Origin of the sequence: Streptomyces sp. H39-S7 (assembly GCF_027158205.1) — a bacterium.
Taxonomy (GTDB): Bacteria; Actinomycetota; Actinomycetes; order Streptomycetales; family Streptomycetaceae; genus Actinacidiphila.
On sequence record NZ_JAPVLU010000001.1, the window covers coordinates 112,325 to 225,254 of the forward strand.

General features: G+C 69.4%; 110 protein-coding genes, 1 tRNA gene and 2 pseudogenes (2 of these 113 cut by a window edge). 51 read left to right on the forward strand and 62 right to left on the reverse strand.

The window, feature by feature from the left end:
* A protein-coding gene (locus O3X23_RS00565; protein WP_269268979.1) for a (Fe-S)-binding protein crosses the window boundary here: on the forward strand, positions 1–519 show its 3' end. Its footprint begins 1,758 nt before the window's first position; the window shows 519 of its 2,277 coding nt (coding positions 1,759–2,277); its start codon lies off the left edge, out of view; it ends in the stop codon at positions 517–519.
* 71 nt (positions 520–590) lie between these two features.
* Here O3X23_RS00565 and O3X23_RS00570 read toward each other — a convergent pair whose 3' ends face one another.
* Complete coding sequence (locus O3X23_RS00570) at positions 591–1,364, reverse strand: DsbA family protein (protein ID WP_269268980.1); 774 nt, start codon at positions 1,362–1,364, stop codon at positions 591–593.
* A gap of 237 nt (positions 1,365–1,601) precedes the next feature.
* Here O3X23_RS00570 and O3X23_RS00575 point away from each other — a divergent pair, with 237 nt between their 5' ends.
* Complete coding sequence (locus O3X23_RS00575; RefSeq protein WP_269268982.1) at positions 1,602–2,531, forward strand: Yip1 family protein; 930 nt, start codon at positions 1,602–1,604, stop codon at positions 2,529–2,531.
* Between the two features lie 68 nt (positions 2,532–2,599).
* Here O3X23_RS00575 and O3X23_RS00580 read toward each other — a convergent pair whose 3' ends face one another.
* Together O3X23_RS00580 and dcd are read right to left on the reverse strand one after the other, a co-directional pair.
* Positions 2,600–3,097, reverse strand: a complete 498-nt coding sequence (locus tag O3X23_RS00580; protein ID WP_269268983.1) for a phosphoribosyltransferase — start codon at positions 3,095–3,097, stop codon at positions 2,600–2,602.
* Position 3,098: 1 nt separating this feature from the next.
* Positions 3,099–3,674: a dCTP deaminase gene (gene dcd, locus O3X23_RS00585; RefSeq protein WP_269268984.1), complete on the reverse strand. Its 576-nt coding sequence runs from the start codon at positions 3,672–3,674 to the stop codon at positions 3,099–3,101.
* 463 nt (positions 3,675–4,137) lie between these two features.
* Here dcd and O3X23_RS00590 point away from each other — a divergent pair.
* Positions 4,138–4,211 (forward strand) — tRNA-Gly (locus tag O3X23_RS00590).
* A 389-nt stretch (positions 4,212–4,600) separates the two neighbouring features.
* Positions 4,601–5,260, forward strand: coding sequence for a DCL family protein (locus O3X23_RS00595; RefSeq protein WP_269268985.1), 660 nt, complete (start codon positions 4,601–4,603; stop codon positions 5,258–5,260).
* A gap of 345 nt (positions 5,261–5,605) precedes the next feature.
* Here O3X23_RS00595 and O3X23_RS00600 read toward each other — a convergent pair whose 3' ends face one another.
* The 5 genes from O3X23_RS00600 to O3X23_RS00620 form a co-directional block, all read right to left on the reverse strand.
* Positions 5,606–6,760 (reverse strand): helix-turn-helix domain-containing protein, encoded by a 1,155-nt coding sequence (locus O3X23_RS00600; RefSeq protein WP_269268986.1) that lies wholly within the window; start codon positions 6,758–6,760, stop codon positions 5,606–5,608.
* Between the two features lie 31 nt (positions 6,761–6,791).
* Positions 6,792–7,439 carry a hypothetical protein gene (locus O3X23_RS00605; RefSeq protein ID WP_269268987.1) on the reverse strand — a complete coding sequence of 216 codons (648 nt, stop codon included), beginning with the start codon at positions 7,437–7,439 and terminating at the stop codon, positions 6,792–6,794.
* A gap of 142 nt (positions 7,440–7,581) precedes the next feature.
* Complete coding sequence (locus O3X23_RS00610) at positions 7,582–8,730, reverse strand: tyrosine-type recombinase/integrase (protein ID WP_269268988.1); 1,149 nt, start codon at positions 8,728–8,730, stop codon at positions 7,582–7,584.
* Positions 8,730–8,948: a helix-turn-helix domain-containing protein gene (locus O3X23_RS00615; RefSeq protein ID WP_269269213.1), complete on the reverse strand. Its 219-nt coding sequence runs from the start codon at positions 8,946–8,948 to the stop codon at positions 8,730–8,732. The genes O3X23_RS00610 and O3X23_RS00615 overlap by 1 nt, the downstream gene beginning before the upstream one ends.
* Positions 8,949–9,130: 182 nt before the next feature.
* A complete protein-coding gene (locus tag O3X23_RS00620; RefSeq protein WP_269268989.1) occupies positions 9,131–9,628 on the reverse strand; it encodes a helix-turn-helix domain-containing protein in 498 nt (165 codons plus the stop codon).
* Between the two features lie 292 nt (positions 9,629–9,920).
* On the opposite strand from O3X23_RS00620, the gene O3X23_RS00625 reads away from it, so the two are divergent.
* The 16 genes from O3X23_RS00625 (at position 9,921) to O3X23_RS00700 (ending at position 23,791) form a co-directional block, all read left to right on the forward strand.
* The gene (locus O3X23_RS00625) at positions 9,921–11,117 is read left to right on the forward strand and encodes a DUF3631 domain-containing protein (protein WP_269269214.1); all 1,197 of its coding nucleotides are present in this window, start codon (positions 9,921–9,923) and stop codon (positions 11,115–11,117) included.
* A gap of 221 nt (positions 11,118–11,338) precedes the next feature.
* Positions 11,339–12,112, forward strand: coding sequence for a DUF2637 domain-containing protein (locus O3X23_RS00630; protein ID WP_269268990.1), 774 nt, complete (start codon positions 11,339–11,341; stop codon positions 12,110–12,112).
* Positions 12,113–12,336: 224 nt separating this feature from the next.
* A complete protein-coding gene (gene mobC, locus O3X23_RS00635; protein WP_331283869.1) occupies positions 12,337–12,852 on the forward strand; it encodes a plasmid mobilization relaxosome protein MobC in 516 nt (171 codons plus the stop codon).
* Positions 12,849–14,498, forward strand: a complete 1,650-nt coding sequence (locus O3X23_RS00640; protein WP_269268992.1) for a relaxase/mobilization nuclease domain-containing protein — start codon at positions 12,849–12,851, stop codon at positions 14,496–14,498. The genes mobC and O3X23_RS00640 overlap by 4 nt, the downstream gene beginning before the upstream one ends.
* Before the next feature lie 376 nt (positions 14,499–14,874).
* Complete coding sequence (locus tag O3X23_RS00645; protein WP_269268993.1) at positions 14,875–15,444, forward strand: hypothetical protein; 570 nt, start codon at positions 14,875–14,877, stop codon at positions 15,442–15,444.
* Positions 15,445–15,689: 245 nt separating this feature from the next.
* Positions 15,690–16,394 carry an HAD-IA family hydrolase gene (locus O3X23_RS00650; RefSeq protein ID WP_269268994.1) on the forward strand — a complete coding sequence of 235 codons (705 nt, stop codon included), beginning with the start codon at positions 15,690–15,692 and terminating at the stop codon, positions 16,392–16,394.
* A 68-nt stretch (positions 16,395–16,462) separates the two neighbouring features.
* Entirely contained in the window at positions 16,463–17,665 is a 1,203-nt protein-coding gene (locus tag O3X23_RS00655; protein ID WP_269268996.1) for a helix-turn-helix domain-containing protein, read from the forward strand.
* A gap of 181 nt (positions 17,666–17,846) precedes the next feature.
* Positions 17,847–18,290 (forward strand): hypothetical protein, encoded by a 444-nt coding sequence (locus O3X23_RS00660; protein WP_269268997.1) that lies wholly within the window; start codon positions 17,847–17,849, stop codon positions 18,288–18,290.
* Positions 18,287–18,496 (forward strand): hypothetical protein, encoded by a 210-nt coding sequence (locus O3X23_RS00665; RefSeq protein ID WP_269268998.1) that lies wholly within the window; start codon positions 18,287–18,289, stop codon positions 18,494–18,496. The genes O3X23_RS00660 and O3X23_RS00665 overlap by 4 nt, the downstream gene beginning before the upstream one ends.
* Before the next feature lie 11 nt (positions 18,497–18,507).
* Positions 18,508–18,693 (forward strand): hypothetical protein, encoded by a 186-nt coding sequence (locus O3X23_RS00670; protein ID WP_269268999.1) that lies wholly within the window; start codon positions 18,508–18,510, stop codon positions 18,691–18,693.
* Between the two features lie 34 nt (positions 18,694–18,727).
* On the forward strand, positions 18,728–19,615 hold the full coding sequence (locus O3X23_RS00675) for a glycosyltransferase family 8 protein (protein WP_269269000.1): 888 nt from the start codon (positions 18,728–18,730) through the stop codon (positions 19,613–19,615).
* Positions 19,612–20,493: a phosphotransferase family protein gene (locus O3X23_RS00680; protein ID WP_269269001.1), complete on the forward strand. Its 882-nt coding sequence runs from the start codon at positions 19,612–19,614 to the stop codon at positions 20,491–20,493. Before O3X23_RS00675 ends, O3X23_RS00680 begins: the two co-directional genes overlap by 4 nt.
* Positions 20,490–21,221: a glycosyltransferase gene (locus O3X23_RS00685; RefSeq protein ID WP_269269002.1), complete on the forward strand. Its 732-nt coding sequence runs from the start codon at positions 20,490–20,492 to the stop codon at positions 21,219–21,221. The genes O3X23_RS00680 and O3X23_RS00685 overlap by 4 nt, the downstream gene beginning before the upstream one ends.
* A 14-nt stretch (positions 21,222–21,235) precedes the next feature.
* Positions 21,236–22,114 (forward strand): PIG-L deacetylase family protein, encoded by an 879-nt coding sequence (locus tag O3X23_RS00690; RefSeq protein ID WP_269269003.1) that lies wholly within the window; start codon positions 21,236–21,238, stop codon positions 22,112–22,114.
* Positions 22,111–22,725, forward strand: a complete 615-nt coding sequence (locus tag O3X23_RS00695; RefSeq protein ID WP_269269004.1) for a dTMP kinase — start codon at positions 22,111–22,113, stop codon at positions 22,723–22,725. Before O3X23_RS00690 ends, O3X23_RS00695 begins: the two co-directional genes overlap by 4 nt.
* A 7-nt stretch (positions 22,726–22,732) precedes the next feature.
* Positions 22,733–23,791: a glycosyltransferase gene (locus tag O3X23_RS00700; RefSeq protein WP_269269005.1), complete on the forward strand. Its 1,059-nt coding sequence runs from the start codon at positions 22,733–22,735 to the stop codon at positions 23,789–23,791.
* Here the strand turns inward: O3X23_RS00700 and O3X23_RS00705 are convergent.
* Positions 23,761–24,804, reverse strand: a complete 1,044-nt coding sequence (locus O3X23_RS00705) for a phosphotransferase (protein WP_269269006.1) — start codon at positions 24,802–24,804, stop codon at positions 23,761–23,763. The two genes, O3X23_RS00700 and O3X23_RS00705, sit on opposite strands and share 31 nt — an antisense overlap.
* Positions 24,805–25,273: 469 nt before the next feature.
* Here O3X23_RS00705 and O3X23_RS00710 point away from each other — a divergent pair, with 469 nt between their 5' ends.
* Together O3X23_RS00710 and O3X23_RS00715 are read left to right on the forward strand one after the other, a co-directional pair.
* Positions 25,274–25,771, forward strand: a complete 498-nt coding sequence (locus tag O3X23_RS00710; RefSeq protein WP_269269007.1) for a hypothetical protein — start codon at positions 25,274–25,276, stop codon at positions 25,769–25,771.
* 139 nt (positions 25,772–25,910) lie between these two features.
* On the forward strand, positions 25,911–27,014 hold the full coding sequence (locus O3X23_RS00715; protein WP_269269009.1) for a hypothetical protein: 1,104 nt from the start codon (positions 25,911–25,913) through the stop codon (positions 27,012–27,014).
* A 41-nt stretch (positions 27,015–27,055) separates the two neighbouring features.
* Here the strand turns inward: O3X23_RS00715 and O3X23_RS00720 are convergent, their stop codons facing one another.
* A complete protein-coding gene (locus O3X23_RS00720; RefSeq protein ID WP_269269010.1) occupies positions 27,056–27,562 on the reverse strand; it encodes a DUF4429 domain-containing protein in 507 nt (168 codons plus the stop codon).
* Between the two features lie 36 nt (positions 27,563–27,598).
* On the opposite strand from O3X23_RS00720, the pseudogene O3X23_RS00725 reads away from it, so the two are divergent.
* Both O3X23_RS00725 and O3X23_RS00730 read left to right on the forward strand, forming a co-directional pair.
* Positions 27,599–27,989 (forward strand): annotated as a pseudogene (locus O3X23_RS00725) (transposase family protein); the annotation flags it as partial.
* Between the two features lie 120 nt (positions 27,990–28,109).
* Complete coding sequence (locus O3X23_RS00730; RefSeq protein ID WP_269269011.1) at positions 28,110–28,877, forward strand: IS5 family transposase; 768 nt, start codon at positions 28,110–28,112, stop codon at positions 28,875–28,877.
* Positions 28,878–29,050: 173 nt separating this feature from the next.
* Here O3X23_RS00730 and O3X23_RS00735 read toward each other — a convergent pair whose 3' ends face one another.
* The 3 genes and pseudogenes from O3X23_RS00735 to O3X23_RS00745 form a co-directional block, all read right to left on the reverse strand.
* Positions 29,051–33,280 (reverse strand): trypsin-like peptidase domain-containing protein, encoded by a 4,230-nt coding sequence (locus O3X23_RS00735; protein WP_443047650.1) that lies wholly within the window; start codon positions 33,278–33,280, stop codon positions 29,051–29,053.
* A 7-nt stretch (positions 33,281–33,287) separates the two neighbouring features.
* Positions 33,288–33,602, reverse strand: a complete 315-nt coding sequence (locus O3X23_RS00740; RefSeq protein ID WP_269269013.1) for a CU044_2847 family protein — start codon at positions 33,600–33,602, stop codon at positions 33,288–33,290.
* 282 nt (positions 33,603–33,884) lie between these two features.
* Positions 33,885–34,632: pseudogene (locus tag O3X23_RS00745) on the reverse strand (transposase).
* Positions 34,633–34,965: 333 nt separating this feature from the next.
* On the opposite strand from O3X23_RS00745, the gene O3X23_RS00750 reads away from it, so the two are divergent.
* Positions 34,966–35,820, forward strand: a complete 855-nt coding sequence (locus O3X23_RS00750; protein ID WP_269269014.1) for an IS5 family transposase — start codon at positions 34,966–34,968, stop codon at positions 35,818–35,820.
* A gap of 33 nt (positions 35,821–35,853) precedes the next feature.
* Here the strand turns inward: O3X23_RS00750 and O3X23_RS00755 are convergent, their stop codons facing one another.
* From O3X23_RS00755 to O3X23_RS00775, 5 genes are all read right to left on the reverse strand, one after another.
* Positions 35,854–36,252, reverse strand: coding sequence for a hypothetical protein (locus tag O3X23_RS00755; RefSeq protein ID WP_269269015.1), 399 nt, complete (start codon positions 36,250–36,252; stop codon positions 35,854–35,856).
* Between the two features lie 400 nt (positions 36,253–36,652).
* The gene (locus O3X23_RS00760; protein ID WP_443047651.1) at positions 36,653–37,825 is read right to left on the reverse strand and encodes an ISAs1 family transposase; all 1,173 of its coding nucleotides are present in this window, start codon (positions 37,823–37,825) and stop codon (positions 36,653–36,655) included.
* 131 nt (positions 37,826–37,956) lie between these two features.
* Entirely contained in the window at positions 37,957–39,771 is a 1,815-nt protein-coding gene (locus tag O3X23_RS00765; RefSeq protein WP_269269017.1) for a hypothetical protein, read from the reverse strand.
* A 214-nt stretch (positions 39,772–39,985) separates the two neighbouring features.
* Complete coding sequence (locus O3X23_RS00770) at positions 39,986–41,131, reverse strand: hypothetical protein (protein WP_269269018.1); 1,146 nt, start codon at positions 41,129–41,131, stop codon at positions 39,986–39,988.
* A 390-nt stretch (positions 41,132–41,521) separates the two neighbouring features.
* Positions 41,522–41,917: a hypothetical protein gene (locus tag O3X23_RS00775; RefSeq protein ID WP_269269020.1), complete on the reverse strand. Its 396-nt coding sequence runs from the start codon at positions 41,915–41,917 to the stop codon at positions 41,522–41,524.
* Between the two features lie 686 nt (positions 41,918–42,603).
* Here O3X23_RS00775 and O3X23_RS00780 point away from each other — a divergent pair.
* Positions 42,604–42,774, forward strand: coding sequence for a hydrophobic protein (locus tag O3X23_RS00780; protein ID WP_269269021.1), 171 nt, complete (start codon positions 42,604–42,606; stop codon positions 42,772–42,774).
* Between the two features lie 200 nt (positions 42,775–42,974).
* On the opposite strand, the gene O3X23_RS00785 is transcribed toward O3X23_RS00780, so the two are convergent.
* The 3 genes from O3X23_RS00785 to O3X23_RS00795 all read right to left on the reverse strand — a co-directional run bounded on the left by O3X23_RS00785 (position 42,975) and on the right by O3X23_RS00795 (position 47,967).
* Positions 42,975–43,349 (reverse strand): hypothetical protein, encoded by a 375-nt coding sequence (locus O3X23_RS00785; protein WP_269269022.1) that lies wholly within the window; start codon positions 43,347–43,349, stop codon positions 42,975–42,977.
* A 286-nt stretch (positions 43,350–43,635) separates the two neighbouring features.
* A complete protein-coding gene (locus O3X23_RS00790) occupies positions 43,636–44,553 on the reverse strand; it encodes a MurR/RpiR family transcriptional regulator (protein WP_269269023.1) in 918 nt (305 codons plus the stop codon).
* Between the two features lie 12 nt (positions 44,554–44,565).
* Positions 44,566–47,967 carry a BTAD domain-containing putative transcriptional regulator gene (locus O3X23_RS00795; protein ID WP_269269024.1) on the reverse strand — a complete coding sequence of 1,134 codons (3,402 nt, stop codon included), beginning with the start codon at positions 47,965–47,967 and terminating at the stop codon, positions 44,566–44,568.
* 121 nt (positions 47,968–48,088) lie between these two features.
* On the opposite strand from O3X23_RS00795, the gene O3X23_RS00800 reads away from it, so the two are divergent.
* Positions 48,089–48,769, forward strand: a complete 681-nt coding sequence (locus O3X23_RS00800) for a hemerythrin domain-containing protein (protein ID WP_269269025.1) — start codon at positions 48,089–48,091, stop codon at positions 48,767–48,769.
* A gap of 32 nt (positions 48,770–48,801) precedes the next feature.
* A complete protein-coding gene (locus O3X23_RS00805) occupies positions 48,802–49,260 on the forward strand; it encodes a DUF4267 domain-containing protein (RefSeq protein WP_269269026.1) in 459 nt (152 codons plus the stop codon).
* A gap of 21 nt (positions 49,261–49,281) precedes the next feature.
* Here O3X23_RS00805 and O3X23_RS00810 read toward each other — a convergent pair whose 3' ends face one another.
* From O3X23_RS00810 to O3X23_RS00820, 3 genes are all read right to left on the reverse strand, one after another.
* The gene (locus tag O3X23_RS00810; RefSeq protein ID WP_269269027.1) at positions 49,282–51,327 is read right to left on the reverse strand and encodes a glycosyl hydrolase family 28-related protein; all 2,046 of its coding nucleotides are present in this window, start codon (positions 51,325–51,327) and stop codon (positions 49,282–49,284) included.
* Positions 51,328–51,515: 188 nt separating this feature from the next.
* Positions 51,516–52,484 (reverse strand): DUF389 domain-containing protein, encoded by a 969-nt coding sequence (locus O3X23_RS00815; RefSeq protein WP_269269028.1) that lies wholly within the window; start codon positions 52,482–52,484, stop codon positions 51,516–51,518.
* 40 nt (positions 52,485–52,524) lie between these two features.
* On the reverse strand, positions 52,525–53,481 hold the full coding sequence (locus tag O3X23_RS00820; RefSeq protein WP_269269029.1) for a helix-turn-helix transcriptional regulator: 957 nt from the start codon (positions 53,479–53,481) through the stop codon (positions 52,525–52,527).
* A gap of 39 nt (positions 53,482–53,520) precedes the next feature.
* Here O3X23_RS00820 and O3X23_RS00825 point away from each other — a divergent pair, with 39 nt between their 5' ends.
* Positions 53,521–54,000, forward strand: coding sequence for a hypothetical protein (locus O3X23_RS00825; protein WP_269269030.1), 480 nt, complete (start codon positions 53,521–53,523; stop codon positions 53,998–54,000).
* Complete coding sequence (locus tag O3X23_RS00830) at positions 53,997–54,449, forward strand: hypothetical protein (RefSeq protein WP_269269031.1); 453 nt, start codon at positions 53,997–53,999, stop codon at positions 54,447–54,449. Before O3X23_RS00825 ends, O3X23_RS00830 begins: the two co-directional genes overlap by 4 nt.
* Positions 54,450–54,520: 71 nt before the next feature.
* On the opposite strand, the gene O3X23_RS00835 is transcribed toward O3X23_RS00830, so the two are convergent.
* From O3X23_RS00835 to O3X23_RS00860, 6 genes are all read right to left on the reverse strand, one after another.
* Entirely contained in the window at positions 54,521–54,931 is a 411-nt protein-coding gene (locus tag O3X23_RS00835; RefSeq protein WP_269269032.1) for a rodlin, read from the reverse strand.
* Between the two features lie 143 nt (positions 54,932–55,074).
* Positions 55,075–55,413 (reverse strand): hypothetical protein, encoded by a 339-nt coding sequence (locus O3X23_RS00840; protein ID WP_269269033.1) that lies wholly within the window; start codon positions 55,411–55,413, stop codon positions 55,075–55,077.
* A gap of 297 nt (positions 55,414–55,710) precedes the next feature.
* Entirely contained in the window at positions 55,711–56,577 is an 867-nt protein-coding gene (locus O3X23_RS00845; RefSeq protein ID WP_269269034.1) for a chaplin, read from the reverse strand.
* A gap of 135 nt (positions 56,578–56,712) precedes the next feature.
* Complete coding sequence (locus O3X23_RS00850) at positions 56,713–56,946, reverse strand: chaplin (protein WP_269269035.1); 234 nt, start codon at positions 56,944–56,946, stop codon at positions 56,713–56,715.
* A gap of 288 nt (positions 56,947–57,234) precedes the next feature.
* Positions 57,235–57,645, reverse strand: a complete 411-nt coding sequence (locus tag O3X23_RS00855; protein ID WP_269269036.1) for a rodlin — start codon at positions 57,643–57,645, stop codon at positions 57,235–57,237.
* 124 nt (positions 57,646–57,769) lie between these two features.
* Entirely contained in the window at positions 57,770–58,009 is a 240-nt protein-coding gene (locus O3X23_RS00860) for a chaplin (RefSeq protein WP_269269037.1), read from the reverse strand.
* A gap of 278 nt (positions 58,010–58,287) precedes the next feature.
* Here O3X23_RS00860 and O3X23_RS00865 point away from each other — a divergent pair, with 278 nt between their 5' ends.
* The 8 genes from O3X23_RS00865 to O3X23_RS00900 are packed head-to-tail and all read left to right on the forward strand — an operon-like array spanning position 58,288 to position 67,876.
* Complete coding sequence (locus O3X23_RS00865) at positions 58,288–59,472, forward strand: glycosyltransferase family 4 protein (protein WP_269269038.1); 1,185 nt, start codon at positions 58,288–58,290, stop codon at positions 59,470–59,472.
* Complete coding sequence (locus O3X23_RS00870; RefSeq protein WP_269269039.1) at positions 59,469–60,938, forward strand: sugar transferase; 1,470 nt, start codon at positions 59,469–59,471, stop codon at positions 60,936–60,938. The genes O3X23_RS00865 and O3X23_RS00870 overlap by 4 nt, the downstream gene beginning before the upstream one ends.
* A gap of 2 nt (positions 60,939–60,940) precedes the next feature.
* Complete coding sequence (locus O3X23_RS00875; protein ID WP_443047653.1) at positions 60,941–62,335, forward strand: O-antigen ligase family protein; 1,395 nt, start codon at positions 60,941–60,943, stop codon at positions 62,333–62,335.
* Entirely contained in the window at positions 62,332–64,020 is a 1,689-nt protein-coding gene (gene murJ, locus O3X23_RS00880; protein ID WP_269269040.1) for a murein biosynthesis integral membrane protein MurJ, read from the forward strand. Before O3X23_RS00875 ends, murJ begins: the two co-directional genes overlap by 4 nt.
* The gene (locus tag O3X23_RS00885) at positions 64,010–64,921 is read left to right on the forward strand and encodes a polysaccharide deacetylase family protein (protein ID WP_443047654.1); all 912 of its coding nucleotides are present in this window, start codon (positions 64,010–64,012) and stop codon (positions 64,919–64,921) included. The genes murJ and O3X23_RS00885 overlap by 11 nt, the downstream gene beginning before the upstream one ends.
* Positions 64,918–66,033 (forward strand): glycosyltransferase, encoded by a 1,116-nt coding sequence (locus tag O3X23_RS00890; protein ID WP_269269041.1) that lies wholly within the window; start codon positions 64,918–64,920, stop codon positions 66,031–66,033. Before O3X23_RS00885 ends, O3X23_RS00890 begins: the two co-directional genes overlap by 4 nt.
* Positions 66,034–66,059: 26 nt before the next feature.
* Positions 66,060–66,722: a lipopolysaccharide biosynthesis protein gene (locus tag O3X23_RS00895; RefSeq protein WP_269269042.1), complete on the forward strand. Its 663-nt coding sequence runs from the start codon at positions 66,060–66,062 to the stop codon at positions 66,720–66,722.
* Entirely contained in the window at positions 66,722–67,876 is a 1,155-nt protein-coding gene (locus O3X23_RS00900) for a GNAT family N-acetyltransferase (RefSeq protein ID WP_269269043.1), read from the forward strand. The genes O3X23_RS00895 and O3X23_RS00900 overlap by 1 nt, the downstream gene beginning before the upstream one ends.
* Positions 67,877–67,940: 64 nt before the next feature.
* Here O3X23_RS00900 and O3X23_RS00905 read toward each other — a convergent pair whose 3' ends face one another.
* The 3 genes from O3X23_RS00905 to O3X23_RS00915 form a co-directional block, all read right to left on the reverse strand.
* Positions 67,941–68,717: a hypothetical protein gene (locus O3X23_RS00905; RefSeq protein ID WP_269269044.1), complete on the reverse strand. Its 777-nt coding sequence runs from the start codon at positions 68,715–68,717 to the stop codon at positions 67,941–67,943.
* 297 nt (positions 68,718–69,014) lie between these two features.
* Positions 69,015–69,425, reverse strand: a complete 411-nt coding sequence (locus tag O3X23_RS00910; protein WP_269269045.1) for a rodlin — start codon at positions 69,423–69,425, stop codon at positions 69,015–69,017.
* 151 nt (positions 69,426–69,576) lie between these two features.
* Positions 69,577–71,010, reverse strand: coding sequence for a glycoside hydrolase family 26 protein (locus tag O3X23_RS00915; RefSeq protein WP_269269046.1), 1,434 nt, complete (start codon positions 71,008–71,010; stop codon positions 69,577–69,579).
* 326 nt (positions 71,011–71,336) lie between these two features.
* On the opposite strand from O3X23_RS00915, the gene O3X23_RS00920 reads away from it, so the two are divergent.
* Together O3X23_RS00920 and O3X23_RS00925 are read left to right on the forward strand one after the other, a co-directional pair.
* Entirely contained in the window at positions 71,337–71,822 is a 486-nt protein-coding gene (locus O3X23_RS00920; RefSeq protein ID WP_269269047.1) for a tyrosinase family oxidase copper chaperone, read from the forward strand.
* A gap of 20 nt (positions 71,823–71,842) precedes the next feature.
* Positions 71,843–72,712: a tyrosinase family protein gene (locus O3X23_RS00925; RefSeq protein WP_269269048.1), complete on the forward strand. Its 870-nt coding sequence runs from the start codon at positions 71,843–71,845 to the stop codon at positions 72,710–72,712.
* Positions 72,713–72,913: 201 nt separating this feature from the next.
* Here the strand turns inward: O3X23_RS00925 and O3X23_RS00930 are convergent, their stop codons facing one another.
* Positions 72,914–73,171 (reverse strand): chaplin, encoded by a 258-nt coding sequence (locus O3X23_RS00930; RefSeq protein ID WP_269269049.1) that lies wholly within the window; start codon positions 73,169–73,171, stop codon positions 72,914–72,916.
* A gap of 375 nt (positions 73,172–73,546) precedes the next feature.
* Between O3X23_RS00930 and O3X23_RS00935 the strand changes: the two genes are divergently transcribed.
* Positions 73,547–74,050, forward strand: a complete 504-nt coding sequence (locus tag O3X23_RS00935) for a DUF5949 family protein (RefSeq protein WP_269269050.1) — start codon at positions 73,547–73,549, stop codon at positions 74,048–74,050.
* Between the two features lie 73 nt (positions 74,051–74,123).
* On the opposite strand, the gene O3X23_RS00940 is transcribed toward O3X23_RS00935, so the two are convergent.
* Both O3X23_RS00940 and O3X23_RS00945 read right to left on the reverse strand, forming a co-directional pair.
* Positions 74,124–75,026: a SigB/SigF/SigG family RNA polymerase sigma factor gene (locus tag O3X23_RS00940; protein ID WP_269269051.1), complete on the reverse strand. Its 903-nt coding sequence runs from the start codon at positions 75,024–75,026 to the stop codon at positions 74,124–74,126.
* Positions 75,027–75,298: 272 nt separating this feature from the next.
* Positions 75,299–75,721: a DUF6344 domain-containing protein gene (locus tag O3X23_RS00945; RefSeq protein ID WP_269269052.1), complete on the reverse strand. Its 423-nt coding sequence runs from the start codon at positions 75,719–75,721 to the stop codon at positions 75,299–75,301.
* 191 nt (positions 75,722–75,912) lie between these two features.
* Here O3X23_RS00945 and O3X23_RS00950 point away from each other — a divergent pair, with 191 nt between their 5' ends.
* Entirely contained in the window at positions 75,913–77,076 is a 1,164-nt protein-coding gene (locus O3X23_RS00950) for a magnesium and cobalt transport protein CorA (RefSeq protein ID WP_443047655.1), read from the forward strand.
* Positions 77,077–77,089: 13 nt separating this feature from the next.
* Here O3X23_RS00950 and crcB (O3X23_RS00955) read toward each other — a convergent pair whose 3' ends face one another.
* From crcB (O3X23_RS00955) to O3X23_RS01035, 17 genes are all read right to left on the reverse strand, one after another.
* Positions 77,090–77,467 carry a fluoride efflux transporter CrcB gene (gene crcB / locus O3X23_RS00955; RefSeq protein WP_269269053.1) on the reverse strand — a complete coding sequence of 126 codons (378 nt, stop codon included), beginning with the start codon at positions 77,465–77,467 and terminating at the stop codon, positions 77,090–77,092.
* Entirely contained in the window at positions 77,464–77,922 is a 459-nt protein-coding gene (crcB, locus tag O3X23_RS00960) for a fluoride efflux transporter CrcB (RefSeq protein WP_269269054.1), read from the reverse strand. The genes crcB (O3X23_RS00955) and crcB (O3X23_RS00960) overlap by 4 nt, the downstream gene beginning before the upstream one ends.
* A gap of 40 nt (positions 77,923–77,962) precedes the next feature.
* On the reverse strand, positions 77,963–78,685 hold the full coding sequence (locus tag O3X23_RS00965; RefSeq protein WP_269269055.1) for a hypothetical protein: 723 nt from the start codon (positions 78,683–78,685) through the stop codon (positions 77,963–77,965).
* A 23-nt stretch (positions 78,686–78,708) separates the two neighbouring features.
* Positions 78,709–79,260, reverse strand: coding sequence for a hypothetical protein (locus O3X23_RS00970; protein WP_269269056.1), 552 nt, complete (start codon positions 79,258–79,260; stop codon positions 78,709–78,711).
* 38 nt (positions 79,261–79,298) lie between these two features.
* On the reverse strand, positions 79,299–79,907 hold the full coding sequence (locus O3X23_RS00975; protein ID WP_269269057.1) for a hypothetical protein: 609 nt from the start codon (positions 79,905–79,907) through the stop codon (positions 79,299–79,301).
* A 23-nt stretch (positions 79,908–79,930) separates the two neighbouring features.
* Positions 79,931–80,476 (reverse strand): hypothetical protein, encoded by a 546-nt coding sequence (locus O3X23_RS00980; protein ID WP_443047668.1) that lies wholly within the window; start codon positions 80,474–80,476, stop codon positions 79,931–79,933.
* Positions 80,477–80,487: 11 nt separating this feature from the next.
* Positions 80,488–81,741, reverse strand: a complete 1,254-nt coding sequence (locus O3X23_RS00985; RefSeq protein ID WP_269269059.1) for an MCE family protein — start codon at positions 81,739–81,741, stop codon at positions 80,488–80,490.
* Positions 81,738–83,063 carry an MCE family protein gene (locus tag O3X23_RS00990; RefSeq protein ID WP_269269219.1) on the reverse strand — a complete coding sequence of 442 codons (1,326 nt, stop codon included), beginning with the start codon at positions 83,061–83,063 and terminating at the stop codon, positions 81,738–81,740. Before O3X23_RS00990 ends, O3X23_RS00985 begins: the two co-directional genes overlap by 4 nt.
* 44 nt (positions 83,064–83,107) lie before the next feature.
* The gene (locus O3X23_RS00995) at positions 83,108–84,115 is read right to left on the reverse strand and encodes an MCE family protein (RefSeq protein ID WP_269269060.1); all 1,008 of its coding nucleotides are present in this window, start codon (positions 84,113–84,115) and stop codon (positions 83,108–83,110) included.
* Between the two features lie 23 nt (positions 84,116–84,138).
* Positions 84,139–85,197: an MCE family protein gene (locus tag O3X23_RS01000; RefSeq protein ID WP_269269061.1), complete on the reverse strand. Its 1,059-nt coding sequence runs from the start codon at positions 85,195–85,197 to the stop codon at positions 84,139–84,141.
* Positions 85,194–86,225: an MCE family protein gene (locus O3X23_RS01005; RefSeq protein WP_269269062.1), complete on the reverse strand. Its 1,032-nt coding sequence runs from the start codon at positions 86,223–86,225 to the stop codon at positions 85,194–85,196. Before O3X23_RS01005 ends, O3X23_RS01000 begins: the two co-directional genes overlap by 4 nt.
* Entirely contained in the window at positions 86,222–87,535 is a 1,314-nt protein-coding gene (locus O3X23_RS01010; protein WP_269269063.1) for an MCE family protein, read from the reverse strand. The genes O3X23_RS01005 and O3X23_RS01010 overlap by 4 nt, the downstream gene beginning before the upstream one ends.
* Positions 87,532–88,422, reverse strand: a complete 891-nt coding sequence (locus O3X23_RS01015; protein ID WP_269269064.1) for an MlaE family ABC transporter permease — start codon at positions 88,420–88,422, stop codon at positions 87,532–87,534. The genes O3X23_RS01010 and O3X23_RS01015 overlap by 4 nt, the downstream gene beginning before the upstream one ends.
* 3 nt (positions 88,423–88,425) lie before the next feature.
* Entirely contained in the window at positions 88,426–89,253 is an 828-nt protein-coding gene (locus O3X23_RS01020; RefSeq protein ID WP_269269065.1) for an MlaE family ABC transporter permease, read from the reverse strand.
* On the reverse strand, positions 89,250–90,275 hold the full coding sequence (locus O3X23_RS01025; RefSeq protein ID WP_269269066.1) for an ABC transporter ATP-binding protein: 1,026 nt from the start codon (positions 90,273–90,275) through the stop codon (positions 89,250–89,252). The genes O3X23_RS01020 and O3X23_RS01025 overlap by 4 nt, the downstream gene beginning before the upstream one ends.
* Before the next feature lie 54 nt (positions 90,276–90,329).
* Positions 90,330–91,985, reverse strand: coding sequence for a DUF6801 domain-containing protein (locus tag O3X23_RS01030; RefSeq protein WP_269269067.1), 1,656 nt, complete (start codon positions 91,983–91,985; stop codon positions 90,330–90,332).
* 332 nt (positions 91,986–92,317) lie between these two features.
* Positions 92,318–92,935: a hypothetical protein gene (locus tag O3X23_RS01035; protein ID WP_269269068.1), complete on the reverse strand. Its 618-nt coding sequence runs from the start codon at positions 92,933–92,935 to the stop codon at positions 92,318–92,320.
* Positions 92,936–93,364: 429 nt separating this feature from the next.
* Between O3X23_RS01035 and O3X23_RS01040 the strand changes: the two genes are divergently transcribed.
* Complete coding sequence (locus tag O3X23_RS01040; RefSeq protein ID WP_269269069.1) at positions 93,365–94,612, forward strand: helix-turn-helix domain-containing protein; 1,248 nt, start codon at positions 93,365–93,367, stop codon at positions 94,610–94,612.
* A 24-nt stretch (positions 94,613–94,636) separates the two neighbouring features.
* Here the strand turns inward: O3X23_RS01040 and O3X23_RS01045 are convergent, their stop codons facing one another.
* Positions 94,637–96,766, reverse strand: a complete 2,130-nt coding sequence (locus O3X23_RS01045; protein WP_269269071.1) for a SpoIIE family protein phosphatase — start codon at positions 96,764–96,766, stop codon at positions 94,637–94,639.
* A 272-nt stretch (positions 96,767–97,038) separates the two neighbouring features.
* Here O3X23_RS01045 and O3X23_RS01050 point away from each other — a divergent pair, with 272 nt between their 5' ends.
* A complete protein-coding gene (locus O3X23_RS01050; RefSeq protein WP_269269072.1) occupies positions 97,039–97,278 on the forward strand; it encodes a hypothetical protein in 240 nt (79 codons plus the stop codon).
* Positions 97,275–98,102: a YhjD/YihY/BrkB family envelope integrity protein gene (locus O3X23_RS01055; RefSeq protein ID WP_269269073.1), complete on the forward strand. Its 828-nt coding sequence runs from the start codon at positions 97,275–97,277 to the stop codon at positions 98,100–98,102. The genes O3X23_RS01050 and O3X23_RS01055 overlap by 4 nt, the downstream gene beginning before the upstream one ends.
* Before the next feature lie 47 nt (positions 98,103–98,149).
* On the opposite strand, the gene O3X23_RS01060 is transcribed toward O3X23_RS01055, so the two are convergent.
* The 4 genes from O3X23_RS01060 to O3X23_RS01075 all read right to left on the reverse strand — a co-directional run bounded on the left by O3X23_RS01060 (position 98,150) and on the right by O3X23_RS01075 (position 101,378).
* Positions 98,150–98,323, reverse strand: coding sequence for a hypothetical protein (locus tag O3X23_RS01060; RefSeq protein WP_269269074.1), 174 nt, complete (start codon positions 98,321–98,323; stop codon positions 98,150–98,152).
* A gap of 66 nt (positions 98,324–98,389) precedes the next feature.
* Entirely contained in the window at positions 98,390–98,782 is a 393-nt protein-coding gene (locus O3X23_RS01065; RefSeq protein WP_269269075.1) for an STAS domain-containing protein, read from the reverse strand.
* Positions 98,783–98,989: 207 nt separating this feature from the next.
* Positions 98,990–100,447 carry an aldehyde dehydrogenase family protein gene (locus tag O3X23_RS01070; protein WP_269269076.1) on the reverse strand — a complete coding sequence of 486 codons (1,458 nt, stop codon included), beginning with the start codon at positions 100,445–100,447 and terminating at the stop codon, positions 98,990–98,992.
* A 64-nt stretch (positions 100,448–100,511) separates the two neighbouring features.
* Positions 100,512–101,378, reverse strand: coding sequence for a helix-turn-helix domain-containing protein (locus tag O3X23_RS01075; RefSeq protein ID WP_269269077.1), 867 nt, complete (start codon positions 101,376–101,378; stop codon positions 100,512–100,514).
* Between the two features lie 180 nt (positions 101,379–101,558).
* On the opposite strand from O3X23_RS01075, the gene O3X23_RS01080 reads away from it, so the two are divergent.
* Entirely contained in the window at positions 101,559–102,050 is a 492-nt protein-coding gene (locus O3X23_RS01080; protein ID WP_269269078.1) for an ATP-binding protein, read from the forward strand.
* Positions 102,051–102,062: 12 nt separating this feature from the next.
* Here O3X23_RS01080 and O3X23_RS01085 read toward each other — a convergent pair whose 3' ends face one another.
* The gene (locus tag O3X23_RS01085) at positions 102,063–102,296 is read right to left on the reverse strand and encodes a DUF397 domain-containing protein (protein WP_269269220.1); all 234 of its coding nucleotides are present in this window, start codon (positions 102,294–102,296) and stop codon (positions 102,063–102,065) included.
* 237 nt (positions 102,297–102,533) lie between these two features.
* Between O3X23_RS01085 and metG the strand changes: the two genes are divergently transcribed.
* On the forward strand, positions 102,534–104,264 hold the full coding sequence (metG, locus tag O3X23_RS01090) for a methionine--tRNA ligase (protein WP_269269079.1): 1,731 nt from the start codon (positions 102,534–102,536) through the stop codon (positions 104,262–104,264).
* A 66-nt stretch (positions 104,265–104,330) separates the two neighbouring features.
* Here the strand turns inward: metG and aspS are convergent, their stop codons facing one another.
* Complete coding sequence (aspS, locus tag O3X23_RS01095) at positions 104,331–106,097, reverse strand: aspartate--tRNA ligase (RefSeq protein WP_269269080.1); 1,767 nt, start codon at positions 106,095–106,097, stop codon at positions 104,331–104,333.
* Between the two features lie 120 nt (positions 106,098–106,217).
* Here aspS and O3X23_RS01100 point away from each other — a divergent pair, with 120 nt between their 5' ends.
* Complete coding sequence (locus tag O3X23_RS01100; RefSeq protein WP_269269081.1) at positions 106,218–108,278, forward strand: ATP-binding SpoIIE family protein phosphatase; 2,061 nt, start codon at positions 106,218–106,220, stop codon at positions 108,276–108,278.
* A gap of 8 nt (positions 108,279–108,286) precedes the next feature.
* Here O3X23_RS01100 and O3X23_RS01105 read toward each other — a convergent pair whose 3' ends face one another.
* Both O3X23_RS01105 and O3X23_RS01110 read right to left on the reverse strand, forming a co-directional pair.
* Positions 108,287–109,237 (reverse strand): pirin family protein, encoded by a 951-nt coding sequence (locus O3X23_RS01105; RefSeq protein WP_269269082.1) that lies wholly within the window; start codon positions 109,235–109,237, stop codon positions 108,287–108,289.
* A 96-nt stretch (positions 109,238–109,333) separates the two neighbouring features.
* A complete protein-coding gene (locus O3X23_RS01110; protein WP_138351254.1) occupies positions 109,334–109,771 on the reverse strand; it encodes an SseB family protein in 438 nt (145 codons plus the stop codon).
* A gap of 140 nt (positions 109,772–109,911) precedes the next feature.
* Here O3X23_RS01110 and O3X23_RS01115 point away from each other — a divergent pair, with 140 nt between their 5' ends.
* The 3 genes from O3X23_RS01115 to O3X23_RS01125 all read left to right on the forward strand — a co-directional run.
* The gene (locus tag O3X23_RS01115; RefSeq protein ID WP_269269084.1) at positions 109,912–111,738 is read left to right on the forward strand and encodes an acyl-CoA dehydrogenase; all 1,827 of its coding nucleotides are present in this window, start codon (positions 109,912–109,914) and stop codon (positions 111,736–111,738) included.
* A gap of 174 nt (positions 111,739–111,912) precedes the next feature.
* Positions 111,913–112,485, forward strand: a complete 573-nt coding sequence (locus tag O3X23_RS01120) for a GNAT family N-acetyltransferase (protein ID WP_269269085.1) — start codon at positions 111,913–111,915, stop codon at positions 112,483–112,485.
* 71 nt (positions 112,486–112,556) lie between these two features.
* Positions 112,557–112,930, forward strand: partial view of a M18 family aminopeptidase gene (locus O3X23_RS01125; protein WP_269269086.1) — the start only. It continues 916 nt past the right edge of the window; 374 of the gene's 1,290 nt are visible here — the first part of the coding sequence; its start codon is at positions 112,557–112,559; its stop codon lies off the right edge, out of view.

Sequence of the window (112,930 nt, forward strand, 5' to 3'; positions counted from 1 at the left end):
TACGAGGTCATCCACCACACGCAGTTGCTGCAGCACCTGGTGGACGAGGGCAAGCTCGTCCCGGTCACCCCGGTCGAGGGCCTGATCACGTACCACGACCCCTGCTACCTGGGCCGGCACAACAAGGTCTACACGCCGCCGCGCGACATCATCAAGGCGGTGCCCGGTCTCCGCAACGAGGAGATGCACCGGCACAAGGAGCGCGGCTTCTGCTGCGGCGCCGGCGGCGCGCGCATGTGGATGGAGGAGCGGATCGGCAAGCGCATCAACAACGAGCGCGTGGACGAGGCGCTGTCCCTCAACCCGGACATCGTCTCCACCGCCTGCCCGTTCTGCCTGGTGATGCTCTCCGACTCCGTCAACGGCAAGAAGAACGACGGCAAGGCGAAGGAGAACTTGCAGGTCGTGGACGTCTCGCAGCTGCTGCTGCAGTCCGTCAAGGTCCCGGTGGGGCCGGACGGCGCCGAGGGTCCCGAGGACTCCGCCGAGGAGCCGGCGGAGGCGACCAGCACCTCCTGACGTCTCCCGTGATGTGACGACGGCCTGTCCCTCGGGCGAGGGGCAGGCCGTCATTGCATTCCCCGCCCGCGTCAGCCGATGCCGAGCTCCTTCAGCGCCTTGGTGAACGTCACCGCGTCGTACACGGCGTCGCCCGGGGTGATCTTCTTGCCGTTCACCAGGACCGTCGGCGTGCCCTGCGAACCCGAGTCCTCGAAGGCCTTCTCGGACGTCTTGACCCAGTCCTTGTGCGTCTGGCCCCTGACCGCCGCCTGGAAGGCCGTGCTGTTCAGACCCGGCACCGTGTCGGCGATCTTGAGCAGGAAGGAGTCGGTGAAGCCGTCCTTGGGCTCCTCGGGCTGGTTCTCGAAGAGCGCGGAGTGGAACTCGGAGAACTTCCCCGCGTCGACGGCCGCGCGCAGCGCGTTGGCCGCCTTCTTCGAACTGCTGCCGCCGAAGTTCGCGTCGAGGAAGGACGCGATCGTGTACTCGACCTTGATCTTGCCGTCCTTCACCAGCGGCACGAGCGCGGCGCCGCCGCCCGCTTCGAAACGCTTGCAGTACGGGCAGCGCGGGTCCTCGTAGACCTGCACGGTGTTGGGCGCCTTCGGGTCGCCGACGACGATCGCCGTACCGTCCGCGGCCATCCGGGCGGGCAGCTGCGCGAGCGCGGCCGCGTCGGGGGCCGCCTTGGCGCCACCGCCGGCCTCGGTCCCGGCCTCGGTCCCGGCTCCGGCCTTCGCGAACGGCTTGGGATCGGAACCCGCGTCCGACGAGCCGCACCCGGTCGCCGTCATCGCGAGCACCGCGGCGGCGACGGCCGCGATTCCCGCGCTTCTGACGTTGCGAGCGGTACGTACGGCCATGGAACGGCTCCTTCGAATCTGACGGCTGGGTCCACTCGGTCCCGGAACTCACGACGTTCGGTCGCTCTCATGACCCTAAGTTCCCACCAGCCCCACCGGTCTCGGTACAAGCCACACGAATCACGAACAGACACTCACCAAAGGTGCGGGCGTCACGTGTCACAGAATGGACGCAAAGCCCCCCGCACAACCGGCCTCACGACCCAGCGCCCAACGGAAACGGGTACGTTCGATGACGTGGCTGGATTCAGGAATCGACGCGGACGGGACCACGGCGGGCAGCAAGCACCCCCGCACGGTGGGCCTCAGAACTACGGACAACCGCAGGGTCATCCGCAGGGCTACGGAGGCGGGCAGGGCCGCGGCCCCGCCGGCGGCCACGGGAACGGCGGCGGCTACCCGGGCGCCCCTTCCGGCGAGCCCGAGTACTTCGGCGAGCCGGCTCCCGGCGGCACGCCGGCCCCGGCGTACAACGACAACGCGGGCCACACCCGCGCCTTCACCCTCCCCGGCTCCCCCGACCAGTTCGCGCCGTACTCCGGCGGGAACCATGACGGTGCGGACGGACCGGGCGGCGACAACATCGCCACGTACCGGGCGGGACAGACCACCGCACCGCCCTCGGGGCCCCGGCTGCACTGGAAGCAGCTGATCAGCGGCATCGCCCTGCGCCCCGGTCACACCTTCTGGCAGATGCGGGACTACCCGGTCTGGGGCCCGGCCCTGACCGTCACGTTCCTCTACGGCCTGCTGGCGGTCTTCGGCTTCGACGCGGCCCGCGAGGACGTCCTCAACGCCACCGTCTCGTCCAGCGTCCCGTGGGTGATCAGCACCGGCGTCGCCGTCACGCTCAGCGCCCTGATGCTGGGCACCGTGACACACGCGCTCGCCCGCCAGTTCGGCGGCGACGGCTCCTGGGCCCCCACCGTCGGCCTGGCGATGCTCGTCACCTCGCTCACCGACGCGCCGCGGCTGCTCTTCGCCATGTTCCTCGGCAGCGCCAACGGACTCGTCCAGATCCTCGGCTGGGCCACCTGGCTCGCCTGCGCGGCCCTGCTCACGTCGATGGTCGGCAAGTCCCACGACCTGCCCTGGCCCAAGGCGCTCGGCGCCGCCTCGATCCAACTGGTCGCCCTGCTGGTCCTCTTCAAGCTCCCGGTGATCTGAGCCGCTCCGGCCGACGAGTAAGGGGCGCCCTCCGCTGGAGGGCGCCCCTTACTCGTTCACCTCGTGGTTCAGGCGTCCCGAACCTGTCCCTCACGCTTCACGACCGGCTCGTCGACGGACCACGGGAAGTTGATCCAGTCGTCGGTGCGCTTCCACACGTACTCGCACTTCACGAGCGACTGCGTCTTCTCGTAGATCACCGCGCTGCGGACCTCGGCGACGTGCCCCACGCAGAAGTCGTGCACCAGCTTGAGCGTCTTGCCGGTGTCGGCGACGTCGTCGGCGATGAGGACGCGCTTGTTGCTGAAGTCGATGGCCGCGGGCATCGGCGCGAGCATCACGGGCATCGGCAGCGTCGTGCCCACGCCCGTGTAGAACTCGACGTTGACCAGGTGGATGTTCTTGCAGTCCAGCGCGTAGGCCAGGCCGCCGGCGACGAAGACGCCGCCCCGGGCGATCGACAGCACGATGTCGGGCTCGTACCCGTCGTCCGCGATCGTCTGCGCCAGCTCGCGCACGGCGTGCCCGAAGCCCTCGTACGTCAGGTTCTCGCGTACGGGTGCCATGTCAGACCTGCGTCCGGTGGAAGTTCATGAACGACCGGGAGGCCGTCGGCCCCCGCTGCCCCTGGTAGCGCGAGCCGTACCGCTCCGAGCCGTACGGGTGCTCGGCCGGCGACGACAGGCGGAACAGGCACAGCTGGCCGATCTTCATCCCCGGCCACAGCTTGATCGGCAGCGTCGCCAGGTTGGACAGCTCCAGCGTCACGTGCCCGGAGAACCCGGGGTCGATGAAGCCCGCCGTCGAGTGCGTCACCAGTCCCAGCCGGCCCAGCGAGCTCTTGCCCTCCAGGCGCGACGCGAGGTCGTCGGGAAGCGAGATGACCTCGTAGGTCGACGCGAGCACGAACTCGCCCGGGTGCAGGATGAACGGCTCGTCGCCCTCCGGCTCGACCAGCCGGGTCAGATCGCTCTGCTCCACCGCCGGGTCGATGTGCGGGTACCGGTGGTTCTCGAACACGCGGAAGAGCCGGTCCAGCCGCACATCGATACTCGACGGCTGCACCATCGACTCGTCGAAGGGGTCGACCCGCACCCGTCCGCTGTCGATCTCGGCCCTGATGTCCTTGTCTGAGAGAAGCACGTCCCGAAGGTTACGCGGACGACGCGGCCCCGGCCCAATCCTGGCCGGAGCCGCGCGGCACCACGTGAGCTACTTCCCGCTCTCCACCGGCACCGCGTTCCGCAACCGCGCACAGCGCGGGCACCTCAACAACCGCCCGGGGCCCAGCCGGCCGACACCCAGATTCTGCATCGGGAACGTCGCGGTGCTGAATACGTGCCCCTCGGCACAACGAACGACGGTGCGCTCCATCGGTTCCCTTCCCCAACTTTCGTGGACGACAAAAGCCACATTAGGGGATGAGACGGGCCATCTTCCACACGCCGCTCCGACCCCAACGCTACGCCCCAACACCCGCCCCCCGCAGCCGCATCCCGACCCCCCGGTCCCGCCCCGCGACATCACGAAAGCCCTGGGCAGAACGCGCCCAGGGCCCACGATGCGGTACAGTATGCGACGGTGCCACGCCCAACCGGCGTGCCGCGCGAGTGTAGTTTAATGGTAGAACATGAGCTTCCCAAGCTCAGAGCGCGGGTTCGATTCCCGTCACTCGCTCCACAACAAAGGCCCAGGTCAATGACCGGGGCCTTCTTTGTTGTCTAGACCACTTAGGGCCTATCGTGCCCTCCGCGTGCCCCAACTCCGAGAATCGGCTTCCCCTGCGCCTAAGCCATAGGAAATGCTCTGGTTCCACCGACCGATCGTCCCGAATGGCGAGACGCATTTCATGTGACCTGGGCCACGCGAGCCGTGGGGCGGCGAGCATCAGCCAGGGCAGCGCGGTCAGGGAGCGGCCATCCTGATGACAGGTCAGGCTGCGTCCAGAGGGTTCAAAGAAGTAGCGAGCTGCGCCGGATCGACGCGGAGAGGGTAGCGCCTTGGCGCCTATCGCGGAGGAGATTCAAGGTGACCCGAAGTATGCCGTCGGCACATGTCACAGTGCGGTCATGGCTAAACCTATTTTCATTGGCAATGTTCAATTCCCCACGAAGGTAGCCGCGTTGGAGGCATGCAGGGCGGCTCTGCACCGTTACCCGCTCGGTGGCGAGGTGACTGAATCGTGTGACAAGGAGCTGCTCATCGGACTGGTGCAGATGCATCGAGACCCGCCTAGCAAGATCGGCGCGGGCATCCAGCGGTTCGAAGTGCGCCCCAACCCCGACAACGCGAGGAATCGATCTTTCTTCATCATCCGCGTCGACGGGACTGAAACGGACTTTAGCTATACCAAACTGATCCAGCCGCCTACGCAACGTCAGCTCGTCGAGCGCGCGATGCGCCGGATCGTGGCACCGCAGGTCATCGAATTCGTCGGCAGTGAGTTCCACCGGCAAACTGTCGTCAAATGCCCGATCACAGGGGCGATGATGGATTCGCCGACGGAGGCGCACGTCGACCACTACGACCCTGAGTTTGCGGTGCTAGCCATGCGCTTCGCTGAGGCGCACGATGGCTGGGAAGCCTTCGAGCTACTCTCAGTCGACGGTCAGATCGGGCAGAGGTTCCAAGACGAGCGACTCTGCGCAGCGTGGTACGACTATCACAAGCAACACGCCAAGCTGCGCGTTGTGACCAAACTGGCCAACCTGTCTCTGCTTCGCCGTTAGCTCGATATCGAGCACGTCCCAGCGGCTCTCGTAGCCAGCCGCTCAGGAAGATCCGTCACAACAACGGGGCTCCTCATGCGGACGCGCCGCCGGGGCATGTGCTCATCGCGCCTCACGGTTACAAGTGCCGGGGCAGTTTGGCGGGTACCACCGTCAAGTTCGGCCGGACGTGCCGCTGTGGGGTCGACGGTTGCTCGTCGACCCCATGGAGTTTGTTCACGGCAGACACAACGTCGCCCGCGGAAGTATTGACCACGCTGGCGCCCTTAGCTTGGGATTGCTTGGGGCGCACGGCTCCTTTCACTCACTCTGTCCAGGGAAGCGCTCCGTTCGGCGAGCGTCGCGTCAACGCACAACAGCGAGTTGCGGTCGACGAGCCGCCCCGGAGCGAGCGCCATTGCGTCCGCCATCTTGTGCGGTGACTACCAGGCCGAAGATGAGGTCGTTAAGATCGGCGGGCCGCAGCTGTAGGTCGCGGGCGACATCGGCCGGCGGTGTCCCTTCCGCCCGCAGGGCGGTGAAGACCTTTCCCAGAACCTGGGAGGTCTCTCGGGCGAGTCCACTCTGTGGCTCCGCCTTGCGGTACCCCAGCCGTCCCAGCTCCACGCAGTGAGTGCGGTACTGCCACTCGGTGGTGAGGTTCAGCTCATGCAGCCGGCGTGCCAGTGCCATGGCGGCGACCTTCCAGCGTCGCTTCGCCTGCAGGATCCAATGGGTGCTCGGATTACGCGGGATGTGTGCGATTACGTCAGACGCCGGCATCAGCAGGGCTGCCGCGAAGCGGTGTGCCTCGCCCTCGGCCTGTGGACCGTGCGGGACCTGCTCTTCGCCGTGCAGGACAAGATGGCCCAGTTCGTGAGCCGCGTCGAAACGCCCTCTCTCGGCGGTTTTCTCTGTCCCGAGCAACACGAAAGGGATGCCCCGATCCCAGAAGGAAAAGGCGTCGACTTCCGGGCAGTCTCGCGACAACGAGAACACTCGCACCCCGTGCGACTCCAAGAGGTGGACCATGTTCGGGATGGGGGCGACACCCAAGCCCCACCGGGCACGAACAAGCTCGGCTGCCCTCTCGGCCGGGCAGTCCGCGGATCCCGCCTCCCCCGGAAACGGGACCTGCTCGCCATCGCCGAGGCGGCTAAACGATGTCAGGGAGGGCAGTTCCGGGGTCGGCAGTCGAAAGCGCGCCCCAATCCAGTCCTGGAGGATTCTGGCCAGGCGGCCTCCGCTGAGCGCGATGTCCCGCTGGGAGGCCGTCATCTTGCTCAACGCCCGGAAGCTCACCGCCTCCACGGGCAGATCAGCGACCTCCTCAGCCGTGAAGAACGACTCAGGGAATTCGAGCGCCTCGACGAGGGCAGCCAAGGAAGGCGCGCTCGGGTGCGCCCTGCCGCTCTCGTAGTCCGACAGTCGTCGGGCGGTGAGTCCGGCCATCTGGGCGAGGCGGGTGACGGTGAGCCCGCGACGCTTGCGCGCCAGGACGAGCCGGGATGCCGTGGTCATGGGAGTGCCAATGGTCTGAGGTTCGGACGTGTCAGCTCAGGCGTTCGATGGGGATGTCGATGCCGCCCTCGCCGTCGTCGTCATTCGGGAACGGGTTGAAGCCCTCGAAGTCGAGGTAAGGGAAGATGATCCGCTCGTGCCAGCTGTCGATCTTGCCACGGCTGCCCGCATTGTTCGGCAGCGACAGTTCGTAGTGAAGCCGCGTCCCGGTCGGCATGTTCACATGCTGGTAGAGCAGGAACCAGGTGGGAATGCCGTCGCCCACGTCGTGCGGCTCAGGCTCGACCATGTCGCCAGGGATCATCAGCTGACGGTTGGTCTCAACCCTACGGATGACAGCGGAGCCCTTCGCGTAGCGCGTAGACGGGATGAGCCCCGCGTAGCCGGCACCCTTGTTCCCACTGGATGCCGTGACAGCGAAATCCTCCGTCGGCGAGAGGAGGAGCGGCACGTTGTTGGGGCTCACGCTGCGCCATCCCTCGGGGATGTAGGTCTCGCGCAGGAAGCGAATCGCCCGTCCCCAGAAGATGTTGCCCGGCAGCGAGACGGGGTCGAGTGGGGTACAGAAGTTCCGTTCCGCTTCAGCGCGCTGCAGTGCGTCCTCGATCCGCTCGACCGAGAGTCCCAGCTCTGCGAGCCTGCTGCGACGGCGTGAATCCTCAACGTGCACGACTGCCATGCCCAGCCCCTGACCACAGAGAGTGATTTCCGGAAATCCTCCCTCATTTGAGGTAGAAAATCAAGAAGCCGTGCTGGTCATTAGCCTGCTGTGAGGTAGTCGCGTGGTCGGGGCAGACGCGAAGCCCACCCCGACCAGACCGCTACACTCCCCGAACCAAAGCCTTCTTGTCCGCTCGTCTCCGTTGCTCGCGCACCGTGGCGTCGATGCCTTCCGCGACCTCCGCCTGGCGCTCGTCGTCCGAGTGCTGGTAGATCATCGCGGCTTTCTCCGAAGACTGGCCGGCGCGGACCATCGTGTCCTTGAGCGTGGCGCCGGACTGGGTGGACAGAGTGTGTCCCGTGTGGCGCAGGTCGTAGAAGCGGAAGTCCTCGGGTAGGCCGACCTTGGCTCGGGCCTTGGCCCATTTCCGGCCGAAGGTCGTACGCCGGAACGGTGCGCCCTTCTCGCCAACGAACAGCAGGCCGTTCGGCTCCTTTTCCGCGAACCAGTCAAGGTGCCGCTTGACCTCCATGGACAGGAAGGCCGGCAGGAAGATCGTGCGAACGCCCGCGCCCGACTTCGTGTCCCCCTTCGCCCGACGCCCGGTCGTCAGCTCGGGCGCGGCCTCGGTGATGCGTACAGCCAGCGGTTCCAACGTCACGGCGGGGCGTCGCAGGGCCGCCTGCTCCTCCGGGCGCATCGGGCCGTAGGCGCAGAAGTAGATCATCAGCCGCCACCTCGGTCCCATCGCCCCGGCGAGGGCGTCGACCTGGGCAACGGTCGCGGTCGAGCGTTCCTTCGCCTTCTCGCTTCCCGCGCCCCTGATGCGGCAGGGATTGCGGCGGATCAACTCGTCGTCGGTGGCCGTCTCCATGATGGCCTTGAGCAGGCGGTAGGACTTGGCGACCGTCGTGGCGCCGGTCGCCTTCAACCGCTCGGTCCGCCAGGTGCGTACGGCAGGCGGGGTGATCTCGTCCAGGTCCGTGTCCCCGAAGGCGGGGATGAGGTGCAGCCGCAGGAGCCTGCGGTACAGCTCGTCGGTGGTGGCGGCGAGTCCTCGTTCGTCGATCCATGTCAGGGCGTACTGCTCGAAGTTCACGGCTCCTGCGTCGGGGTCGACCCAGTGCCTGCGCTCGATGTCCGCCTGGGTGAGCGTTAGCCAGGTCTGGGCTTCGGTGCGGGTCGCGAAGGTCTCAGGGGCGGTACGGCGGCTGCCGTCAGGGGCCCAGTAGCGCGCCTGCCAGCGACCGGAGGGGAGTTGGCGGACGGTACCGAACTCACGCCGCCGCTGCGGCTTGCGGCCCGCCATCAGGCCGCCTTCCCGAAGTGCGACCGTGCCTCGCGAAGGGTCGGCACGGTGTGTTCTGCGATGTACGCGTCGATCGCGGTGGTGGGGATGCGCACCGGCTTGCCGAGTTTCACGTAGCGGATGCGGCGTTCCTGGATGAGGCGCCGGATGAAGCGCACTCCGGTACCGAGGCGTTCGGCGGCCTCCTCGACCGTGAGCAGCCGGTCGTTCGTTTTCACCTCCTTCGCGGTGCGGGGCTGGGCGGAGGCGTGGGGTATCGCGGTGTGGCGCAAGCGGAGATCCTCTTCTGGCCCTGCGTGTGGAGCGGCAACTCCCGGCAGGGCCGTGCGTTCATGGGATGGGCGTGTTGGTGGCCGGCCTGGGGGTTCGCGGTCCCAGGACGAGCGGGAGCAGGGGTGGTTTACGGGCCGGTGGGCAGCCCGGACTCTTCCTGGTTGATCTTCATGATGTTCTCGGCGATGGCGTTGCTGACCACGACGTTGGCCTCGTCGCGGATGTCCGGGTGCTGCGCGAGGTAGGCGGCGAGTTGGTCGGTCGCCCTCACATAGGCGCGCTGAGCACGCTGAGCGGCCAGATTCGCGGCCACCACGGTGTCGATAATCTCCATTGCCTGGCCTGCGGCGGCGAGGGCCGGCGGGCCGACGAAGTTGGCCAGCGAGACACCGAAGGCGTCGGCGAAGCCGATGGCCTCATCGAGGTTGATGCGACGTTTGCCGTTCTCGATCCGCCAGACAGCTGACGGGTTCATCTCGTAGCCGGCTTCGTTGAGGAGCTCGGAGAGCGTGGTGGTGCTCCAGCCACGTTTGTCGCGCTCGACCTTGATGCGCTTCGCGGCGTTGTCCTCACCCTTGAGCATCACGCCTTCGGGTTCCTCGTCGTCGTGGTCCTCGTTCGGCATCCCTCCTCCTTCCGGTTCCGGCGTGTTGCTGCAAGCCGCAGCGACAGTAAAAACGATACACCATCTTCTGCGTCTTGCAAAATGGCTATGCGTAGTGCATAATTGATCACGGCCGGTCCTTGCGATCCCATGGACCGGCCTCGCCTTGGCATGACATGCAAAAAGCCCCCCGGTGATCAACCACCGAGGGGCTCAAGGCGCAAACCTCACGCCGCCCATCCCTGAACGACTGGCTGCATGGCCGGGATTGCCGTCCCGTATGGCCCGCAGATTGAGGAGCTTGATGTCCAGTATGGACGAAGTCACCCCGAACACGCCACCGCTCGCCCCCGCGCCGCCCGGAGCCGAACCCGATCGGCCGACTCCGAACGAGCCCGAGCCTGCCCCGGCCACCGAGGGTGAGCAGGTGCTCAGCGATCTGCGGGCGCAGCTCCAGCGGTACGTCGTGCTGCCGAGCAAGGAAGCCCGCACGGCCGCAGTGCTGTGGGTGGCCGCAACCCACCTGCAGACCGCGTGGCAGCACGCCCCGCGCCTCGCGATCGTCGGACCGGCGAAACGGTGCGGGAAGTCGCGGCTCCTGGACGTGATCACCGAAACGGTGCACGATCCGCTGATCACGGTCAACGCCTCCGCCGCGGCAGTCTTCCGGTCGATCACCGAAACCCCTCCCACCCTGCTGGTGGACGAGGCTGACACGATCTTCGGCTCGGCGAAGGTGGCGGAGAAGAACGAGGAGATGCGGGGCCTGCTCAACGCCGGTCACCAGCGCAATAGGCCCACCCTGCGCGTCTCCGGCCCCAACCACGAGGTGTCGAAGTTCCCCACCTTCGCCATGGCCGCCCTCGCGGGCATCGGGGACCTGCCCGACACGATCATGGACCGGTCGATCGTGATCCGGATGCGCCGTCGCAGGCCAGGCGAGAAGGTGGAGGAGTTCCGCACCTTCCGGGACACTCCTTCACTGCACGCCCTGCGTGACCGCCTCATTGCCTGGCTGGTGCCACTCCACGCAGAAGCGATGGACCTCACGCCGCCCATGCCGGTCGAAGACCGAGCCGCCGACACGTGGGAACCGCTGATCGCGGTCGCAGATCTCGCAGGCGGTCCGTGGCCCGGCCTCGCCCGCACCGCGTGCCTGGCGATGACCAAGCATGAGGCGGAACAGGACCAGGACAACAGCAGCCTGAGCATCCGCCTCCTGGCCGACATCCGCCGTGTCTTCGCCGCCGAAGGCGACCCCTCGGCGATCCGCACCGGTCGTCTCCTCGACATCCTGAACCAGGACGACGAGTCGCCCTGGCCCGGCTACACCGAGCAGGGCTTCACCGCGCGCGGACTCCAGATCCTGCTGAAGGACTACAACATCAGCGCGGCCAACCGCCGGTTCCCCGGCAACGTCCAGGCGAGGGGTTACACCCGCCTGCAGTTCGCCGACGCCTGGGCACGCTACTGCCCCGAGCCCAAACCGGCGTCCACAACGGGAGCCTGACCCGCCACGACCCGTCGCGACCCGTCCCCGCGCAGGTCAGAGCCGTGACGGTTCGCACGCCCGCAACGGGTCGACCCGCCATCTCCATCGCACCCGTACCTGCTCCGACCAGGCATGCGACGAGTCGCAACGGGTCGAGACCAACGCGGGCCCACCCACTGTCTCGAACCCTGGAGCACCCACCTTTGCCCTCTCCCACCACCGCTATCACCCCCGCATCGGTGCCGGCATTTCTGGCCACCGCGATCCGCACGGGTGTGGCCCTGCTGGCTCTGGCCGCCTTCGCGCTTTCTTACGACGCCCTGCGTCAGATGGCAGCCGCCAGCCACATCCACCACCTGCTCACCTACGCCTTCCCCCTCGTGATCGACGGCTTCATCGCCATCGGGATCGGCGCCCTCCTCGTCCTGCGGGCCGCGCCCCTGCGGTCTCGCCTGTACGTCGCGGGGCTCGTCGGCATCGCCACCCTCACGAGCATCTGGGCCAACGTCCTGCACGCAGTACGCGTCAACCAACAGACCAGCCACACCGGGCTCGCGCTCGACAACATCACCGTCGGCGTCATCTCCGCCATCGCTCCCCTCGCGCTAGCTGGCGCAGTCCACTTCTACCTCCTCGTCGCCCGCCACCCCGAGCCACACGAAAGCGCCCGCCACATCACAGCGGATGCCACCCCAGAGGGCCGAAGTCCCGCCGCCACGCAGGAACCGACATGCGGGTTCAACGAGACCCAGGACGACGAAGCCGATCAAGTGGCTGAGCTCCAGAAGCCGGCCGCTGAACGTCGGGGCCGGCTACCAAGCGCCACCCTGGAGCAGGCAGTCGAGATCGGCCGTACCGCCGCTCCGGGACGAAGCGGTCGGATCTCCCGCCGCCACATCGAGAAGGCCATCCGGGACAAGGGCCTCGCAGTAGGCCGGGAACGCCTGGACAGGGCCAAGGACATCCTCCAGTCCGAACTCGACCAAACCGCCAAGCCACTCGGCACCGGCTGACCCCGCCCACCCCGGCCCGCCCTCACCCCTCACACGAGGGCGGGCCCACGGGCACGCGCAACCCCTCGCCCCTCAACACCGATCCTGGAGCCCCCGTGCACGATCACCACGACGAACCCACCACATCGAAAAGGCAACTGACCATTACCCCAGCACCAGGCGGAGCAAGGTATGGCGTTGGACCGTCCAAGGGCCGGTCCAACGCGTCCTCCTCCGCCCCGGGGGTGGCGGAGGAGGAGCTCCGGCGCGAGGGCGCGCTGGAGGGGGAAGCCGGCATCGTCATGCCTGTGCGTGCAGCCGACGAAGCCGCGCTCCGCCGCGTCGCCCGCCGTCGCGCCCGTGAAACCGAACAGCGCAAGAAGCGTGTCGATGTCCGCTACAGCATGAACGAGCACACCGAGATCCTGGACATGGCCCAGAGCATGGGCCTGGCGGGTGCCCACTTCGTCGGCGCGGTCGTCATGGCCTTCATCGAAGGTGCCCACACTCTCCCTGGCCAGCGTGGCGCCCTCGACGACCTGATCGATGAACTCGCTGCCCTGCGCACCGAGGTCGCCAGGATCGGCAACAACGTCAACCAGATCGCCCACCGTCTCAACGCCGGAGCAGATCCCCGCCCGGAGGACTCCGCCGTCATCGCCGCGGCCGGTGATGTGCTCGTCAAGGCTCGTTCCGCCGCGGCCGCGATCGATACCGCCGCCGATGTGGCCGCCACAACGAAAGAGCCCGCCACCCGTTGATCGCGAACATCGTCAAGCCCGGCTCCAAAACCCGAGGCGTGCTGAACTACCTCTACGACACCAAACGCGCCAACGACCACACCGACCCCCACCTCGTAGCGTCGTGGGACGGCTTCGCCCCCGACCCCGGCCGGGAGCCGGATGCCACCCTCGCCCAGCTGACCACCGCCCTCGACCTGCGCGTGAAGCAAGCCGGAGAGCGCGCCCCCAAGAACCACGTGTGGCACTGCTCGATCCGGGCCGCGCCCGAAGACCGGACGCTGTCGGACGCCGAGTGGGCCACGGTCGCCCGCCGGGTACTGAACGCCACCGGCATCGCCCCGGCCGGCGACCCTGACGCCTGCCGCTGGGTCGCCGTCCGCCACGCCGATGACCACATCCACATTGTCGCCACCAAGGTCCGAGGCGACCTCACCCCGCCCCGCAACTGGAACGACTACCTGCGCGCCGACAAGGAACTGGCCGCCATCGAGAAGGAATACGGCCTACGACAGGTCCCGCGCGGCGATCGCACGGCCGCCAAACGCCCCACCCGCGCCGAGCAGGAAAAGGCCCGCCGAACCGGACATACCACCACGGCCCGAGAACACTTGCGGACCACCGTCCGCACCGCCGTCTCAGCCGCCACCAGCACCGAAGAGTTCTTCCGCCTCCTCACCGGCGCCGGCGTCCTCGTGGACATCCAGTACTTCCCTTCGGGCGACATCCACGGATACAAGACCGCCCTCGAAAGCGACACCAACAAGGACGGCCAGCCCGTCTGGTTCTCCGGCTCGACGCTCGCCCCCGACCTGTCCTACCCAAAGATCGCCGAGCGCCTCGCCGCCACGTCCACGCTCCCACGCGGGCCCTCTGACCGTCAGCACACGGCCTGGCAGCAGATCATCGAGGCAGCCGGGCACCTCCCCGACCTCCTCGCGCAGACCGACGACGCCGCAAGCCAGGCGCACATCACGGTGCTCGCTGAGACCCTTGATGTCCTCCCCCTCACAGCCACCGCCGACCTGCGGCTCCCGCTCGGCCAGGCCGCCACCGCATTCGAACGAGCCAGCCGCTCCCGCATCCACGCCAGGCACCGGCAGGCCCAGACAACCCGGCGGGCCGTCAAGGCCATCCTCCGCGAACCCGCCCCACGGGACGGAGCTCTCTTCGCGATCCTCCTCGACGCACTCCTCCTCGCGGTCGTCGCAGCCCAGCACTGGCACCGCAACCACCATCACGATCAGCAAGCCGAAGCGGCCCGACAGACCGCCGAACATCTGCGAGCCGCTTACCAGGAAGCCGCCCGTCAACCCCTAGCCGTGATCCACCAGCGGGGCCGACACCTGGCTCTACCTCTGCAGCAGCGCCAGGCCGAGATCATCCGCCAAGCCCTGCCCGACCTCGCCGACCAGATCCTCGCCGAACCCACCTGGCCCGCGCTCGCCGCCGCACTATCCGACACCACAACAGCCGGCCACAACCCCGCCACGCTCATCACCCAAGCCGCACGACACCGGGAACTGCACACCGCCGGTTCTCTCAGCGAAGTCCTTACCTGGCGCCTGCACCGCATCACCGGCCTGCACCCGCAGCCGCCCACAACCACCACACCGGCCTCGGTGCGGACCACCGCGCCCACCGGCCACCAGCGCCGAACCCGGTGAACACCAACACCCGGGCCGAACGGCATCCGATAAGGAGACCATCCTGAAGATCCACCCCCTCGCCGCCACATTCCCCGTCCTGCCGGAGGACGAACTGCATGACCTCGCCCAGTCCATCAAGGCCGAAGGTCAGCACAAGCCCATCGTCCTCGATCGGGACGGCGTCCTCCTCGACGGTCGCAACCGCCTCGCCGCCTGCGAACTCGCCAGCGTCGAACCCCGCTTCACCCGCTACGAAGGCAACGACCCCACCAGCCTGATCCTGGCCGCCAACCTCCGCCGCCGACACGTCAGCAAGGGCCAGCAGGCCATGATCGGCGCGATGGCGCGTTCACTTTCGGGACACTCCTTGCGGGCCCACGCCACACTGCACGCGATGAGTCTCAGCCGGCTTTCCGCCGCCAACGTCGTGCTGGAGCATGCCCCCGACCTCGCCGAACAGGTACGCCTCGGCACCCTCGGTCTCGACGCCGCCTACGCCGAAGCCGGCCATCGCAAGGCCCGCACCGCAGCCGTCATCAACCAGCACAACGAGCTGCGCCAGCACGCCCCCGACCTAGCCGAACAAGTCACCGAGGGCTACCTCACCCTCGACGCCGCCACCGCCATACTCCACCAACGTCTCGAAGACGAACGACTGCGCCGGCGCGTCAAGGAAGTCGATGCCATCCGCCAGGCAGACGGCGATACGAGGCCCAGCCACACTGAACTCGCCGAGCAGGGAGCGATCACCTGGCAAGAGGCCCACCACCGAGTGGAACAGCAACACGCCCAACGCCAAAAGGCCATCCAAGAAGCACAGCAGGCCCTCGAACAGATCGCCAGAAGCTGGACCGCCGTCCAGGACCTCGCGGTTCGCCTGGACACGCCTTACGCACACGAGGTCCTCGACGGCCTCACGCCAGAAGCCCGGGCCCTCGCCACCCGCCTGACCAGCCAGGTCTGACGCCACCAACACCACCGGGGCCAACGCCGCACGGGGTTGGCCCCGGTGACATGTTGATGAGGGCACTTGGGCACGTAGTTAGCGCGACGGCCCGCTCGCGGCCTATCGGCCAGAGCCGATTTAAACGGGCCCTATCACCATCGGAGCCGCATCGCCTGGAGCCCGTGCGAGCCGATTCCCTTCCTCCCGTGCCCGCAGTGCGCGGTAGCGTCCCTCGTGAGGCCAACGGAGAGGGAGCCCGCACCATGCCGCAGCCGATGGACACTGCTCATCGTCCAGCCCAGCGCGGGCTCATTCTGGACTTCGCCGGGGTACTGACCGCCGACCCACGCCCGGTGCACCGCGCGTGGTGCGAAGCGGAGGGGCTGGAGCCCGGGGCATGGCGCGCGACCCTCAACGACAATCCCGAAGGCCGTCGGCTGTACGTGGCGTTGGAGATCGGGCAGATAGACCAAGCCGCCTGGAACGAGGGCACGGCTGCGCTCCTCGGTCCGCACGTCGAGCCGACGAACCTGATGGGCCGCGCTTGGTCAGGAGTTCCCGCCGCGCAGCGCATGATCGGGCTCGCCCGCGCTGCTAGGGCTGCCGGTTACCGGCTCGCGCTGCTGTCGAACAGCTTCGGCATGGACCCTTTCAACCCGTACGAGCACAGCGGCATCTGGGACCTCTTCGATGTGCACGTCATTTCCGAAGCGGTCGGCCTGGCCAAGCCCGATCCGGCGATCTACCAGCTGGTGTTGGATCGCCTCGGTCTGCCGGGTCCGGCGTGCGTGTTTGTCGACGACCACCCGGTGAACCTCCCGCCGGCCGAGGCCCTGGGCATCACCACCGTCCTCGCGCAGGACGAGGCGGCGGCGGTTGCCGAGCTGGAGGAAATGCTCGGGGTCAACGCAGTCCTGCGGGTGCAGCGACTGGTTCCGGCCGTTGTTCAACTCCCCTCCCGTGGATGACTGTCGGCAGTCACGCGGTCACGGGTACGGTCCATGTCTGGCCGATCTGGATCGGGAGAGTGCCTGCCATGCAATGGTCCGAGTACACAACGGCCGAAAGAATCAAGGCTCTTCGCAGCGGCATGACGCAGGAGGGGTTGGCCGAGGCCGCCGCCGTATCCGTCGGCGTCGTCCGGAAACTGGAGCGCGGTGGCACCGCGTCACTGCCTTCGCTGCTGTCCATCGCCTCGGCACTCGGGACAGACATCGCCGTGCTCCTCGGTCAGCAAGCACCGCGGCGATCCATGGACCGCAACGAGCGGGCGGCCCTGCGCACCTTGTCCGGCGCCACTCACGATGCAGCCATCGGGATCCCGGCCGACACCGAACCCGGGACCGTCGAGGAACTGCGGTCCGCCGTCCAGCATGCCGACGCCGCCTACTGGGCTGGCCGGTACACCGAGCTTGGCGTGCTGTTGGGCGCCTTATTGCCCGAGGCCCGTGCCCGCTACGACGCCTCGGACACGGTCGAGAAGGAAGCCGCAGCCGGCGTCCTCGCCGATGTCTTCCAGACAGCCGGCATGGCCGCCAACGTCTGGGGATCACGAGACCTCGCCTACGCCGCCCTCACCTATGGCCGTCAGATCGCCGTGCAGGTCGGTGATGACCTGCGTGACGCCCACCTCGCCGCCACCACGGCGTGGGTCAATCTCCGCGACGGCCGGACGGCACAGGGCTTCACGCTCGCCGCAGCCCAGGCGGACCGCATCGAGCCCAAGATGTCGGAGCACGACCCTGACCGGCTGTCGGTGTACGGGCAGCTCGTTACCAATGCGGCAGTAGCAGCTTCCCGTGGCGGCGCCTCCCCGGACACTGCCCGCGAATACCTCTCCCAGGCCCACGCCGTAGGCGCCCGCCTCGGCACAGAGCACGCCCGGGGCCGGCACGCCCAGCCCTACGGCCCGCTGTACGCCGGAACGCAGGCCATGAGCATCGCCGTTGCCCTCGGGGACACCCCCGGAGCGTTGCGACTCATGGACACCGTCCGGCTGGACGAGACTGTCCCGCTTGCCACCAGAGCCCGCTACGGCCTCGATGTCGCCCTGACCCACGTCGAATGCCGCCGGTGGGAGCAGGCCGCCGACACCCTCGAAGGCGTCTGCGCCATGGCGCCGGGGTGGGTGCAGCACCAGATGCTGCCCGGTGTGATCATCTCCCGCCTGGCCGGCGTGTCCGTCAGCCGCCTTCGCGGGCTCGCGCACGCCGCCGGTGTTTCCCTTGGAGTCCGCTGACCGCCACGCTCCGTTGCAGCTGGACGGCCGCCACTCTCACGACTGCCACGCCCCGTGACACCTCACGCAAGCCCCGCCTGCCGGACGGACACGGGGCGTGGCAGCTTCTGCCACCACGAACTCGCTCCGCCGTCACGGGCCGTGCCTGTCCCGCGTACTCGCACGACAGCACGCTGGAGGCATGTCGAACACCTCCCCCGACGGTCTCGGACACGTGCCCGTCGCCGTCTACGCCTGCGCCGCCGAGGCGCCCCTCGTACGTGAGGCCGAAAAACAAGCTCGTCGCTACGCCGACGCCCGCCACTGGCATGTGGCCGGAGCCTGGGCCGACGACGATCCGACCCTTCCCTTGGACACCCGGCCGGGCTGGTCGGCCATAGCAGGCGCCCTGTCCACCGGCATGATCCGTGGGGTCGTCGTCGGAGCCGCCTCCCACGTAGCTGCGGACGCGGCGCAGTTCGCCGCTCTCGGGGTCCTCATCCGTGACCGAGGCGGCTTCCTCGCGGAAGCGATCCCCCGGCCTTCCCGCCGTACCCCCGGCCAGAACGAGCGCCGCCAAGCCCTGTTCGAGGCGGCCTCCGGGTGGTCGCCCTGGACCCGTCTCGTGCCCGGGATCGCGTGGTGACGCGCCCACGCGCCGAGGTCGGCGACCTGGTTGAGGACCAGCAGGGACGACGGGCGATTGTCACGGACATCAAGAAGGGCAAGACCTGGGTCCTGCGTCCGCCCTCGGGCAGCACCACGGCTCAGTGGGAGTCGGACGATCCTGATTCCCTGCGGATCTTGGAACCCCGTCCCTCACGCCCCGACCGCAATCAGGAGGCCAAGTGAGGTCCCGCCGTATGGCCCGTCTCGCAGGCAGCGACCCGGTCGGGCGGTTACTGACCGGGGTCTGGCTCGCGGGTCACGTGGCCGCCGCATTCACCCTCGGCGCCGTGATCGCCGACCGCCCGACCGCTGTCACGGCGGGCTCGCCCGTCGTCAGCAGCCCGGACCGGCCCGCCGACGAGCAGACGCACGACCTCTGAGGCCCTCCCCCCGAGACCGTAAGGCGGACCCGCCGTGTACGCGTTCGGCCTGTGCATCGACCAGAACTACCTCACCCCCGGCCTGGCCACGATCACCGCCCTGGCCGACAGCCTCACCCCAAAGGCCCGCCACCAGGCCGCGCTCCGCATCCTCACCCTCGACCTCGCCCCGGCCGACGCCCTGCTGCTCGCCCAGCTCGCCAAACGGGCCGGCTTCGGCTCCTTCGGCCTTGCCCACCGCACCCCGCTGCGCTCCTGCCGGATGGCCGACGCCTCGTACATCACCGTCACGACCTACCTGCGCTTCGAGTTCACACCCGCCTTCGTCCGTAGGCCCTACCTGATCTACGTGGACGCCGACACTCTCGTGCGCGGTGACTTGAGCGAACCGCTCGGCACCTTGCTCCTCGGCGAGGTCGGCGCCGTCCGCGACGAGTTCAACCCGGCCGTCGGCGAATGTCCCGCCCTGCCCGGCGCCGCAGAACGCTGGCCGCGCCTTCGGGGCCTTCCCTACTACAACGCCGGTCTTTTGTGGGTCCGCACCGCAGATATGCCCCGCATCCGGAGCGGCGTCGAGCGGGCTCTGGTCCGACAGCGCCGGCACATCCTCCACAACGACCAGGACGCCCTGAACCTGTGGCTCCTGCACGCCGGGCACGTCCGCCCCGTCGGTTCCGGGTACAACCGCTTCGAGGTCGGCCGGTTCCTCGAACGCGGCAACTGGGTCCGCCGCGTCGTCACCCGACCCCTGCGTCCCGACCCATCCGCAGCGCTCGTCCACTTCGTGGGCCCCGAGAAGCCCTGGCAGCCGGGATGCCCCCGCACAGAGGACGTCCGGGAGTACCGCCTGCTGCTGCGGCGAACCATGCGGCATGTTCGCGCGATGGGCGCCGCTCACCCCGAGCCGACGGGCCTGCGATGAGAACGCCCCCACCGATGGTCTCCCGCGCCTGCGCCATGTTCCTCGGGACGACCGCCCGAACCGCTGAACAGTTGGCGCTGGGCTCGCGTACGGCCGTCTACCGGACCGGCCTCCACGACGGCCGCAGCGTGATCGTGAAGCTGTACGCGCACACCGCCCGCCGCAACGCAGTCACCGAGGCGGCCGCGATCCGTGCGGCTGCGGCCACCGTTCCCGTCCCGGAGGTACTCGGCTGCGGTACCACCTCCAGCGAGGGAGGCACCGCCCTCATCACGTCCGACCTCGGGGGATGCACCCTTGGCAGCGCCGTACGCGCCAGCACCATCACCCGTAGCCAGGCCCTCCGGGACCTCGGTGGCCTCCTCGCGCGCCTGCACCAAGCACCAATAGCCCACCCTGCTCCGTCGCGTCCGTTTCACGACGCGGTTTCCTCTCTCTCGCGCCGCTGCCCGTCCGACCTGCTCAACGTCATCGGGCCCACCCTGGCGCTCATCGCCGACGCCCCCGAATCGACACCACTGGTGTGGTGCCACGGAGACGTCCACTTCGACAACGTCGTCCTGGCCGGCCCACAGGACGCACGCCACCTGGTCGACTTCACAGACGCGGCCCCCGGCCACCGGGAATCCGATGTGGCCCACGCCCTCGTCATGGCCACCACCCACGCCCCGCAGGACCGCCTCGCCCTGACGGGCGCCTACTCCCTTGTCCTGGACGACGCACTTCTGTCGGCGTGGGCGGTCTTCCAAACCGTCCGCTGCTGGGCGTACGCGGTCCACCACGAGGACCGAGCCCTGTGGTCGAGCCGCCTGGCCAGCCTCACCCGTCAGTCGCCCCAACTTTTCCGCACGCCGCGCAAGGAAAGGACTCCCCGGTGACCAACCCCGGCCTCACGGTCGTCATCCCCGCCCACAACGAAGTCGCGTACCTGCCCCGCTACCTCCCGACCGTCCTTGCCTCCGTCGAACGCTGGGAGGCGGCCAGCGGCGAGCGGGGCGAGGTGATCGTGGTCGATAACGCCTCCACCGACGCCACCGCCGACATGGCCGCTTCCTTCGGCGTCCAAGTGATCGACGAGAGCATCAGGAACATCGGCCGGGTTCGTAACACCGGCGCCTCCGCCGCCCGGAGCCGACGACTGTTCTTCACCGACGCCGACGTCGCGCTGCCCGTGGAGGCGATCAGCGCTGCGGCAGCCGCGATGGACGCGGGGGCCGCCGGGGGCGCCATCCCGCCTCTCTACACCCCCAAGCGGCTCGGGGCCAGGCTGCTCTGCGCGTACTGGGACCACTACCGGACCTCGCACGGCGGCGCACAGGGCGTCGCCCAGTTCGCTACCGCAGCGGCCTTCAGGGAGGTCCGCGGGTACCGCGAGGACCTGTTCATGAGCGAGGACGTCGACTTCTTCGCCCGCTTGACCACCCACGGCCGCGCGACCGACGCCCCAGTCGAAATCCTGGACGACCTGCGCGTACGCCCCTCCACCCGCCGCTACGACGAGTGGTCCAGCCTCCGGATGCTGTGGTGGCAAAACCCCGTCACCGCCCGCCTGCGGCTGGGCTCCTCGCGCATGTGGCGCCACTGGTACGAGACCACCGTCCGATGAACCAGGAGACGCGCATGACCACACCTCTGCCCATACCGGACGAGGACGGCATCTACACATTCGCCGACGACCTCGTTCGCGTGCACCAGCGGTGGACCGACCACCTCGCCGAACGCCATCGCGCCCATGACCACCACGTCATCGAGCTGAAGGCCCCGCACAGCGGCTGCTCCCACTTCGTCGAGATGCGACGCCCGTCCGGCCGCCCCGTCCTCGTGATCGAGCCGCACCACGACGACTTCGCGCTCTCGGCCTCCGGGAGCTTCCTCGCCCGCCCCCGCCCCCTCACCGTGATCACCGTGTTCACCCGGTCCCGCAGCGTCCACCCGGCGCTGGAGACCACGTACTCCACCGAGGCCGCCGTATCCGACCTCCGCGACCGCGAAGGCGCTGCCGCCCTCGCCACGCTCGCCGCCAAGCGCATCCCCCTGGGTCGCAAGGACGCCGATCCTCCATACCGGCCGTACAGCCGAGATGTGCTGGAGCAGGTCACTGAAGAACTGCGGGGCATCGTCCGTGCTAACCCCGACGCCGAGCTCCTGGCCCCAGCCGCTGTCACCCGCCACCCGGACCATCTCCTCGTGCACGATGCGGCGGTCCGTCTAGGGTGCCGATGGTTCTGGGAAGACCTCGCCTTCTGGTCCACGTACGCGCTGGCCGGATGCGACCAGCACCTCTTCCGCGCCCGCACCGGCCCGACCCTGGCGCCCAAACTGGTCGACATCACTGCGGTGGTCCTCGACAAGGTCACGGTCCTGCGGATGCACGGCTCGCAGATGCACCCGGCCCGGAAGATGTACCGCCCGATCCGGCACGCCTGGACAACTGCCGCCGACCTGTTGACCGGCACCGGCACGTACGCGGAACGCTTCTACCGGACGGAGTCGCTGTGAAGGTCATCGCCCTCGAAGGACCCTCCTACGCGGGGAAGTCCACCGCCATCAACCACCTGCGCAGCAGCGGCATCGAAAAACGGGGGTTCGTGTCCGACTGCTACGTCAAGCACATCGCCCACCGCGACGACATCCCGCCAGCGCGGACCGGATCCGCGGCAGAGCAACTCGCCGCGTTCGAGAGGTTCATGGTGATCGAGGGGGCCCGGGTCCGCAGTGCGCTCGCCAGTGGCAAACCCGTGGTGATCCTCGACCGCTCCATCGACACCCTCCTCGCTCACGCCCACGCTCTCGACGCACTGTTCGGCTACGGCGTCCACCATCAGCTTCGCGACCGGCTCCAGGAGCTGCCGTTCCTGCGTCCCGACCACACTGTCTACCTCGATGTTCCGGCCGAGGTGCTGGGACTGCGACGCAAGAGGGCCGGACACACGGCGGCGGAGTCCGACTACTTCCTCCACGAAGCCGCGTTCCTCGACCACGCCCGCGACTACTTCCTCTCGGGCGTGCAGCCGCCGGTCTCACGGGAGGTGGTCGCCATCCCCGCGGATACCACCCCGGCGGAGATCGCTCAGGCAGTCGAGTCCCTCGTCGCGTTCTGGACGAGGTGACCGCCCCATGCCCACCGCCCTGTTCGTCTGGCGGCGCACACCGCCGCCGCTCCTTATCGGCGGAGCCGAAGTCACCCAGCAGCTCCTCGCCGAGGAACTCGCCGAGGCTGGCTGGCAAGTCGTCTATCTGGGCTCTCACCAATCCCCCTGGGACCAGGCCGAGCAGCTCCCACAGATCCGCGCGTTCCTCGACGCCCACACCACCCCGTACGAGGAATCCCACGACGCGCTGCGCTACTGGTGGAACGGCGTGGACTGCATCGCCGTATCGCAGTGCCGAACCGCAACCGTCCTTCGTGCGCTGCTGTCCGGCCTCCGGCCCGACGTTGTGTTCACCGCCCAGGAGGGCGCGGCCGACCTTGCCGCACAGGCCCGGTCGACATCGCTCGTCGCTGGCATACTGCACTCGGTATCGAAGAACGGCCTCGGAGTCCTGGCCGGCCGTCCGCACTACGGGCTGGCCGTCTCCGAGTTCGTCCGCCGACGGGCACCGCAGACCGAGGGAATCCGCCTCGCCGTCGTCCACCCGCCATTCGCGCCGCCCCAACAACCGCCCAGCGTGGCGCGCACCGGGTCGGTACTCATGGTCAACCCGATCCCCGCGAAGGGCTCCGCCCTCCTCCACCAGCTCATACACGTCATGCCGGAGCAGCACTTCACCCTCGTCGAGGGCTGGTGGAACACCGCCGCCGAGTTCGCCGCCGACCCCAACGTGACCTTCGTCCCCAGGGTCTACGACATGGCCCCGCTGTACCGCAACCACCGGGTGCTGCTGGTGCCGTCCACGGTGGAGGACGCTTATCCCCGGGTGATCGTCGAAGCCGCGCTGCACGGAATGCCGAGCATCGGCAGCGATCGGGGCGGCATCCCCGAAGCCATTGGGGCCGCAGGAATCGTCCTGCCCCATACGGCGGGCCCGCAGGCGTGGGCGGACGCTATCCGCGCCACCGACCACCACGCCCTCGGGGAGCGGGCCCGTCAGCACGCGGCAGCGCTTGCCTGCCCACGCCTGCCCGTACTCGAAGCCCTGGGGATCTACCCCTCGGCGAAGGCATCCTCGACCTGACCGAGCCGGTCGGTCCACCAGTGCAGCAGCGCCTCGTCCGCAGTGAACAGCTCGTCGCAAGAGAAGTCACCGCGCTCATAGTGAAACTCCAGCTGCCAGAAGTCCGTCATCCGCTTCCACCACAGCCGACGCACACCGTCCACCAGCGCGGATGCCTCCAGCTGGACCACGGACCGGTAGCCGGACACAAACGCAGGCACCCGTGCGAGATCGAACACTCCGTCCACGCCGAACTGCACCTGGGCCGTTCGTGCGATCTCTTCGGCGTACGGACGGACGCCGACGCGGTCCCAGTCGAGAATGGCGGCCAGTTCCCCGTCCTTCCACAGCAGGTTCCGGTACTGGACATCACCGTGCGTCCACCCGTGCCGGCCCATGGGGATCGCGTCCTGCGGTCGACGGTCGGCATGCTTGCCGATCAGCACCCGCCGCTGCTCCAGAGCGGCCAATGCCGCCGCGTCGAACGCCCTGCCAGTGCCTTTGCTTTCTACCGCTGCGGACAGCCTCTCCGACCTCTCCACCGCCTGCTCCGGCGTCGTCACGTCGGCGGTCAACCTTTCGGGCACGGCTGGCAGCAGGCCCCGATCGCAAGCCCGACCAAGACCCTGGTGGAGGCGCCCCAGGTGCGCACCCAGAGAGGTGACCTGGGGCAGGCCGAGGTCAACACCACGGATGTGGGTGCCGGCCGCCCAGGGAAACAGACACCAGACGCCGCCGCCGACCTCGGCCACCAGAGACCCAGAGCCGGTGGCCACGGAAGCACTGACAGGAACACCAGCGGCAGCCAGCGAAGCGAGCACCCCGAGGTTGCGCTTCAGCCGACCGAGCGGCACGTCAGTGACCCGCTTGAGCGCGAACACTCCGGCCAGCGTCTCCACCTTCCAGTTCGCGTTCATCAGCCCATCGGCGAGGTAGCGGCACTCCCGAACCTCTCCGAAGCAGAAGGCGCGGGCCAGCTCAGCGAGGACGCTGCTGGGGATCCCAGATTTGTCCGCCCCCGTCTCATCTGTCACACGAAGGACGATACGCGGGACTCGGCTTTTCCAGCGCTACGGGGAGATCCTGCTACTGGTCAACGTCGTCGCAGCAGAAGATGCCGGACACTCCTCGCCTTTGCCCAGAAAGACACCGCAGAGCACGGCGGCTCCAGGCAGGTGCCACGCTAGAAGCTCGCCCATGGAGTCCGCGCCGATCCATCCGTTCCACCGCGGGGGCGGGAGCGAGTGGTTCACAATGCGCACCATGCCCAGCAGGTACGACCGTTCTCGAAGACGCCGAACGGGACCGCGCTGTGGTCGTCCCACCAGGAAGGGGACACCATGCAAGCTCCCTCAAGCAATCGGCCGAGGCTGCCGGCACCACGCCACCCGGATTGAACGCGAAGCCGCCGTCCAAGAAGCAAGGACCCGGGCCGAGAAGTCGAAACATGAGGCAGAACGACAACAGCGAGTGATTAGCTCCGGGCTTGCTCTCGTCACCCTGGTGCTGCTGGCCAGCCTGGGCTCCTGCGCTTGGGACGCCTGGACAGAAGACCAGAACGAGGCCATGTGCCAGCTGCACCGAACTCATGCCCTGGCGCTGAGCGACAAAGCCCGCGCAGTACAGATCCCCCTGGTGTTAGCCGGAGACCCGAATGTCAGCATCCTCCAGCTCGGCACCAAGTTCACCGACGACCTCGGAGCCCTCGATGACACGTCCGCCACCGAGCTGGACATATCAACGGCGTATGTCGAGAAGCGCGACCTCGCCGGACAGGCAGCACGAGTCGTTCTCGACCACCGAGAGTGCTTCGACGACGAGTTCAACGCCGAGGCTTCCCGCATAGACCAGGCGCCCACCGAGGTCAGCACCGTGGAGATGCCATCAGCCGCCCACTGCAGTGACGGGTGGCCGTCCACCTCCATCGGCAAACAGGGCGCATGCTCACACCATGGTGGCCTCATTCCCGCGCGTTCATCGGCCACCCTGTTCTTCAACTGATCAGGGGCGCTGCCCATACCTGGTCACGATCCGCCCCGACGAGAGCAGCCGCGGACAGCCCCAAGCGCCATCGATGGCGGCACCAGCGTCTTGCCACACACCTCGAAGCCTGGCAGCGCGACGAGTGTCATCCTGAGGTATGGCGACTGAGCGACGATCATGGAAGCCGGACTGGCGCAGGATGGATTGCCTTGCCGACTGCGGAGAGTTGGTCAAGCGGGCCCGCCACTCGTGGGTCGAGATAGGCGGCACGCGCTCGGGTAGTTGGTTGATCGGGACGCGAGTCGACGTGGGTCGCGCCTTTGCGGACCCTCTGCCTCCACCGGACGAAGAGCAGCTGTTCATGCTGGGCACGGCGCACAGGTCCTGCATCGCAACCGCTGTTGCGCTTCTCCGCGAGCGCAGAGCCCAACTGACTGACGACCTGACCGTGATGAACATCGAGCCGATCACCGGCCACCACGCGCACGAGAACTGGTTGCCGGCTCCGCCTGGTCGCTGCCCCTTCTGCTCAGACCCAGAGGGGCAGCTCACAGACGAGGACATCTACCCCAAATGGCTCGTGCGCGAGATGAAGCAACACGGGGTTCGCAGCACAGACCCGCAACGGCGACGTATCAGCTGGCCGACGACACCCGTCTGCCAGCACTGCAACAACACGTGGATGTCGACTCTGGAGAATGACGTCAAGGACGTCCTCATCCCGATGTTCCACCAGGTGAGATCACTCGACGAGTACGCCCAAGGTCGACTCGCTCTGTGGGCCGCCAAGATGGCCGTCATCCTGGACGCGGCGGGCGGCAACATCGTTCCGCACAGAGCCGGTCAGCGGCTGGAGATCCACCGTCAGCCGCATGACGGCATGCGGGTCTGGATCACCGCCTATCACGACGCGAGCCCCTTGGCTCTGGTATCGCGCCCGATCTACATGCCCGGGAAAGATCCGAGAGACGAGTTGCTCGGCCTGTGCGTGACGTTCTCAGTCGTCAAAGTCGCGTTTCAAGTCTTCATCCCATTCCTCGATGGGGACCTCGCGCCCCTTGAAGACTTTCACGGCTCTGTCCTGCAGATATGGCCCACAACTTGTTCCGTGCTGGACTGGCCGCCTCCGTTCCGGTTCGACCAGACCTCCATCCAGGCGCTCGCAGCAAGAATCAACGACAACCGCGAGGACGTGACGATGGAGGTGAACCTCAGCGCGGCGGAACGGGTGAGCCGAGCGCCTTCAGAAGGCCCCGGATGAAACCTCGGGTAGATCGTCGACCGCTGTCACCGCTCCGGCCATCACGGGCAGCGCGGGACTTGTCCGGCAGGCCGTCTCCGCCCTACTCCGCGAGAACTGAACCGTCGTGCTCCTGACCAGTACTTAGCAAGCGACCGCGTTGCCCAACTACTAGGTAAGGAAACGGGCCTTCGCCTGCTGGAACCCCTCTCGTTCGTAAGCATCCCTGACTCGTGCAGGCCAGCCAATTTCGTGAGTTCGTCCACGAGTGGCGACGGCGTCGGAGCAGATGGCGGAGTGGAGGAGTGCTGCGCGGCGATCGCCTCATCCAAGGCACCCCGGAGCTTCTCGAGCTCCGGCTGCTGCTTCTTCGTGAACACGACGCTGTTCTCGTCTCGCGCCGCATCGTTCGTCTGGGCCCCGAACTGCGAGCGCCGTTCGTTCCCGCCCGGCAGCGTGAACTGGATGAACCCATTCACCACCGATCCGGCCGGCTTCCACTGCACCGCGCTGATCTGCGCCACGTGCAGCCGCTTCTCCCCCTTGCCGGCCGTGGAACGGCCCAGCATTGTGTTCCGGCTGATCGTCACATACTGGCCATCAAACGCGACAATGGCGTGAACGTGCAGGTCGTGACCGACCCAGTCGGTCAGGTGCTGTGGATCTCGCCGGCCCTGCCCGGCCGGTGCCACGACCTGACCGCGGCACGCACCCACCGCATCATCCGGATCTGCGAACGCCAGGGCGTCCCCATTCTGGCCGACCGCGCCTACACAGGCGCCGGCCCCTGGGTTACCACCGGACGCAAACGACCTCCCGGCGGACGACTGTCCCCGACCCAGCAGACGATCAACCGGGCCCTCGCCGCCTCCCGAGCACCCGTCGAACGCGGCATGGCGCGGCTCAAAACCTCGCATCTTCCGAAGATCACGATGCAGCCCGAACCGCATGACGTCAATCGCCAAGGCCATCCTCACCCTGGAGAGGCAACGCTGAAAACGCTCACTGAGCCTTTTTCAACCTGCGTCAGCAGTGCGCCCGTTGGGCTGACAACAGGGTGAAGCCCCTGGTAGATGAGTTTTCGACCAAGAGATCCGTCCCCACCAGAGGCTTCGCATGCTTGTCTACCCGTCGGGCGTCGACGTGTCCAGCTCCACCCTGCGCTTCCTCGCGCAACAACTGCGGCGGCACCGCCGTGCGATCGGGTCCAGGTGGCGGCGGCTGAGCGCGGGCCGCCAAGCCCTTCTCGCACCCGCCCACCTGCGCGTGGGACACACTTACGCCCAGCTCGCTGCCGGATTCGGCGTCGGAGTGACGACCGCCTACCGCTATGTCGCCGAGGTCATCGACCTTTTGGCCGACCTCGCGCCCACCTTGGCCGACGCCGCTCGCGCCGCGTCGACGAAAGCCTTCGTCCTGCTGGACGGCACGCTGCTGCCAATCGATCGCATCGCCGCGGACCGCCCCTACTACTCCGGCAAACACAAGAAGCACGGCATGAACGTCCAGGTCCTCACCGATCCCTTCGGCCGACTGCTGTGGGTCTCGCCAGCCCTGCCAGGCGCAGTCCACGACGTTCGCGCGGCCCGAGAACACGGCATCATCGACGCTCTCGCCCAAACCGACGTCCCCTGCTGGGCGGACAAGGGCTACCGAGGAGCCGGCGGCACGGTCCGCATCCCGTACTGGGGGCGATGGGACAACCTCTCGGCAGGTCAACAGGCAGTGAACCGGTCCCACGCCAAGATCCGCGCACTCGTCGAACAGGCCATGTCCACCCTCAAGTCCTGGCGGATCCTCCGCAAGCTCCGGTGCTCCACCACCCGGATCACCGCCTTCGTGCAAGCCGTCCTCACCCTGTATCTGGCCAGCTCAGAGCGATGATGGAAAAGGCTCACTGTGTACGCGTAGGGCCCGATGATCGTCGAAGCCGAGGCGGGAACGGTCTACCCCGGCAACCTCCCCGCGCCAGGAACACACTTCATGGCCCTTGCGGCACAGATCGTCGCTATTCGTTGACCCGCAGCAGCTAAGGCCGCCGGAATTCCTAACCCTACTTAGAAGTAGTCCCCCATGTTCAGTACGAGTACTCCAGCGTCTAGACCCACAAGCAGGATGCCGCCAATTGACGTCATACTTACGACGGACCGATAGTTTGGAATCTGAAGGAGGCATTTCAGATCAACCGGATCCCAGACGCGGATGGTCCGATCATCTCCGGCGCTAGCAATAACAGTTCTCCCCGCGTACTCAACTACGCTGAGGGCTCGGACCGGACCTGTATGGCCCCACAAAGTATCCATCGCTGCACCGGTCGACGGATTCCAAATCTGAACTCCCTGATCATCTCCTGCCCCCACTAGAAGGTCAGCTCCATGCAAACGAACTTCGCAGAGTGCGTTGACCCCACCCGGCAGACCCCACAACCTTTCCACCCCTCTGCCATTAGTGGGATCCCAGAGCAATACTCTGCGATCCTTGCCTCCTGTAGCGATGAGCCGACGGCTTCTCACAGTGACACCACAGACGGCAGATACTGAGCCAGGCTCACCGCGCCACGGAATGATGGCTCCGGATTCCAAATCCCATATCCTTACGGTCCCCGACTGGCTCAGTACAGCCACCAGGCTACGCGTTGGATGCATCGGATCACAGATCGATTGCGTGGACATTAGGTAACCGTCCAGTTCACGAATCATCTCACCAGAGTCCAGTTTATGCACTTGTATCATGCCGCTCTCAAATGCCACCACCAGACCGTCGCGTCCTCCTATTCGAACCTTTCCTGCAGCTGATATATTTGAATAAGTCCGGCTCGACGGAAGTCTCAACCGAGAAGATACTTCCCCAGACCCGACGTAACGGCGAGCAATTTCGTGGCCATCATAACTACTAGAATCGATAAAAACGCTATCGTCGCTAGAATCTACAATACATAGTTGTTTTGCCGCGCCAATTCGGGAAAACCGTCCTTGAGTGCCGGATTGATCGAATGGGTCCCATATTCTGACTGTTCGGTCGCTACTAGTGCTGGCAAGCAGCCGACGCTGGAGAACTTGAACATCGCACAAGGAGCGAATTTCTCCGATATGGCCCGACATGGTGGCCACCAAAGAACTGCTGCCAAGATTCCAGACGCGCACATCTCGGTCAATGTGGCTTGACGTTGCAAGGAGAGACCTCCCCTGCGATTCCCAAACAGCAACGGGATTCTGTGCCCTTCCTGCGATATACGAGCGTCGCGTACCAGTGCTGGGGTCCCACATCATAACGCCCAAGTCGGAACTTACCGTGACCAGATAGTTCTTGTCGGCGAGACGGGCCGCCGCTAGGGAGTGCACCGCCCCGGCGTGGGCTCGAAGAGAAATCTTCTTCTTACTTGTAGGATTCCAAATTGTAACGCCTTTATCCTCGACGGCGCTCACAAGGAAGGACTGGTCGCCAATCGATACAGCGCACAGATCACGGATAGGCCCCTGAAGTCCCAGTATATTGTCAACCTTCTTACCGGTTTCCAGGTCCCAAATCTGCACTGTACTATCAGAAGATGAACAGGTCGCAGTGGCCAACAGCGTCCGCCCCCGAACGTGGATCGGGCACAATTTCCTAATTGCACTGCGGTGTCCGCGAAGAACATGCTCAAGTCTTCCCGTTGCTGGATCCCATACTTTTGCGACCCGGTCGATGCCACCGCTAACAAGAAGGGTTCTAGAGCCGGTATTGATGGCACACAGTGATGTTACAGTGGAACCCCCGTCCAATTTACTTACTAGTTCCCCGGTGTTCGGGTTCCAGATGTTAATCGATTTCCCATGACCAGCACTAGCAATAAAGGACTTCCCATCTCGGTCGAGTGTGCACAGATGCCGAACGGGTCCTTCATCTCCGCGGATGATACGAATTTCTTCTCCGGTAGCCGGATCCCAGACCCATATTGTTTCGTCATCGCTTGCACTGACGAGCAGATCACCATTGTCCGATTGGATTCGGCATACAGCAGTCACAGCAGATGTATGGCCATCGAGCACGGCACGTTCGGAGCTTGGCATAGAACTAGCCCACACAGCCCTATAAGGCGCGGACTGAGAAATCGAGGTGTATCTCCTCCCGAGATTTTGCTGTGCCTCAGTCACGCTAAAGAGAGCAACGCGAGTTAGGGGTGGCGCAGTGATGGCCCTGGGCGTCTTTCGCAGCAAGCGCGCCTGCTGCCGAGCCGCTGGCTTCGTAGCCTGCTCGGCCAGAGGAATAAGGGGCCGCAGATCGGCATGGATAACATACGATGAATCCGTTAGAAGCTCGTCGATAACCCCTCCCCGGGACGCATGGATCGCAAGCGACCGAAGAAGGTAATGGGGGGCCTGAGACCAGCCGACTGAACGACCCTCAGCAAGGAATGCATTCGTGAGAACGCGTTCCTCATCACGGCGGCTGCCATGGTCGCCGCCGGTTAGTACGTCATTCAAGGCTTGATGAAACAGCCTATAAGATGCAGCCGTGTCGCTTAGACTCGTTTCGATCAGGAAATTAGCCGCAGAGGATCGAGCGAAGAGCTGCAGCTGGCGTTCTGTTAGATTTCCGCCGTCGAGTGCTTTGAGCGCGGTATACCAGATCCCGACAGAGAATCCAGGGGCTTGCGCATAAGCTAGAGCTGTCAGTGCCTCAGCGGCTGGCACTTCACCGACCGGCGGGAGAACAGCCAGATACGTGCGCAATGCAGCTTCTACCGTAGGTGTGAAAGACACTTCCGAGGGGAGGACTGCAGTTGTATCGTGCATGCCATGAGTCCGCGCGACAAGTCCAGCCACGAGGAAGTTTCGGTCAGCTAGGGCACCAATCCTGTCGGCCACGGGCCGGGCGATCCGTTCCTCGGCGTAGGGGTTTCCAACACGCGGGTCACCGGCGAGCTGGAGTGTTGCCAGAGCATATGCTGCGAGGTCACTTTCGGCGAAGTACTCGGGTGTATCCAGATCTACAAGTAGCGCCGCTGGCCCAAAAACTGCGAGGAGATCGCCCGCATCATCTCGGCGACGACTGCCAACAAGAACTTGAACGCCCAAGTCCGCGCAGGTCTCTGCGAGCGGAAGTACGATTCTTGTAGCAATTGCCCGAGCTTGAGCTGTAGAAGCCGCCTCATCGAGAGCATCGACGACCACTCGAAACGGTGGTGGCTGCTCAGCGCTGTCTCCTAGCCGGCTGGTTAGGGCAGCCCGGATAGCGGGAAGAAAATCCTCAAGAGTTTCGGGAATCGGAGCTGAAGCAGCTTGGGCAAGCTCGGTAGCCACGTCCATTGCAGTCTTACTCTTTGCGTGCACAGCACATGCGATAGCCCCAATGGGCGCCCTGATGGCGATGTCGTCAGCAGGTAGTGATGCCGCTATGCCCGCATCAGCCGTTGTAACAATACGTCCCAGAACACTGGATTTCCCCACGCCGGGAGATCCAGTGATGACCAGCACACGACGGTCTCCCGGACGACCCATCCACTCTACGATCTGCGACAGCGCCGCCGTACGCCCTCGGAAACGGAAACCCTGTTCGCTGTCAACCGCTACCCCGCGAGCACGAGGCTTCCAGTGCCTACCCGCTTCCGGATCCTGTTTTAGGCTCCATCCCCATGCCGCCAGCGCCGTATCACCAGCGGCCTCAACTCTCCATTCTGCCAGTCCTCGAATCTTCTGGTCTGGTAGGCAGCGATCAGCCACCCACAGGCTTATCGCTTTAGCGTCGCCATTTCCATTGGCCAGTCCGACTAGTCCCACTACGGCGCTGTACTCAGGTGACCAAATTCCTGCTCCACTGAAACCGCGTGAGACTTGATAGCGGGATGACGTGTCTAGTCGAATCCAGCCGAACCCTAGGGCCTCGCCGATACTGCCAGAAGAACTGTTCCCAACGAACTCGCCTTCTGGGAACCCGAACGCCCACCAACTACCTCCGACGAGATCCGACGGCGCTGGGCAGCGGAGCCTCGCAACCAACTCAGGAGCGACGGGATGCTGCAAAACTAGAACCGCAACGTCCTGCTTGGTCTGGTCTTCGCGCCGTGGCATAATCACCTCACAGACGCGAATCCGATCATCCATCAAATCTTCAGACTTGGGGAATGCGACCCAAAGGTCTTCATTCTTGTCGACATGCGATTGCACAACATGCGCGCAAGTCAGAACGCGATCGACCGCAATTAGGACACCAGATCCGCGAACATGATCGGAGCCTTCATTTGAGTGGATGGCAACGGCCCAGGAATCCGTTCCTGGGCGAGGTCCGATTATCCCTGAAACCGTCAACGTTAGCTCAGGAACCGTTGGCGGAGGCTGCCGGGCGCCAAGTTAGAGTGACCTCGAAACTCGCTTCGGTTGCTGCTTTCGCAACAACCCAATTGGCTGTTCCATTCGCCTTGACGCCAAACTTGACCTGGGTCTCGGCGGGCTGGAGCGCAGCAATCTGAGTCAGAACCTCGCGAGCAGCCTCAACAGCTGGCCGAACTGCGTCCCGTACACGGCCGAGTACCTCTGAGGCTCCAACGGGATGGAAGCCTTCGGAGGGCTCGATCTCGAACTGGACGACAGTCTCGGCGTCGAGTTCGTACGTGACAAGCTGCGTGCCCATGAGTGCTCCCGGTGATAGTTCGTCTAGGTGATGATGCCGCAAATCGTGCCACCGGAGGGCCCATTCGCAGAGGTCGTGGAGCGCGCCTGAGCTTGGCTCTACCGTGCACCTTGGAGTTGCCAGGGTGAGCTACCGAGGGCTCGCCAAGACCTCGACTGCAGGGTCCAGCACCAGTCGAGACATTTGTGAGACGGTCAGTTGGCGGAGCGTGGATGCCTCCGAGGTCAGCGGCAGCCGGCTGATGCGCTCGATGTTGACAGCGATGGCGATCAGTGAGCGTTTTCAGCGTTGCCTCTCCAGGGTGAGGATGGCCTTGGCGATTGACGTCATGCGGTTCGGGCTGCATCGTGATCTTCGGAAGATGCGAGGTTTTGAGCCGCGCCATGCCGCGTTCGACGGGTGCTCGGGAGGCGGCGAGGGCCCGGTTGATCGTCTGCTGGGTCGGGGACAGTCGTCCGCCGGGAGGTCGTTTGCGTCCGGTGGTGACCCAGGGGCCGGCGCCTGTGTAGGCGCGGTCGGCCAGAATGGGGACGCCCTGGCGTTCGCAGATCCGGATGATGCGGTGGGTGCGTGCCGCGGTCAGGTCGTGGCACCGGCCGGGCAGGGCCGGCGAGATCCACAGCACCTGACCGACTGGGTCGGTCACGACCTGCACGTTCACGCCATGGCGGCGATGCTTATGGGAGTAGTCCGCCCGGCTGTCGCCCACGCGGTCGCACTCGGCGAGCGTCCCGTCGAGCACAACGTACTGCGGGTCGCTCTCGCGCAGGACCTTCAGCAGGCCCGGCGACCGGTCCGCGAGTAGGTCGATGACCGTGGTGGTGTAGGCGTGGGCGGTGCCGACCGATATGCCGAAGCCCACGGCGATCCGGGACAGGGTGTCGTGCTTGCGCAGGTACACCAGAGCGACGAGCGCACGTTGATGCGGCGGAAGCTTGCAGCGGCGGTCACCCTCGCGGGTGTCGATGAGCATGGTGACCCACTCGACCAGCGCATGAGGCAGGTCGAGTGCGGCAGGATAGGAGACCAACGAGGCACCTGCGCTGATGAGATGAGACTTCGAACACCTCCCTCAACGGCACGGGTGCCTTGTGCGTTGCGCCCTCGCCGCCGTCACCCGATCGGTGGCCACTCTGAAAACGCTCACTGGTCCTGGGAGCAGACGCGGCAGAGGCGGACGGGGACGGAGACGCCGCGCGCGATGAGTGGCCTCCACAGGCGGTAAGAGTGAGGCCGGCGGTAAGTAATGCGGCAGCCGTAGCAGCGGTGCAGCGGATGTGCATGGCCGTCCTCCTAGTGCGATGTGTGAGACCGCGTTTGAGATCTGCCGTGACCCGTTGCTGGACCGGTCGTTGAGCCCTCCGTGAGTGGTTCTCGGGGTGGGTATCCGTCCGACCTGACGGATGACCAGTGGGCGCTGGTGGAGCCGTTGCTTCCGCCGGCACGGGTGGGGCCGAAAGGCGGACGGCGGGAAAAACACCCGCGGCGGCGGATCGTGGATGCGATCTTCTACGTGGTGCGGACCGGCTGTGCCTGGCGGCAACTGCCGAAGGACTTCGCGCCTTGGCCCACTGTGTACTGGTACTTCACGTGGTGGCACGACGACGGCACCGTCGAGCGGATCCACGATGCGCTTCGAGGCCGGGTCCGCGAGGCCGACGGGCGAAGTGCCGAGCCGAGTGCGGGGCTGATCGACTCTCAATCCGTCCGCACGGCCGACACCGTCCCGGCCGCGACCAGGGGATTCGACGCGGGCAAGAGGGTCAAGGGCCGCAAAAGGTTCATCGTCACCGACACCCTCGGCCTGCTGCTCGCCGTCCATGTCGTCGCTGCGAACGTCCAGGACCGCGACGGTGCGAAACGCTCACTGCTGTGGCCCCGCCTCGACCACCCGAGCATCCAGAAGATCTGGGCCGACCAGGGCTTCGCCGGCCGCCTGGTCGACTGGGCCGCCACGATCCTTGGCCGCGAACTGGAGATCGTCCGCAAGGCGCCCGACCAGCGGGGATTCCAAGCCCAGCCCAAGCGGTGGGCGGTAGAGCGCACGTTCTCGTGGATCAACGCCCACCGGCGCCTCGCCCGGGACTACGAAGCCAGTCCGGCCCGCTCGGAGACCATGATTCGCTGGGCAATGATCGGCATCATGGTCCGCCGGCTCACTCGCGGTGGCCCGGCATCACGGCCAGGTCCGTATCCGCTGACACGAATCTCGGTGTAGCGAGACCGCGTAGTCAGAGACCAACCGAGCACGTCAGTCCTTGACCACGTCAAGAAGTACGCCCTCCAGCGCGAGCAAGTCCGCGCGGCTGAGCTGCGGGGCAACCCAGTCGTTGCCTTGCGCGTGCACGACGAACCGCGGGTCGAGTGCAACGCGATGGTTCTCGACGTAGTAAGCGAGGTCGGAGTACCAGAGCCAACGGCCGTCCGTCAGCAGGTGCAACCCACCGATGACGTCATTGCCTGGGCTGAGAACGTCGAAAACGGTGCTGGCTGTGGCAGCCACTACCGCGCCACCGCGCAGATACTGGACCAGCTCAAGCGCGTGCGGTGGCTCCTGGGCGCAGACGGCGGACCGAAGCGACGGGCCGTCCGGTCTGCCGTGCTGCAATTCTCTGAAGTCGCCGACGAAGGGGAACCTCTCATCGTTCACCCCGCCGAGCCTAGAGCACCCACCGCGAGCGTGATCGACAGAGATCTCAAACGCGGTCTGAGGCAATGAGCATCTCAGCCTGGTGTATGCGCCGTGCATTGAATGGCCGATCCGGGACATGCGCTGACGCTCGGCTTAAGGAGCAGGAGCGGTACGCCTGCGTCAGCTAGCTAAGTAACAACGGTGTGCCGAAACCCGTGCCTAGGGGAAGTCCGCGCTCCTTGCAGCTTTAGCGGTGAGTCGAGCCTGCCAGTAAGTCGCGGCGTCTTGACCTGCCTGCATCGCGATGAATTGGTCAGTGCGTTTGGCGAGCGCGGCAGCGGGCACCGTGCCCTCAATGTACGAACCGAGGCCGGCGTTAAGTCAAGGTCATTGCGTGATCGCGATCTGTCCGGGTTGATCACGTAAGGCCGAGAGCTGTCAGAGGCCGCTGGTGGTCGCGGCCGGTGTGACGGAGGGCGGCGGCGATGTTGGTGTCGCCGTTCTGCCGGAAGATGCTGATGGCGAGGTTGCGTAGGCCGGCCATGGTGCGGGGCAGGTGTCCGGTGCGGACCTTGGAGTCGTCCTCGCGGAAGGTCCGGTCACGGACGTGGTGCAGGAGGTTCTCGATGCCCCAGTGGCCTCTGATCCAGGAGGCGAGTTCGGCCGGGGTGGCGTCGAAGACGTCCAAGCTCGTGATCACGTAGACCCGCTCGATGGTCAGCTTCCCTGTGCTCAGCTCCCGTCGCCATCGGACGATCTGGACGGCCTGGCAGGCGCCGGGATAGTCGAGGTGTCGGAAGGCGGCGACCTTGATGCGACGGATTTCGTCACGGTGGTGGGCACGGTCGCGGGTGCGGTGGTCCAGCGGGATGTCCGCCCAGGGCAACTTCCTGACCTGCGCATACAGGCCGGGGTGGTTCTTCTTCACGATGGCCAGGTAGTGGGCACCGCGTGTCCGGAGGTAGCGGCCGTGGGCGTGCTGCGTGTGCAGCGCGTCGCCGGTGATCACGGTGTCGACCAGTTCGATGGAGTCCAACAGCGGAGCGAAGGCCGGTATCTCGTTGCTCTTGGAGGCAATCTGCCGCTGGGCCAGGACCACGCCGTGGTGGTCCATCGCGGCCAGCAACTGGATCGCGGTGGTTGTGGCGGTGCGGGAGCCGCGGACGGTCTTGCCGTCGACCGCGATCACCCGCAGTTTCGGCGGCTCGTCCGGTGGCGATGATTGCCCTCGGGCCTGGAGGAACGCACCGATCGCGGCGTCCAGCGCGTCACCGTCGAGGCGCTGGAGCAGACGCCGGACGGTGGCCGCGTGCGGCGTGGGCCGCACCCCGGTGAGCGGATCCGCCGGAAACCCGAGCAGGCCCAGGACGGATTGCGGGGCGTCATCGATCCACTCGCCGATCGCGATCAGGGAGCGCGCGCCGGCCAGAACCGCGCCGGCCGCCGCGCACAGCAGCGGGACCATCGGATATCTTCGTCCGCGCGGGCTGCGGGGATCCGGTATCCATATCAGGAAGCGTCGCAGGTCAGCGGCATCCTGCAGGGTGTCGTGAGGGTTCGGAAGGGCCAGTTTCCCCAGCCCGGCGGGCATCGGCGATGATGTTCGGGCAGGCACGGTCTCGCTCGGTTCTCATGGGTCTTCGACAACCACATGATCACCGACGGCCGTGCCTGCACTGCTTTCCGGGGACACCCCACCCCACACCCGTACATGACGTCACGTCACACCCGAGACCGACGAACCGGACCGATCCTGTTCGTGCAATGACCCTGGGCGTTAAGTGCGCTGCTGCTCAGGAACTGGGCGTACTCGCGCACGGACTCAACAATCGCAAAGCCAGCGGGGTTGCCGTGCACCAACGCATTCCGGACACGAAGACGCCTGGCCTCCAAAACGGCGCCTTCGGCGGTGTAGTACTCAATCAGAGTGCGGTACTCGGTATAGTCGCTCACGCTTGTGAACATCCGTTTGATCCATGCGCGCTCGGACTCGATGCGGCAGAGCGAGAGAAGATCGCCAGAGCGGTCAGCGATGAACAGGATCCATGGGCGCGACGGATTTTTCGCAAGCCACTCGCGGGTCAGTTCGCTGAGCAGTTCGTTTCGGCTTCCACCGCCGAGCAGGCACATGCCAACGGCTCGCTGCACATCAGTAGACCACCGCGCTTGTGGCCAGCGCTCGCCCAGGAGATCGAACAAGTCTTCGGGGCTGAGCGCTGCGTGCGCGGCGACGTGTTGCACCACGCGGTCCGCGAGGGGTATTACGCTGCTGATGTCCGCTTCGGAAGGCTTGCGTAGTGCCATGTCGCGGCTGAAAGGGTGGTCGGCGGTGTTCTGCACTTCAAGTGCCGCCGAGAGAAATCGGGGGAGCTCTTCGCGGGCCAGCGCCACGGCGATGCGTGGACCGTGCTCCTCAATCGCCTTTGCGGTGAGGTCAGCGCCATGGTGATCGTCGGGAAAGGCCGTCTCGCGCCGGGAGCCCATGGAGTCAAATGAGCCGGTCCGTCCGGAGCACAGGAGCCCGTGCTGGGCAAGGTGTGGGCGGATCCCGCGGGAGTTGTGGATCGAGACGTTGAGGATCGTGTTCACAATGCGCACGGCACGGTTCAACGCGCCGGCGGCCGTGGTTCTGCCGAGGTCGACGCGAACCAGGAAGTCCACGTCGGACTCCTCATGGACAAACTTCGCGACCTTGAAGAGGTCGCCGGCCTGCACTAGTTCCCAAAGCTCTGCCTTATGCTCAAAGTCTTGGCCCTCGGGCTCTGCATTGGGCACGGCCCAATGGGCATCCAGGAAGGACACTTGCCCAGCGGAGAGGTGGGGAAACGCCCTGCCCTGATAGCCGAGCCACACCACGATCGGCTCGGCTGTTGCCGGAGTGCCGACGTGGGTTCGGGCACTCGCAATCCGCTCCTCTAGCGATACGTTCTTCTGACCGATTGGAGCATCGGTAGGATTACGGCCGAATGCGACCACCGAGATGAGGTCGCGGAAGATCCACTTCGCGCTGAGGCCGCGCCTTCGTAGCTGGTCGAAGAGCAGTTCAGCGATCGGGCGGTACTCCCGGCCTTTGAGCGTGCGGTCCTGAGCCGTGGTCACGAGGTCATCCCAGCTTGCGCGGGCGGCTTCGTCCGCGTCGAGCGCTTCGAGAAGATCCTTCGCGGCCGTGGTGGCGTCGGTCCAGACGGCGTCGGTGCGGGTGCCGGGTGGCTGCGCCAAGACCTTCTTGGAGCTACCGTCGAGCTGCGAGAAGGCGACATTAAATGACGCAAGTGAAGCGGCTATGTGTGCTCGAAGCGAGGCACCGAGCGCACCGATGGACTCATCGAGGTCGAGCCGCAGCGACGTTCGATTGGCGGCTCTCTTCCAGGCGTTGATGCCGCTGGCAAGCTCCAGCCACCCCAGGACGTCTTCAACAATCACGGTAAGTGGCAGAACGGTGCTCACGCCGTGGTTGCGGTCGAGTGACGAGACGAGGGACTTCAGCCAGGCTGGGTCGTCAGCGGTCCAATGATCGCTGACTTTGTAATCGATCATTACCATGGGCCCGCCTCTCATGCGGTCTCGGCACCAGACTGGAAGCGCTGTTTCGTCAAATCCTGATCAGAATAGGCGATGAACTCAGCCGCCAACGAAGGGCTGCGCAGTTGGCCATGAAGCAGCATTCACTGTAGAGGCATAAACGCGACGGCAGAGGGAGTCTCCGGTCCCTGGCCTCCCGTATACGGGCACCTACCGTGCGGCACTCGGCTCACGACGCCTCCTGCCTCGGCTCGTCCTTTGCGTACGGGTGCACATAGCGCCCCTCGTTGAACGGCGTGAACCACGAGCCAATCGACATGGGCGCGATACCGAGGGCCTCCCCGACGGGGCTCTCATCGATCCCGTCCGTCGAGTCGTCGTACAGCCACTCGTGGTCCATGTCCTCGTAGACGTTCGCGGCGAACGATTCGAGCGCGTTCGACACTCCGGAATCAAGGAGACCAACCACGTCCAGGCAGACTTCGGCCTCGCGCAGAAGTAGCCGGAGGGCGAGCTCCTCAGCAAGACAACTGAGCTGCTCGAAGTCGCCGTTGGTGAACCGAGTGGTCATGGCAACCGCGGTCACCAGGAAGCGGCGCGCGAAATGGGCGTTGTACTGAAGGGCATAGCGGTCGGGCAGTTCTTCCAGCAGCCAGAACGGTCGTTCGCACTCGGCGACGTTGGTGCCCTCCCGGCTCAGCGTCTGCACGTCCTCGAAGAGTTCGTCCACCAACAGGTGCATCCCATATACCAAGGCGCCGGCCGCGAGCTTGGCATCCTCCGGAAAGGCACCGAAATCGTGCTCGCCCTCCTCTTCGCCCTCTTCGTCCTCGTCATCGAGTATGCCGAACATGACGGGCGAAAAGGAGCGCAGCTCAGCCGCCATGGCCAGCATTCGGTCACGTGTGGCCGCCGCATCCGCGGCCGCGTCATAGTCGTCCCCGCCACTTCCAGCGGCAGCCTGTGTGGCATGGAGGGCCTTGCGGAAGGCCGGATCATCAGGCGGAGCGTTCGGGCCCTCGGCGGCGGCGAGGCTCTCCTGGGCCAGGTCGGGGTGGAGCTGCACCTCACACTTGTCGACCGTCCACTCCGCCAGCAGCTCGGAACGCTCCAGCAGCTCTCCAACCACCGAACGCACCGCCTCCTCGGCGAACTCCAGCGCCGGGGCATCGACGAAGATCTTGAGTAGCGCCCCGCCCGGATAAACGGCCACGATCGTCTCGTGAAGGTCGACCTCCATCCCGTCCGGGCCTTCGATGCCATCCACCGAGTCGAGCCCATCCTCGAGGATCGCTACCGCGCCTGCGCGTTGCAGGGGGTCCATCTCCGGAGCACCCTCCGGGATGTGGGTTTCCACGCTTACGACGTACGTCACGACGACCAGCGTGGCAGGGCCGGACCATGCCGCGAAGGAAAAGGTCCATTCCCGAGCGCCCTGGCTCCCGCAACCTAGCTTTCCCGTCACATGGCGCGTACAGGCCACGGAGCGGATCCGACAGGTTGCCTCGGCCGCCGCGTGCCCTAGCCGTGCCCTTCAGACCGGAGAACCTCGGTCAACAACGGTGCAGTCAGGGCGGCCCAGGAGCTATCGAAACCCCCGTTTTCGCAGGTCAGGCGACACACCCACCCCAAAGCACTCGTTGATTCCCAAGCTCAGAGCGCGGGTTCGATTCCCGTCACTCGCTCCACATAAAGCCCCAGGTCACCGACCCGGGGCTTCTTTGTTGCCCGGGTCTCTTCGGGGCGGCCGAGGGCCGAGGGGTGGTCAGCCGGCTTCCGGGGTCTGCGGGTTCTGTTCGCGCAGTTGCCAGGTGCGGTGTTTCTTCCAGGCCAGGGCGCGCTGGATCTGCAGGTGGGTCAGGTCGGTGGCCGCTGCCAGGGCCTCGCGGGTGGGCGGTGGGGGGTCCAGGGCCAGCGCGCGGTCGATCTGGCCGGCCCACAGTTCCTCGGGCACGTACGGGCGGGCGCGGTACTCCTGCTGGAGGGCGGCCAGGTGCTCGAGGGAGCAGGCGACGACCAGGCGCCGGCCGTCGCGTGCCGGGCTGCCGGCGTGGATCGCGGAGGAGTCCGCGACCACGCCCAGCCGGCATCCGTCGGTGAGCCGTCGGGCGCACAGGTCGCAGATGTCGGTCTCCGGGACCCGGGAGCGGTCGGTTCGCATGCCGTTCTCCTGCCCCTTCCGGGCTCTGCCGCACTCTCTGGCCGTTCCGAACGGGAGCAGTATGCCTTCCTCCCGTCGACACGAAAATCTATCCTGGATGCAGTAGACATTCGGGCCGGGCTGTGGGTAGTGTTCCTGTCGTAGCCAAGAAGACAGCAGGGCGCGGCAGACACGAACTGCCGTGCGGAACGCAGGCACGGTGATGGAATCCGGCGGCCGGTCAGAGCACGAGGGCCGCAGGGTTGATTGCCGGGCCGGGTGGCCCGGAAGGGGCCGCCGCGCAGATTGGTAGCAGGACCGCAGTATCTGAAGTACCAGCAGGTCGGCAAGGCTCTTCGTTCAGGTACGAGCAGGAAAGGTTCGGAGCGACACCATCAGGATCGTCCGCACCGCAGGTGGGTGCGGACACTCGCAAGGCCCCGGATTGGAAGGTGGTCCCCGGTCAGGCATTCAAGATCCCCGCACCCCGCGAACCCCCGACGCGGCAGTGCGAATACGGCAGGGCCGGCGCACAGAAGCCGGTAGATGCAGATGGTGTTCACATCCGCCCCATGGGCCCCGGAAGCCAGGTACGGCTCCGGGGCCCCTCCACGTTTTCCCCCGGGAACCACAGGAGCGACGCTCCGCATTTTGGGATGCATGACCCGTGCACCAGCGGGCAGCCGCTGGTCAGGAGGTTGATAACCATGGGTCCACTGCTTCTGGTTCTACTGCTCGCGCTGATTCTGTTCGGCGCCGGCTTCGCGCTCAAGATCCTCTGGTGGGTCGCGGTCGTGGTGCTGGTCGTCTGGCTGCTCGGCTTCGTCCTGCGCGGCACCCACTCCGGTGGGGGCCGCGGTCGCTGGTACCGCTGGTAGCCGCGACACAGGGATGAGCACGGCCGATCTGAGGCCCGGCGGGGATACCGCCGGGCCTCAGGCACGCCCGCCCCCGAAGGGTCAGCAGGGACCGGTGTGGGTAGGGGCCGGGTGTCCGGGGGCGGCGCGGGCGCGCGTGAACCCATGCACGCGAACCTCCAGTACCGCCCCCCCCCCCCCCGGACGCCCGCGGCGCAGGGTCAGCGGCGGCGCTGGGAGACGAGGGCCTCCGTGACGAGGCGGACTCCGCGGGCCAGTCGGCTGAGTTGTTCCAGCTCGACGGCGTACAGGCGGATCGTGTTCTCGATGACCGCCTCGACCATACCCATGGTGGGCAGCTCCGCCCGGCTGGTGCACATCGCCACCTGGACCGCGCGCATCTCGTACTGCAGCTGGAGCTGTGCGTGGCGGGCGAGGAGGGCCGGATGGCGGGTGAGGGTGGAGTAGGCGGCGTAACGGGCCGGCAGGAGGTCGCGCAGCCAGCGGGTCGCCGTGCGTTCCCAGTCGGGGTTGCCGGGCGACTTGACCTGGCAGGGCCAGTCCGGGCTGAGCGTGGTGAGGGTCGTCTGGGACATTCTCGTCGCTTCCGAAGTGCCGAACTCTGATCAAGAGGGTGTTGGCAGCCCCGGCCCAGGGGTTGACCGAGGCTGCCGTGGGCGCTGCGCGGCAAGCGAGCGCCCGGTTTTCCGAACACCCCGGGCGCGCCACGAGGAGGGAGCGTCGGCCCGGGTGTTCCGTCGGGAGGGCGGGTCACACTCTCCAGTGGCGTCCGCTGGGCTCAGGCGCCGCTTGCAGTAAACATATATACCGTGGAGTACGCAAGGGTATGAAAAATTTCATACAGGGCGGGCAACAGCCGTTTCAGAGGAAGAAGCCGTGCTGATCGGCGACCTGCTCGTACCCCTCGAGCCGCGCCTGCGTCCGTCCCGGATCGGCGTCGGCCATGGCCTGCAGCAGGGCCGCGGACAGCATCCCGGGCGCCGCGTACGAGTCGAAGACCAGCCGTGAGCCGGTGCCCGCGGTCAGCACCACGTCCGCCTCGTCGACCAGCGGCCCCAGGGTGAGATCCGTGATCAGCGCGATGTGCAGCCCGGCGCTGCGGGCGGCCCGCAGCGCCGCCAGGGTCTCCTTGGCGTGCCGGGGCATGGCGAACGCCAGCACCCATGCCCCGCCCGCGGCCCGGGACTGCAGCAGGGCGTCGAAAGCGACGCTGCCCCCGCGCGTCACCACCCGCACATCGGGGTGGATCCGGCGGGCGGCGTAGGCGAAGTACTCCGCCAGTGGCGCCGAGATCCGCAGGCCGAGGACGGTCAGCGGAACGGAGTGGGCCAGCTCACGGCCGATGTCCAGCACCTGGTCGGTGTCGGCGAGGAGCCGGCGCACGTTCTCCAGGTTCTCGATCTCGGCGTCGACCGCCGCCTGCAGTTCGTTCCGGCGGACCTGCTCCCGGCTCTCCGGGGACCCCGCGACCGCGCTCAGCGCGATCGGCTGCAGGACGTCCCGCAGGGCGGGATAGCCGCTGAAGCCGAGGGAGGCGGCGAACCGGGTCACGGACGGCTGGCTGACGCCGACCCGTTCGGCAAGCTCCGTGATCGAGAGGAAGGCGGCCTCGGTGAGGTGGTCGATCAGGTACTGGGCGATACGGCGCTGCCCCGGCGACAGGCGGTGGCCGTTGAAGAGCGCGCGGACGCGGTCCGCGGGGGCGCGCTCCTGGTCCAGGGGCTGCCCACCCGGCGTGATCGCAGCCGCCTGTGCCCGTGCCTGCTGCCCCGATGGCACCGGTGCGCCTCCTTATTCCTGCCGCTCCCGCTCAACATAGCTCACCCCCCGCGGTCGGTCGGGTGGGAACGTCGTGCGTCCCAAAGTGGTGTTCCACAGCTCGGCGATGGCGTCCGCGCGGGCGAAGTGCACGGCGGCCTCCTCGTCCCGGCCGAGGAGGCCGGCGAGCTCGCCGAGCGTGTACGCCACCGGCCGGATCGCCACGGTCGAGCCCGCGGCGAGCGGCGGTGTGCGGCCGTAGGGCAGCAGCGCCGCGTACAGCTCCGCGGCGCCCTCCTTCTCGCCGAGCGCCACCATGGCCATCGCGCGGAAGGTCGCGAAGACCTTGAAGAAGTAGTCCGGCCGGATCGGCGGAACCTGCGCCAGCACCTGCCGCGCCTCGGCATGCAGCCCGGCGGCGGCCAGAGACGCGGCGAGCAGGTCGCAGGCCATCGGGCCGTAGTCGTCGAAGAGCCCGCGCGCCTGCGGTACGAACTCACCGCGCCGTCCCTGCCCGGCCCTGATCGTCGCGGTGGCGATCAGCAGGTAGCCATCGGCGTGCGGGGATCCCTGGCGGCCCATCCGGGCGGCCGCCTCGGCGTAGAGCCGTTCGGCGTCCGCCGCTCTGCCCTCGATGTGCGCGAACGTCGCCAGCATGGTCTCGCCGACCGCGACGGGTCCTGGCATCCGGTAGGCGCGCGCCAGTTCCAGGCACTGCTCGTTGAGCCGGTGCGCGCCGGCGACGTCGCCCCCGACCGCCGCGGCGGTCGACCGGACGCACAGCCCGAACCAGCGGTGGACCGGCAGGTCGTGCTCACGGCCGATCCGCTCGATCCGCTCCCCCACCGACGCGCGTTCCCGCCACTCCAGCTCGGTGTCCAGCTCGCGGGCCAGCGTCGCGAGGGCCAGAGCCCGCAGCGCGGGGTCCCCCAGACGGTCCGCGATCTCGACCGCCTCCTCGGCCGCCGCCCGCGCCCGGGGGTCCTGGCCGTCGGAGAGCTCGCCGCAGTACGCGTCCAGCAACCGGCAGCGCACCGCGGGTTCCAGGTCCGGCCGCTCCAGCAGGCGGCCGAGCGCGGTGACGACCGGCCCGTCGATCATGCCGTACGGGCGGCTCTGCCAGGGCGTCGGCTCGGTCCACGCGGTGAACGCGCGGATCAGCAGGTCGTCGCGGGCCGCGGCGGTGGCGAGGTCGACGGCCGTCCGGCGGGTCGCCCGCGCTTCCATGACCGCCCCGGCGCGTACCTGGGCGCGCAACCGCCTGCCGAGCAGGTCGATCCGCTCGCCGTCCCGGTCCCCCGCACCGCCCGCGGGCACGCGCTCGAAGCACTCCAGCGCCTGCCCGAGCAGGACGGCGGCGACGTCGTGGGCGTAGCGGCCCTCGGCGAGAGCGGCCGCGCGAACGCAGTAGTCGACGGCCTTCGCCGCCGTGGCCGAGGACGCCGCTCGCGCGTGGTGGTGGGCCAGCGCGGAGACGTCGTCCGGCGCGAGCAGTTCCAGGCTCGCCGCGATCCTGCCGTGCATGCGGGTGGCGCGCAGCCGGCTCAGGTCGGCCAGCAGCGTGTCCCTGACCAGCGCGTGGGCGAAGCGGACGCGTCCCGGCGCGGGCTCGGTGAGCAGCCCTGCGACGAGTCCGGTCTCCAGCGCGCCGAGAACCCCGTCCTCGCCGGTGTCCGCGGCGCCGACCAGTACCTCGACGTCCGCCTCGCGACCCGCGACGGCGGCCAGCCGCAGCAGGGCCACCGCCGCCTCGGGGAGGCGTCCGAGCCGGCGGCGCAGCACGTCCCGCACCCCTTCCGGCACGTCGGACAGCGCCACCAGCGCGCCCTCGCTCCCCAGCAGCCGGGCGCTCTCGCGGACGTAGAAGGGGTTGCCTCCGGTGCGCTCGGCGAGCGACGCGAGCGTTTCCGCGTCCACCGGTGCCTCACCCGCCGCACCGGTCACCGCGCCGATCACTTCCGCGACGGCCGGTCCGGACAGTCCGCGCAGCGGGACCCGCAGCGGCGACCGCCGCGCCAGGGCCGCCAGCCCGTCGGTGAGCGGCCCCCCGAGCTCGTCCGGCCGGTACGCGGCCACGAACAGGACGCGGGCGCCCGGCGCCATGTCGACCAGCCCCGTCAGCATCGCGAGGGTCTCGGCGTCGGCCCAGTGCAGGTCGTCCAGCATGACGGCCACCGGCCGCTCGGCGGCCACCGTCTCCAGCCACTGCCGGGCCGCCTGGTGCAGCCGGAACCGGCCCACGGCGGTGTCCCCCTGAGCGAGGGGCCCGGTGGGGGATCCGTCGGGCGGGGCGTCGGACAGCAGCGGGGCCAGCTCGGCGGCCGTCCCGGACGGCGGCGGGAGCTCGGCGGCGACGGTCCGCAGCGCCTCGGCCCAGGCCCACGCGGGCGGCGCGCCCTCGGCGTCGGTGGTGCGGCCGAGCGCGACGAGCCAGCCGTCACGTCGCAGCAGGTGCCCGAACCGTTCCAGCAGCGCCGACTTGCCCATCCCCGCTTCGCCGGTCACCAGCGCGACCCCCGGTCCGGCGCGGAGCGCCCGGTCCGCGGCGGCCGCGAGCAGCTCCAGTTCGGAGGCGCGTCCGACGAACAGGTCGCTCTCAGCGGTCTGTTGGCCGGGGCCGGCCGGAGGACGGGGCTCGCCGAGCGCACCGGGCGGCGCGTCCGTGGCGGCGCGCAGCACCTCCACTCGTTGGGCGAGGACGGCCTCTTCGAGCTCGGTCAGGGCGGCGCCGGGATCCAGGCCGACCTCGGCGGCGAGGACCGCGCGGGCCCGCCGGAGGGTGGCCAGCGCGTCGGCCTGCCGGCCCGCGGCCCAGAGCGCCAGGGCATGCAGCCGCCAGCCCTCCTCGCGCAACGGCTCGTCACGGGTGAGCAGTTCGGCCTCGGGGACAGCCCCCGACGCGGCGCCGGAGCGCAGCCCCGCGGCGATGCGGAGCTCACGGGCGCTCCTGCGGAGTTCCTCCAGACGCGCGGTCTCGGCGCGCGCCCACGGTTCGTCGGCCGCCTCCGCGTAGGCCGGGCCCTGCCAGAGCGACAGCGCCTCCTCCAGCAGCCGGCCCGACTCCCGCGGCCGCGTGGTGAGCACATCGCGCGCGTCGTGCAGCAGCCGCTCGAAGCGCCAGGCGTCGACCGCGTCCTCGGGCAACCGCAGCGCGTAGCCGGGCGGCGCGCTGACCAGCAGCTTCGCCGGGGTACGCGGGGCCCGGCCGGGCTCGAGGAGCCGGCGCAGGTTCGAGACGTACGCCTGCAGCGACGTCACCGCCTGGGCGGGCGCCGCGTCCTGCCAGAGGTCGTCGACCATCCGGTCGACGGGGACGACCTGGCCGCGCGCCGCCACCAGCAGGGCGAGGACCGACCGCTGCCTGCGGCCGCCGAGCGGAACGGGCTCCCCGTCCCGCTCGGCCCCGAAGGAACCGAGCACGCGTATGCACACCATGTCGCCGCACATCGTAAGCGGCTGCGGATCTTGCCCGTACGGGAATTCCGAGTCCGGTTCCAGTCCCGTTCCAAGTCCGGTTCCAAGTCCCTTCCAGGAGCCGCCGACGAGGCTTACCCACATGACAACACGCAGCGCATCTCCCAAGCCCGACGCCCGCCCCGACACCCACGGCATGGTGGTCATCCACCGCGGACTCCGCCGCGAGTCACGGCTCCTCGCGGAGCTCATCGCCGCCGTCGCCCCGGGCGACACCGCACGGGCCCGGGTGCTCGCCACGCACTTCCGCGACTACCTGCTCGGGCTGTCCAACCACCACCACGGCGAGGACGACCACCTCTGGCCGCCGCTGCTGGCCCGGGTCGACATCGAGGCGGATCTGGTCCTGCGGATGGAGGCCCAGCACGAAGGCGTCGCCGCGACGCTGGCCCGGGCCGAGGCGGCGCTGCCCGGCTGGGAAGCCACGGCGGGCGAGGCGGAGCGCGACGTGCTGGTGGCCGCGCTCACCGAACACCGCGTGGTCCTCGTCGAGCACCTGGACGAGGAGGAGGAGTCACTGCTCCCGCTCGCCGCACGGCACCTGTCCGTGGCGGAGTGGGACCTGCTGGGCGAGCACTTCCTGGAGAGCACACCCAAGCCCAAGCTGCTGTTCTTCCTCGGCATGGTCCTCGAAGAGGCCGACGCGACGGAGCGCGCGACGATCCTCGGCGCGCTGCCGCTGCCGGCCCGGCTGCTCTGGTACGCCGTCGGCCGCCCCGCGTACACCCGCAGGATGCGCCGTATCCGCAACACCGCCCGCTGAACACCGACACCTTCCCGCAGAGGAGAACTGCCATGAACCGCAAGCACATCGCCACCGCCCTCGCCGTCCTGGGCGGCGCGTTCATCATCTACGTCGGCCTCAGCTACCTGCTCGCTCCCCAGACGACCGCGTCCGGATTCGGTGTCCCGACCTGGCCGCAGGAGGATGGCACGGCCTTCCTCGCCGTCAAGGGCGTGCGGGACATCGGCACGGGCCTGGTCATCTTCGCGCTGCTGCTGACCGGGTACCGGAAGGCGCTGGGCTGGGCGATGCTGGCGATCGCGTTCATCCCCGCCGGGGACATGGTGATCGTGCTGAGCCACGACGGTCCGGCCGGCACCGCGTACGGGGTCCACGGCCTCGCCGCCGTCCTGGTCGCGGTGACCGCCGGGCTGCTCCTGCGCGAGCGCCCTGTCCCGGCTGCCACCACGGCCGCCGGGCCGGCCGACCGGGGGGTTTCCCGGCCGGCCGACCCGGCTCTCAAGCGGTGACGTCGATCCGTCGCGGCACCGTCACCACGCGGACGGTGCCGGCGGTACCACCACCGGCGGACGGTCGTCGCAGGTGATGGTGTTCGGCAGCTCCCAGGGTGCGAGCCAGGGACCGGTCGTGCCGCCGCCGTCGTTGCCGCCGAGGTCGGTCAGGGAGAACTCCGAGCCGGCGGGCGTGAAGTGGAACGAGCCGCAGTTGTTGACCCCGACCGCGCCGACGTTGCGGGCGTCGACGTTCTCGAAGGTCGACGACCCCGCTGCTCGGCCGCTGACCACCGAAGTGCCCGTGCCGTCGACCCTGATGTCCTTGAAGTGGACGTTCGTGATCGAGTACAGGTCCTTCACCGGCCAGTCCGAGACCAGCATGATCGCGTTGTAGGTGTTGTCGAGGAAGTGGTCCCCGGTCACCCGGATGTCCGCGTCGATGTTCTTCTCCAGCGCGAAGAACCAGATCGCCCCGAGCCCGATGTTCCAGTTCAGTTCGTACGTGCCGGCGCGGACCGTGGTGTTGTCGGTGATCCAGAGGTGCCCGGTGAACGCCTCGGAGCCGAAGCGCGAGCCGACCTGGAGGGCGCTGCCCTCCCGGACCGGGTCGGCGATCAGGTTGTTCGAGACCGTGTTGTCGGTACCGCCGTAGATCGCGATGCCGTTGGCGAGCACCGGCGTCTGCACGGTGTTGTGGTCGAACGTGTTGTTCGCGTTCCCGGTCTTCTCCGACCACATGGCGAGGCCGTCGTCACCCGAGTTGCGGATGAAGTTGTTCGCGACGAGCGAGTGCGTGACGCCCGTGTGAAAGTTGAGGCCGTCGGCGATCTGGTCGGTGATGACGTTGTTGGTGATCCGCAGGTTCGTCATCGGCCCGTCGAACCACATGCCCACCTTGGTGTGGTGGAGGTAGAGCCCGTCGATCGTCGAGTCGCTCAGCGCCCCGCCGACCCCGTTCACCTGGTCGGTGTCGACGCGGTCGCGCACGTCGCCCTCGACGGCGAAGCCGGAGAGGTGGACGTCGGTACTGCCGCCGGCCGCCGCGTCCTTGCCGTAGAAGCCGACGCCCGTGTGGGCCGGACCCAGGTCCGCCTGGTGGCCCTTGATGATCGTGTACCAGCTGCCCGCGCCCTCGATCGTCACGTCGTCGACGATGATGTGGCGGTTCACCTGGTACGTGCCCGGCGGGATGTACACCTTGAGGTGCGTCCGCTTCGCGAAGGCGATCGCCCGGTCGATCGCGTCGGCCGCGTCTCGCCGGCCCGACGGGTCCGCGCCGAACGCCAGCACGTTCGCCGCGACGAGGGCGACGTGCGGGGCGCCCACGAGCTGGGAGTCGAGCAGGTCGATGGTGGTGGTCGAGGCCTTGCTCCCGGCGGGAACCGTGAGCCGCACCTTGTCGCCCGCGCGGTACTTCCTGCCGAGCGTCAGGCGCTGCTCGTCGTAGAAGTGGTTCGGCCGGAACGGCGTCGCGAACACCGGGGCGGGTGTCGTCGCGGCGGGCACGCAGGCGCACTCGGTGACCCAGTAGTCGGGGTGCAGCAGTCCGGCGTCCGGGTCGTTCGAGAACGGATACTGGTTGTACAGCCAGGCGTACTGCGACGTCAGGGTCGCGGTGGTCCGGTTCTTGCCGTTCACCGTGACGTCGAGCGGCGCGGTGATCCCGCCGCCGCCCGGCGCGTCCGGAATGCTGTAGCGCACGGTGATCGCGTCGGCGGCGGCCGGCAGCGTGAACTCGACGTACTGACCTGGCGTCAGCGAGACCGCCTTACGGCCGGAGGCCTCCGCCGCCAGCGTGTAGGCGGTACGGTCCGGGCCGATGACGGTGCCGTCGGTCGTGGCGTTCTCCGCCTCCTGCTCGGCGAATCCCACGTTCGCGCCCCGGCCGGCGACGAGCGCCGGATCGAGCGCGGCACGCGTGACCACGGGTCCGCCGCCCGCGGCAGGTCCCGCCGACGCCGTCCCACCGGCCAGCACGCTGAGTCCCATGACCGCCGCGGTCGCCGAGGCGACCGCGAGCACGGCTCTTCGCCGCGGCCCGCGCGGCCACTTCGCCCCAACACGTGTGATGTTCCGTGACATCGCCTGCTCGTTTCTCTCGGGAGGACGCGTCTCTCGGAGGGCGCGCCGGAGACCCGCAAGGCGAAGCGGTGCCATGAGGGTGAGGTGACAGTAGGACCGCACTCGCGGTTCCACAAGGTTCCTAACGAAGATTTCCGCCGACTTGCCTTCTAGATGCGGCTGTTCATCAAATTCTTGCGTCAGCTCGCTTACTTCGTTGCGCCGGGGGCGCCGGGGGCACCGGGACGGCCGCCGGTGTGCAGCCCGTAGCGGTTCCACAGGAAGCGCTGGACGAAGAGGGTGGCGGTGCCCGCGAGGAACATCCCGGCGAGGTTCAGGCCGAGTTGCTGGAACGAGGCGGCGACCTCCTGCCAGTGGGCGAGGGCGATCGCGACGGCGATGTTGCCCGCCGCCGGCACGGTGGTGACCGAGATGAAGACCCCCACGAGGGCCGAGGACTTGCCCGCCGTCATCGACAGGATTCCCGCGACGCCGGCGAGGAGCGCCACGATGAACGACCACTTGTCCGGGTGGACGATGAAATCCGTCAGCGGTCGGTCGTCCAGCATGTCCGGAGTGATCCAGCCCAGCAGCCGGCCCGCGACCGCGCACGCCAGGGTGATCGTGATGGCGGCGGCGAACCCGACGGTCAGCGTGCGCACCGCCGTGCCGATCAGCCGCAGGTCGCCGCGCAGCACCCCGAAGCAGACCGCCGCCACCGGCCCGAACTCGGGGCCCAGCACCATCGCGCCGACGATCAGGATCGGCTGGTCCAGCAGCGCGCCGATCGCCGCGATCTGCGTCGCGAGCGCGAGGAAGGCCAGGAACGCCCAGGTGAGCCGGGTCTCCGCGGCGGTGCGCGCGGCCAGCTGCTCCCAGACGACGGCGTCGTCGGGGTCTCCCGGCGCGACCTCCTCGGCTCGCTCCGCGGCGGCCGAGATCGACAGGTACAACTCCTCGACGGTGATTCCGCCGCTGTCCTTCAGCCCCAGCCCGCGCAGCTGCGTGAGCACGCCGTTGGCCGCCTCCCTGGCCACGTCGAACTCGATGAAGTCACCCGGGGGCTCGTACGCGGCGCCGGGCAGCCTGATCACGTTCACGACCGCGGGGCAGTCGGTGGCGATCCTCAGCACCTCGTCGGTGCGTTCCACGGGACTGATCACTCGTACATGCAGCACGACGCCATTGTGCCCGCGGTCCCGCCGCTCTCCCGCGCCGTCAGGCGGAGGCGTACCGGGCCGCCAGTGCGCGGGAGGTCTCGGCCAGACGGGAGCGCAGCTCCGGGGGGCCGAGGACTTCGACGTCGGTGCCGAGGGCGAGGAACGCTCCGTGGGCGTGGTCGAGGGACTCGATGGGGAGGACCGCGCGCGTCCAGCCGTCCGGTTCCGGGGTCCCGGTGGCGGCGAGGGCGCGGGCGACGGCCCCGGTGAGCCGGGTCGCGGCGCCCGGCGCGAGCCGGACCAGGGCCTCGCCCCGGTGCAGGCGGGCGTGGAAGTCCGCCTGGTAGCGCTGCCAGTAGCCGGCCAGATCGAAGTCGCCGGGAGGCTGGACCTCCTCGTCGAGCACCGTGAGTTCGAGGATCTGGTCGACGCGGTAGGGGTACGGGCCCGGTCCCGCGACGAGGTACCAGCGGCCCGCCTTGAGCACCAGTCCGTACGGCTCCAGCCGCCGGTCGACATCGGTCGGCGCCTTCCAGCGGCGGTAGCGGACGTCGAGCACCCGGCCGCGCCACACCGCGTCCGCGACCCTCGGCAGGTGCGGGACCTCGTCGTCCTCCGCGTACCAGCCGGGCGCGTCGAGGTGGAACCTGAACCGCATGCGTTCGGCCTGGGCGCGCAGTTCGGGCGGGAGCGCCGCGCGCAGTTTGAGCTGGGCGCCCGCGAGGGCGGAGCCGAGTCCCAGCTCGGCGGCGGGGCCCGGCATGCCGGAGAGGAAGAGCGCTTCCGCCTCGCCCGCGCTCAGTCCGGTCAGCCGGGTGCGGTAGCCGGCGAGGAGCTGGTAGCCGCCGGCGTGCCCGGCGTCGCCGTAGAGCGGGACGCCCGCCGCGTGCAGCGCGTCGACGTCCCGGTAGACGGTCCGCACCGACACCTCCAGCTCCTGCGCGAGCTGGGCGGCCGTCATCCGCCCGCGGGTCTGGAGCAGCAGGAGGACGGAGAGCAGACGGCTGGACTTCACTGACACAAGGTGTCAGTGAAGTGGGCCTACGGTCCAGCCATGGCTTTCCAGGAGAAACTGCTGCGGGTGCTGCCACCGGTCGAGGTCGCGAGCCGCTCCGTCAAGCGCTACCACGTCACCGCCGACCCCGCGGGGATCGAACCAGGGGTCGAGAAGGCCGCGTACGCGATCCTCCCCGAGCTGCTGCCCGAGCCGGACGGCACGCCCGGGGCGGCCTTCGTCGTCCTCCACAGGGGTGGGGACGACGGGGCGTACCTCAACGCGTACAGCTGGGCCTGGGACAACGCCCTGCACTTCGCCGGGGCGGCGGGCGGCCAGCCGGTGCTGGGCTGCCCGGACAACGACCCCACGCACTTCGTCCGGCTGGAGCCGAAGCTGATCGGCTGCGTCTGGGAGCTGCCGCCGATCCTCCACGAACGCGACGCCTGGGTACGCCACATGCTCGCGCCCGACCGCCCCGACCTCGCCGCCTATCTCGCCGACTCGCTCCCCGACGGCACCACAGGAGACCGCCCATGAACGACTTCGACTTCCTCGTCGGCAGCTGGGACGTCGCCAACCGGTGGCGGAAGGACTTCCTCGACGACAGCAGCGAGTGGGAGGAGTTCCCGGCCGTCAGCCACGCCTCACGGCACTTCGAGGGCGGCGCGAACCTCGACGAGATCATCTTCCCGACCAAGGAGTTCGCCGGGCTGACCCTGCGCCTGTACGACACCGAGCGCGAGCAGTGGTCGCTGTACTGGGCCAGCAAGCGCACCGGGACGCTCTTCCCACCGGTCACCGGAAGGTTCGGGGAGGACGGCGTCGGCGAGTTCTACGGCGATGACACGCACGCCGGCAAGGAGATCAGGGCGCGCTTCGTCTGGTCGGGGATCACGGAGGACTCCGCGCGCTGGGAGCAGGCGTTCTCCGTGGACGGGGAGAAGACCTGGGTGACCAACTGGATCATGGAGTTCACCCGCCGCTGACCGCCAGGAGGACAGACCCCAGGAGGCCGGGTCGCCGGAGGAGAGGGGCCGGCGACCCGGAGTGGTGCGCGTCAGCCGTTGTGGGCGCCGTTGCCGGAGAGGACCGGGATCTGGTCCAGGATGTGCGACAGCGGCTCGTCGCCCTTGATCTGGGACGAGTTCTCGGTGCACTGCTGGTTCTGCGGCGACGACAGGACGTTGATGTCCTGGACCGTGATCGGGATCGCGCCGATGAGCGAACCGATGTTGGCCTTGACCGGGATGCCCGCACACAGCTTGTTGAGCGAGCCCTGGACGAGGCCCATCTGCGGGCTCATCGTGCCGCCGGTGTGCGTGTTGCCGAAGGACTGCTTCGCCCCGTTGCCGTTCACGGTGCTGGCGCCCGTGTCGTCACCGATGGCCATGGCCTGCGGGGCCGAAGCGGCGCCGGCGGCGACGAGGGAAGCCGCCAGGGCGGCGCCGGCCAGGAACTTCTTGATCATGATCAGTCCTTCGAGTGCGGGGATGCCCTAGGTCGGGGCGAAGTGATCAACCGCCCAGGACGGATTTGGTTCCGATGCTTCATCCCATTGGCGGAAATCGTCCGGACCGCGAGGTTCGGTGCCCGGAATTCAGTGCCCGGAATTCAGTGCCCGATGGGCAGACCACCGAGCAGCGACGTCGCCTTGGCGACGCCGCTCACCGTCGGTGCCAGGTTCTTGGCGGCGTCGGTCGCCTGGCCCAGGAGCGCTCCGGCGGCGGTCGTCGACTTGAGCTTGTCGCTGACCTTCTTCGCCACGTCCACGACGGGGCCGGCGGTGGCATCGCCCGCCTGCGCCACCGGCTGCGCCCCGAAGAGCTCGTCGACGCCGCCGTTGATGCTGGTCGGCATCGTCGGGGCCGCGTCGTCGGCGAACGCCGGCGCGGCGGCACCCATCGCCATCACGGAACCGGCGACGATCACAGCAACCTTGGAGTACTTCACTGTCAACCCTTTCAGTGGCGGCGTCGTCGGCCATGGGGATGGTGGCCGGGTGAGCGACGGGAGGCTCATGACGCCCTAGTCCCCTGGCTAACGACTCCACCGCGGAACGGAAACCCTGCCGAATGAAAGTTCTCGGCCGTCACCCGAAAGTGCGGCAGCCGATCGGTGCACACTCCCATTGCTTTTCTCGGTTTCCCGCCGGGAATGCGGAATCAGCCGGACGCTTTTGCCGTAAGGGAAATGCACGGCCTGTCCGCGGTGGGCCCCCATTCCCACCGCGTCAACAGATCAATTCGATCAGACCCGTGCGGTGCGCGTCCGGCGGTAGAGCATCGCTCCGCTCAGCAGCAGTCCGGCACTGACCGCTCCCGCGGTGCCGAGGCCCCCGGAACCCGTACGGGCGAGCTGCGCGCCCTGCGCAAGGACGGGCAGGACCGCGGCCGCGTGCCGCGGCGGGGTGACCTGCACGACCGACGGCGGGACGACGTGCGTCGACGGCGGCGGGGTGTGGTGGACCGGTGGCGGCGTGGGATGCGTCGGGGGCTTGCGGTCGGTCGGCGGCGCTGCCACCGGTGTCCCGCCGCAGTCGTTGCCCATCACCGGGTTCAGCAGCCCCACCAGGTCAGCGGTGTTCCCGCAGACGTTGACCGGCGCCTCGACGGGGACCCGGGCGTTGTTGCCCGACCCCACACCGGGCGAGCCCACCGTGGTGCTGTCGTCCTGCCGCATGCCGTGGTGGCTGCTGTGCTGCGCACCGTGGTGGGCGCCGTACTGGTCCCCCTGCTGCGCGTTCCCGTGCTGCGAGCTTCCGTGCTGCGAGCTTCCGTGCTGCGCGTTCCCGTGCGCCGGTGCCTGGGTGTGCGGCGCAGGTGCCGGGGCGTGTCGCTGGTGCGCCGGGGCGTGCCGCTGGTGTTCCGGCGCGGACTCGTTGGAGCAGCCGTTCCCCATCGCCGGGTTCAGCAGCGCGACGGCGTTCACCGAGTTGCCGCAGACGTTCACCGGCAGGTCCACCGGGACCTCGACGCTGTTGCCGGACAGCACGCCCGGCGAGTTCGACGTGTGCGTCCGGGCTTCGGCGTCCGCGTGCGCGTAGCCGCCGGTCATGGCGAGCACCCCGCCCGCCGCGGCAACGGTGATCAGACTCCTGCTCAAGACCTGTCGCATCGACTCTCTTCCCTGCCATGGGTGTTTCACGAAGCGCGCGGGAGGGTCTCCCGCGCGCCGGAACCGCCGCGGCCCCGGAGCACAGACGAGCGCTCCGAGGCCGCGGCGGTCGCCCTCACGGGCTGGGAACCAACGTCACTTGTTGGTGCAGGCGTTGCCGAACGCCGGGTTCAGCAGGGCGATGATGTTGACCGTGTTGCCGCACACGTTGACCGGGATGTGGATCGGGATCTGGATGCTGTTGCCCGACAGGACACCCGGGGAGTGCGCGACCACGGCCTCGGCGCCGGCGTCGGCGAAAGCGGGGGCAGCGCCGCCCAGGACCATCAGCGTTCCCGCGGCGAGTGCGGCGACCTTCGAGTACTTCACGTTGAGCTCCCTTTCCGTAGGGGCGTCGAACGCAGCCACGACCGTCGTGCTGCCCGGGGGAATTTCTTGCCGCCCGTGACACCGCTACCAACCGGGGTAACGAGTGCCGATGCCCGGAGAAACCCTTCGTACGCAGCCGCCGCGATCATCCACCCGAATGCCGTAACTGCGGCTTCCGCAATTCTTCAATTGCCGTACCGCATAGGGTTCCAGGAATGAATTGCGGCAACGCAAAACGGCCCTGGCCGCCGGTGGTCACCGGCGGCCAGGGCTTTCAGGCAATGCGGGTCAGTTGTTGCCCGCGCCGTTGCCGGAGAGGACCGGGATCTGGTCCAGGATGTGCGACAGCGGCTCGTCGCCCTTGATCTGCGAGGAGTTCTCGGTGCACTGCTGGTTCTGCGGCGACGACAGGACGTTGATGTCCTGGACCGTGATCGGCACCAGGCCGATGAGCGAACCGACGTTCGCCTTCGCCGGGAGGGCGATGCAGGGCTTGTTCAGGGAGCCCTGGACCAGCGCGAACGACGGGCTCATGTAGCCACTGGTGTACGTGTTGCCGTAGTTCTGCACGGCCCCGTTGCCGTTGGTGGTGCTGGCTCCGCCGGAGTTGCCGACGGCCATCGCGGGTGCGGCCACCGCGGCGGAGACGCCGACGACGGAGACAGCCACCGCAGCAGTGGCGAGGAACTTCTTGATCACGGTTATTCCTTCATGTGCGAGATTGCCCCGGTAGCGGGTCGGACTGACCAACCGTCCATGGCGGGTTTGGTTATGGCCCTTCACCCGAATGGTGACGGCCCGGGGCCGTCGGGAGCCGTGGGGGTCAGCAGTTGCCGCAGGCATTTCCGAATACCGGGTTGAGCAGGCCGATCACGGTGACGGAGTTGCCGCACAGGTTGACGGGCACGTGCACCGGAACCTGGACCTGGTTTCCGGAACCCACGCCGGGCGACTCCACTGTGGAACCCTCGGCACCGGAGTCCGCGAAAGCGACACCGGACGCACTGGCGACAGCGGCGCCGGCGAAAACGGCGAGAACAGTGGCTTGGGCGAAACGTGACAAGGGGACACCTTTTTCTGCTGGAGAGTCTGCGTCGGCGTTCGCCCGGATGGACCAACGGAACTATCAACGCATGAGTCCACCGGGAGTGTCTCCCCCGGAAGGTGAATCCCCGGTCATTTGTTCGTCAACGCGGCGACGTCAACACAGGAGTGCTGATTAATCAAGGATTACCTGCCCGGCACACCCCTCGTTATAGCGGGACAGACCGCTGAGGCGGCGGACACGGCAGGCAGCACACATCCGATTCTTCAGGTCGCGGAGAGAGAGAACGGCGCGCGATGCCGCAACACCAGCAGGACCCCGGCCGGCTGACGGTGCTCCACCTCGTCCAGCCCGTCGACGGCGGGGTCGCCCGCGTCGTCACCGACCTGGTGCGGGCCCAGGTGCGTGAAGGGGTCCGCGCGGTCGTGGCCTGCCCTCCCGGAGGCGTGCTGGCCGGTGACGCGGCCGAGGCGGGCGCCGAGGTCGTGCCCTGGCCGGCCGGACGTTCCCCCGGTCCCGGCCTCCCCGGTGAGACCGGACGCGCCCGCCGGGTGGTCCGCGAGGTGCGTCCCGACCTGCTCCACGCCCACAGCGCCAAGGCGGGACTGGCCGGACGGCTGGCCGTGCGCGGCCGGGTCCCGACGGTGTTCCAGCCGCACGCCTGGTCCTTCGAGGCGGTCGGCGGCGCGACCGCGTACGCGGCCCTCCGCTGGGAGCGGTGGGCCGCACGCTGGGCCACCCGGGTGCTCTGCGTCAGCGAGAGCGAACGGCGGACGGGGGAGCGGGCCGGGATCGCCGCCCGCTGGGCGGTCGTCCCCAACGGCGTCGACCTCGACCACTTCGCTCCCGACGGCGGGCCGCCGGACACCGCCCACGGGCTGCGCGGCTCGCTGCCCGCCCTCTCCGACCTGGGCCCCACCGACCGGCTGGTGGTCTGCGTGGGCCGGCTGTGTCCGCAGAAGGGCCAGGATCTGCTGCTGCGGGCCTGGCCCGAGGTCACCGCCCGGCTGCCCGGCGCCCGGCTGGTCCTGGTCGGTGAGGGACCCGACCGCGACCGGCTGCTCCTGAGCGCCCCGGACGGGGTGCTGTTCGCCGGGGCCACCCGCGACCCGGTCCCCTGGTACCGGGCCGCCGACGTGGTGGTCCAGCCGTCCCGCTGGGAGGGGATGGCGCTGGCCCCGCTGGAGGCGATGGCCTGCGGCCGCCCCGTGGTGATGACCGACGTCGACGGCGCCCGGGAGAGCCTGCCGCCCGGCCAGGAACACCTCTGCCTGGTGCCGCCGGAGGACCCGGGCGCCCTCGCCTCAGCCCTCCTCGGGCTGCTCACCGACCCCGGCGTCCGCGCGACCGCCGCCCGCCGGGCCCTCCACCACGTGCGCACGACATACGACGTGCGACGGACCACGGCATCGGTCGCGGACCTCTACCGCGACCTGCTCGATCCGTCGCGACCCGAGTGCAGGGAACGCATCACGAGATGACGACGGAGAGCGCAAGCGCGCCCCACCCGGCCCGGAACGTGCGGCAGACCACGGCCGCGCCCACCACCACCGCTCCGATCTCACCGCCCCGGAGGTCGTCGGGGGCCGCTGTACGGCGGCCCCACGCACGGGTCCCCGTCCGGCACCGGGCGGTCGTCCCCCTCGTCGCCACCGACTGCCTGGCCGCCGCCGGTGTGCTGGCCGTCCGCCCGGGTGCCCCGGTGCTGCTGCTCGGCCCGCTCCTGGTGTGCCTGACGCTGCTGCACACCTACTCCGGGCTCTACCGCACGGGCCTCGACCCGGCGGCACTCGACGAGTTGCCCGGACTGCTGGGCTGCTCGGCCCTCGCCTGGTGCGCCTCGGCCGCCACGCTCGCCGCCGTCAGCCCGGCGCACTCCCCCGGCTGGCCGGTACTGCTCACCACGATCGCCGCGACCGGCCTGCTGGCCTGCGCCGCCCGCGCGGTGATCTACCGGTTCCAGCGCTGGTCGGCGGGGCGCCATCCGCGCTCCACGCTGCTGATCGGCGCCGGTCCCGTCGTCCGGGACGTGGCCGAAGTGCTGTACGAGCACCCCGAGTACGGCATGCGGCCGGTCGGCGTGGTGCTCCCGTACGACACTCCGGGCGCGGACTCGGCGCTGCCGGTGCTCCGTTCCGTCGGCGACATCCACCGGGCGATCATCCAGAACTCCGTGCGCTACGCCGTCTTCGCCGGGGCGCCCGCGGGCAATCCGGCGGCCGCGAACCTGGTCCGGCTGCTGGCCGCCCGGGGCTGCTGCCTGTGGCAGGTCACGTCGGGGCCCGGCTCCAGGACCGCCGGGCGGCCGGCCGCCGGCCACCTGTGGGGCTTCGCGTGCGCCCGCCTCGACCCCTACCCGCGCCCCGGCGCCGGACTGGTGGCCAAGCGGGTGCTGGACGCCCTGCTCTCCTTCCTCGCGCTGCTCCCCGCGGCCCCGATCCTGGTGCTCAGCGCGCTCGCCGTCCGGATCTCCGACGGGCCCGGGGTGCTCTTCCGGCAGGAGCGCGTCGGCCTGGACGGCCGGCCGTTCACCCTGCTGAAGTTCCGCACCCTGCGGCCCAGCGACGAGCGGGAGTCGGCCACCCGGTGGAACGTCTCGCACGACCGGCGGATGAGCGCCGTGGGCCACTTCCTGCGCCGTACCTCGCTGGACGAGCTGCCGCAGTTGTGGAACGTCCTGCGCGGCGACATGAGCCTGGTCGGCCCCCGGCCGGAACGGCCCTACTTCGTCCACCAGTTCGCCCAGACGTACCCCGGCTACAAGGACCGGCACCGGATGCCCGTGGGCATCACGGGCCTCGCGCAGATCCACGGGCTGCGCGGCGACACCTCCATCGAGGACCGGGCCCGCTTCGACAACCACTACATCGAGAGCTGGTCGCTGTGGCAGGACATCCGCATCCTGCTGCGCACCGCGACGGCGCTCTTCCGGTTCGGGGGGAGCTGAGCGTGACCGTCCTCCCGGACACCGCCCCCCGCCCGGTACGGCACGCGTCGGCCGCCCGCCCGCCGGTCGTCCGCGCCGCCCGCCGCTGGGCGTGGCTCGGGCCGCTGCTGCCCGCCGTGGCGACCGTGCTGCTGCTCGCGGCCCCCATCGGCGCGGGGGACGTGAGCGCCTCCGGCAAGCTGACCCCCGCCGACGCGGCCTCCGGAGTGCTGGTCGCGTTCTGCGCCCTGCGGGCGCTGCGCGCCCGAACGCGCCCGCTGACGGCGGCTGCCGCCCTCGTCCTGGGCGCACCCGTCGTCGCGATCGCGGTCGCCGCGCTCGCCGCGTCGGATCCGGCGGAGGGGGTCGCCGGGTTCGTGCGGTACCTCCAGGTCTTCGTCCTCGTGCCGACCGCGCTGGTGCTCCTGCTGCGCACCCGGCGGGACTTCCTGGTGGTGGCCGGCGCCGTCGTCCTGCTCGCCCTGGTGCAGGGCGCGATCGGCGTCCACCAGTACGCGACGGGCACCGGCGCGTCATACGTCGGCGAGAACATCCGCGCCGTCGGCACGTTCGGTCCCTCGGACGTGATGGGCATGGCCACCGTCGTCGCCTACGGGCTGGTGATCGCCGTCGGGCTGGCCCTCGCACCGCCCGCGCCCGGCTGCCCCCGGCTGCTGCGGCCGCTCGCGCTGGGCTGCGCGGCGGCGCTCGTGGTCCCGCTGGTGCTGTCCTTCAGCCGGGGCACCTGGATCGCCACCGTGCTGGCGTGTTCGGTGATGACCGTGCTGGCGGGCCGGCGGCAGGCGGTCAGGATCTTCGCGGTGACGGCCGCCGCGGGCGTGGTGCTGGTCGGCGGCGCCGGCGCCGGCTCGCAGTTGATCAGCGACCGGGTCGCCAGCATCACGCAGGTGACCGACGCGCCCGACTCGTCGGTCACCGACCGGTACAGCCTGTGGGCGGCGGCCACCGGGATGTGGCGCGAACGGCCGGCCACCGGCGTCGGCCTCAAGGGCTTCCCCGCCCACCGCGACGGCCACGCCGCCCTCGACCTGTCCTCGGGCAGCGACACCGACGGCGCGGGCCAGGCGTTCGCGCGCGAACCCCTGCTGTCACCGCACAACATGTACCTGCTCATCCTCAGCGAGCAGGGGCTGATCGGGGTCACCCTCATCGTCGGCAGTTGGGCGGCGCTGCTGGCCCGCGGGCTGAGCCGGCTGGCGGGCGCCCGCCGCGCGGGCCGCGGCGCCGAGTGCGGGCTGATCGCGACCGGGCTGCTGCTCTGGCAGTGCGTCGACTTCCTGTACGCGGACATCGGCGGCCCTTCGACCGTGCTCACCGCGATGCTCTTCGGGCTGGCCGCCGCCTGGGCGCTGCGCCCGGCGGACGGGGCCGCGGGCGGGGTGGAGGCCACCCGATGACGGACACGACCGCGCCACCCGAACCCCCACCGCCGCCGGCACGGTCCGCCCCTTCGGGCACCGTCCCCGCTCCCTCCCCCGCGCCGGACGGCGGCGGACCGGCGGAAGAGCGGCCCCAACCGTCCGGCCTGGGGCGGGTGCTGGCGCGGGCGGCGGCCCTCACCGCCGCGCTCACCGCGCTCGGTTCGCTGCTGGGTCTGGTCCGCGACCAGACGATCGCCCACCTCTTCGGCGCGGGACCCGCCACCGACGCCTTCCTGGTCGCCTGGACCGTGCCGGAGCTGTCCTCCACGGTCCTCATCGAGGACGCGATGGCCCTGCTGCTGGTCCCGGCGTTCAGCCTGGCCCTGGCCCGGCGGGGCACCGAACCGGGGCCGGACCCGGTAAGGGCGCTGGTGGCGGCCACGCTGCCCCGGCTGCTGCTCGCCCTGGCCGCGGCGATGGCACTGCTCGAACTGTGCGCGCCGGCGCTCGTCGGGATCCTGGCGCCCGGCCTGCGGGACCCCGCCCTCGCCGTCGACTGCACCCGGCTGACGGCCGCCACCGTCCTGACGTTCGGCCTCACCGGCTACTTCAGCGCCGCGCTGCGCGCCCACCGCCGGTTCGTACCCCCCGCGGCCATCTACGTCGTCTACAACATCGGCATCGTCGCCACCCTGGTGCTGCTCCACGCCCGCTGGGGCGTGCGCGCCGCCGCCGCGGGGGTCGCGGTCGGCGGCCTGCTGATGGTGCTCGTCCAACTCCCCGCGTTCCTGCGCCGGCTGCCCCCGCGCGGCACCCGTCCGCGACGCTCGGTGCGGGCCGCCGCGACGGCCGGCGGCCCCGCGCCCCTCGGCATCGCGCTGCTGGCCCCCGTCATCGTCTTCAGCCTCTGCCGCCAGGCGCAGGTGCTCATCGAGCGGTTCCTCGCCGCCCCGCTCCCCGCGGGCGCCATCTCGCACCTGAACTACGCGCAGAAGGTCGCCCAACTGCCCATGGTGCTCTCGCTGATGATCGTCACGGTCACCTTCCCGGTGGTCGCGCGGGCGCTGGCCGACGGTGAGCCGGACCGGGCCAGGCGCCGGGTGGAACGTGATCTGACGCTGGCCGGCATGGTGGTGCTGCTCGGCACCGCCTTCGTCATCGCCTGTGCCCCGCAGATCGTCCAACTGCTCTTCCAGCGCGGCGCCTTCGACGCGGCCGACACCGGCGCGACCGCGTCCGTCATACGCGTCTACGCGCTGGGCCTGCTCGGCCAGAGCATGGTGGGCGCCCTCGTCCGGCCGTTCTTCTCGGCCGCCCGGCCCATCTGGTACCCCGCCGCCGCCATGGGCGCGGGACTGCTGATCACCGTCGTCGCCGGAGCCGTCACCGTCCGGTACTGGGGCATCCACGGCATCGCCGGCGCCAACGCCGCGGGCATCACGGCCACCGCCGTGCTGCTGCTGCGCGGCCTCGGCACGCGGGTGATCGCCATCCGGGCCGGCACGGTCGCCGCCGGGCTCGGCCGGCTCGTCGTGGCCGCCGCGGCCGCGTGCGCGGCCGGCTGGGCCACCGCGCACCTGCTGCCCGGACCGCTGCTGTCCCTCACCGTCTGCTGTCTCGTGGTGCCGGCCGTCGCCACCGCGACCGCCGCCGCCGTACGGGTGCCGGAAATCCCGCACCTGCTCGCCACCGTGAAACGGAAGCTGCCCCATGCCCGCTGACACCGCACCCGTCCGCGTCCCCGCCCGCCGCCCGGCCGCCCGCGACACCCTGTCCAGACGGGGCGGCCGGACGGCGCCGTGGGTGCTGATGTACCACTCCGTCGGGGAGTGCGCCGACGATCCGTACCTGATCACCGTCAGCCCCGACCGGCTCGAACGGCAGCTGACGTGGCTGAACCGCCGCGGCCTGACCGGGGTGGGCATGGCAGAGCTGCTGCGGGCCCGCGCGGAAGGCCGCGGGAACCGGCTGGTCGGGCTGACCTTCGACGACGGCTACACCGACTTCGTGGAGCACGCGGTGCCGCTGCTGCGCCGGTACGGGCACACCGCCACCGTCTTCGTCCTGCCCGGCAGGCTCGGCGGCGGCAACGAGTGGGACGAACTCGGGCCGCGCAAGACGCTGCTGACCGAGGAGGGCATCCGCGCCGCGGCGGCCGCCGGTATGGAGATCGGCTCCCACGGCCTCGTCCACCAGGATCTGACGGAGACCGCCGACGAGGTGCTGACCGACGAGGTGCGCGGCAGCCGCGACCGGCTCCAGGAGATCACCGGGGCGGCCCCCGAGGGCTTCTGCTATCCGTACGGCAAGGTGGACGCGCGCGTCGTCAACGCCGTGCTCGCGGCCGGGTACACCTACGGCTGCGCCGTCGCGGCGGGCCCGCTGACCGGGACGCACGCGCTGCCCCGCGCCTACGTCGGGGAGCGGGACACCGACGCGCGCCTGCACCTCAAGCGCCTGCGGCACCTGTTGCTCCGCCGCACGCTGCCGTACGAGGCCGGCCACGCCGCGCTGCCGTACGCCCGCGGCGCGGCCCCGGGCGCCCGGGACCGCGCCGGCACCCGCCCCGCCGAGGGCCCGCCGGTCCCCCCGGAGCCCCGGGGCGGGCAGGACGGCCGATGAAGGTCCTGCACATCATCACCGGGCTCGACGTCGGCGGGGCCGAGCAGCAACTACGGCTGCTGCTGCGGCATCTGCCGGTGTCCTGCGAGGTCATCACCCTCACCCACCCGGGTGCGGTCGCCGACGGTATCCGCGCCGACGGCACCCCCGTCACCCATCTGGGGATGAACGGGAACCGGGACCTCACGGTGCTGCCCCGGCTCACCCGGCTGATCCGCGCCGGGCACTACGACCTGGTCCACACCCATCTCTACCGGGCCTGCGTCTACGGCCGGATCGCCGCCCGGCTGGCCGGGGTGCGCACCGTCGTCGCCACCGAGCACTCCCTCGGCGCGACCACGATCGAGGGCCGCCCCCTCACCCGCGGCACCCGCGCCCTGTACCGGGGCACCGAGAAGCTCGGCAGCGCCACCGTCGCGGTCTCGGACACCGTCGCCGAACGGCTGCGCGCCTGGGGCATCCCCGGGCCACGGATCCATACGGTGCCCAACGGCATCGACGCCGGCGCGTTCCGTTTCGACGCGGCGGTCCGGGCGGCCACGCGCACCCGCCTCGGTCTGCCGCCGGACGCCTTCGTGGTGGGCGGCGTGGGGCGGCTGGTGCCCGGCAAGCGGTTCGACCTGCTGGTGCGCGCGGTCGCCCACCGCCCCGGGGCCCGACTGCTGCTGGCCGGCGCGGGACCCGAACGCGACGCCCTGCTGAGCCTGGCCGCCGGGCTCGGCGCGGCGGACCGGATCCACCTGCTGGGTGAGACCGGCGGCGGGGACGGTCCCGGCACGGCGCCGGCCCTCCCCGCGCTGCTCGCGGCCGTCGACCTCTTCGTCTCCGCCTCCCGTGAGGAGACCTTCGGGCTCGCCGTCCTGGAGGCCCTCGCGGCAGGACTGCCCGTCCTGTACGTCACCTGCCCGGCCATCGACGACCTGCCCGCCGCGCACGCCCCCGGCGCCCGGCGGATCGGCGCCGCCGCCGACGCGCTCGCCGCCGCCCTGCGCCAGCACCAGGAGGCGGGACCGCACCGGTTGCCGGTGCCCGCCGCCGTCGGCCACTACGACATCGCGGGCACCGCCGGCCGGCTGGCCGCGCTGTACGCCCTCGCCGCCGCCCGGCCCTGACCGGAGCCCACAGAAAGAGCGATCCCATGGACGAGATCCGAACCCACGCCCCCAAGGCGCCGAGCCGGCTGCGGGACGTGACGCGGCGGCTGCCGCGCTGGTGGCCGCTGCCGCTGTGCCTCGGCCTCGGGCTGGCCGGCGGTCTGGGCTACGGCCTGACCACCCCGCCGCAGTACTCCGCGACCAGCTACGTCATCGTCGTCCCGCAGCGCTCCGACCCCGCCACCGCGCTGGGCTTCGCGCAGGCCTACGGCCGTGTCGTCACCGGTTCCACGGTGCTCGTCGACGCGCAGGAGGACGCGGGCGTCCCCCTCGCCCAGCTGCGCGGCAACGTGCAGGTGGCGACGTCGCCCGACGCGCCGATGATCTCGATCACGGGCACCGGGACCCGGGCCCGCGACGCCTCGGACATCGCCAACGCCGTGGCGAACTCCCTGACGGCCACCGGCAACCGCAACACCGCCAACACCGGGGTGCGGCTGCTGGTGTTCTCCCCGGCCGCCGTGCCCGCCTCACCGGCCTCGTCCTCCACCGCACTGTCCGGCGCGGTCGGCGGCAGCGCCGGCGGCCTGCTCGGCGCGCTGGTCCTGCTGGTCCGCCCCGGCCACCGCGGCCGCCGGGCGGGCGGCCACGCCGCCGTGCCCGCGCCGGCCCAGGGCATCCACCCGGCCGTCAAGGAGATGGCGTGATGACCGGCGGCGACCTCGCTTCCGTCCGCTCGGTGACGATGTGCCGCGACCCGCGGCAGTTCGCCGGTCTGCGCGAGGAGTGGGGACGCCTGCACCGGCACTGCCGGACGGCCACCCCGTTCCAGAGCCACTCCTGGCTGCACTCGTGGTGGACGTCGTACGGGCGGGCCGGACGCCTGCGGGTCCTGCTGGTCCGGCAGGACGGGGAGCTCATCGGCGCCGCCCCGCTGATGCTCGTCCACCGCCCGCTGCCCGTCCTGGTGCCGCTGGGCGGAGAGATCACCGATTTCTCCGACGTGCTGCTCGACGACCACGCCACCGACGCCGCCGCCACCGCGATGGCCGTGGGCCTGCGCCAGGCGGCGCGCGGCGCCCTGATCGACCTGCGCGAGGTGCGGCCCGGCGCCGCCGCCGAACGGCTCTACGGCAGCTGGCGGGGACCGAAGCGGCGGCTGGCGGACTCCGTCTGCATGGAGCTGCCCGGCGTCCCGCTGCCCGAACTGATCACCCGCATGTCCACCTCCCGCGGCCAGCGCACCCGGTCCTACGTGCGCAAGCTCGACGCGCTGGGCATCGAGGAGCGCGTCGTCCCCGAACACGAGGTGCCCACGGCCGTCGAGAACCTGCTGCGCCTCCACATCCTGCAGTGGGAGGGGCGCGGGGTGACCCCGGAGCACGCCAGGCCGCGCTTCGCCGCCCACCTCAAGCGGGCCGGGCAGCACATGGTTGCCGGGGGCGACGCCGTCATCACCGAGTACCGGCTGGGCGGCGAGGTGCTGGCGGCGGACCTCAAGCTGCTCTCCCCGCGACTGGTCGGCGGCTACCTCTTCGGCGCCGACCCCCGGCTGCGCGACACCAAGGCCGACCTGACCACCATGCTCATCAGGAACGGCGCCGGCCACGCGGCCGCCTCGGGCGGCGGCGGTGCGCTGAGCCTGCTGCGCGGCAACGAGCCGAACAAGCTCCCCTGGTGCCCCGACCTGGTCGCCAACCAGCGGCTGCTGATGACGTCGCCCCTGCTCGCCCCCGTCCTCCTGCTGCAGGTGGCCCGGGCCGCGCTCCGGGACCGGGCGGCCGCGGCGGTGCGCCGCCATCTGCCGGCGGTGCGCGCCTGGCGGTCCCGGCTCAACGCCTGGCGGGCGAAGCGGGTCTGAGAACGGCAACGACCTGCGGAGCGCGTCCATCCGCGCTCCGCAGGTCGTCGAGGTCCTGAACGCGTCAGCCGGCGAGGCCGTGCGCGGGAACCGCAACCGGAGCCGCAACCGGGGCCGAGACCGGAGCCGGAGCCGGGAGCTGTGCCGGGACGGCCGGGAGCTTCGGCAGTCCGGCCAGGTCAGCTGTCGGCAGCGCGCCGCCCAGCAACGACGAGACCAGGACGTTGACCAGGTCGGTCACGACCTTGAGCACCCCTCCGATGGCCCCCGTCGCGTCGCCCGACGTGGCGGACGTCAGCAGGTCGGTGACGGCCTTCTGCAGACCGGCCAGCGCGTCACCCGTGAGATCGGCACGTGCGGTGACGCCCGTGGCGTTGATGCCGCGCGTCGGCATGGCGGGCCGTGCGGGGGATTTCGGCAGCACCGGAGCCTTGGGCAAGGTGGGGGCGGCGGGCAGCACGGGCGCGCCCGGTGCGGCCGGTGCGGCCGGGAGTGCGGGTGCGGCCGGGAGGGCCGGCATCGCCGCGGCCATGGCGGCGATCGCGGCCTTGACCGCGTCGGCGTCCTTCGTGGCGTCCGCGGCCGACAGTTTGTTGCCGGGCGCCGCGAGGACGGCCTTGACCGCGTCCGTCACCGGCGTCAGGACGGCGCCGAGTCGACCGAGGGCGTTGGCTTGGGCGAGGAGGGTGGCGGCATCAGGTGCCGCCGGCACGGTGAGACCGGTGAAGGTGGCGGTGTGATCGGTGTCCGAGGACGCGAACGCCGTTCCCACGGTGCCGAATGCGAGTGCGCCGACGAGGGCGGTGGAGACGATCACGCCGGTCGTCCGGTGGGTGCGCATGGAGATGGTGTCCCTTCGCTGAACAGGCGGGTTTACTCCACAACCGTCGAAAGCGAACGGTGGCCCCGCAACCTGTCAACTCTGGGCGTCTGCGTGTCGCGCTCCTCCGTTCGGGCGGCGTCCGCGCCCGAACGGCCGCTGTTCGCACCGTGATCGCCGTCCGGGGCCACCGCCGGGGGCCGGCCGCGGACCCGTCCGCCAATCGGGTGCACCGGGACCGGCGCGGCACCGGCAGGAGACGCGACGGTGGCCGCGTACGGGGTACGCGGCCACGGTCGTGCGATGAGGTGTCGGTGATCAGCCGTTGTTGACGCCGTTGCCCGAGAGCACCGGGATCTGGTCCAGGATGTGCGACAGCGGCTCGTCGCCCTTGATCTGGGACGAGTTCTCGGTGCACTGCTGGTTCTGCGGCGACGACAGGACGTTGACGTCCTGAACCGTGATCGGGATGAGGCCGATGAGCGAGCCGACGTTGGCCTTGAGCGGCAGACCGATGCAGGGCTTGTTGAGCGAGCCCTGGACGAGGCCGACCTGCGGGCTCATCGTGCCGTCGGTGTGGGTGTTGCCGTAGTTCGACTCGGAGCCGTTGCCGTTCACCGTGGAGGCACCGCCGTCGTCACCGATAGCCAGCGCCTGCGGGGCAGCCATGGCGGAGAGACCGACGATGGAAACGGCAACTGCTGCACTGGCCATGAACTTCTTAAGCACGGTTCGCCCTTCTTGAAACGATGTTCCTGTCATTGAAGCGAACTGATCAACTGCACATCTCGGGTTTGGTTCCGCGATTTCACTCCACTGGCCCAACCGGTATTCCCGGCGATACGCCCGGCGGCCTGCCGCCGGGCGTATCGCTTTCCGGTCAAATCTTCTTCGCGGACTGCCATTCGATCCGGAAACACAGTTTCGAAAGGCCGAACTGGTGCTTGCTCGCGTCTCCCAGTTCGAGCGGCAGGCAGACCTCGGCGGGCGCCGCGGGTGACCCGAGCGTCGGAGCGGGCCGGAAGGCCCCGACCGGGACCGGCACCATGACGGTCGGTGCGGGCACGGCCGTGCTCGCACCCGGACCGGGACTCGGAGCCGGCACGGGAGTGAGCGTCGGGCCGGGCGTCGCACCCGGCGTCCCGGTCGGGGTGGTCGTCGGCGTGGTCGGGGTCGTCGGGATGGTCGGGGTCGTCGTCGGGTCAGGAGTCGGCACGCTCGGCGCGGGGGTCGGCGCCGGCACCGGTTCGACCCGGCCGAAGTTCTTCGAGCGGAACACCTTCGACGACTTGGGGTTGTCCGAGCACTGCCACACACCGTGCGGGCAGTAGTCCGTCAGCGTCTGGTACACCGCCCGGTGGTCGGTGATCCACTGCAGCATCATCCGCATGTAGTCCGCGTTGTCGCCGTTCCGGAAGAGTCCCCACTCCGGATAGGAGATCGCCTTGCCGTGCGCGGCGGCGAAGTCCACCTGCGCCTGGAGCCCGAACGGCTCCTCCACCTGGTCGTAGAAGGAGTCGCCCGGCGGCTGGTCGTAGGAGTCCATGCCGATGATGTCCACCACGGAGTCACCCGGGTAGCACGACGTCCAGCCGATCGCGTCCTGACCTCGGTTGGGCGTGAAGTCGAACCGGAACCGCTGGCCGGGAACGCTGCGCATCGTCGTCACGATGCGGTTCCAGTACGTCTTCCAGGACGCCGGATCCGGACCGCAGCGGTGCGTGTACGTGGTTCCGTTCATCTCCCAGCCCAGCACGATGACGGTGTCGGGCACGCCCAGCCCGACCAGTCGCCGCGCCAGCTCGAGGAAGTGGCCGTCGAACCGGCCCGCCGCCCCGGAGCGCAGCAGCGTCCGCACCTGGCTGTCGGGGATGTGCTGCTCGTTGCGCTCCTGCATGGGCACGTTGAGGACGAAGAGCCGGTCCGGCCGCGCGTTCTTCCACTGGGCCCAGGGCTGCAGCAGCTCCGGCTCGCCCTCGATGGTGTCCCAGTGCTCGCCGGGAAGGTACGTGTGGCCCACCGCGAGGTCGGTGCCGCCCAGCCACTTCTGCAGGTCGGCGATCCGCCGCACCCCGTCGGCGCCGGAGGACGTGAAGGCCCCCATCGGCGTGTGTCCGAAGGCCGGCGCGGGAAGCGCGGCCCCGGTCGGCCCCGGTCCCGGCGGTCCGGCCGCCGGTGACGGCGGTGCCGGATCGGTGGCGGCGGCCGTGGTGCCGAGGTCGTCGACGGTGGTGTGGGGCATCCCGAGCAGGAGCAGGCCGGCGGCGACCGCTCCGACACATGCACCGGTCAGTGTGTGGCGTCGGTGGGCCATAGTTGCTCCTCCTGCGACGTTACCCCTCGGAGCTTTATCTCCGGACGGTAATTCAGAAAGTACGAGGAGCCGGGTGGGCGGGCCTGTTCTGATAGTCCATTAGGAAGCGGGGCGGGGTCAGAACCGCTCGCAAATCCGTCGGATCGTCAGATCGAGTGAATGCGCGGCCACCGGTTGCCCTTCACCGGTGTGCGTTATCCGGCCAAGCACAGGATGATGGTGAATAGCTGACGGACAGTCGGCGACGCCCTTCCGGGCGGATGCGTCGCGATACCGCCGCTCCTCACAGGTCCGGCCGTAGCGGCCGATAGCGAGGAGAACCGATCATGAACGAGGCCGAGAAAAGCGGCGGCGGGAAAGCGGCGCCGGCCGCCCACACCCGCCGCCGGGTGCTCCGTGCGGCGTTCACCGCCGCCGTCGCCGTCACCGGCACGACCGCGGTGCTCTACCCGATCGTCACGTCCGGGGAGCCGGAGGGGGAGAAGTCCGCGGCGGGCAGGTCCGCCTCGGGGAACGACCCGGCCGGGCCCGCCCCGGAACCGGCCGGCGGAGGCTTCGACGAGGTCTACCGGGGGCGCCGCATCCAGGGTGTGCCCACCGGCACGGCCGACGGATCCGAGACCGACGGATCTCCCGTCGTCATCCTGATCGACGGCAGGATGCTGCACGTCATGCGGCGCGCGGACGGCACCTACGTGAGCGTGGCCAACCACTACCAGCCGTACGCCACCCCGCTCGACACGGCCCGCGGCGCGGTCGACGTGATCGGCGCGGCCAAGCTGTCGCTCGCCGGCAACTCCTACCAGCACTGACAGCAGAAGGGCCGAGACCGGTGTACATCCGCCAGAACCAGAAGAACATGACGCGCGCCCAGCGGGCGACGTTCGTCCGCGCGGTCCTGAAACTGAAGGGCAAGGGCGTCTACGACGAGTTCGTCCGCATACACGGTCAGTACTACGTCTCCGACGGGGACACCGGCCTACGCGTCGGCCACATGACGCCCACGTTCTTCCCGTGGCACCGCCGGCTCCTCCTGGAGTTCGAACGCGCGCTGCAGTCCGTGGAACCGAGCGTCACCCTGCCCTACTGGGACTGGACGCGGGACAACTCGAAGACCTCCTCGATCTGGGCGTCCGACTTCCTCGGCGGCGACGGCCGCGCATCCGACGGCCAGGTCATGACCGGGCCCTTCGCCTACTCCTACGGCAAGTGGCCGATCTCCGTCGGCGTCACGGAGGAGAAGTACCTGACGCGGCAGTTCGGCCGCCCGGACCGCCCGATCGCGCTGCCCACGAAGGCGGAGCTCGACAAGGTGCTGCAGGACCCGCTCTACGACGCCGCCCCGTGGAACTCGACCGCCACTACGCGCGGGTTCCGCAACCGGCTGGAGGGGTGGACGGTCGGCGAGGCGCAGGGCGGGTTCCTCCACAACCGGGTCCACCAGTGGATCGGCGGCCACATGACGGGTGCCACCTCGCCCAACGACCCGGTCTTCTGGCTGCACCACGCCTTCATCGACCTCGTCTGGCTGCGCTGGCAGCGCATGCACCCGAAGTCGGGGTACCTGCCGGCCCGGCCGCTGGCCGCCTCCGACCCGGAGCACGGCCGCGTCATCAGCTTCAACGAGCCCATGCCGCCGTGGAAGACCAAGCCGTCCGAGGTCATGAGCCTGCACAACGCCTACCGGTACGAGGAGAACTGACCCGCTCAGGACCGGCGAGCGAACGTACGAGTGCGGCCTCCCGCGAAGTGATCGCGGGAGGCCGCACCGGTTGGACGGGGGCGTTCGCCCCAGGCCGCTGAACGGACGGGTGACAGGACGGTCGTGCTTCGTCCCGCCGGCCCGTCGTGCCGGGCCGGTCGTCGTCCGGTCCAGCGGCCCCACAGCTGTTGGGAGCCGGGACTACCAGGCGTCGTGGCCCGAGACGTTCTCGCAGTGGTTGCCGAACGCCGGGTTCAGGAGGCCGATCACGTTGACGGTGTTGCCGCAGACGTTGATCGGCACGTGAACGGGGACCTGGGCCTGGTTGCCGGACAGAACGCCGGGGGAACCGATGGCAGCACCCTGGGCACCGGCGTCGGCGGCAGCCATGCCGGCACCCGCGGCCAGAACGGCACCGGCCGCGGCGGTGATGGCGGCTGCCTTGGCGATACGCGACATCGAAATCTCCTTGATGGTGAAACCCAACCGCAGTTCCTGCGGCATTGACGCCTGCGCAACGCGTGTGAATGCCGCATAGTCACGCAGGTTGAGCTGAACTGATGAACGTCACCGCCCGTGAGGGCGGCCCGACACCAAAGGCCCCGAAGCTTGGACGCTCCGGAGCCTTCGCGCGGGGGTGTTGCGCCCTGTCCAACGATCACGGCTTCCGCCGGACACGGGCGGCGCGGGGGTACCGGCGCTTTTCTCCGGACATACCGTCGTATCGCATGTGCGATCGACAAGACCTCGTTCGGCTGGTTTAACAGTGCGGACTCGCTCGGTCAGGTGACTGCGGGGCGGGCCGGGCCCGGACCGCCGTTACAGTCCGTTGCCATGAGTCAGACCAGTACCGCTCCGGACATCACGCGTCAGAGCCAGATGGGCACCCTCGCGGTGATCCCCTGGGCCGGCGAGCACACCGAGGACGAACGGGACATCGCGTTCCTCCTGGCCTACTCCCTCGGCGACGTCGAGGGCGGCCCGGAGGTGGCGGAGAGCGCCATCGCGGCGGCGATGGAGGAGGTCGGCCTGCCGGTCGGCGGAGCCGTCCTGGACATCGCCCAGCTGTCCAAGGCCCCCGTGAAGCTCCTGGTCGAGGGCGGCCAGGCCGTCCTGACCATGCCGTACCTGCACGCGGCCTGCCCCGTGCCCGAGCAGTGGGTGGAGGCGGCCCGCGAGCGCGGCATGGTGTATTTCCTGTTCGCCACCCGGCCGTGGCCGGAGGCGGCACCGGGCAAGCCGGTCAGCGAAGAGCTCCTCAAGTCCTTCGTGGGCGACGAGACGATGCTCGCCGGCTCCGCGCACTGCTTCGTACCCGTCGGCTCCCTCCAGGGCTGACGCCCCGGCCCGCACCAACGCGAAGGTCCCCGCGGGCAGTGCCCGCGGGGACCTTCGTGGCGCTTCCGGTGTCCTACGACTGGGTGAGCAGCCCGGCGCGCAGCCGGGTAAGGGTCCGGGTCAGCAGCCGGGACACGTGCATCTGGGAGACCCCGAGCTCGGCACCGATCTCGGACTGCGTCATCTCCTGGCCGAAGCGCATCCGCAGGATGGCACGGTCCCGCTCGCCGAGTTCGGCCATCAGCGGCTTGAGGGCCTGGAGGTTCTCGACCGCCTCCATGCCCGGGTCGTCCTCACCGAGCCGGTCGACGAACGAACTGCCCGCGGCTTCCTCGTTGTTCTCGCCCGCCGGGAGGTCAAGGGAGCCGGCGGTGTAGCCGTTGCTGGCGACGAGCCCCTCGTTCACCTCGGCGGGGGTCAGGTCCAGGTATTCGGCCAGCTCCGCGGTGGTCGGGGAACGGTCCATCCGCTGGGCGAGCGCGTCCTTCGCCTGCGCCAGCGCGATCCGGCGCTCCTGGAGGCTCCGCGGCACGTGCACGGCCCAGCTGGTGTCCCGGAAGAAGCGCTTGATCTCACCCGAGATGTACGGAATGGCGAACGTGGTGAACTCGACCTCGCGCGACAGGTCGAACCGGTCGATCGCCTTTATCAGGCCGATCGTGCCGACCTGGACGATGTCCTCCATGTCCTCCGACCGGTTGCGGAACCGGCCGGCGGCGAACCTGACCAAGGAGAGGTTCAACTCGATCAGGGTGTTCCGCGCGTACTGGTAGTCGCGCGTCCCCTCGTCCAGCGTCCGCAGGCGGTCGAAGAAGAGCTTCGACAGGGCTCGCGCGTCCTGCGGCGCGACCTTGCCGGCTTCCTCGATCCACGGCAGCTCCGTCACCGACGAGGCACAGCCGCCCGTGGTCGGGCCATCAACGACGGCTGTGTCGGCAACCACAGCTGCGTCGGCCGAGTTCACTAGCGCTGTCATGTTCCTCATCCTCCCAGGAGCAACCGGCAATAGCACCCGCCTACCCCGGCCTTTCCCTCTCACACCCGCAATCTTCACGATTGCTTTCGCGGGCGGGTTCGGGGGGTCGGTACGGCGGATCGGCGCGGCGTCGGGGCCCTGGAGGGAACGGATGCGGTGCGGGTGGCTGGAGCGTCCTGGAGGGGGAGAAGTTCTGGGGCGTGGAGATTCCCGCACTCCGGGGAGGCGGTCTCGACACGTCAGGTGGTTCCGGCGGTCGGTCCGGGGCGGGGTCAGGCCGCGCAGGGGAACCGTTCGAAGCGCTCGTCCGCCGGGACCAGGTCGCCGGCGGGGGCGTCGGTCACCGGGGCGGGGCTCGTGTCGCCGAGGCCGGCGGTGCGCTGGCGGGAGACGGGGGAGGCGCCGTGGGCCTCGGCGCGGATGCGCTGCTTGATGGTGGGCGGCAGGGACCCTTCGCGGCGGGGCTCGCTCCCGGTGAGGGCCGTGCAGGCCGCGAAGGACGCGTGGCGCGGCAGCGGGACGATCGGCGCGGGCCGCTCGGACGTCCCGACCGCCCGGCGGACGGCCTCGGCCGGGGCGGTGAGCCGCAGCGCGGTGAGGATCCCGGCGAGAACGCCGAGGAAGACGGTCCAGAACTGCGCGACCTTGGTGGTTGCGGCAGTTGCGGCGGTTGCGGTGCTGGCTGTGGTGGCCACGGCCCCTCGCTTTCGATCGGTTGGTCTGCGTATGTCCCTCATCATGTGGACGGGGAGCGACCATCGCGGGATCCGCGCCGCTTGTCGTATGAACACCACCCGGACGGTCCAACGACCCCGGGTATCCGCCTCGCGCCCCCGTAGCGTGAGGGGTGACCGGACAGAACCGCTCCGCCAGGAAAGAGCCCGCCATGTCGGACCGGCGTCCCCGGGGACTGCGCCCGCACAAGCGCGACCAGAACGGCCGGCGCGTCGACGGCTCGGACGCGGCCCCCGAGCGCTCGATGGAGCCCCGGCACCCCCTGGACGACACCACCGAGTCCGGTCCCGTGGAGAACAGCGTGATCGACGCGGCGCTCTATCGCGACGGCCGCCGGATCGACACCCCGGCCACCCTCACCGAGGCCTACCGGAAACTGCCCGACACACCGGACGCCATGGCCTGGATCGGCCTCTACCGGCCGGCCGAGGACCAGCTGCTGGCCGCCGCCGCCGCGTTCGGGCTGCACGAGCTGGCCGTCGAGGACGCCGTCGTCGCCCATCAGCGGCCGAAGCTGGAACGCTACGGCGACACCCTCTTCGTCGTGCTGCGCGCCGCCCGCTACCTCGACGACTCCGAGGAGGTCGACTTCGGCGAGCTGCACCTCTTCGTCGGCCCGGAGTTCGTCCTCACCGTCCGGCACAGCCAGTCCCCCGACCTGTCGACCGTGCGCGCCCGGCTGGAGGCCGACCCGGAGCTGCTGCGGCTCGGCCCCGAGGCGGTGCTCTACGCGGTGCTGGACTCCGTCGTCGACGGGTACGCGCCGGTCATCGCCGGTCTGCAGAACGACATCGACGAGATCGAGACCGAGGTCTTCGGTGGCGACCCCAAGGTCTCGCGCCGCATCTACGAGCTGTCCCGCGAGGTCGTCGAGTTCCAGCGCGCCACCCGTCCGCTGCTGAGCATCCTCTCGGCCCTGACCGCCGGGTTCGAGAAGTACGGCACCGACCAGGAGCTGCGGCGCTACCTGCGGGACGTTGACGACCACGCCACCACCGTGGTCGAGCGGGTGGACGGCTTCCGGCAGATGATCGCGGACATCCTCGCCGTCAACGCCACCCTGGTCACCCAGGCGCAGAACGAGGAGATGAAGCAGCTCGCCGAGGCCAGCAACGCCCAGAACGACGAGATCAAGAAAATCTCGGCGTGGGCGGCCATCCTCTTCGCCCCGACCCTGATCGGCACCGTCTACGGCATGAACTTCGAGTCCATGCCCGAGCTGAAGTGGGTCTTCGGCTACCCGTTCGCCATCGGGCTGATGGGCGTGGTCTGCGTCGGGCTGTACATGGTCTTCAAGCGGCGCGACTGGCTGTGAGGGCCGGGACCCGTCAGGTCCCCCACAGCGTCCGGGCGAGGACCACGCCGATGGCGGCGGCGCCCAGCCCGGCGGTGATGCTCGCCACCACGTTCGCGGCGGCGGAGAACCGGGCCCCGTCCCCGGCCAGCCGCAGCGTCTCGTAGGAGAACGTCGAGTACGTCGTCAGCGCCCCGCACAGGCCGGTGCCCAGCAGCAACTGCACGGAGGACGAAGCGGCTCCGGCGGCCACCGCGCCGGTGACGACCCCGAGCACCAGGCTGCCGGCCACGTTGACGGTGATCGTTCCCCAGGGGAAGGCCGTCTCGTGCCGGGCCTGGACGAAACGGTCGGTGAGGTAGCGCAGCGGGGCGCCGACGGCGGCGCCGGCGATGACGAGCAGCCAGTTCACCGCGCGGCACCCCGCGACGCCAGGCGACGGGTCACCGTCGCGCCCGTCCACACGGCCGCCAGGGCGGCGAGCGCCGTCCCGGCCAGATAAGCGAGTCCGGTGGCCGCCTCGCCCCGCTCCAGCAGGTCGCGGATGTCGACGGCGTAGGTGGAGAAGGTGGTGAAGCCGCCGAGCACGCCGGTCCCGAAGAACGGCCGCACCAGCGGGTGCACGGTCCACACCTCGCTGATCAGCACCATGAACACCCCCATCACCGCGCAGCCGGCGGTGTTGACCAGCAGCGTCGTCCAGGGGAAAGCGCCGGCGGGCGTGGGCCACAGCAGCGCGGCGCCGTACCGGGCGCAGGCGCCGGCGGCGCCGCCCAGCGCGATCACGGCCAGGACCTGGACAGGGTGGCGCAGCACTTCGTCGCGCTGCGCCGGCACGCGCAGATCGACGTCGGGATCGGTGGGCATCGCGCGTCACGATACCGGCCGGGCCCCCGCGAGCCGCAGGTCAGCGGTTGAAGGTGTCGATGTTGCTGATCTTCCAGGCGCCGTCCTGGTGCACGGCGTCCACGGCGAACATGGCCGCCGCGTACGTCGTCTCCTCCTTCGGCGCGGTACGGGTGTTCCGCTGGTCCGCGAAGATCAGCACCCGGGCCCGGTCGCCGTCGATCAGCTCCACACCGCTGTCGGTGACCGTCGTCGTCAGGACGAGCTTCTGCGTCGGCGCCTGCTTGCGCACCTGGGCGAGCATGTCCGCGTACTGCTGCACCGCCTTGCCGGTCAGCAGCTTCTTCGCCGCCTGATCCGTCCGTGCGGTGTCCGCGTAGTTGTAGGAGAAGACCGAGTTCACGGCCTGCGTCACCATGCCTTTGACCTCGCTGGTGCGGGCGGTGTCGGTGAGGGCGCTGTTCCGGGTGGACGCGGTGTCGTGGAGGGTGGCCGCCTCCATGGCGGCCCAGCCGGCGAACCCGCCGAACAGCACCGTCAGCAGGCCGAGGGCGACCACCACCCGGCGCGGGCCGCTGCCGCCGCCGTCTCCGCCGGGCTTCCTGGCAGAGGGTTTCGGCGCGGGTTTCGGCTTCGGTTTCGGCTTCCTGTCCTTCTGCTGTACCGGCTGATGATCCTGTTCGTCCGGTTCGGGCGCGGGCGGCGGTCCCGGGCGCGTCCGGCTCGCGGGCGGTGCGGCGGCCAGGCGCCGCTGCCGGTTAATGAGGTGGCGGGTCGTCGACATGTGCGCGGGTCCTCTCGGGTCCTCTAACCGGCGGCGGAAGGCTGCGGACTGGGGGCGGTCTCCCCGACCGGCGCCTGACCGAGGGCGCTGAGCTTCCAGCCGTCGGACGTACGGGTCAGCTCGCCGAGCAGCCGGCTCTCCTTGGCCGAGGGCTTGCTCCTGGGCGCGGTGACCGTGATGCGCAGCGCCACCATCACGCTCGCCTTCCCGGCCCGGACGTCCAGCTCGGTCACGGATCCGGACAGCACCTTCGCCGTGGTCACCGTCTGCGCCTGCCGCACCTGCTTCTCGAACTCCGTTCTTCCCTGGACCAGTTGGCTGCGCAGGTCGCCGGTGGTGGAGTTCTGCCAGGTGTCGAGTCCCTGCGGCAGGTTCTTGTGGTCGAGGGTGTTCATGTTCTGCACGCCCTGCTCACCGGCGGCCAGCACCTGGTCGCGGGTCTGCGCGTAGGCGGCGGAGTCGTCGTGCGCCGCCCCGTACCAGGTCCAGCCGCCCCAGCCCGCGGCGGCCACCGCGAGGACGGCCAGGGCGACGGCTGCCACCAGCAGCGGGTTCCACGTCTTCGTACCTTGCATCTGCCTCTCCCCTACCGGGACTACCGGGACTACCGGGACTACCGGGACGTGATGTCGGTGATCTGCCAGTGCCCGTCGTGGAACCGGGCGGTCACCGACAGCTGGGCCGCCGCGGTGGTGGCCTTCTTTCCCTTGCGCTCCGCCGTCTGGTCCAGGAAGACGAGCAGCCGGGCGCTGTCGCCGTCGAGCCGGGTGACGCCGGCCCGCACCACATGCGTGGTGAGCGTCAGCTTCTGCGCGGCCACCTGCTGCTTGACCTGCCCGAACAGCGCCTCGTACTGCCCGGCCGCCGATCCGCCGAGCAGTTCCTTCGCCGCCAGCTCGGTGGCCCGGGTGTCCTCGGGCGTGTACGAGAAGACCTTGGCGAGGGTGTTGCTGACGTCGCCGATGACCCGGCTGGTGGCTCCGGTGTCGGTGAGCGCCGAGTTGGACGTGGCCCCCGGGTCCGTCAGCTGATGGGTGCGGACCAGGAGCCCGGTACCCGTGAGCAGCAGTAGGGCGAGCAGCGCGGCGCCGATCACCGTCGGGGTGACGCGACGGCGCCGGGCGGGGCCCGGGTCGGCCGGTGTGTCGTCGGTCTCCGGGCTGTCCTCGACCTCGACCGCCTCTTCGGCGGGTTCGGTCCTGGTGTCTCCTGTGGTGCTCACGTTCTTCGCCCTCCTCTCCCGGATCAGCCCGCGCCGACGGGTACCGCGTTGATCGCCGTGAGCCTCCAGCCCCCGGAGGTACGGGCGAGACCGGCCTCGAAACGCTTGCGGTCGGTGGTGGCGGGCGCTCCGCCGCGCGGGGTCAGCGCCACCTGCACCGTCGCGATGAGCCTGGCCGTGCCCGACCGGGTGTCGAGTTCGGTGACCGCCGCGTCGGTGACGGTGCAGCGGGCCCTGGTACCGGCCTGCTGCAGCGACCTGCCGCTCTCAGGGTTCGTTCGGGCCATCTCGTCGTGCAGCGGCCCGGTGGTGGCGTCGAGCCACTGCCGCAGCCCTTCCTGCACCTGCTGGGCATCGGTGCCGTCGATGCTGTTGAGGCGGGCGATGCTCTGCCGCCCGTCGGCCAGGACGGCGTCGCGGGCCTTGGCGTAGGCGAGCGCCTCGTCGGTGCGCGCCTGCCGGTACGACCAGCCGGCGAACGCGCAGAACACGACGATGGCCGCCGCCACCGCCCAGGCGACGGCGCTCCTGGCCGGCGCGGAGACCGTCGGGAGGCGCGGAAGGGACATCCGCCGACCGGTCACGGGCGCGGCTCCAGTCCGAGCAGTCCGCTCATGCCGGAGGGGCCGGCGGCCGGCAGGGACGGCAGGCCGAGGGCCGCGGGCAGCGTGCCGCCCGCGTCGGTGCCCAGCAGCAGCGCACCGGGCCGGGTCGCCGCCGGCACGCCGCCCTTCGGGGCGTTGGCGGATCCCCGGACGTTGGTGCCGCTGCCCGGCGAAGCGGTGCAGCGCGCCCCGGTGTTGAGCGCCGGCGCTGTTCTGAGGTCGAGTCCGTTGCGGTACGTGGTGCCCCCGTATCCGGCGGTGCAGGGCAGCGGTGAGAAGAACGTCACCGACATCCCGAGGTTGGCGCCCTTGCCGTTGATGGCGGTGGCACCGGCCGCGGCCACCGCGGGCAGCCGGACCAGGAGTTCCTCGATGCCGTGCTGGCGGGTGACGGCCACGTCGGACGTGGTCAGCAGGTTTGCGAGCACCACGCTGAGGCTGGGGTTGAGGTCCCGCAGCAACCCGCTGATCTGCGTCGCGGCCTCCGGTGCGGCGGTGATCAGCCGGCGCAGATCGGTGTCGGAGCCGCTCAGTGACGCGGCCAGGTCCTTGGCGCTGGTGGCGAACGACCTGATCGCGTCGCCCTCCTGCGCCTGGGTGCTCAGCACGGTCGCCCCGTCGATCATGAGTTTGGTGGTGGTGGGCTCGTTCTTGTCGGCGGCCTGGATGAAGTCGGTGCCGTTGTCGATGAGCGACTGCAGGTTGTCCCCCTGGCCCTGGAACGCCTTGCCGAACTCGTCGACCACGGTCTGCAGCGACGACAGCGGCACGGAGGAGGCGAGGGTGTCGACGCTGGTGAGCAGGTTCGTCACCGGGGCGGGGGTGCGGGTGTCCGCCACCGGGACGCGCGCGCCGTCCGCCAGGTAGGGCCCGCCGTCCGCCGTCGGGCGCAGGTCGATGTACTGCTCGCCGACCGCTGACAGGTTGGCGACCACGGCCTGCAGCCGGGTGGGGATGGGCGGCGCCGAGTCGTCGATGCGCAGCTCGGCCTCCACGCCGTCGTCGGTGAGGGTGATCGGTCCGACGCGGCCGACGGAGACTCCGCGGTAGGTGACGTTGGAGTGGCTGAACAGGCCGCCGCTCTCCGGCAGCTGGACCTTGACGACGTAGTAGCCGCGCATGCCGAAGTAGTGGCCGAGGTCGGCGTACCGGGCGCCGATGAAGCCGAGGACGAGGACGGCGATCACGAGGAAGGCGACGTTCTTCAGCCGGGTGCCGAGGGTGATCATGAGTGGCCTCCCGCCGAGGGCGCCGGAACGGTTCTGACCGGTCCGACGGACGGCAGCGGGAAGAGCGACGACGACCTGGCGCCCTCACCGCCCTCCGTTCCGCCCCCGTCGGCACCGCCATCGGTACCGGCGTCCGTGCCCGCGTCCGTGCCCGCGTCCGTCCCGCCCACATCGGCACCCGCGTCGGTACCCGCGTCCGTCCCGGCATCCGTGCCCGCGTCCGTCCCGGCATCCGTGCCCGCGTCGGTGCCCGCATCGGTGCCGGCGTCCGTGCCCGCGTCGGTACCCGCGTCCGTGCCTCCCACGTCCTCCCCCGGGTCCTGGGTCGGCGGCGGGTAGACGTTGTCGCCGAAGTTGAGTTCGGGGACGATCTGCGTGCCGGGCGCCGCCGTCATGTCCAGGTAGACGTTGAGGTAGTCGCCCTTGACGCCGCTGAGCACCTCGTCCGTGAACGGATAGGTGAGCAGCACCTGGAGCGAGTCCGGCAGCGCCTTCCCCGAGTCGGCGAGCCGCTGCAGGGTGGGCGCGAGCGCCCTGAGGTCGGCGACCATGTCGTCCTTGCTCCTGTTCACGGTGGTGACCGCGACCTGGGACAGGGTGTCCAGCGAGCGGAGCATCGTCACCAGGGAACCGCGCTGCTCCTCCAGGACCTTCAGACCCGGGCTGAGGCCGGTGAGGACCGTGCCGATCTGCCGGTCGCGGGTGGCGAGGGTCGCGGAGAGGTGGTTGACGCCGTCGAGCGCCGCCGTGATGTCCTGCTTGTGGCCGTCCAGGTCGGTGACGAGGGTGTTGACGCGGGTCAGCATGGAACGCACCTGCGGCTCGTTGCCCTGCAGCGCCTTGTTGAGCTCCACGGTGATCGTCTTGAGCTGGGCGACGCCGCCGCCGTTGAGCAGCATCGACAGCGCGCCGAACACCTCCTCGACCTCCGGGTTGCGGTTGGTCCGGTCGAGCGGGATCCGGGCGCCGTCGCCGAGCCGGCCGCTGCCGGGCTCGCCGGTCTTCTGGTCCGGCGCGGCCAGCTGCACGAACTTCTCGCCGAGCAGGCTGGACTGTTCGAGGTGGGCGTACGCGTTGGCCGGGAGGACGACCTTGCCGTTGACGCGCATCGTGACCTTCGCCGTCCAGCCGTTCGGCGCGAGGTCGACGGCGGTGACCCGGCCCACCGCCACGTCGTTGACCTTGACCGCCGACTGCGGGACGAGGCTGAGGACGTCGGCGAACTCGGCCGTGACGGTGTACGGATGGCTGCCGAGGTCGGCGCCGCCGGGCAGCGGCAGCGTCTCGATGCCGCCGAGGCCCGGGGCCGAGCAGCCGGCCAGCGCGAGCGTGAGGGCCGCCGCCGCGGCGACCCGCTTCGTACGTCTCACCGGGTCGCTCCCTGCGTGCCGTACACGGTGCCGACGGTCGGCAGCGGGAAACTGAGCTCGTTGATGTCGGCCCGGCCGTTGATGGTCCGGTGCGCCGGGTCGTAGGCGTTGAGGACGTTGCCGGCCGCGAGCGGCGCGGTGTCGAGCGCCTCCGCGATGGAGGCCCGCTGGTCGACGAGGGACTGGGTGAGCGGCGCGAGCTGGTCGACGACCGACTTCAGCCGGGTCCTGTTGTCCTGGATGAAGCCCTTCACCTCGCCCAGTGCGGTGGCGAGCTGCTTCAGCGCGCCGGCCAGGTTCTGCTTGTCCTCGGCGAGGAAGCCGGTGACCTGGGAGAGCTGCTGCGCGGCCCGGTGCACGTTGCCGTCGTTGTTCTTCAGCATCGTCGTGAAGGACTGCAGGTAGGTGAGGGTCTCGAAGAAGGGGCCGCTGTTCTTCGACAGCGTCTTGGTGACCTTGCCGAGCTGCTCGATGGTCTGCCCGAGCAGCTCGCCGTTGCCGCCGAGGTTCGCGGCGCCGGTGTCGAGCAGCGCGGAGAGCGAACCCGTGGAGTTCGCGCCGGCGGGACCGAGCGCATCACTGATCTTGGTGATGCTCTCGTAGAGCTGGTCGACCTCCACCGGGGTCGCGGTGCGGCTCGACGGGATCGTCGCCTGATCGCGGATCTGCGCGCCGCCGGTGTACGCGGGGCTCAGCTGGACGTAACGGTCGGAGACGATGCTGGGCGCCACGACGACGGCGCCCACGTCGTCCGGCACCTTCACGCCCTTGTCCAGCGTGAGGTTCACCCGCACCTGGCGGCCCTCCGGTGTCACCGAGTCGACGGTGCCGACCTTCACGCCGAGCACCCGCAGGTCGGAGCCGGGGTAGACGCCGACGGCCTGGTCGAAGTAGGCGGTGATGCGTTTGCCGCCGCTCCCGGCGAACACGTAGATCCCGCCGGCGACCGCGACGAGTACGAGCACCAGTACGGTGCCGAGCGCGAGCCCGCGCCTCCTGGACATGCGTGCCGTCCTCCATGCGCCCATCAGCGACCGCCCTGGGTCTTGGGTGGCATGCATCCGGTGGTGGGAGGCGTGCCGGCGGGCAGGTAGTTGCGCGGGACGAGCCCGCAGAGGTAGGTGTCGAACCAGCGGCCGTTGCCGAGGGTGTTGCCGACCAGCCGGTAGTAGGGCCCGATCGCGGCGAGGGCCGCGTCGAGGCTCTTCTGGTTGTTCCGGAGGACGGTGGTGACCCGGCTCAGCGCGCTGAGGGTGGGCTCCAGCTGCTTGTTGTTGTCCTCGACGAGTCCGGTCAGCTGGATGCCGAGGTCCTGGGTGCCGGTGAGCAGCCCGTGGATGGCGTCCCGCCGCTTCTGCACCTCGCCCAGCAGCAGGTTCCCGTCGGTGATCAGCTTCTCGAACCTGCCCTGCTGCGCGGCGAGCGTCCCGGTGAGCTGCTTGCTGCCGGCCAGCAGCTTGGCGAGCTGGGTGTCGCGGTCGGAGATCGTCTTCGACAGGGCGGAGAGCCCGGTGACGGCGGTGTGCACCTGGGGGGCGGTGTCCTTGAACGTGGCGGAGATGGTGTCGAAGCTCTTGGCGAGCTGCGCGGTGTCGATCTCCCCGAAGGTCTCGCCGAGCCCGTTGAACGCCTGGGTCACGTCGTACGGGGAGGTGGTGCGGGTGGCCGGGATGCGGCGGCCGGGGTTCTGCGCGGCGGAGCCGAGCGGGTCCACGGCCAGGTACTTCTCGCCGAGCAGCGTCTTGATGCCGATCGCGGCCCGGCTGGCGTCGCCGATCCAGGTGTCCTTGACCTTGAAGGTCACCTTCACCTTGGCGCCGTCGAGCCCCACTCCGGTCACCTTGCCGACCTTCACCCCGGCGACCCGCACCTCGTTGCCGGGGTCGAGCCCCGCCGCCTCGGTGAAGTCCGCCGTGTACGTGGTGCCGCCTCCGATGAACGGCAGCGCGTCGGCGTTGTAGACGACCGCGCCCAGCAGGACGAGGACGAGCAGCCCGACGATTCCGACGGTGACGGGGTTCCGTTCCGCCATCGGCTTCGGGCGCCGTTTCGACGCCCGCCGCCGCAGGCGCGACAGCCGGCTCATGACCTGCACCTCGCTTCGGTGATCGCGATACCGGTCGGCGCCTTGCTGCCGTCCGAAGTGGTCACGCCCGACACCTTGGCCTCGCAGAGGTAGAGGTTGAGCCAGGACCCGTACGACGCGAGGCGGGTGATCGTCCGCATCTTGACGGGCGTCTTCTGCAGGAAGTTCTCGATCTGCGGGGTGCTCGCGGCCAGGTTGGACGACAGCCTGCCGAGCTGGCGGATGTCCTCCTTCAGCGGCGCCCTGCCGTCGTCCAGCAGCCCCGCCGTACTGGTGGTGAGCTGGGAGATCGCGGTGATCGCGTCCCCGATCGGCTGCCGGTCGCCCGCGAAGCCGGTGACGAGGGTCTGCAGGGTGGACACCAGGTCGTTGAAGCCCTGTTCGCGGGTGTTGACGCTGGTCAGGACGGTGTTGAGGTTCTCGATCACCTCACCGATGACTTTGTCCTTGGCCGCCAGCGTGGTCGTCAGCGAACCCACGTTCTTGATCAGGCTGTTCACGGTGCCGCCCTCGCCCTGGAGCACCTGGATGATCTCCCCGGCGAGCTGGTTGACGTCCTTGGGCGACAGCCCTTCGAAGAGCGGCTGGAACCCGTTGAACAGCTGGGTGAGGTCGAGGGCGGGAGAGGTGCGGTCCAGCGGGATGGTGGAGCCGGGTGTGAAGGACCGGTCCATCGCTCCGGTGCCCTGCTGCAGGTCGATGTAGCGCTGGCCGACCATGTTCAGGTACTTGATCGAGGCGGTCACCGAGGCGGGCAGCGCCCGGCCCCTCTCGACCGAGAACGTCACCTGCGCGAGCCGCCGGTCCACCACCCTGATGTCCTCGACCTGGCCGACCTTCACCCCGGCGATGCGCACGCTGTCGCCGGTGATCAGCCCGGTGGTGTCGGTGAACCGCGCCTTGTAGCCGACGGTGTCCGCGATCCCGGTGTTGGCGATGCTGAAGGCCAGCACGGTGGTGGCCAGGGCCGTCACGAGGATGAAGACCAGCGACTTGATCAGCGGGCCCGCGATGCTCCGGCGCCTCACTTGAGACTCACCTCCGCGCCGCGGAAGACGGGACCGGCCAGCAGGCTGCTCCAGTCGGGAAGGGACTGCGGCTCCGTGTTCATCGCGGGTGCCAGCAGTTCGTTGACGAGTTGGTTCTCCTGCGGCGAGTTGGCGAGCCCGAGGCCGCCGTTCCCGCTTCCCGCACCGGCCACGGTGAGGTCGGAGGACGTGAGGGGCTTCGTGGTCGCCGGGCCTGTGAGCCCGGGTGCCACCGTGTTGTCCGTCCGGGCCGGCCGGCCGAGGTACGGGACCGGGTAGCAGTTCGGCCCGGTGCTCGCCGTGTACGACGGCTTGTCCCTGCCCGGCACGTACCTGCCCTTCGAGGGAACGGTCCGCACGGTGACGTGCAGTCCCGGCTCGTTCGTGCCCTTGCCCAGCGCCTTGTCCATCGCCGGCACGAAGTTGGCGAGCGTGCGCAGGGTGCAGGGGAACGACGGCGCGTACTCGCCGAGCAGCTGGAGCGTTCCCCTGCTGTCGGCCGACAGCCGGATGATGGTGTCCTGGTTCTGCCGCAGGAACGCGGTCAGGTCCTGGGAGGTGCTGGTCGTCGACCCGTACAGGGTGCTGAGGTTGGCGCGCTGCTCGGCGATGGTGCCGCTGGTCGTCGTGAAGTCGGTGAGCGCCTGCAGGATGTCGGGGGCGGCGTCGCCGTACACGCGGCTGACCTTCACCAGTTCCTGGATGTCCCGGTTGAGGGTGGGCAGGTTCGGGTTCAGTTTCGCGAGGTAGGCGTCGAGGGTGACGGCGCTGTCGCCCAGCTTGGTGCCGCGCCCCCGCAGCGCCTGCGAGACGGCGCTGAGGGTGGCGGAGAGCTTCTCCGGCTGCACGGCGGTCAGCAGCGGCAGGACGTTGTCGAGCACCTGCTCCAGCTCGATGGCGTTGCTGGAGCGGTCCTGCGCGATGGTGCTGCCGGCCAGCAGCTTCGACCCCGAGGTGCTCTGCCGCGGTGGCACGAGGGCCACGAAGCGCTCCCCGAACAGCGTCGTCGGCAGCATCTGCACGGTGACGTCGGCGGGGATGCCCTTCAGCTTGTCGCGCTGGATGGCCAGCGTGACCCGGGCACCGTCGCCGTCGGAGGTGATGCCGCGCACCTGGCCGACCACCACCCCGCGCATCTTGACGTCCGCGTACAGGTGCATCGCGTTGCCGACGCTGCCGGTCCTGACCGTCACCGTCGCGTCGTCGGAGAACTCCTTGTCGTAGATCGCCACGGAGAGCCAGATGAGCAGCGCCGGGACAAGCAGGTACACCACTCCCGCGAAGCGCCGTTGCGCGGTGCGGGCGTTCATCCGGCCACCCGCACCGTCGTCGTGGTGCCCCAGATGGCCAGGCTCAGGAAGAAGTCGGTCACGCTGATCACCACGATCGCGTTGCGCACGGACTTGCCGACCGCCACCCCGACCCCGGCGGGACCGCCCTCGGCGTGGAAGCCGTAGTAGCAGTGGGCGAGGATCACCACGACGCTGAAGATGATCACCTTGAGGAAGGACAGCAGGACGTCGTCGGGCGACAGGAACGTCGAGAAGTAATGGTCGTAGGTGCCCGACGACTGGCCGCTCACGTAGACCGTGACCAGCCGTGAGGCGAAGAACGAGCTGATCAGGCCGATCCCGTACAGCGGGATGATTGCGACGACACCCGCGATGACCCGCGTCGTCACCAGGTACGGCACGCTGCGGATGCCCATCCCTTCCAGGGCGTCGACCTCCTCGTTGATGCGCATCGCGCCGAGCTGCGCGGTGAAGCCCGCGCCCACGGTGGCCGACAGCGCGAGACCCGCCACCAGCGGTGCGATCTCCCGGGTGTTGAAGTACGCCGAGACGAAGCCGGTGAACGCGGCGGCGCCGACCTGGTTGAGCGCGGCGTGCCCCTGGAGGCCGACGACCGTGCCGGTGAAGAGCGTCATCGCGATCATCACGCCGACGGTGCCGCCGATGACCCCGAGCCCACCGCTGCCGAACGCCACCTCGGCCAGCAGCCGCTGGATCTCCTTGAAATAGCGGCGCAGGGTCTTGGGGATCCACAGCAGCACGGTGATGTGGAAGATCAGGTGGTCGCCGCTGCGGTCCAGCCACCCGAACCAGCGCTCGGACCGGGAGCCGGCGCGGGGCGCGGCCGGTTCGCGGTCCGGCGGGACGGGGGCGTCCTGCGGGGCGTCCTTGTCGAGGAGGGCCATCGGTCAGGATCCCTTCGCAGGGACGATCTGCAGGTACAGCCCCGTGAGCACCATGTTCACGAAGAAGAGCAGCAGGAAGGTGATGACCACCGACTGGTTCACCGCGTCGCCGACGCCCTTCGGGCCACCGCGCGGGTTCAGTCCCCGGTAGGCGGCGACGATGCCCGCGATGAAGCCGAAGATCAGTGCCTTCAGCTCGCTGATGTACAGGTCGGGCAGTTGGGCCAGCGCCGAGAAACTGGAGAGGTACGCGCCCGGTGTGCCGTTCTGCATGATCACGTTGAAGAAGTAGCCGCCGAGCGTGCCGACGACGGAGACCAGCCCGTTGAGCAGCACCGCCACGAACATCGCCGCCAGCACCCGGGGGACGACGAGGCGCTGCACCGGCGAGACGCCCATGACCTCCATCGCGTCCAGCTCCTCGCGGATCTTGCGCGAACCAAGGTCCGCGCAGATCGCCGAACCGCCGGCTCCCGCGATCAGCAGGGCGACGATCAGCGGGCTCGCCTGCTGGATGATGGCCAGCACGCTGGCGCCGCCGGTGAACGACTGGGCGCCGAGCTGCTGGGTCAGCGACCCGACCTGGAGCGCGATCACCGCGCCGAACGGGATCGACACGAGGGCGGCGGGCAGGATCGTCACGCTCGCGATGAACCAGACCTGCTCGATCAGCTCACGGGCCTGGAACGGCCGGCGGAACATCGCGCCGACCGTCGTCACGGCGAGCGAGAAGAGCCGGCCCGTCTCGCGCAGCCAGCCGAGGCCGGGCACCGGGCGTGGCTCGACCGGTACGTCCTGCGCGGCCGGCACCGTCGGGGGAGGAGCCGTCATGACAGCCCTCCGCCCGCGCGTCCCGCCGGCGCCGGACGGCCCGCGGCGACGTGCCCGGTGCGGTCGAAGCTGGACTCGATCGCGTGCCGCGCGGCCGGCGGCAGCGTGTCCAGCATGCCGAGCACCCGCTCCCTGCGGCGCAGCACCGCCTGCCGGACCGGCAGCCCAGGGGTCGGCTCCAGCTGCGGCTCGATGGTGCGGGGTGCCGCGCTGCTCCCGGTGACGCCGTGCCGCTCCTCCAGGGCGATGGTGGCCTCGTCCTTCTCCTCCGACATCCCGATCGGACCGGCCCGGTGGCCGCCGAGGAACTGGGCGACCACGGGTTCCTGGCTGGTCAGCAGCACTTCGCGCGGCCCGAAGGCGACGAGCCGGCGGCGGAAGAGCATGCCCATGTTGTCCGGCACCGTCGAGGCGATGTCGATGTTGTGCGTGACGATCAGCATCGTCGCGTCGAGCTGCGCGTTCAGGTCGATGAGCAGCTGCGAGATGTACGCCGTGCGGACCGGGTCGAGGCCGGAGTCCGGCTCGTCGCACAAGATGATCTGCGGGTCCAGGACCAGGGCGCGGGCCAGCCCGGCGCGTTTGCGCATGCCGCCGGAGATCTCGCCGGGCAGCTTCGCCTCGGCGCCCAGGAGTCCGACCATGTCCATCCGCTCCATCACGACGCGGCGGATCTCGGACTCCTTCTTCTTCGTGTGCTCGCGCAGCGGAAAGGCGATGTTGTCGAAGAGCGACATCGACCCGAACAGCGCGCCGTCCTGGAACATCAGGCCGAAGAGCTTGCGCGCCTCGTACACGTCGCGTTCCGGGCTGTTCACCATGTCGACGCCGTTGACCATCACGCGCCCGCGTTCGGGCTTGAGCAGCCCGATCACCGACTTCAGGAACACGGTCTTTCCGGTACCCGAGGGGCCCAGCATCACGCTGACCTCACCGGGCGGCAGAGTGAGCGTGACGTCCTGCCATACGTTCTGACTCCCGAAAGACTTGGTCAGTCCTTCGACGACCACTTCGATTCCCATAACACCTCCCGGGATGATTGGCCGGCGCCGTTCGCGGCGCCGGTGGCGGGCTGGTCAGCGGTGCGGCAGCGGCGGGATCTGGATCTCGGTTCCGGCCGCCGCGTCGCAGCCGAGTCCGGCCCAGGGCGCGCACAGCGTTCCCTGGTTGAGGTTGAGCGAGTTCCCCGGGCCCGACACCGCCGAGGTGAAGAGCGCGTCGAGGTTCTCGCCGTGCGTCCCGCAGCCGGTGAAGGCGGGGATCGTCAGGTTCTCCTGGTGCAGCGGACCGCCGTCGAGGATGGTGTAGTCCGGCTTGCCGTCGCCGCCGTTGGGCATGTGGGCGTCCTGGAGCCCCACGAGGGCCAGCTCGATCGGCTTCCTGGTGCGGCAGTTCGGTCCCACGTCGAGCGGAGTGCCGTTGATCCTGACGTCGTAGAGCCGGAGCCACTGGTACCCGTGGATCGTGGTGATGACGTTCTGCTCCACGAAGTTGGTGCCCGTGGTGACGATCGTCAGCAGCGGCTTCTTCGGATCCGGGGTGAGGGCCATCTTCGCCGTGGTCGGCATGAAGCCGTAGGTCAGGAACGTGGAGTCCGCGACCGGGAGCGTCATGGAGCCGAGCGAGTCGAACTCGTAGTACTGCGGGGGTTCGGGCTGCACCGCCATCCGCACGTTCATGTTGATGTACGTCAGGGACGAGCCCCGGGCGGTGTGCGGATCGTTGATGACGGCGGCACCGTCGAGTTTGTGGACGTTCGAGTACCCGATCGCGTAGGCGCACGAGCCGAGGTCGAAGTCGGTCTCGGTGACCGTGGCGTTCGCGGCCTTCTCGTCCGCCAGCGGGATGTGGTCGAAGTCCAGCTTCCCCTTGGGGAGTACGCCGTCGCAGTCGTACTTGCCGGAGTGCACCGGCGGTTCGACCTTGATGGTGCTGTTGTGCGGTGCGCCCGGGGCGACCTTGGCCGGTCCCGGGGGCGACGCGGCCGGCCCGCCCGGCGTCGAGGGCGTCGTCGACGGGGACCCGGAGGCCGAGGGCGAGGTGGAGCCCGAGGGGGTGGGGTCGGGCACGGCGACCGGCACCGCGCCCAGCAGCGCGTTCTGCCCGGCCTCCGGGGAGCACGCCACCTTCACGGGGGCGGACGGAACCGGCACCGCCGGCGCGGCGGTCGTCGCGGCGCCGCTCGGGGTCACGGCGGTCCCGGGCGCCGCGGCGGCGGCTTTGCCCGCCGTGAGTTCCAGCGCGAGATCGCCCGCGCCGAAGCTCACCTCGCCCGCCGCGGTGACGGTCACCGGCGGCACCTCGCCCTGGAACGTCAGCACCAGGTCGTCCTTGCCCGCCACCGGGACGGCGGGGGCCCGCAGCCCTGGCCAGGGGGCGTCGGCGGCCGAAGTCCCCTGCTTGACCCGGGTGGTGAGGGTGCCGGTACCGGCCAGGGTGCCCGCGACGTCCGGCACGAGGCCGTCGACCGCCGCGCGGGGCACCGTCACCGCCATCGTCAGATCACCGGGCTGGATCGGCTTGTCGACCGCCCCGGTCTCCGGGAACGACTGCACCAGGGAGACGGGCACCGGCTGATCACCGCCGGGGAAGGCGCACTTATACACCATCGCCAGGGGACCGTCCCGGCCGACCGCCGCCGATCCGGCACCGGGCAGCAGTCCCGCCAGGAGCGCCGCCGCGGCGATGGCCGCCAGCCGCACCGTACGGCGTGGGACCTGTGCACCCCTCATTGCGGAACTCCTCGGACTGGCTCGACGCAGGTCTGCGAGCTTCTCGGGCTTTTCGGGCTTCCGGACGGTGGCGCGGGAATGTAACGGGGCGAACTCGTTCGAGACGCTGGACTTTACGGGCGGGTAATAACGAGGACAAGTGATCGAACACAGGAATGTTCCGCGATCTCACGACCGCCGGATTCTTTGTCACTCGGTGATAAAAGCTGAGCGGAAGGCTGTATTCCATTGAGCACCGATGAGTACCCGCTCCGCGCGGGACCCCGGCCCGTTGGTCCGGGCCGGGGTCCGCACAGCGGGCACCGGGCCTGTCCGGTAGGACAGGCCGTGGCTCACGGGGAGGTGATCTGCAGGGTGCTGGGCGTCACGACGTAGTTGGCGCTGTAGGTCGCGCTGTCGCCGTTGTTGATCAGGCCGAGGCAGATGCCCGAGACGTTGTACGCCTTGAGGTTGCCCCCGCTGATGGTGAGGGTGTGGGTGGAGTTGGTGTACTTCCCGGTCAGGGTGGCGGTGCTGCCGGCCGTCGGGCCGTTGAAGTCCGCGTTGCACAGACCGCTGATGTGGGCCTTCACCCCGGTCAGGGTGCCGGTGGTGACGCCCGCGGAGTACGACACGGCGTTCAGCTTCCAGGGCAGGCCCTGGGCGGTGACGGTGAAGGAGATACCGGCCGGACCCGAGCAGCTGGTCCAGGAGACGGAGGAGATGCTGGCGATGGCGGTGCCTGACAGGCCGGTGCCGTTCGGCGCGGTGCCGGCGGCGTTCGACTTGGTGCACTTGAGCTGGGTGCCGGTGTTGGTGTCCGTCAGGATCGGGTTGGTCGCGATCGCTGTGAACGCGCCACCGCCGGTCACGGTCCAGGTTCCGGCCGCGGAGGCGGGGGAGGTGGAGAATCCCACGGCCGCCGCGAGGGCGGCACCAGCGACGATCGTGCTCTTGGTCAGCTTGCGCACGGGTTGATCCTTTCAGGGAGTTGGCGTACCTGATTAATCGTGATCCACGCTGTTCAGGCGCGGATTACGACTGCGGCTCAATACCTGGAACGCGGCACCGAATGAATTCGGTTGCCCTTGCGAATGGGCACGTTACGCACGGGTAACAGGGTGGCGCAATACTCCAGCCACAGATTGGGAGAACGACCTTACTCCCGAGTATTTTCTTATCGCGAAAGCAGTAAACCGCGACGGCGAACTGTCCGGAAGTGAGCACGCACGGAGGCCCGGGACCGCCCGCCGGACACATGCCCCGTGCACGTTTACGGCCACTGGGTGCTGCGCTCCGGCCGCCGTTGGTCTATGTTTCGACGAGGTACGGCGTGTCGCGCGTCACTCCCGGCACGTCCGACGCCCCAACCGGCGCCGCCTAGTTGAGGGGGGACGAGCGTGTCCGGAGCGAGACGGGCCGCGGGACCGGCCGAGCCGCTGCGACCGATCCCGCAGGAGCTCGCGGCGATCATGTGGCCCGAACTGCCCAGCCTCTTCCAGGAGATGTCCGCCGAGATCATCGGGGCGTTACCGGAGTACTCCCACATCCTGGACGGGCCCTACGGGCACGCGATACGCATCGGCATCGAGCAGAACATCGCCACCTTCGTCGACCAGATCGCCGCACCCTCCACGACCTCCACGCTCCGCGACGACATGTGCCGCAGGTTCGGCCGCTTCGAGGCCTACGAGGGCCGCAGCCTGGACAGCCTGCAGGCCGCGTACCGGATCGGCGCCCGCGTCGGGCTGCGCCGGGCGATGAAGGTCTCCGAGCGCTACAACCTCCCGCCCTCCGTCATGATGACCTTCGCCGACTCGCTCTTCGCCTACGTCGGGGAGCTCGCGTCGCTCTCCCGCGAGGGCTATCTGGAAGCCATGTCCGAGCTGGGCGAGAAGCCGGACAACCGCCGCCGCCGGGTGCTGCGGCTGATTCTGGCCACCCCGTCCGTGTCGCCCGCCGCGATCGCGGAACTCGCCGAGCACGCCGCGTGGCCGCTGCCGGACGAGGTCACGCTCGTCGCCCTGGGCCCGGAGTCCCGGCTGACGCGCGCGGCCCTGGACCGCGACGTCCTCGTGGACCTGTCGGGGCCGGAGCCCCATCTGCTCGTCCCCGGCCCCCTCGACGACACCCGGCGCGCGGCGCTCGACACCGCGCTGCTCGGCAGCCGGGCGGCGGTCGGACTGACCACCCCGCTGGCCGACGCGGCGGACTCGCTGCGCTGGGCCCGGCAGACCCTCGCCCTGGCCGACGCCGGGATCATCGACGGCCGGCCGGTGGTGCGGTGCGAGGACCACCTGCTGCCGCTGTGGCTGCTCGGCGACCCCTCCCTGATCAACCAGCTCAGCAAGAAGCATCTCGGCCCGCTCGTCGGCCTCACCCCCACCCAGCGCACCCGGCTCGTCGACACCCTGCGCACCTGGCTCACCACCCGCGGCACCGCCGCCCAGATGGCCGAACTCCTCGAGGTGCACCCGCAGACCGTGCGCTACCGGATGCGCATCCTCGACCGCGCCTTCGGTGACCAACTGGCCGACCCCGACGCCCGGTTCGCGACCGAGATCGTGCTCCGCGCCCTGCACCTCCAGGAGCGCGCGGGCCCGTCGGGAGTTCCGGGCCGGCCGTCCGGCGGCCACGAACCCTTCTGACGGCGGCGGCCCGGACGCGCCCGCTCAGGCGGCCGGGTACCCCGCCTCCGGGCGGTTCTGCGCCGCCGCCTGCCACTGGAACTCGGCCCACACGGACTTGCCCTCCCCGCGCGGCTCCACCCCCCAGCGGGTGGCGAGGGAGTCGATGAGCAGCAGGCCGCGGCCCGAGGTCGCGGCCTCGCCGGGGGTCCGGCGCCGGGGCCAGACGCTGGAGCGGTCCTGGACGGCCAGCCGGACCCTGCGGGGTACGCGGCTGCGTACCGCGGGGACGATCTCCAGGGTCATCACGGCTCCGCCCTCGGTGTGCAGCAGGACGTTGGTGAGGAGTTCGCCGGCCACCAGCTCGACGTCGTCGACCAGTTCGCCCGCGCCCCATGCCACCAGTGCCTGGCGCAGCACCGTTCGGGCCTCGGCCAGCCCCTCGGGGTCGGCCTGGTGGATGTACTGGTGGATGCGCGGGGCCTTGAGGGTGCCCGGGTCGGGCGCCCGGCGCAGCAGGAGCAGCGCCATGTCGTCCTCCGCGCCCGGCCGGGCCCACAGGCCGTCGGCCAGGTGGTCGGCGAGCGCGGCGGCGCCGTGGGGACCGTGGCGTACGGCGTCGGTGAGCGCGTCCATGCCCTCGGTGATGTCCTTGCCCGGCTGCTCGACGAGTCCGTCGGTGCACAGCAGCAGGGTCTCCCCCGGCACCAGGTCCAGCCGCGTCTCCGGGTACTCGTGGTCCTCGAAATGGGTGGCCAGACCCAGCGGCAGTCCACCGCGGACGTTCGGCCAGCCGGTCCGCCCGTCGTTGTGGCGGATCAGCGGCCCGAGGTGGCCGGCGCGGACCACGCGCACGTCGCCGGTGGCCAGGTCGACCTGGGCGTAGGTGCAGGTGGCGAAGCGCTCGGTGTCCAGCTCGGCGAGGAACTGCGAGGCGCGCGCGAGCACCGTGGAGGGGGCGTGGCCCTCGGCGGCGTAGGCCCGCAGCACGATGCGGAGCTGGCCCATCATGGCCGCCGCGTGGGTGTCGTGGCCCTCGACGTCGCCGACGACGACCCCGATGCGGCCCTGCGGCAGCGGGATGACGTCGTACCAGTCGCCGCCGACCTCCCGGCCGCTCCAGGCCGCGTGGTAGCGCACGGCGATCTCCCCGCCGACGACGTCGGGGATCCGGCGCGGGAGCATCGACGCCTGGAGTCCGGTGGCGAACTCGCGCTCCTGGTCGAAGAGCATGGCGCGTTGCAGGGACTGGGCGACGATGCCCGCCAGGGCGAGGCACAGGTTGCGGTCCTCGGCGGTGAAGTGGGTGCGGTCCCGGTAGAACAGGCAGAGGCCGCCGATGGAGCGCGCCTGGGCCACGAGCGGGAGGTAGGCCGCCGCCTCGATCTGCAACTGGCTGATGTAGGGCGCCAGTCGGGGGAAGCGCTCGGCGAGTTCCGGCAGCGAGGCGACGAACCGGGGGCGCTGCTCGATGATCGCCTCCGACAGCGGGAGGTCGTCCTCCAACCGGGTGAGCCGCAGGTCGGAAAGGATCTCCATCGACCGCCCCGTCAGCGCGATGATCTTGAGCATGCTGCCGTCGACGAGGCCCAGCGCGAGGCCGTCGGCGCCGAACCGCTCCAGTCCGCCGCTGCCGGTCAGCGTGGCGGTGACGTCGTCGACGGTGACGGCCCGCGACAGGGCCTGGGTGGTCCGCTCCACCATGGAGGTCTGGCGTGCGCGGTCCGCCTCCATGGTCCGCAGCATCGTGGAGTGCGTCAGCTCCGCGGTGGCGTCGCGGACGATGCCGATGACGCGCACGCCCTTGCCGTCCTCGTCGCGCAGGATGCGGCCCTGGGTGTGCGTCCAGCGCGCTGTGCCGTCCCGGAGGAGCACCTGGAAGTACATGCCGTACGACGCCGCCCGGTCGTGCAGGGCGCGGCGGAACACGGTGTCGAGCCGGTCACCCTCCTCGGGCGCCACCCGGATGGCCAGGGATTCGGGCCGGCCGCTGTACTCGTGCGGCAGCAGGTCGAAGACCTTGAGGGCGGCCGCGTCCAGCTCCAGGGTGCCGAGTCTGAGGTCCCAGTCGAAGCTGCCCATGTGGTTCAGGGCGAGGCGTTCGGCCGGACCGGTGCGGGGCGTGCCGCCGTCCAGGGGCTCGCCGCGGTCGGGCGGCCGGTCCTGTTCGGGCATTTCCGTACCCCCGGGGTGTCGCGGTTCCCGCCGGTCGACCCGGTTGGACGCCCTTGCCGAGTCGTCGGACCTGGAGGTCCGCGTCCGGAACCGGGATCGAACCGCCAGCATAGCTTTGCTCGTATTTGTCCGCATTCAGGCGGAGACTTCCAGGCCCTACCCCAACGGCCCAACCCGTCGGCTCCCGACAGGACAGCGGAACCGGGGTCGCGCAGGCTGAGCGCAGAACCGGTGCCGACCGACGCCGCACCTGCCCCGGAAGGAACCTCGACATGACCGCAGCCGGTGGGCTGGCCCTCATTCTCATCGGGGCGATCCTGAGATACGCGATCACCTGGCACACCCGGTGGATCGACCTCAACGTCCTGGGCGCCATCTGCATGATCGGCGGAGCGGCGAGCCTGCTCCTCGGCATGCTGCTGGCGTCCAACCGCCGCCGGCGCACGGAACGCCGCCACCAGTCCGAGCACGTCTACGAGCAGCGGTACTTCGAGGACCCCCCGCGCCTGTGACCGTTCTGGACCGGGTGCTGCACAGGGTTCCGTTCATCGGGCGCCTCCTCCGCGAGTTCACCGCGGTGAACGTCCTGGACTGCGCCACCCGGCTGGCCGCCCAGGCCTTCCTCGGCGCCCTGCCCGCCCTGTTCGTGATCGCCGCGTTCGCGCCCCAGGTGGTCCGCGACCATCTCGTCTCCTCGCTGCACTCGGTGCTCGGACTGCGGGACGACGCCCTGGACCAGGTCAGACAGGTGTACGCGGCCGACGACTCCGACGAGAGCAATTCCATCGGCGTCGTCGGCGTGATCATCACCCTGCTCTCGGCCACGGCCTGCAGCCGCGCCCTGCAGCGGACCTGCGAACGGGCCTGGCACCTGCCGAGGGCCGGCGCCCGGGTGGTCGCCTGGCGGTGGGTGGCCTGGCTGGCGGTCTGGCTGGTCGACCTGCTGCTCCAGGGCCCGCTCCACAACGGTTTCGGCGTGGGCCGGGCCCTCGGCGTCCCGGTGCAGTTCGTCTCCGCGACACTCCTGTGGTGGTGGACCCAGCGGCTCCTGCTGGGTTCGCGCATCCCCTGGCTGCCACTGCTGCCGGGCGCGATGCTGGTGTCGGCGGGCGTTCTGGGGGTCGCCGCGTGGTCGGGCATCTACATGCCGAGGGCGGTCGAACGCAGCCTGCGGCAGTTCGGGCCGTTCGGGTCGCTCTTCGTCCTGCTGTCCTGGCTGATCGTGCTCTTCACCGTCGTCACGATCGGCATCTGCGCCGGCCATGTGCTCGCGCACGAGGAGCCGCTGGCCCGGCGCCTGGGCACACCCCCGCGCACGGGCGACGCGCACGGGTGAGGGCCGTGCCCGCTGGGGTGCGGGTCCGCCCCTCACCCGTGCGGCGGCTACTCCTGGGGCTCGCGCACGTGCCCCCGTTCCGCCTCGGGGCTCTCGCTGTGCTCGAAAGCGTCCAGGTTCTCCCGCACCTCGCCGGCGCGGTGCCTCGCCTGCGCCGCATCCACCTGCTCGGCATGCCTCATGCCCTTGGAGCGGGCGCCGCGGGCTGTCTGCTTGGCCATGAACAAGTCCTCCTGAATGGTGTCCAATATGGACCATTCCAGGCAAACACCATTCCCCCGGACCCGCTAGCCGTCCAGGGCAGTCGTGAGCGTCGACACCGGGAGGAAGGTCTCGGCCAAGCCGGTGAGCCGCAGCAGTCGCAGGGTCGACGGCCGGTCGCAGACCATCCTCAGTTCCCCACCCCGGCTCCGCACCCGGCGCCGAGCGCGGCAGAGCAGCGACAGGCCGTAGCAGTCGACGAACTCCAGCCGGCACAGATCGACGACGACCAGCAGCGGCGCCCCGCCGGAGACGAGATCCAGATGAGGGGCCACGAACCGCGCGGTGTCGATGTCCAGTTCGCCCCGCAGCTCCACGACGGCGGACTCGCCGACCCGGTACGTGCGCGCATACGGATTGGCCGGGGGTACCAGTTGGGCTGGGCCCGGCGGTGGATCCCTGCGGGCGTCGTCCTGCACCGGCGTCCCCTCCCGCGTTCGACCGTGCGCGCGACCACCGGGGCCTGGGGTGACCTACGGTCACCGTATCCGTCGGGAAATCGCACAGGGGAGTCGGTAGCCCGGAACAGATACGTATCTTCACCCGTTCGAGTGAAGACTGATCTGACGGACCGTGGAAAGCCGGGCTACCGGAACGTCGAGGTGCTGTTCAGGACGGGTGCCCGCTCAGAAGGGGAACCGGCTGCGGCCGTGCTGGATGGAGATCCACTGCACGGTGGTGAACGCGTCCACCGTGGCGTCGCCGTTGAGCCGTCCCACACCGGACGACTTCTCGCCGCCGAAGGGGACGATGGGCTCGTCCGCGATGGTGCCGTCGTTGACGTGCATCATGCCGGTGTCGACGCGCTGCGCGAACCGCACCCCGCGCTCGATGTCCCGGGTGTGCACGGCGCCGCTGAGCCCGAACGGGGTGTCGTTCGCGATCCGGACCGCCTCGTCCTCGCCGTCGAAGGGCACCACCAGGACCACGGGCCCGAACAGCTCGCGGCGCAGGATCGCGGCGTCCGCCGGGATGTCGCCGAGCACGGTGGGTGACACGACGGCGCCGTCGGCCTCACCGAGCAGCAGCGCCGTGGCGCCGGCCTCGATGGCCTGGGCGACCTCGGCCGTGATGCGCTCGGCCTGGAGGGTGTTGATCAGCGGGCCGATCTGGGTGGCCGGGTCGGCCGGGTCGCCGACGATCAGCGAGGCGGTCTTGGCGACGAACTTGCGGGTGAACTCCTCCTCCACCGAGCGGTCCACCAGCACCCGGTTGGCCGCCATGCAGACCTGGCCCTGGTGGGCGAAGCGGCTGAAGACCGCCGCGTCGACCGCGTACTCCACATCGGCGTCGTCCAGCACGACGAGCGCGCTGTTGCCGCCCATCTCCAGCACCGTCCGCTTGAAGTGCGAGGCGGCGACCGTGGCCACGTGCCGGCCCACGTGGTCGGAGCCGGTGAAGGAGATGACCTTGGGCACCGGGTGCTCGATGAAGCTGTCGCCGATCTCGGCGATGTCCGTGATGACGACGTTGAAGAGGCCGGAGGGGAGGCCCGCCTCCTCGAAGATGCGCGCGATCAGGGTGCCGCCGACCACCGGGGTGTTCTGGTGCGGCTTGAGCACCACCGCGTTGCCGAGCGCCAGCGCCGGGGCTATGGACTTCAGGCCGAGGAAGAGCGGGAAGTTGAACGGGCTGATCACCCCGACGACGCCGACCGGCTTCCGGTAGAGGCGGTTCTCCTTGCCGTCCACCGGGGAGGGCAGGATGCGACCCTCGGGGTGCAGCGCGAGCTGCATCGACTGCCGCAGCATGTCCTTGGTGAGCGCGAGCTCGAAGCCGGCCTTGAGGTACGTGCCGCCCAGCTCGGCGATGATCGCCTCGGTGATCTCCGGCTCGCGCTCCTCGACCACCTTCAGCGCGCGCTCGAAGACCAGCCGGCGGGCGTACGGGTTGGTCGCGGCCCAGGCGGTCTGCGCCCGCTCCGCGGCCCGGTACGCCTGATCCACCTCGGCCTTCGTGGCCACCGTGATGGAGGCGAGTTTGTCCCCGTTGTAGGGATTGAAATCGACGATGTCCCAGGAGCCGGAGCCGGAGCGCCACTCACCGTCGATGTACTGCAGGGCCAACTCGGAGAAGTACGACACGTTATCCCTTTCGCGGTGGCCACTACGGCACGCGCCAGTGATGCTGCGTCATATTACCTTCGTATCAAGCCTGTTGATGGATCTTGTGCAGTCGCTCCAGTGAACGTTCGGCGGAAAGACTGTCCGCGCAGAGCCTTTCCATGGTCTTGCCGTAGAAGTCCACTTCCTCACGCTTGTCGATATACAGCGCACTGGTGAGCTGCTCCAGATAGACTAGGTCCGACAGGTCCGACTCCGGGAATCGCAGCAGGGTGAACGCGCCGCCGCCCGCCGCGTGGCCGCCGATCTCGAACGGCAGGACGTGGACGGTCACATTCGGCTGCTGCGCGACCTCCATCAGATGGTTCAACTGCCCCCGCATGACGTCGCGCCCGCCGAAAGGCCGGTACAGCGCGCCCTCGTCCATGACGGCGACGAACCGCGGCGCCCGCTCGGAGACCAGCAGCTTCTGCCGTTCCATCCGCAGGCCGACCCGGCGCTCGATCTCGGACTTCGCCGCGCCCGGGTGGCCGAGCTCGACGACCGCTCGGGAGTATTCCTCGGTCTGCAACAGGCCGTGGATGAACTGGACTTCGAAGGTGCGGATCAGCGAGGCGGACTCCTCGAGGCCCACGTAGGTCTGGAACCAGGCCGGGAGGACGTCACCGTACCCGTGCCACCAGCCGGCCACGTTCGCCTCGCGCACGAGCCCGAGGAGCGCCGCGCGGTCCTCGTCGTCCACCACGTTGTAGAGGGTGAGGAGGTCCGCGACGTCCCGTTCCTTGAAGCTCACGCGCCCCAACTCCATGCGGCTGATCTTCGATTCGGACGCGCGGATCGAGTACCCGGCCGCCTCGCGGGTGATTCCTCCCGCTTCGCGGAGCCGCCGCAGCTGAGCTCCCAGCAGAATCCGTCGCACGATGGACCCGCCTCCCGGCTGCCCTGTGGTCATTTACGTCACGCTCCGCCCCTAGGTCGTCAGCAGTCTGCCACCTTTGCGCTGCGTTGAGTACTCGTCCGGTCACACAGCACCACACGTGCATCATTCCTTGCATCTGCACGTGCATCCGCCCTTGCATACCGTGTGAGCGTTGGGGACCATGGTGTTCGTGCAGATACCCAGTGGGCGCGCATGAGGACTGAGGCCGCAACTGTGCTTGAGCCGTTATGGGATGGAGTGCTCGCCCCCGCGGGCCTTGCCGCGTCCAGCGGCGCCACGTGCGAGCTACCAGGACGCTTCGAAGCCGTCCGCGACGCCCGAAGATTCACCCGGACGACTCTGCAGAGCTGGGACCTGGCACCACTCTTCGACAGCATCGAGCTGGTCGCCTCGGAACTCGTCACCAACGCGCTGCGCTACGCCGTGCCGCCGGGCGCCGGCGGTGCACCGGTCCATCTCAGCCTGGTGCGCTGGACCTCGCGGGTGGTCTGTGCCGTTCGCGACCCCAGCGCCATCGGTCCGGTGGCCAGGACACCCGACTTCGTCGCGGAGTCCGGACGAGGGCTGCACCTCGTGGAGTCCTACAGCGAGACCTGGGGCTGGCATCCGCTCACCGGGGCGGGAAAAGTCGTCTGGGCCCTCTTCCATTCGCCGGTCGGAATGGCCGAAGACCCGTCGCTATAAGCGCATATACGGTCACATGAGGTGGTCGAACTCGCCATCCTTGACCCCGAGAATCAGTGATTCGATCTCGGCCCGCGTATATATCAACGCCGGTCCGTCCGGAAAGCGTGAATTGCGTACGGCCACTTCACCGCCGGGCAGCCGCGCCAGCTCCACGCACGTACCGTTCGCGTTGCTGTGCAAACTCTTCTGCCAGACGACTCCCTGGAGATCTGTCGAGGCCATGCCATTGTGTGTCCGGCTCATAAGACGCTCCCCAAATTCCCCGTAACTGCCTTGGTGGGTAAGCCAGATGATAACCGGTTCCACCAGCACGTGCATGTGCACGTGCATGCGCACGTGCAGTCACTCACGGTGAGTACTGGCGGGCCCCTCCGCGGCCTCCGGGGGAAAACAAGAAGGGGTGCCCGGGGGGTCGGATACGATATTGACGGTCCGTAGAGCAATCACTCACCCCGCGTAACGAATTGGGAGCAGCCTGCAATGGCTCGACACCTCATCACCAGCGCCCTGCCCTATATCAACGGGATCAAGCACTTGGGCAACATGGTGGGGTCGATGCTCCCGGCCGACGTCTACGCCCGCTACCTGCGCCAGACCGGGCACGACGTCCTCTACATCTGCGCCACCGACGAGCACGGCACTCCCGCCGAACTCGCCGCCAAGGAGGCCGGGCTGCCGGTCGACACCTTCTGCTCCGAGCAGCACCTGGCACAGAAGGCGATCTACGACGGCTTCGCGCTGCGCTTCGACCACTTCGGCCGCAGCTCCTCCCCGCAGAACCGCGAGCTGACCCAGCACTTCGCGCGCAGCCTCCAGGCCAACGGCTTCATCGAGGAACGCGCGATCCGCCAGGTCTACTCGCTCGCCGACGAGCGCTTCCTTCCCGACCGCTACATCGTCGGCACGTGCCCGCACTGCGGTTACGACAAGGCCCGCGGCGACCAGTGCGAGAACTGCACCCGGGTGCTCGACCCCACGGACCTGATCGACCCGCGCTCCGCGATCAGCGGCAGCAGTGCGCTGGAGGTCCGCGAGACCAAGCACCTGTTCCTCCTGCAGTCGAAGCTGGCCGGCGAGGTCGAGGCGTGGATCGACGAGGTGGGCGGCGAATGGCCGACCCTCGCTTCCTCCATCGCCCGCAAGTGGCTCACCGAGGGTCTCCACGACCGCGCCATCACCCGCGACCTGGAGTGGGGTGTTCCGGTCCCTGCCGACACCTGGCCGGAACTGGCGGCGGACGGCAAGGTCTTCTACGTCTGGTTCGACGCGCCGATCGAGTACATCGGTTCCACGAAGGAGTGGGCGGACGCCGCTGCCGACGGGGAGACCCGGGACTGGAAGTCCTGGTGGTACGAGGCGGACGACGTCACCTACACCCAGTTCATGGCCAAGGACAACGTCCCGTTCCACACGGTGATGTTCCCGGCCACCGAACTGGGCACCCGCGAGCCGTGGAAGAAGGTCGACCACGTCAAGGCCTTCAACTGGCTGACGTACTACGGCGGGAAGTTCTCCACCAGCCAGCGCCGCGGCATCTTCACCGACGCCGCGCTGGAGCTGCTGCCGGCCGACTACTGGCGCTACTTCCTCATCGCCAACGCCCCGGAGTCCGACGACACCTCGTTCACCTGGGAGGTCTTCTCCTCCTCGGTGAACAAGGACCTCGCCGACACCCTGGGCAACTTCGTCAACCGCGTCCTGTCCTTCTCCCGCAAGCGCTTCGGTGACGACGTGCCGGCCGGCAGCGCGGCCGGCGAGGCCGAGGCGAAGCTCGGCGAGCAGATCGCCGGGCTCCTGGCCGAGTACGAGAGCCACCTGGAGACCGTCCAGTTCCGCAAGGCCGCGGCCGCGCTGCGCGCCCTGTGGAGCGCGGGCAACTCCTACCTGGAGGAGAAGGCCCCCTGGATGGAGATCAAGACGGACCCGGACGGCGCGGCCCTCACCCTGCGCACCGCGATGAACCTCATCCACCTGTACGCGGTGGTCTCCGAGCCGTTCATCCCGTCCTCGTCCGCCGCGATGCGCAGCGCCTTCGCCCTCGCCGACGACAACCGGACCTGGGTCAGCCAGGACGAGGCCAGGTCCCTCGCGTTCCTGCCGCCCGGCACGCCGTTCACCGTCCCGCCGGTGCTCTTCGCCAAGATCACCGAAGAGGACCTCGACACCTACCGCGAGCGCTTCGGCGGCAACCCGGACGACGCCGCCGCGTAACGCCTGGCACATGACGAAGGCCGCCCCGGTCCATCGGGGCGGCCTTCGTCATGTGCGGGGCAGAACTCAGACCTTCGGCTGCGGCTTGCGGAGCTGGATGTGCAGCTCGCGCAGCCGGCTCTCCTCGACCTCGCTCGGCGCGCCCATGAGCAGGTCCTGGGCGTGCTGGTTGAGCGGGAACGCGATGGTCTCGCGGATGTTCGGCTCGTCCGCGAGCAGCATGACCATGCGGTCCACGCCCGGGGCGATGCCGCCGTGCGGCGGGGCGCCGAAGTGGAAGGCGCGCAGCATGCCGCCGAACTCCTTCTCCACGGTCGCCTGGTCGTAGCCGGCGATCTCGAACGCCTTGTACATGACCGCGGGCTCGTGGTTCCGGATCGCGCCGGAGGACAGCTCGATGCCGTTGCAGACGATGTCGTACTGCCACGCGAGGATGTCGAGCGGGTCCTTGGTCTCCAGCGCCTCCAGGCCGCCCTGCGGCATGGAGAACGGGTTGTGGGAGAACTCGATCGCGCCGGTGTCCTCGTTCTTCTCGAACATCGGGAAGTCGACGACCCAGCAGAAGCGGAAGACGTTCTCCTCGAAGTGGCCGGCGCGCTTGGCGGCCTCGACGCGGACGGCCGCCATGATCTTGGAGACCTCGGCGAACTCGCCGGCGCCGAAGAAGATCGCGTGGCCGGGCTTGGCGTCGACGGCGGCCAGCAGGGCCTTGACGTCGTCCTCGGTCAGGAACTTGGCGATCGGGCCGGTCAGCGCGTTGTCCTCGCCGACGCGGACCCAGGCCAGGCCCTTGGCGCCCTGTTCGACCGCGTACTCGCCCATCTGGTCGAAGAACTTCCGCGGCTGGCCCGCGGTGTCCGGCACGGCCAGCGCGCGCACGTGCTTGTCGGCGAAGGCCTTGAAGCCGGAGCCGGCGAAGACGTCCGAGACGTCGACGAGTTCGAGCTTGGCGCGCAGGTCCGGCTTGTCGTTGCCGTACTTGAGCATCGACTCGCGCAGCGGGATGCGCGGGAAGGGCGAGGTGACCTCGCGGCCGCCGCCGTACTGGGTGAAGAGGTCGGTCATGACCTTCTCGATGACGCCGAAGACGTCCTCCTGCTCGACGAAGCTCATCTCGATGTCGAGCTGGTAGAACTCACCGGGCGAGCGGTCGGCCCGGGAGTCCTCGTCGCGGAAGCACGGCGCGATCTGGAAGTAGCGGTCGAAGCCCGCGATCATCAGCAGCTGCTTGAACTGCTGCGGGGCCTGCGGCAGCGCGTAGAACCGGCCGGCGTGCACCCGCGAGGGCACCAGGAAGTCGCGGGCGCCCTCGGGGGAGGTGGCCGACAGGATCGGGGTGGCCAGCTCGTTGAAGCCGAGCGCCGTCATCTCCTTGCGGAGGAAGGAGATGACGTCCGAGCGCAGCATGATGTTCTTGTGCATGCGCTGCCGGCGCAGGTCCAGGAAGCGGTTGGTGAGCCGCGCCTCCTCGTTGGCGTTGTCCTCCGGGAAGACCGGGAAGGGCAGCGGGTCGGCGGCGCCGAGCACCTCCAGGGAGGTGACGTCGATCTCGATCTCGCCGGTCGGCAGGTCCGGGTTCACGTTCTCGGCGGTGCGCGCGAGCACCCGGCCGTCGACGCGGACGACGGATTCCTTGGACTGGCTGCTGAGCTGCTCGTACGCGGGCGAGCCCGGCCGGGCGACCAGCTGGACGAATCCGTAGTGGTCCCGGAGGTCGACGAAGAGCACACCGCCCAGATCGCGGCGATTGTGCAGCCACCCGGACAGGCGGACGTCGGTGTCGACGTCAGTGGCGCGCAGCTCGCCGCAGGTGTGGGACCGGTACCGATGCATCGTTCATCCAAGTCGTCGGATTTCGGTGAAGGAGCCCGGAAGGGGCCCGTCACAGCCTACCGGCGCCGGGACGTCCACCCCCATTCGTATGACTCGCCCAAACCCTCTTAAACTGTCCTAATGCGCACCGAGGAGGTTCTGGCCGCCGTCGGCACAGGGCTGTGGCACTGGGACGAGACGGCCGGCACCGTGGGGCTGGACGCGACGGCCGCCGCGCTCCTGGGCTTTCCCGAGGAGGCGGTCACGTCCCGGTCGTCCGCCGTGCGCGCGTGCCTGCATGCCGAGGACTACGTGGCCCTGAGCGGCGGAGTCGCCCTCGCCCGCGCCGAGGGCACCGTGATGGAGTCCCTGCTGCGGGTGGTGAGCGACGACGGCGGCATCGTGCGGACGGTGCGGATCAGGATGCGGCCGACCGGCCCGCTCACGATGGCCGGCACGCTGCACGAGACGCGTGCCGCCGCCTCGGGCCGTGCGCCGCACTCCGGGGACTGGCGGCGGGCCCGGGAGGCCTTCCTGCTGGACGCGGGACGGGCGCTGGCGGAGGCGGACAGCACGGCCGAGGTGCTGCGGGTCGCCGCGACGCTGTCCATGCCGGGATTCTCGCCCGACGGCCTGGCCGTCTTCGGCGTCCGGGGCGACCGGCTGTCGATCATCGGGCACCATGGCCACTCCGTCGGCACCGACGGACCGTTCATGGACATGCCGATGGGCACCGAGTACCCGGCCGCGCTGGTGGTCCGCACCGGCCGGGCCATCTACCTGCCGACCCCCGAGGCCTACGAGCAGCGCTTCCCGGCGACCTGGCCGCTCGCCAAGCCCTTCGGCCGCTCCTCCTGGGCCTTCCTGCCGCTGGTGGTCGCCGGCAACACGATCGGCGCGTGGATGGCGGCCTTCCGCGAGGCGGTCGACTTCACCCCCGACGAGCGCTCCGTCCTGACCACCGTCGCCCGGATGCTCGCCCAGGCGCTGTCCCGCGCCCACCTGCACGAATCCGAGCGGGAGCTCTCCGACGGGCTGCAGCGCACCATGCTCCCCACCCGGGGACCGGGCATCGAGGGCATGACCGTCGCTGCCCGCTACGTGCCCACCGGCGGCGGCCTGCAGGTCGGCGGCGACTGGTACGACGCGATCGACCTGCCCTCCGGCCGTACCGCCCTGGTCATCGGCGACGTGCAGGGCCATGACGTACGCGCCGCCGGACTCATGGGCCAGCTGCGGATCGCGCTGCGCGCCTACGCCGCCGAGGGCCACCACCCGGACGCGGTGCTGTCGCGCACCTCGCGGTTCCTCGCCGGGCTCAGCGACCCCGACCACGGCGACGACGACCGGTTCGCGACGTGCCTCTATCTGGAGGCGGACCCGGTGACCGGCACCCTGGACGTGGTCAGGGCCGGGCACCCGGAGCCCGCCATCCGGATGGCCGACGGCACCACGATCATCCGCCGCACGGCCGGCGGCCTGCCGCTGGGCATCGCCCCCGACAGCGACTACCCCACGACCCGGCTGGTGCTGGAGCCGGGCGAAGTGCTGCTGATCTGCACCGACGGGCTGATCGAGACCGGCGGCCACGACCTGGACACCGGCTGGCAGCGGCTGCGCGCCGCGATGCAGTCCGGTCCCTCGGACGATCTGGAGGCGCTCGCCGACCATCTGGTGCGGACCGTGCACGGCCCGGCGTCGCACCACTCCACCGGTCCGCTCGCCGACCGCCGCGAGGACGACATCGCGCTGATGCTGCTGCGCCGCGACCTGGACGGGCCCACCTGCGACGTGCCGGGGCGCCGGACGGTGCTGACCGTCTCGCAGAGCGCGCCGCGGCAGATCCGCGAGGCGCGCCACGAGATCCGCGCGCTGCTGCACGACTGGACCGTCCCCGACCAGGTGGACGCGGCGGTGCTGCTGGTCTCGGAGCTGATCACCAATGTCCTGGTGCACACCGACGAGGACGCGCTGCTGAACGCCAGCCTCCTCGGGGTGCCGGGCAGGCGCCGGCTGCGGATCGACGTGGGCGATCGCAGCGACGACATGCCGCATCGCCGGAGCCCCGGCGAGATGGCCTCGTCGGGGCGCGGGCTGCTGCTGATCGAAAGCCTGGCGGACGCCTGGGGTGTCGATCCCCGGGGTGACGGCAAGGCGATCTGGTTCGAGATCCACGAGACGGCCGCAGCGGACCGCCCATGATCAGCGGGTCAGGCTCCCGCCGGGATCCGGCCGAGGCGGCCGGCCTGGAAGTCGTCGAAGGCCTGCGCGAGCTCGGCGTGGGTGTTCATCACGAACGGCCCGTACTGCATCATCGGCTCCCGGATCGGCTGTCCGCCGAGCAGCACGATCTCGAAGTTCGGGCTGCGCGACTCCTGCGTCTCGTCCGCCCGGACGGTGAGCGAGTCGCCCTTGCCGAAGACGACCGTCTGCCCGGTGCGGAACGGGCGGTTGCCAGGGCCCGCGGTGCCGCGGCCGGCGAGACCGTAGGCGAGGGCGTTGAACTCCGGCCGCCAGGGCAGCGTGACCTCGGCGCCCGGGTTCAGGGAGACGTGGATCATCGTGATCGGGGTGTGGGTCGCCCCGGGGCCCGCGTGGCCGTCGAGGTCGCCCGCGATCAGCCGGATCAGCGCGCCGCCGTCGGCGGACGTCAGCAGCCTGACCTGGCCGCCGCCGATGTCCTGGTACTTGGGCGGCATCATCTTGTCGCTCTTCGGCAGGTTCACCCAGAGCTGCAGCCCGTGGAAGAGCCCGCCGCTGAGGACCAGCTCCTCCGGCGGCGCCTCGATGTGCAGCAGGCCGCTGCCCGCCGTCATCCACTGGGTGTCGCCACCGTTGATCACGCCGCCGCCACCGTGCGAGTCCTGGTGCACGAAGGTGCCGTCGATCAGGTAGGTCACGGTCTCGAAGCCGCGGTGCGGGTGCCAGGGGGTGCCCTTCGGCTCGCCCGGCGCGTACTCCACCTCACCCATCTGGTCCATCATGATGAACGGATCGAGGTTCTTGTAGTCGATGCCCGCGAAAGCGCGGCGGACGGGGAAGCCTTCCCCCTCGAAGCCGCTCGGCGCGGTGGACACTGCCAGCGCCGGACGCGGCACGGCGTCGGCGGGCACGGACACGCGCGGCAGGGTCAACGGGTTCTCGACGGTCACGGCGGGCATGGCGGTCCTCCTCGTGTTCTGGATCCAACTTAGTTGAATAGTGAACATTCGGCAAGGCGCGCAGTATTCCCCCAGGTCAGCAGGGCGAGTGAAGGACTAGCCGTACATCCGGCGCATGGTGAACTCCACCATCTGCTCGACGGCCTTGGCGTCGAAGACCATCCGGTGCTGGCCGTCGATGTCGAGCACGAAGCCGTAGCCGGTCGGCAGCAGGTCGAGCACCTCGGCACCGGTGATGACGAAGTACTTGGACTCCTTGCCCGCGTACCGCCGCAGTTCCTTGAGCGAGGTGAACATCGGGATCACCGGCTGCTGCGTGTCGTGCAGCGCGAGGAATCCGGGGTTCTCGCCGCGCGGGCAGTAGACCTTCGACGTCGAGAAGATCGCCTGGAAGTCCTCCGCGGAGAGAGAACCCGTGGTGAAGGCCCTGACGGCGTCCGCGAGCGAGGGTGGGGACGGCTCGGGGTACACCCCCGGCATCGGGGCAGCGCCGGGCGGTGGGCCGGGATGCGAGGTCTGGTCATAGCCGTACACGCACCCAAGACTAGCGAGTGTCCCGTCACATCCGGGCGGCAAGGGGTTGCTTCTTATTACCGGCGGGTAGCATCATTCTGTATTACTGCTTGCTGTAGTACTGCCACGTAACTGATCGAGTGCGATACGGAGCCGTCGTCATGGGCCACTACAAGTCCAACCTCCGCGACATCGAGTTCAACCTCTTCGAGGTGCTCGGCCGCGACAAGCTCTACGGCACCGGCCCGTTCGCCGAGATGGACGTGGAGACCGCCAAGAGCATCCTCAGCGAGGTCTCGCGCCTCGCGGAGAACGAGCTGGCGGCGTCCTTCACCGATGCCGACCGCAACCCGCCGGTCTTCGACCCGACGGACAACACCGCCCCGGTGCCGGCCACGTTCAAGAAGAGCTACCAGGCCTTCATGGACTCCGAGTACTGGCGTCTGGGCATCCCCGAGGAGATCGGCGGCACGAAGACCCCCGCCTCCCTCATCTGGTCGTACGCGGAGCTGATCCTCGGCTCCAACCCGGCCATCTGGATGTACTCCTCCGGCCCGGCGTTCGCCGGCGTCGTCTTCGAGGAGGGCACCGAGGAGCAGGCCAAGGTCGCCCAGCTCATGGTGGACCGCCAGTGGGGCGCCACGATGGTGCTGACCGAGCCCGACGCGGGCTCCGACGTCGGCGCCGGCCGGACGAAGGCTGTGGAGCAGGAGGACGGCTCCTGGCACATCGAGGGCGTGAAGCGCTTCATCACCTCGGGCGAGCACGACATGTCCGAGAACATCATCCACCTGGTGCTGGCCCGCCCCGAGGGCGCCGGCCCCGGCACCAAGGGCCTGTCGCTCTTCATCGTGCCGAAGTACGACTTCGACTGGGAGACCGGCGAGCTGGGCGAGCGCAACGGCGCCTACGCCACCAACGTCGAGCACAAGATGGGTCTCAAGGCCTCCAACACCTGCGAGATGACCTTCGGCGACCAGCACCCCGCCAAGGGCTGGCTGCTCGGTGACAAGCACGACGGCATCCGCCAGATGTTCCGCATCATCGAGTTCGCCCGCATGATGGTCGGCACGAAGGCCATCGCGACCCTCTCCACCGGCTACCTGAACGCGCTGGAGTACGCCAAGGAGCGCGTGCAGGGCCCGGACCTAGCGCAGTTCATGGACAAGTCCGCGCCGAAGGTCACCATCACGCACCACCCGGACGTGCGCCGCTCGCTGATGACGCAGAAGGCGTACGCCGAGGGCATGCGCTCCCTGGTGCTCTACACCGCCTCCGTCCAGGACCAGATCGCGGTCCAGGAGGCGGCGGGCGAGGACGCCAAGGCACTGGTCGGCCTCAACGACCTGCTGCTGCCGATCGTCAAGGGGTACGGCTCCGAGAAGTCCTACGAGCAGCTCGCCCAGTCCCTGCAGACCTTCGGTGGCTCCGGCTACCTGCAGGAGTACCCGATCGAGCAGTACATCCGCGACGCCAAGATCGACACCCTGTACGAGGGCACCACCGCCATCCAGGGCCAGGACTACTTCTTCCGCAAGATCGTCCGCGACCAGGGCCAGGCACTGACCACCCTGTCCGAGGAGATCAAGAAGTTCCTCGCCGAGGCCGTCGGCGGCGAGGAACTGGCCGCCGCCCGCGAGCAGCTCGCCACGTCCGCCGTGGACCTGGAGGCCATCGTCGGCTCCATGCTGACCGACCTGGCCGGCACCGAGAAGGACGTCCGGTCGATCTACAAGGTCGGACTGAACTCCACCCGCCTGCTGCTCGCCTCCGGCGACGTCGTCATCGGCTACCTGCTGCTGCGCGGTGCCGCCGTGGCCGCCGAGAAGCTGCCGTCCGCGAGCGCGAAGGACGCGGCCTTCTACACCGGCAAGATCGCGGCCGCGAAGTTCTTCGCCGCCAACATCCTGCCGAACGTCGGCGTCCAGCGTTCGCTGGCCGAGACCGTCACGCTCGACCTGATGGACCTGCCGGAAGAGGCGTTCTAGCAGTCCCGCCCCACCCGGCGACAGGCCGCGCCGTCCGTTCCCGATTCCCCGGGCGGGCGGCGCGGCCTTTCGCGTCACCACCGCCGCGTCACCACCCCCACAGCGCCCCCGTCGCCCCCGCGGCGCACGGGAAAACGGATCGCTCCCGCCGCGGCGCCGCGTTAGCGTCGCACCATGCCCGAACTGCGCACCGACCGTCTCCTGCTCCGCCGCTGGCGGGACTCCGACCTCGCGCCCTGGGCGGAGATGAACGCCGACCCCGAGGTCCGCGAGCACCTCGGGGAGCTGCTCACCCCCGAACAGAGCGCGGCCTCGGTCGCCCGCTTCGAGGAGGGGTTCGAGGAGCGCGGCTTCGGCTGGTTCGCCGTCGAGGTCCCGGCCACCGGCGAGTTCATCGGCTTCGCGGGCCTGGACCCGGTCGACGACGGCCTCCCCTTCACCGGCGTGGAGATCGGCTGGCGGCTGGCGCGTACGGCCTGGGGCCACGGCTACGCCTCCGAAGCCGCGCGGGCCGTCCTGGCCTTCGGCTTCCGGACCCTCGCCCTGCCCGAGATCCTCGCGGTGACCACCGCGGGCAATCTGCGCTCCCAGGCGGTGATGCGCCGGATCGGCATGACCTCCGACCCGGCCGACGACTTCGACGACCCGGAATTCCCCGCCGGCCCGCTGCGCCCGAACGTGCTGTTCCGCATCGCCCGGGACCAGGACGGTGCGGACGTCCCTACCGCTGGGGGGTGCCCCCGGTAGGGGGCCCCTGAGAACCGCGCCGCGCACCCCTCCGGAGACGCCCCGCGAACGGGGACTTCTATGCTGGCCCCATGAGCGCCCACCCTCACTTCACCCGTGCCCACACCGATGACCTGGTGGCCTTTGTGCAGGCCAGCCCGTCCCCCTACCACGCCGTGGCCGCGGCCGCCGAACGGCTGGAGAAGGCCGGGTTCCGGCAGGTCCAGGAGACCGAGGCCTGGGACGGCGCCACGGGCGGCAAGTACGTGCTGCGCGGCGGCGCGATCATCGCCTGGTACGTCCCCGAGGGTGCACGGCCGGAGACCCCGTTCCGCATCATGGGCGCGCACACCGACTCCCCGAACCTGCGCGTCAAGCCCCGCCCGGACATGGGCACCGCCGGCTGGCGGCAGATCGCCGTGGAGCTCTACGGCGGCCCGCTGCTCAACAGCTGGCTCGACCGGGA

What these genes read in the sequence shown, in the direction of transcription:
- O3X23_RS00890 (WP_269269041.1), top strand. Translation starts at nt 64,918, where the DNA reads ATGAAGGTCCTGCACATCATCACCGGGCTCGACGTCGGCGGGGCCGAG.
- O3X23_RS00645 (WP_269268993.1), top strand. Translation starts at nt 14,875, where the DNA reads ATGAGTCTCAGCCGGCTTTCCGCCGCCAACGTCGTGCTGGAGCATGCC.
- aspS (WP_269269080.1), bottom strand. Translation starts at nt 106,097, where the DNA reads ATGCATCGGTACCGGTCCCACACCTGCGGCGAGCTGCGCGCCACTGAC.
- O3X23_RS00950 (WP_443047655.1), top strand. Translation starts at nt 75,913, where the DNA reads ATGTCGGACCGGCGTCCCCGGGGACTGCGCCCGCACAAGCGCGACCAG.
- O3X23_RS01015 (WP_269269064.1), bottom strand. Translation starts at nt 88,422, where the DNA reads ATGGCCCTCCTCGACAAGGACGCCCCGCAGGACGCCCCCGTCCCGCCG.
- O3X23_RS00940 (WP_269269051.1), bottom strand. Translation starts at nt 75,026, where the DNA reads ATGACAGCGCTAGTGAACTCGGCCGACGCAGCTGTGGTTGCCGACACA.
- O3X23_RS00930 (WP_269269049.1), bottom strand. Translation starts at nt 73,171, where the DNA reads ATGTCGCGTATCGCCAAGGCAGCCGCCATCACCGCCGCGGCCGGTGCC.
- metG (WP_269269079.1), top strand. Translation starts at nt 102,534, where the DNA reads ATGGCTCGACACCTCATCACCAGCGCCCTGCCCTATATCAACGGGATC.
- O3X23_RS00980 (WP_443047668.1), bottom strand. Translation starts at nt 80,476, where the DNA reads ATGTCCCTTCCGCGCCTCCCGACGGTCTCCGCGCCGGCCAGGAGCGCC.
- O3X23_RS01085 (WP_269269220.1), bottom strand. Translation starts at nt 102,296, where the DNA reads ATGAGCCGGACACACAATGGCATGGCCTCGACAGATCTCCAGGGAGTC.
- O3X23_RS00920 (WP_269269047.1), top strand. Translation starts at nt 71,337, where the DNA reads ATGAACGAGGCCGAGAAAAGCGGCGGCGGGAAAGCGGCGCCGGCCGCC.
- O3X23_RS00655 (WP_269268996.1), top strand. Translation starts at nt 16,463, where the DNA reads ATGCAATGGTCCGAGTACACAACGGCCGAAAGAATCAAGGCTCTTCGC.
- O3X23_RS00670 (WP_269268999.1), top strand. Translation starts at nt 18,508, where the DNA reads ATGGCCCGTCTCGCAGGCAGCGACCCGGTCGGGCGGTTACTGACCGGG.
- O3X23_RS01000 (WP_269269061.1), bottom strand. Translation starts at nt 85,197, where the DNA reads ATGAGCCGGCTGTCGCGCCTGCGGCGGCGGGCGTCGAAACGGCGCCCG.
- O3X23_RS00965 (WP_269269055.1), bottom strand. Translation starts at nt 78,685, where the DNA reads ATGTCGACGACCCGCCACCTCATTAACCGGCAGCGGCGCCTGGCCGCC.
- O3X23_RS00775 (WP_269269020.1), bottom strand. Translation starts at nt 41,917, where the DNA reads ATGCGAACCGACCGCTCCCGGGTCCCGGAGACCGACATCTGCGACCTG.
- O3X23_RS01080 (WP_269269078.1), top strand. Translation starts at nt 101,559, where the DNA reads ATGAGGACTGAGGCCGCAACTGTGCTTGAGCCGTTATGGGATGGAGTG.
- O3X23_RS00825 (WP_269269030.1), top strand. Translation starts at nt 53,521, where the DNA reads ATGGCTTTCCAGGAGAAACTGCTGCGGGTGCTGCCACCGGTCGAGGTC.
- O3X23_RS01030 (WP_269269067.1), bottom strand. Translation starts at nt 91,985, where the DNA reads ATGAGGGGTGCACAGGTCCCACGCCGTACGGTGCGGCTGGCGGCCATC.
- O3X23_RS00865 (WP_269269038.1), top strand. Translation starts at nt 58,288, where the DNA reads ATGCCGCAACACCAGCAGGACCCCGGCCGGCTGACGGTGCTCCACCTC.
- O3X23_RS00625 (WP_269269214.1), top strand. Translation starts at nt 9,921, where the DNA reads ATGGACGAAGTCACCCCGAACACGCCACCGCTCGCCCCCGCGCCGCCC.
- O3X23_RS00570 (WP_269268980.1), bottom strand. Translation starts at nt 1,364, where the DNA reads ATGGCCGTACGTACCGCTCGCAACGTCAGAAGCGCGGGAATCGCGGCC.
- O3X23_RS01115 (WP_269269084.1), top strand. Translation starts at nt 109,912, where the DNA reads ATGGGCCACTACAAGTCCAACCTCCGCGACATCGAGTTCAACCTCTTC.
- O3X23_RS00715 (WP_269269009.1), top strand. Translation starts at nt 25,911, where the DNA reads ATGGCGACTGAGCGACGATCATGGAAGCCGGACTGGCGCAGGATGGAT.
- O3X23_RS01100 (WP_269269081.1), top strand. Translation starts at nt 106,218, where the DNA reads ATGCGCACCGAGGAGGTTCTGGCCGCCGTCGGCACAGGGCTGTGGCAC.
- O3X23_RS00690 (WP_269269003.1), top strand. Translation starts at nt 21,236, where the DNA reads ATGACCACACCTCTGCCCATACCGGACGAGGACGGCATCTACACATTC.
- O3X23_RS00845 (WP_269269034.1), bottom strand. Translation starts at nt 56,577, where the DNA reads ATGCGACAGGTCTTGAGCAGGAGTCTGATCACCGTTGCCGCGGCGGGC.
- O3X23_RS00835 (WP_269269032.1), bottom strand. Translation starts at nt 54,931, where the DNA reads ATGATCAAGAAGTTCCTGGCCGGCGCCGCCCTGGCGGCTTCCCTCGTC.
- O3X23_RS00800 (WP_269269025.1), top strand. Translation starts at nt 48,089, where the DNA reads ATGACAACACGCAGCGCATCTCCCAAGCCCGACGCCCGCCCCGACACC.
- O3X23_RS00830 (WP_269269031.1), top strand. Translation starts at nt 53,997, where the DNA reads ATGAACGACTTCGACTTCCTCGTCGGCAGCTGGGACGTCGCCAACCGG.
- O3X23_RS01060 (WP_269269074.1), bottom strand. Translation starts at nt 98,323, where the DNA reads ATGGCCAAGCAGACAGCCCGCGGCGCCCGCTCCAAGGGCATGAGGCAT.
- O3X23_RS01020 (WP_269269065.1), bottom strand. Translation starts at nt 89,253, where the DNA reads ATGACGGCTCCTCCCCCGACGGTGCCGGCCGCGCAGGACGTACCGGTC.
- O3X23_RS00985 (WP_269269059.1), bottom strand. Translation starts at nt 81,741, where the DNA reads ATGATCACCCTCGGCACCCGGCTGAAGAACGTCGCCTTCCTCGTGATC.
- O3X23_RS01025 (WP_269269066.1), bottom strand. Translation starts at nt 90,275, where the DNA reads ATGGGAATCGAAGTGGTCGTCGAAGGACTGACCAAGTCTTTCGGGAGT.
- O3X23_RS00805 (WP_269269026.1), top strand. Translation starts at nt 48,802, where the DNA reads ATGAACCGCAAGCACATCGCCACCGCCCTCGCCGTCCTGGGCGGCGCG.
- O3X23_RS00740 (WP_269269013.1), bottom strand. Translation starts at nt 33,602, where the DNA reads ATGGGCACGCAGCTTGTCACGTACGAACTCGACGCCGAGACTGTCGTC.
- murJ (WP_269269040.1), top strand. Translation starts at nt 62,332, where the DNA reads ATGACGGACACGACCGCGCCACCCGAACCCCCACCGCCGCCGGCACGG.
- O3X23_RS00605 (WP_269268987.1), bottom strand. Translation starts at nt 7,439, where the DNA reads ATGGCAGTCGTGCACGTTGAGGATTCACGCCGTCGCAGCAGGCTCGCA.
- O3X23_RS00580 (WP_269268983.1), bottom strand. Translation starts at nt 3,097, where the DNA reads ATGGCACCCGTACGCGAGAACCTGACGTACGAGGGCTTCGGGCACGCC.
- O3X23_RS00895 (WP_269269042.1), top strand. Translation starts at nt 66,060, where the DNA reads ATGGACGAGATCCGAACCCACGCCCCCAAGGCGCCGAGCCGGCTGCGG.
- O3X23_RS00730 (WP_269269011.1), top strand. Translation starts at nt 28,110, where the DNA reads ATGCTTGTCTACCCGTCGGGCGTCGACGTGTCCAGCTCCACCCTGCGC.
- crcB (WP_269269054.1), bottom strand. Translation starts at nt 77,922, where the DNA reads ATGCCCACCGATCCCGACGTCGATCTGCGCGTGCCGGCGCAGCGCGAC.
- O3X23_RS00610 (WP_269268988.1), bottom strand. Translation starts at nt 8,730, where the DNA reads ATGGCGGGCCGCAAGCCGCAGCGGCGGCGTGAGTTCGGTACCGTCCGC.
- O3X23_RS00970 (WP_269269056.1), bottom strand. Translation starts at nt 79,260, where the DNA reads ATGCAAGGTACGAAGACGTGGAACCCGCTGCTGGTGGCAGCCGTCGCC.
- O3X23_RS00720 (WP_269269010.1), bottom strand. Translation starts at nt 27,562, where the DNA reads ATGCTGGGCCGTTCCACGGCCGGCAAGGGGGAGAAGCGGCTGCACGTG.
- O3X23_RS01120 (WP_269269085.1), top strand. Translation starts at nt 111,913, where the DNA reads ATGCCCGAACTGCGCACCGACCGTCTCCTGCTCCGCCGCTGGCGGGAC.
- O3X23_RS00650 (WP_269268994.1), top strand. Translation starts at nt 15,690, where the DNA reads ATGCCGCAGCCGATGGACACTGCTCATCGTCCAGCCCAGCGCGGGCTC.
- O3X23_RS00660 (WP_269268997.1), top strand. Translation starts at nt 17,847, where the DNA reads ATGTCGAACACCTCCCCCGACGGTCTCGGACACGTGCCCGTCGCCGTC.
- O3X23_RS00600 (WP_269268986.1), bottom strand. Translation starts at nt 6,760, where the DNA reads ATGACCACGGCATCCCGGCTCGTCCTGGCGCGCAAGCGTCGCGGGCTC.
- O3X23_RS01105 (WP_269269082.1), bottom strand. Translation starts at nt 109,237, where the DNA reads ATGCCCGCCGTGACCGTCGAGAACCCGTTGACCCTGCCGCGCGTGTCC.
- O3X23_RS00760 (WP_443047651.1), bottom strand. Translation starts at nt 37,825, where the DNA reads ATGCCCGCCGGGCTGGGGAAACTGGCCCTTCCGAACCCTCACGACACC.
- O3X23_RS00595 (WP_269268985.1), top strand. Translation starts at nt 4,601, where the DNA reads ATGGCTAAACCTATTTTCATTGGCAATGTTCAATTCCCCACGAAGGTA.
- O3X23_RS00700 (WP_269269005.1), top strand. Translation starts at nt 22,733, where the DNA reads ATGCCCACCGCCCTGTTCGTCTGGCGGCGCACACCGCCGCCGCTCCTT.
- O3X23_RS00765 (WP_269269017.1), bottom strand. Translation starts at nt 39,771, where the DNA reads ATGATCGATTACAAAGTCAGCGATCATTGGACCGCTGACGACCCAGCC.
- O3X23_RS00810 (WP_269269027.1), bottom strand. Translation starts at nt 51,327, where the DNA reads ATGTCACGGAACATCACACGTGTTGGGGCGAAGTGGCCGCGCGGGCCG.
- O3X23_RS00885 (WP_443047654.1), top strand. Translation starts at nt 64,010, where the DNA reads ATGCCCGCTGACACCGCACCCGTCCGCGTCCCCGCCCGCCGCCCGGCC.
- O3X23_RS00870 (WP_269269039.1), top strand. Translation starts at nt 59,469, where the DNA reads ATGACGACGGAGAGCGCAAGCGCGCCCCACCCGGCCCGGAACGTGCGG.
- O3X23_RS01075 (WP_269269077.1), bottom strand. Translation starts at nt 101,378, where the DNA reads ATGACCACAGGGCAGCCGGGAGGCGGGTCCATCGTGCGACGGATTCTG.
- O3X23_RS00905 (WP_269269044.1), bottom strand. Translation starts at nt 68,717, where the DNA reads ATGCGCACCCACCGGACGACCGGCGTGATCGTCTCCACCGCCCTCGTC.
- O3X23_RS01010 (WP_269269063.1), bottom strand. Translation starts at nt 87,535, where the DNA reads ATGAACGCCCGCACCGCGCAACGGCGCTTCGCGGGAGTGGTGTACCTG.
- O3X23_RS00915 (WP_269269046.1), bottom strand. Translation starts at nt 71,010, where the DNA reads ATGGCCCACCGACGCCACACACTGACCGGTGCATGTGTCGGAGCGGTC.
- O3X23_RS00680 (WP_269269001.1), top strand. Translation starts at nt 19,612, where the DNA reads ATGAGAACGCCCCCACCGATGGTCTCCCGCGCCTGCGCCATGTTCCTC.
- O3X23_RS01045 (WP_269269071.1), bottom strand. Translation starts at nt 96,766, where the DNA reads ATGCCCGAACAGGACCGGCCGCCCGACCGCGGCGAGCCCCTGGACGGC.
- O3X23_RS00995 (WP_269269060.1), bottom strand. Translation starts at nt 84,115, where the DNA reads ATGTCCAGGAGGCGCGGGCTCGCGCTCGGCACCGTACTGGTGCTCGTA.
- O3X23_RS00935 (WP_269269050.1), top strand. Translation starts at nt 73,547, where the DNA reads ATGAGTCAGACCAGTACCGCTCCGGACATCACGCGTCAGAGCCAGATG.
- O3X23_RS00795 (WP_269269024.1), bottom strand. Translation starts at nt 47,967, where the DNA reads ATGGTGTGCATACGCGTGCTCGGTTCCTTCGGGGCCGAGCGGGACGGG.
- O3X23_RS00620 (WP_269268989.1), bottom strand. Translation starts at nt 9,628, where the DNA reads ATGCCGAACGAGGACCACGACGACGAGGAACCCGAAGGCGTGATGCTC.
- O3X23_RS01050 (WP_269269072.1), top strand. Translation starts at nt 97,039, where the DNA reads ATGACCGCAGCCGGTGGGCTGGCCCTCATTCTCATCGGGGCGATCCTG.
- O3X23_RS00900 (WP_269269043.1), top strand. Translation starts at nt 66,722, where the DNA reads ATGACCGGCGGCGACCTCGCTTCCGTCCGCTCGGTGACGATGTGCCGC.
- O3X23_RS00785 (WP_269269022.1), bottom strand. Translation starts at nt 43,349, where the DNA reads ATGTCCCAGACGACCCTCACCACGCTCAGCCCGGACTGGCCCTGCCAG.
- O3X23_RS00780 (WP_269269021.1), top strand. Translation starts at nt 42,604, where the DNA reads ATGGGTCCACTGCTTCTGGTTCTACTGCTCGCGCTGATTCTGTTCGGC.